Source organism: Streptococcus sp. CF4-3 (genome assembly GCF_024295385.1).
In the GTDB taxonomy this organism is placed as follows: Bacteria; Bacillota; Bacilli; order Lactobacillales; family Streptococcaceae; genus Streptococcus; species Streptococcus infantis_I.
In genome coordinates this window covers 1-106,163 of record NZ_JANCPN010000006.1, presented here as the reverse complement: position 1 = coordinate 106,163, position 106,163 = coordinate 1, and the positions used below count along the sequence as shown (strand labels likewise).

Annotated in this window: 105 protein-coding genes, 1 tRNA gene, 1 pseudogene, 1 riboswitch and 1 other annotated feature; of the genes and pseudogenes, 91 read left to right on the top strand and 16 right to left on the bottom strand. The window is 37.1% G+C overall.

The window, feature by feature from the left end:
• The first annotated feature begins 314 nt into the window (after window positions 1-314).
• The 6 genes from NML75_RS06880 to NML75_RS06855 all read left to right on the top strand — a co-directional run bounded on the left by NML75_RS06880 (window position 315) and on the right by NML75_RS06855 (window position 5,477).
• Window positions 315-914 (top strand): hypothetical protein, encoded by a 600-nt coding sequence (locus tag NML75_RS06880; protein WP_234550626.1) that lies wholly within the window; start codon window positions 315-317, stop codon window positions 912-914.
• 286 nt (window positions 915-1,200) lie between these two features.
• The gene (pcfF, locus tag NML75_RS06875; protein ID WP_023918138.1) at window positions 1,201-1,902 is read left to right on the top strand and encodes a lantibiotic protection ABC transporter ATP-binding protein PcfF; all 702 of its coding nucleotides are present in this window, start codon (window positions 1,201-1,203) and stop codon (window positions 1,900-1,902) included.
• Between the two features lie 4 nt (window positions 1,903-1,906).
• Window positions 1,907-2,647 carry a lantibiotic immunity ABC transporter MutE/EpiE family permease subunit gene (locus tag NML75_RS06870; RefSeq protein ID WP_254804296.1) on the top strand — a complete coding sequence of 247 codons (741 nt, stop codon included), beginning with the start codon at window positions 1,907-1,909 and terminating at the stop codon, window positions 2,645-2,647.
• The gene (gene pcfG, locus NML75_RS06865) at window positions 2,647-3,387 is read left to right on the top strand and encodes a lantibiotic protection ABC transporter permease PcfG (protein ID WP_105025945.1); all 741 of its coding nucleotides are present in this window, start codon (window positions 2,647-2,649) and stop codon (window positions 3,385-3,387) included. Before NML75_RS06870 ends, pcfG begins: the two co-directional genes overlap by 1 nt.
• 72 nt (window positions 3,388-3,459) lie before the next feature.
• The gene (locus NML75_RS06860; RefSeq protein ID WP_004252839.1) at window positions 3,460-4,119 is read left to right on the top strand and encodes a response regulator transcription factor; all 660 of its coding nucleotides are present in this window, start codon (window positions 3,460-3,462) and stop codon (window positions 4,117-4,119) included.
• The gene (locus tag NML75_RS06855; RefSeq protein WP_105025944.1) at window positions 4,110-5,477 is read left to right on the top strand and encodes a sensor histidine kinase; all 1,368 of its coding nucleotides are present in this window, start codon (window positions 4,110-4,112) and stop codon (window positions 5,475-5,477) included. Before NML75_RS06860 ends, NML75_RS06855 begins: the two co-directional genes overlap by 10 nt.
• A gap of 967 nt (window positions 5,478-6,444) precedes the next feature.
• Here NML75_RS06855 and NML75_RS06850 read toward each other — a convergent pair.
• Window positions 6,445-6,642: a hypothetical protein gene (locus tag NML75_RS06850; protein ID WP_049512659.1), complete on the bottom strand. Its 198-nt coding sequence runs from the start codon at window positions 6,640-6,642 to the stop codon at window positions 6,445-6,447.
• Between the two features lie 159 nt (window positions 6,643-6,801).
• Here NML75_RS06850 and NML75_RS06845 point away from each other — a divergent pair, with 159 nt between their 5' ends.
• The 18 genes from NML75_RS06845 (at window position 6,802) to NML75_RS06760 (ending at window position 21,256) form a co-directional block, all read left to right on the top strand.
• Complete coding sequence (locus tag NML75_RS06845) at window positions 6,802-7,443, top strand: hypothetical protein (protein WP_000933083.1); 642 nt, start codon at window positions 6,802-6,804, stop codon at window positions 7,441-7,443.
• A gap of 9 nt (window positions 7,444-7,452) precedes the next feature.
• Window positions 7,453-8,538, top strand: coding sequence for a toprim domain-containing protein (locus NML75_RS06840; protein WP_074324737.1), 1,086 nt, complete (start codon window positions 7,453-7,455; stop codon window positions 8,536-8,538).
• A gap of 50 nt (window positions 8,539-8,588) precedes the next feature.
• Window positions 8,589-8,822, top strand: coding sequence for a DUF5965 family protein (locus NML75_RS06835; RefSeq protein WP_000152419.1), 234 nt, complete (start codon window positions 8,589-8,591; stop codon window positions 8,820-8,822).
• Window positions 8,819-9,202, top strand: coding sequence for a DUF5945 family protein (locus NML75_RS06830; RefSeq protein ID WP_049512663.1), 384 nt, complete (start codon window positions 8,819-8,821; stop codon window positions 9,200-9,202). The genes NML75_RS06835 and NML75_RS06830 overlap by 4 nt, the downstream gene beginning before the upstream one ends.
• A gap of 37 nt (window positions 9,203-9,239) precedes the next feature.
• A complete protein-coding gene (locus NML75_RS06825; RefSeq protein WP_049512666.1) occupies window positions 9,240-9,512 on the top strand; it encodes a hypothetical protein in 273 nt (90 codons plus the stop codon).
• A gap of 214 nt (window positions 9,513-9,726) precedes the next feature.
• On the top strand, window positions 9,727-10,410 hold the full coding sequence (locus NML75_RS06820) for a LexA family transcriptional regulator (RefSeq protein WP_049512668.1): 684 nt from the start codon (window positions 9,727-9,729) through the stop codon (window positions 10,408-10,410).
• A 2-nt stretch (window positions 10,411-10,412) separates the two neighbouring features.
• Window positions 10,413-11,828 carry a Y-family DNA polymerase gene (locus NML75_RS06815; RefSeq protein WP_234550632.1) on the top strand — a complete coding sequence of 472 codons (1,416 nt, stop codon included), beginning with the start codon at window positions 10,413-10,415 and terminating at the stop codon, window positions 11,826-11,828.
• Window positions 11,825-12,190 (top strand): hypothetical protein, encoded by a 366-nt coding sequence (locus NML75_RS06810; protein WP_049512671.1) that lies wholly within the window; start codon window positions 11,825-11,827, stop codon window positions 12,188-12,190. Before NML75_RS06815 ends, NML75_RS06810 begins: the two co-directional genes overlap by 4 nt.
• A complete protein-coding gene (locus tag NML75_RS06805) occupies window positions 12,180-12,470 on the top strand; it encodes a DUF5960 family protein (protein ID WP_001080186.1) in 291 nt (96 codons plus the stop codon). Before NML75_RS06810 ends, NML75_RS06805 begins: the two co-directional genes overlap by 11 nt.
• 295 nt (window positions 12,471-12,765) lie before the next feature.
• Window positions 12,766-13,122, top strand: coding sequence for an SAG1252 family conjugative relaxosome accessory protein (locus tag NML75_RS06800; protein WP_049512673.1), 357 nt, complete (start codon window positions 12,766-12,768; stop codon window positions 13,120-13,122).
• 4 nt (window positions 13,123-13,126) lie between these two features.
• Window positions 13,127-13,492 (top strand): MobC family plasmid mobilization relaxosome protein, encoded by a 366-nt coding sequence (locus NML75_RS06795; RefSeq protein ID WP_105025942.1) that lies wholly within the window; start codon window positions 13,127-13,129, stop codon window positions 13,490-13,492.
• On the top strand, window positions 13,479-15,308 hold the full coding sequence (locus NML75_RS06790) for an SAG1250 family conjugative relaxase (RefSeq protein WP_254804295.1): 1,830 nt from the start codon (window positions 13,479-13,481) through the stop codon (window positions 15,306-15,308). Before NML75_RS06795 ends, NML75_RS06790 begins: the two co-directional genes overlap by 14 nt.
• A 103-nt stretch (window positions 15,309-15,411) precedes the next feature.
• The gene (locus tag NML75_RS06785) at window positions 15,412-15,639 is read left to right on the top strand and encodes a helix-turn-helix domain-containing protein (RefSeq protein WP_037606785.1); all 228 of its coding nucleotides are present in this window, start codon (window positions 15,412-15,414) and stop codon (window positions 15,637-15,639) included.
• 269 nt (window positions 15,640-15,908) lie between these two features.
• Window positions 15,909-16,178 (top strand): DUF3173 family protein, encoded by a 270-nt coding sequence (locus NML75_RS06780; RefSeq protein ID WP_049512680.1) that lies wholly within the window; start codon window positions 15,909-15,911, stop codon window positions 16,176-16,178.
• On the top strand, window positions 16,150-17,337 hold the full coding sequence (locus NML75_RS06775; protein ID WP_105025940.1) for a tyrosine-type recombinase/integrase: 1,188 nt from the start codon (window positions 16,150-16,152) through the stop codon (window positions 17,335-17,337). Before NML75_RS06780 ends, NML75_RS06775 begins: the two co-directional genes overlap by 29 nt.
• A gap of 477 nt (window positions 17,338-17,814) precedes the next feature.
• Window positions 17,815-18,732 (top strand): glycine--tRNA ligase subunit alpha, encoded by a 918-nt coding sequence (gene glyQ, locus NML75_RS06770; protein WP_000038760.1) that lies wholly within the window; start codon window positions 17,815-17,817, stop codon window positions 18,730-18,732.
• A 208-nt stretch (window positions 18,733-18,940) separates the two neighbouring features.
• Window positions 18,941-20,977, top strand: coding sequence for a glycine--tRNA ligase subunit beta (glyS, locus tag NML75_RS06765; protein ID WP_254804294.1), 2,037 nt, complete (start codon window positions 18,941-18,943; stop codon window positions 20,975-20,977).
• A 21-nt stretch (window positions 20,978-20,998) separates the two neighbouring features.
• A complete protein-coding gene (locus NML75_RS06760; RefSeq protein ID WP_235084062.1) occupies window positions 20,999-21,256 on the top strand; it encodes a DUF896 family protein in 258 nt (85 codons plus the stop codon).
• 91 nt (window positions 21,257-21,347) lie between these two features.
• Here NML75_RS06760 and NML75_RS06755 read toward each other — a convergent pair whose 3' ends face one another.
• From NML75_RS06755 to NML75_RS06745, 3 genes are read right to left on the bottom strand one after another with little or no spacing between them, the layout of a single operon-like run.
• A complete protein-coding gene (locus tag NML75_RS06755) occupies window positions 21,348-22,586 on the bottom strand; it encodes an NAD(P)H-dependent oxidoreductase (protein WP_254804293.1) in 1,239 nt (412 codons plus the stop codon).
• Window positions 22,587-22,603: 17 nt separating this feature from the next.
• Entirely contained in the window at window positions 22,604-23,209 is a 606-nt protein-coding gene (locus NML75_RS06750) for an NADPH-dependent FMN reductase (RefSeq protein WP_004252640.1), read from the bottom strand.
• 33 nt (window positions 23,210-23,242) lie between these two features.
• Window positions 23,243-24,163, bottom strand: a complete 921-nt coding sequence (locus NML75_RS06745) for an FAD:protein FMN transferase (RefSeq protein ID WP_254804292.1) — start codon at window positions 24,161-24,163, stop codon at window positions 23,243-23,245.
• Window positions 24,164-24,481: 318 nt separating this feature from the next.
• On the opposite strand from NML75_RS06745, the gene nox reads away from it, so the two are divergent.
• Complete coding sequence (gene nox / locus NML75_RS06740) at window positions 24,482-25,861, top strand: H2O-forming NADH oxidase (protein WP_195184180.1); 1,380 nt, start codon at window positions 24,482-24,484, stop codon at window positions 25,859-25,861.
• Window positions 25,862-25,923: 62 nt separating this feature from the next.
• Here the strand turns inward: nox and NML75_RS06735 are convergent, their stop codons facing one another.
• Window positions 25,924-26,784 carry a YitT family protein gene (locus NML75_RS06735; RefSeq protein WP_178895121.1) on the bottom strand — a complete coding sequence of 287 codons (861 nt, stop codon included), beginning with the start codon at window positions 26,782-26,784 and terminating at the stop codon, window positions 25,924-25,926.
• A 65-nt stretch (window positions 26,785-26,849) separates the two neighbouring features.
• Window positions 26,850-28,502, bottom strand: coding sequence for an Rqc2 family fibronectin-binding protein (locus NML75_RS06730; RefSeq protein WP_254804291.1), 1,653 nt, complete (start codon window positions 28,500-28,502; stop codon window positions 26,850-26,852).
• 104 nt (window positions 28,503-28,606) lie between these two features.
• Between NML75_RS06730 and ybeY the strand changes: the two genes are divergently transcribed.
• The 29 genes from ybeY to NML75_RS06585 all read left to right on the top strand — a co-directional run bounded on the left by ybeY (window position 28,607) and on the right by NML75_RS06585 (window position 57,344).
• On the top strand, window positions 28,607-29,104 hold the full coding sequence (gene ybeY / locus NML75_RS06725) for an rRNA maturation RNase YbeY (RefSeq protein WP_254804290.1): 498 nt from the start codon (window positions 28,607-28,609) through the stop codon (window positions 29,102-29,104).
• The gene (locus NML75_RS06720; RefSeq protein ID WP_004252647.1) at window positions 29,085-29,480 is read left to right on the top strand and encodes a diacylglycerol kinase family protein; all 396 of its coding nucleotides are present in this window, start codon (window positions 29,085-29,087) and stop codon (window positions 29,478-29,480) included. Before ybeY ends, NML75_RS06720 begins: the two co-directional genes overlap by 20 nt.
• Window positions 29,481-29,497: 17 nt before the next feature.
• Complete coding sequence (era, locus tag NML75_RS06715) at window positions 29,498-30,397, top strand: GTPase Era (RefSeq protein WP_049495102.1); 900 nt, start codon at window positions 29,498-29,500, stop codon at window positions 30,395-30,397.
• A 48-nt stretch (window positions 30,398-30,445) separates the two neighbouring features.
• On the top strand, window positions 30,446-31,270 hold the full coding sequence (mutM, locus tag NML75_RS06710) for a DNA-formamidopyrimidine glycosylase (RefSeq protein ID WP_254804289.1): 825 nt from the start codon (window positions 30,446-30,448) through the stop codon (window positions 31,268-31,270).
• Complete coding sequence (gene coaE, locus NML75_RS06705; RefSeq protein WP_254804288.1) at window positions 31,270-31,863, top strand: dephospho-CoA kinase; 594 nt, start codon at window positions 31,270-31,272, stop codon at window positions 31,861-31,863. The genes mutM and coaE overlap by 1 nt, the downstream gene beginning before the upstream one ends.
• An 83-nt stretch (window positions 31,864-31,946) precedes the next feature.
• Window positions 31,947-32,096 carry a 50S ribosomal protein L33 gene (gene rpmG, locus NML75_RS06700; protein ID WP_007519517.1) on the top strand — a complete coding sequence of 50 codons (150 nt, stop codon included), beginning with the start codon at window positions 31,947-31,949 and terminating at the stop codon, window positions 32,094-32,096.
• A gap of 39 nt (window positions 32,097-32,135) precedes the next feature.
• The gene (gene secG, locus NML75_RS06695) at window positions 32,136-32,369 is read left to right on the top strand and encodes a preprotein translocase subunit SecG (RefSeq protein WP_000282517.1); all 234 of its coding nucleotides are present in this window, start codon (window positions 32,136-32,138) and stop codon (window positions 32,367-32,369) included.
• Between the two features lie 98 nt (window positions 32,370-32,467).
• Window positions 32,468-34,810: a ribonuclease R gene (gene rnr / locus NML75_RS06690; RefSeq protein WP_254804287.1), complete on the top strand. Its 2,343-nt coding sequence runs from the start codon at window positions 32,468-32,470 to the stop codon at window positions 34,808-34,810.
• Window positions 34,773-35,240: an SsrA-binding protein SmpB gene (gene smpB, locus NML75_RS06685; RefSeq protein ID WP_254804286.1), complete on the top strand. Its 468-nt coding sequence runs from the start codon at window positions 34,773-34,775 to the stop codon at window positions 35,238-35,240. Before rnr ends, smpB begins: the two co-directional genes overlap by 38 nt.
• Window positions 35,241-35,254: 14 nt before the next feature.
• Entirely contained in the window at window positions 35,255-36,115 is an 861-nt protein-coding gene (gene tehB / locus NML75_RS06680) for an SAM-dependent methyltransferase TehB (protein ID WP_049495113.1), read from the top strand.
• A 189-nt stretch (window positions 36,116-36,304) separates the two neighbouring features.
• Window positions 36,305-37,453: a hypothetical protein gene (locus tag NML75_RS06675; protein ID WP_254804285.1), complete on the top strand. Its 1,149-nt coding sequence runs from the start codon at window positions 36,305-36,307 to the stop codon at window positions 37,451-37,453.
• An 81-nt stretch (window positions 37,454-37,534) separates the two neighbouring features.
• Window positions 37,535-38,491 carry a competence protein CoiA gene (locus NML75_RS06670; protein ID WP_254804284.1) on the top strand — a complete coding sequence of 319 codons (957 nt, stop codon included), beginning with the start codon at window positions 37,535-37,537 and terminating at the stop codon, window positions 38,489-38,491.
• Between the two features lie 18 nt (window positions 38,492-38,509).
• Window positions 38,510-40,312, top strand: a complete 1,803-nt coding sequence (pepF, locus tag NML75_RS06665) for an oligoendopeptidase F (protein ID WP_254804283.1) — start codon at window positions 38,510-38,512, stop codon at window positions 40,310-40,312.
• 5 nt (window positions 40,313-40,317) lie between these two features.
• Window positions 40,318-41,031, top strand: a complete 714-nt coding sequence (locus NML75_RS06660) for an O-methyltransferase (protein WP_254804282.1) — start codon at window positions 40,318-40,320, stop codon at window positions 41,029-41,031.
• Between the two features lie 73 nt (window positions 41,032-41,104).
• A complete protein-coding gene (gene prsA / locus NML75_RS06655; protein WP_049495122.1) occupies window positions 41,105-42,073 on the top strand; it encodes a peptidylprolyl isomerase PrsA in 969 nt (322 codons plus the stop codon).
• A 212-nt stretch (window positions 42,074-42,285) separates the two neighbouring features.
• On the top strand, window positions 42,286-43,497 hold the full coding sequence (gene ftsW, locus NML75_RS06650) for a cell division peptidoglycan polymerase FtsW (protein ID WP_036752798.1): 1,212 nt from the start codon (window positions 42,286-42,288) through the stop codon (window positions 43,495-43,497).
• A gap of 23 nt (window positions 43,498-43,520) precedes the next feature.
• A complete protein-coding gene (gene ppc, locus NML75_RS06645; RefSeq protein ID WP_254804281.1) occupies window positions 43,521-46,346 on the top strand; it encodes a phosphoenolpyruvate carboxylase in 2,826 nt (941 codons plus the stop codon).
• Between the two features lie 94 nt (window positions 46,347-46,440).
• Window positions 46,441-46,655 (top strand) — a binding site (T-box leader).
• A 134-nt stretch (window positions 46,656-46,789) separates the two neighbouring features.
• A complete protein-coding gene (gene trpX / locus NML75_RS06640; RefSeq protein ID WP_254804280.1) occupies window positions 46,790-47,788 on the top strand; it encodes a tryptophan ABC transporter substrate-binding protein in 999 nt (332 codons plus the stop codon).
• Window positions 47,789-47,848: 60 nt separating this feature from the next.
• Window positions 47,849-48,715: an ABC transporter permease gene (locus NML75_RS06635; RefSeq protein WP_254804279.1), complete on the top strand. Its 867-nt coding sequence runs from the start codon at window positions 47,849-47,851 to the stop codon at window positions 48,713-48,715.
• Entirely contained in the window at window positions 48,712-49,470 is a 759-nt protein-coding gene (locus NML75_RS06630) for an ABC transporter ATP-binding protein (protein WP_004252670.1), read from the top strand. Before NML75_RS06635 ends, NML75_RS06630 begins: the two co-directional genes overlap by 4 nt.
• A 246-nt stretch (window positions 49,471-49,716) precedes the next feature.
• The gene (gene dnaG, locus NML75_RS06625) at window positions 49,717-51,477 is read left to right on the top strand and encodes a DNA primase (RefSeq protein ID WP_254804278.1); all 1,761 of its coding nucleotides are present in this window, start codon (window positions 49,717-49,719) and stop codon (window positions 51,475-51,477) included.
• A gap of 2 nt (window positions 51,478-51,479) precedes the next feature.
• Window positions 51,480-52,589, top strand: coding sequence for an RNA polymerase sigma factor RpoD (gene rpoD / locus NML75_RS06620; protein ID WP_004252673.1), 1,110 nt, complete (start codon window positions 51,480-51,482; stop codon window positions 52,587-52,589).
• 16 nt (window positions 52,590-52,605) lie between these two features.
• Complete coding sequence (locus tag NML75_RS06615) at window positions 52,606-52,935, top strand: metal-sulfur cluster assembly factor (protein ID WP_004252676.1); 330 nt, start codon at window positions 52,606-52,608, stop codon at window positions 52,933-52,935.
• A gap of 108 nt (window positions 52,936-53,043) precedes the next feature.
• Window positions 53,044-54,087: a glycosyltransferase family 4 protein gene (locus tag NML75_RS06610; RefSeq protein WP_254804297.1), complete on the top strand. Its 1,044-nt coding sequence runs from the start codon at window positions 53,044-53,046 to the stop codon at window positions 54,085-54,087.
• Between the two features lie 8 nt (window positions 54,088-54,095).
• Window positions 54,096-55,412, top strand: a complete 1,317-nt coding sequence (locus NML75_RS06605) for a glycosyltransferase family 4 protein (protein ID WP_004252679.1) — start codon at window positions 54,096-54,098, stop codon at window positions 55,410-55,412.
• A 26-nt stretch (window positions 55,413-55,438) separates the two neighbouring features.
• The gene (locus NML75_RS06600) at window positions 55,439-55,630 is read left to right on the top strand and encodes a PspC domain-containing protein (RefSeq protein WP_004252681.1); all 192 of its coding nucleotides are present in this window, start codon (window positions 55,439-55,441) and stop codon (window positions 55,628-55,630) included.
• A gap of 21 nt (window positions 55,631-55,651) precedes the next feature.
• Window positions 55,652-55,786: a DUF4044 domain-containing protein gene (locus NML75_RS06595; RefSeq protein WP_000863850.1), complete on the top strand. Its 135-nt coding sequence runs from the start codon at window positions 55,652-55,654 to the stop codon at window positions 55,784-55,786.
• A 76-nt stretch (window positions 55,787-55,862) separates the two neighbouring features.
• A complete protein-coding gene (gene obgE, locus NML75_RS06590; RefSeq protein WP_033630851.1) occupies window positions 55,863-57,173 on the top strand; it encodes a GTPase ObgE in 1,311 nt (436 codons plus the stop codon).
• A gap of 9 nt (window positions 57,174-57,182) precedes the next feature.
• Complete coding sequence (locus tag NML75_RS06585; RefSeq protein ID WP_006148428.1) at window positions 57,183-57,344, top strand: hypothetical protein; 162 nt, start codon at window positions 57,183-57,185, stop codon at window positions 57,342-57,344.
• Between the two features lie 49 nt (window positions 57,345-57,393).
• Here the strand turns inward: NML75_RS06585 and NML75_RS06580 are convergent, their stop codons facing one another.
• The gene (locus tag NML75_RS06580; RefSeq protein ID WP_254804277.1) at window positions 57,394-59,673 is read right to left on the bottom strand and encodes a Xaa-Pro dipeptidyl-peptidase; all 2,280 of its coding nucleotides are present in this window, start codon (window positions 59,671-59,673) and stop codon (window positions 57,394-57,396) included.
• Window positions 59,674-59,844: 171 nt separating this feature from the next.
• Here NML75_RS06580 and mutY point away from each other — a divergent pair, with 171 nt between their 5' ends.
• From mutY to NML75_RS06555, 5 genes and pseudogenes are all read left to right on the top strand, one after another.
• Window positions 59,845-61,002 carry an A/G-specific adenine glycosylase gene (gene mutY / locus NML75_RS06575; protein WP_004252687.1) on the top strand — a complete coding sequence of 386 codons (1,158 nt, stop codon included), beginning with the start codon at window positions 59,845-59,847 and terminating at the stop codon, window positions 61,000-61,002.
• Window positions 61,003-61,068: 66 nt separating this feature from the next.
• Complete coding sequence (gene yycF / locus NML75_RS06570; protein ID WP_004252689.1) at window positions 61,069-61,773, top strand: response regulator YycF; 705 nt, start codon at window positions 61,069-61,071, stop codon at window positions 61,771-61,773.
• Window positions 61,766-63,115: a cell wall metabolism sensor histidine kinase VicK gene (gene vicK / locus NML75_RS06565; protein ID WP_004252692.1), complete on the top strand. Its 1,350-nt coding sequence runs from the start codon at window positions 61,766-61,768 to the stop codon at window positions 63,113-63,115. Before yycF ends, vicK begins: the two co-directional genes overlap by 8 nt.
• Before the next feature lies 1 nt (window position 63,116).
• Entirely contained in the window at window positions 63,117-63,926 is an 810-nt protein-coding gene (locus tag NML75_RS06560) for an MBL fold metallo-hydrolase (protein WP_254804276.1), read from the top strand.
• 94 nt (window positions 63,927-64,020) lie between these two features.
• Window positions 64,021-64,792: pseudogene (locus tag NML75_RS06555) on the top strand (potassium channel family protein).
• 37 nt (window positions 64,793-64,829) lie between these two features.
• Here NML75_RS06555 and NML75_RS06550 read toward each other — a convergent pair.
• Window positions 64,830-65,177 carry a thiol reductase thioredoxin gene (locus NML75_RS06550; RefSeq protein ID WP_004252697.1) on the bottom strand — a complete coding sequence of 116 codons (348 nt, stop codon included), beginning with the start codon at window positions 65,175-65,177 and terminating at the stop codon, window positions 64,830-64,832.
• A 107-nt stretch (window positions 65,178-65,284) separates the two neighbouring features.
• On the bottom strand, window positions 65,285-67,003 hold the full coding sequence (locus tag NML75_RS06545; protein ID WP_004252698.1) for a phospho-sugar mutase: 1,719 nt from the start codon (window positions 67,001-67,003) through the stop codon (window positions 65,285-65,287).
• Between the two features lie 238 nt (window positions 67,004-67,241).
• Here NML75_RS06545 and NML75_RS06540 point away from each other — a divergent pair, with 238 nt between their 5' ends.
• Together NML75_RS06540 and abc-f are read left to right on the top strand one after the other, a co-directional pair.
• Window positions 67,242-68,453, top strand: a complete 1,212-nt coding sequence (locus NML75_RS06540) for a DUF5105 domain-containing protein (RefSeq protein WP_004252699.1) — start codon at window positions 67,242-67,244, stop codon at window positions 68,451-68,453.
• Between the two features lie 79 nt (window positions 68,454-68,532).
• Window positions 68,533-70,434 (top strand): ribosomal protection-like ABC-F family protein, encoded by a 1,902-nt coding sequence (gene abc-f / locus NML75_RS06535; protein ID WP_004252700.1) that lies wholly within the window; start codon window positions 68,533-68,535, stop codon window positions 70,432-70,434.
• A gap of 64 nt (window positions 70,435-70,498) precedes the next feature.
• Here abc-f and NML75_RS06530 read toward each other — a convergent pair.
• From NML75_RS06530 to NML75_RS06520, 3 genes are all read right to left on the bottom strand, one after another.
• Window positions 70,499-70,570: transfer RNA gene (locus NML75_RS06530), tRNA-Arg, on the bottom strand.
• 108 nt (window positions 70,571-70,678) lie between these two features.
• Entirely contained in the window at window positions 70,679-71,059 is a 381-nt protein-coding gene (gene mscL / locus NML75_RS06525) for a large conductance mechanosensitive channel protein MscL (protein ID WP_070678179.1), read from the bottom strand.
• Window positions 71,060-71,129: 70 nt separating this feature from the next.
• Window positions 71,130-71,564, bottom strand: a complete 435-nt coding sequence (locus NML75_RS06520; RefSeq protein ID WP_004252703.1) for a GtrA family protein — start codon at window positions 71,562-71,564, stop codon at window positions 71,130-71,132.
• Between the two features lie 28 nt (window positions 71,565-71,592).
• Window positions 71,593-71,690, top strand: a riboswitch (PreQ1 riboswitch).
• On the opposite strand from NML75_RS06520, the gene NML75_RS06515 reads away from it, so the two are divergent.
• From NML75_RS06515 to NML75_RS06475, 9 genes are all read left to right on the top strand, one after another.
• Window positions 71,688-72,197, top strand: a complete 510-nt coding sequence (locus NML75_RS06515) for a QueT transporter family protein (protein ID WP_004252705.1) — start codon at window positions 71,688-71,690, stop codon at window positions 72,195-72,197. It overlaps the preceding riboswitch by 3 nt.
• 590 nt (window positions 72,198-72,787) lie before the next feature.
• Entirely contained in the window at window positions 72,788-73,447 is a 660-nt protein-coding gene (locus NML75_RS06510) for a hypothetical protein (RefSeq protein ID WP_254804275.1), read from the top strand.
• Window positions 73,448-73,573: 126 nt separating this feature from the next.
• The gene (locus NML75_RS06505) at window positions 73,574-74,371 is read left to right on the top strand and encodes a formate/nitrite transporter family protein (protein ID WP_254804274.1); all 798 of its coding nucleotides are present in this window, start codon (window positions 73,574-73,576) and stop codon (window positions 74,369-74,371) included.
• 80 nt (window positions 74,372-74,451) lie between these two features.
• A complete protein-coding gene (locus NML75_RS06500) occupies window positions 74,452-75,726 on the top strand; it encodes a DUF2130 domain-containing protein (RefSeq protein WP_254804273.1) in 1,275 nt (424 codons plus the stop codon).
• Window positions 75,727-75,774: 48 nt separating this feature from the next.
• Complete coding sequence (locus tag NML75_RS06495; protein ID WP_254804272.1) at window positions 75,775-76,533, top strand: alpha/beta fold hydrolase; 759 nt, start codon at window positions 75,775-75,777, stop codon at window positions 76,531-76,533.
• Window positions 76,534-76,536: 3 nt separating this feature from the next.
• On the top strand, window positions 76,537-77,415 hold the full coding sequence (gene truB, locus NML75_RS06490; RefSeq protein WP_254804271.1) for a tRNA pseudouridine(55) synthase TruB: 879 nt from the start codon (window positions 76,537-76,539) through the stop codon (window positions 77,413-77,415).
• Between the two features lie 194 nt (window positions 77,416-77,609).
• Window positions 77,610-78,101, top strand: a complete 492-nt coding sequence (locus NML75_RS06485; protein ID WP_004252719.1) for a DUF536 domain-containing protein — start codon at window positions 77,610-77,612, stop codon at window positions 78,099-78,101.
• A 69-nt stretch (window positions 78,102-78,170) separates the two neighbouring features.
• The gene (locus NML75_RS06480) at window positions 78,171-78,761 is read left to right on the top strand and encodes a 3'-5' exonuclease (protein ID WP_254804270.1); all 591 of its coding nucleotides are present in this window, start codon (window positions 78,171-78,173) and stop codon (window positions 78,759-78,761) included.
• A gap of 10 nt (window positions 78,762-78,771) precedes the next feature.
• Window positions 78,772-80,535: a glycerophosphoryl diester phosphodiesterase membrane domain-containing protein gene (locus NML75_RS06475; protein WP_254804269.1), complete on the top strand. Its 1,764-nt coding sequence runs from the start codon at window positions 78,772-78,774 to the stop codon at window positions 80,533-80,535.
• Between the two features lie 46 nt (window positions 80,536-80,581).
• Here the strand turns inward: NML75_RS06475 and NML75_RS06470 are convergent, their stop codons facing one another.
• Window positions 80,582-80,881, bottom strand: a complete 300-nt coding sequence (locus NML75_RS06470; RefSeq protein WP_006145479.1) for a YbaB/EbfC family nucleoid-associated protein — start codon at window positions 80,879-80,881, stop codon at window positions 80,582-80,584.
• A gap of 315 nt (window positions 80,882-81,196) precedes the next feature.
• Between NML75_RS06470 and NML75_RS06465 the strand changes: the two genes are divergently transcribed.
• The 10 genes from NML75_RS06465 to NML75_RS06420 all read left to right on the top strand — a co-directional run bounded on the left by NML75_RS06465 (window position 81,197) and on the right by NML75_RS06420 (window position 92,761).
• Window positions 81,197-81,904, top strand: coding sequence for an IspD/TarI family cytidylyltransferase (locus NML75_RS06465; protein WP_006149770.1), 708 nt, complete (start codon window positions 81,197-81,199; stop codon window positions 81,902-81,904).
• Window positions 81,905-81,908: 4 nt separating this feature from the next.
• On the top strand, window positions 81,909-82,931 hold the full coding sequence (locus tag NML75_RS06460) for a ribitol-5-phosphate dehydrogenase (RefSeq protein ID WP_070678198.1): 1,023 nt from the start codon (window positions 81,909-81,911) through the stop codon (window positions 82,929-82,931).
• Between the two features lie 12 nt (window positions 82,932-82,943).
• Window positions 82,944-83,813 carry a phosphotransferase family protein gene (locus tag NML75_RS06455; RefSeq protein ID WP_070678200.1) on the top strand — a complete coding sequence of 290 codons (870 nt, stop codon included), beginning with the start codon at window positions 82,944-82,946 and terminating at the stop codon, window positions 83,811-83,813.
• Window positions 83,803-84,681 carry a DMT family transporter gene (locus NML75_RS06450; protein ID WP_070678201.1) on the top strand — a complete coding sequence of 293 codons (879 nt, stop codon included), beginning with the start codon at window positions 83,803-83,805 and terminating at the stop codon, window positions 84,679-84,681. Before NML75_RS06455 ends, NML75_RS06450 begins: the two co-directional genes overlap by 11 nt.
• A gap of 12 nt (window positions 84,682-84,693) precedes the next feature.
• Complete coding sequence (locus NML75_RS06445) at window positions 84,694-85,383, top strand: sugar phosphate nucleotidyltransferase (protein WP_070678203.1); 690 nt, start codon at window positions 84,694-84,696, stop codon at window positions 85,381-85,383.
• 249 nt (window positions 85,384-85,632) lie between these two features.
• The gene (locus NML75_RS06440; RefSeq protein ID WP_070678205.1) at window positions 85,633-86,433 is read left to right on the top strand and encodes a dihydroorotate dehydrogenase electron transfer subunit; all 801 of its coding nucleotides are present in this window, start codon (window positions 85,633-85,635) and stop codon (window positions 86,431-86,433) included.
• Entirely contained in the window at window positions 86,396-87,379 is a 984-nt protein-coding gene (locus tag NML75_RS06435; RefSeq protein WP_083312344.1) for a dihydroorotate dehydrogenase, read from the top strand. Before NML75_RS06440 ends, NML75_RS06435 begins: the two co-directional genes overlap by 38 nt.
• A 54-nt stretch (window positions 87,380-87,433) precedes the next feature.
• Window positions 87,434-88,345 (top strand): bifunctional riboflavin kinase/FAD synthetase, encoded by a 912-nt coding sequence (locus tag NML75_RS06430; protein ID WP_254804268.1) that lies wholly within the window; start codon window positions 87,434-87,436, stop codon window positions 88,343-88,345.
• A gap of 215 nt (window positions 88,346-88,560) precedes the next feature.
• Complete coding sequence (locus NML75_RS06425; RefSeq protein ID WP_302851159.1) at window positions 88,561-89,463, top strand: metal ABC transporter solute-binding protein, Zn/Mn family; 903 nt, start codon at window positions 88,561-88,563, stop codon at window positions 89,461-89,463.
• Between the two features lie 7 nt (window positions 89,464-89,470).
• Window positions 89,471-92,761, top strand: a complete 3,291-nt coding sequence (locus NML75_RS06420; RefSeq protein WP_254804266.1) for a pneumococcal-type histidine triad protein — start codon at window positions 89,471-89,473, stop codon at window positions 92,759-92,761.
• A 27-nt stretch (window positions 92,762-92,788) separates the two neighbouring features.
• Here NML75_RS06420 and pepT read toward each other — a convergent pair whose 3' ends face one another.
• The gene (gene pepT, locus NML75_RS06415) at window positions 92,789-94,012 is read right to left on the bottom strand and encodes a peptidase T (protein WP_070678217.1); all 1,224 of its coding nucleotides are present in this window, start codon (window positions 94,010-94,012) and stop codon (window positions 92,789-92,791) included.
• Between the two features lie 154 nt (window positions 94,013-94,166).
• Here pepT and hemH point away from each other — a divergent pair, with 154 nt between their 5' ends.
• Window positions 94,167-95,261, top strand: a complete 1,095-nt coding sequence (gene hemH, locus NML75_RS06410) for a ferrochelatase (protein ID WP_254804265.1) — start codon at window positions 94,167-94,169, stop codon at window positions 95,259-95,261.
• 288 nt (window positions 95,262-95,549) lie between these two features.
• Here hemH and mnmE read toward each other — a convergent pair whose 3' ends face one another.
• Complete coding sequence (mnmE, locus tag NML75_RS06405) at window positions 95,550-96,923, bottom strand: tRNA uridine-5-carboxymethylaminomethyl(34) synthesis GTPase MnmE (protein WP_004252771.1); 1,374 nt, start codon at window positions 96,921-96,923, stop codon at window positions 95,550-95,552.
• Between the two features lie 114 nt (window positions 96,924-97,037).
• Window positions 97,038-97,220, bottom strand: a complete 183-nt coding sequence (locus NML75_RS06400) for a 4-oxalocrotonate tautomerase (RefSeq protein WP_001117401.1) — start codon at window positions 97,218-97,220, stop codon at window positions 97,038-97,040.
• 122 nt (window positions 97,221-97,342) lie between these two features.
• Between NML75_RS06400 and NML75_RS06395 the strand changes: the two genes are divergently transcribed.
• From NML75_RS06395 to rlmD, 10 genes are all read left to right on the top strand, one after another.
• On the top strand, window positions 97,343-97,927 hold the full coding sequence (locus NML75_RS06395; protein WP_004252774.1) for a thymidine kinase: 585 nt from the start codon (window positions 97,343-97,345) through the stop codon (window positions 97,925-97,927).
• 2 nt (window positions 97,928-97,929) lie between these two features.
• Window positions 97,930-99,009 (top strand): peptide chain release factor 1, encoded by a 1,080-nt coding sequence (prfA, locus tag NML75_RS06390; RefSeq protein ID WP_004252778.1) that lies wholly within the window; start codon window positions 97,930-97,932, stop codon window positions 99,007-99,009.
• On the top strand, window positions 99,009-99,845 hold the full coding sequence (gene prmC, locus NML75_RS06385) for a peptide chain release factor N(5)-glutamine methyltransferase (RefSeq protein WP_254804264.1): 837 nt from the start codon (window positions 99,009-99,011) through the stop codon (window positions 99,843-99,845). Before prfA ends, prmC begins: the two co-directional genes overlap by 1 nt.
• A complete protein-coding gene (locus NML75_RS06380; RefSeq protein WP_254804263.1) occupies window positions 99,829-100,431 on the top strand; it encodes an L-threonylcarbamoyladenylate synthase in 603 nt (200 codons plus the stop codon). The genes prmC and NML75_RS06380 overlap by 17 nt, the downstream gene beginning before the upstream one ends.
• 1 nt (window position 100,432) lies before the next feature.
• Window positions 100,433-100,879 carry a GNAT family N-acetyltransferase gene (locus NML75_RS06375; protein ID WP_254804262.1) on the top strand — a complete coding sequence of 149 codons (447 nt, stop codon included), beginning with the start codon at window positions 100,433-100,435 and terminating at the stop codon, window positions 100,877-100,879.
• On the top strand, window positions 100,876-102,132 hold the full coding sequence (glyA, locus tag NML75_RS06370) for a serine hydroxymethyltransferase (RefSeq protein WP_254804261.1): 1,257 nt from the start codon (window positions 100,876-100,878) through the stop codon (window positions 102,130-102,132). Before NML75_RS06375 ends, glyA begins: the two co-directional genes overlap by 4 nt.
• Window positions 102,133-102,138: 6 nt before the next feature.
• On the top strand, window positions 102,139-103,113 hold the full coding sequence (locus NML75_RS06365) for a nucleoid-associated protein (protein ID WP_254804260.1): 975 nt from the start codon (window positions 102,139-102,141) through the stop codon (window positions 103,111-103,113).
• The gene (locus NML75_RS06360; RefSeq protein ID WP_254804259.1) at window positions 103,113-103,715 is read left to right on the top strand and encodes a lysozyme family protein; all 603 of its coding nucleotides are present in this window, start codon (window positions 103,113-103,115) and stop codon (window positions 103,713-103,715) included. Before NML75_RS06365 ends, NML75_RS06360 begins: the two co-directional genes overlap by 1 nt.
• 81 nt (window positions 103,716-103,796) lie before the next feature.
• Window positions 103,797-104,771, top strand: a complete 975-nt coding sequence (locus tag NML75_RS06355; protein WP_254804258.1) for a DUF1002 domain-containing protein — start codon at window positions 103,797-103,799, stop codon at window positions 104,769-104,771.
• Window positions 104,772-104,844: 73 nt separating this feature from the next.
• Window positions 104,845-106,163, top strand: a 1,319-nt coding sequence (gene rlmD / locus NML75_RS06350; RefSeq protein ID WP_254804257.1) for a 23S rRNA (uracil(1939)-C(5))-methyltransferase RlmD, incomplete at its 3' end; no start/stop codon positions are given.

The following is a 106,163-nucleotide window of genomic DNA, read 5'->3' as shown; positions in this document are numbered from 1 at the left end:
TGAGGCGGTATCACTGCTTGTAAAAGATTAGAAACCTTTGAACGAAAGGGAGAATGAAAAGCGTGAAGGTAGCTTCTCTAATCGAATAGAGGGTAAGAATCAGAGTAATAGTTCAAGTATGGCTTCTGGATACTATAGTCTGACATGCTATCAATCTATTTCAGAAACTGGACAAATTGTAGTAACTTTCCTTGAAGGAACTGAAGTGGATTTATAAGAGAGTGTGACCGGGAAGTTGCAGTCTTTTTTTGGGTTTTAATGATATAATGAGATTATAAACGTCGATATTGTTTTAATTTTCTGGAGGATGTGTAATGTTGAATTTAGTAAAAGGTCACCAAGTTAGCTTGGTAGAAAACCTGTTTGAATCATTTACAAAGTTAACTGAACATCATTTGATGGCGAATGTACACGCAGAAAAAATATTAGAGGTTTTTCAACACTTTATTGCGATTCATGACGAGCCCTTGTTTTTTATTTTGGAATTGCCTGTCAGTATTGATAGAGAAAAAGTGATAGCAAAGAATATTATCAAGGAATCCCATAAGGATGTTTATTATATTGATGGTTGTTCAAGAGAGGAATGCCTAGCACTGTTGATTAGATACGGTGATTTGCTTATTAATGATGGACTTAGTCAGTTTGGATTTGGTGGTCATAAAAGTCATGATGAGATCATGCTTGATAGCTATAATATTGTGACAATTTATAGTAAAGAACTATCGAAATTTAATGACTTTTTTGAGCCTCATAATATTCAATTTGTTGAAGAACTAGTGACAGCTTGGAAAACTTTTTCTAAGACCTCCCCAGGAATCTCTGAAATCTATGAAAGTAATGGAAAAACTGTTTATGATTTGCCTGAAGAATTAGCTGAATGGGGAATATATTTAGCTGAAACTCGAACAGAATAGGTATAACTATAGATTAGAAAGAGAATATTTCAATTCCTTAAAATTTTATTTAGAGCAAAGGTGGATATTGAAGTTGTAAGATAAATAATGATTATTTATGGCAGAACTCTGGTTCTGCCTTTTTTATTTATGAAGTATATGAAATATGGCATAAAAGACTAAAGAAAAAATGCAAAACGTTTAATAAATTAGAATTTTCTTGCTACTTTTTGAAAAATATTTTTTCCTTACAGAATCCTTAAAAATATTTTTTATACTATTTACAAGATTAAAGGAGGAACAAAATATGAGCAAATATATTTTGGAAACAAATGAGCTAACAAAAGTTTTTGGAAAACAAAAAGCTGTAAATAATGTGTCATTAAAAATTGAGGAAAATTCAGTATATGGATTACTAGGACCTAATGGTGCAGGTAAATCTACGACATTAAAGATGATTACAGGTATGTTACACAAGACGTCAGGTGAAATTATGTTTGAAGGACATGAATGGAGTAGAAATGATTTATCAGATATTGGTGCTTTAATCGAGATGCCACCCTTATACGAAAATTTAAGTGCAAGAGAAAATCTAAAAGTTAGAACATTATTACTTGGATTACCTGATGCAAGAATTGATGAAGTTTTAGAAATTGTAGATTTAAAAAATACCGGAAAAAAGAAAAGCGGTCAATTTTCTTTGGGGATGAAACAAAGATTAGGTATTGCAATTGCTTTATTAAATAATCCTAAACTATTGATACTAGATGAACCGACAAACGGATTAGATCCATTAGGAATTCAAGAGTTACGAGATTTAATACGAAGCTTTCCAAAAAAAGGAATAACAGTAATTCTGTCTAGTCATATTTTAGCAGAAGTGGAACAAACTGCTGATCATATAGGAATTATACATGATGGAGAATTAAAATATCAAAACACAATTAATCATAATGAAAATTTAGAAGAACTTTTTATGGATGTTGTAAAGAATGGAAAGAGGGTGTAGCTTAATGAAAAATTATATTTTTGCAGAAAATTTGAAACACAAACACAGTTTTTTGTTGAAGATATTATTTATTGCACCAATTATATCTTTACTTGTTGCGTTTGTATTAATGCCATTATATTTTAGTGTAAATGCATATAATTGGTGGTATGTGATGATTATGCCAGCAACTTTCACTTTAATACCAGCAATGATGCATAGAAAAGAGGAAAGAAAATTAAACTACCGAGCAGTTTTTTCACTTAATGTTGATTTAAAAAAAATATGGATATCAAAAATACTAACAGCTTCAATTTATCTAAGTATAACTGCTATTTTGCATATGCTAGGAGTATTTGTTTTTCAATTTTTCATTGGAGAACAATTAACAGGAAACTATGCATTCACGACATTATTATTCGCAAGTGTATTATTGGTTATAACTAACATATGGCAAGTTCCGTTTTGTTTTTTCCTAGCTAAAAAGTTTGGGTTTATAGCAAGCATTGTAGTAAATGCTGTATTAGGTCTTGTGGTAGGAATTTTGTTAGCTGACGGTTCTATGTGGATTTATTGCCCTTATTCTTGGGGGATTAGATTGATGGTACCCGTTATGCGTATTTTACCGAACGGTGTGCCAACAGAAGTATCAAATCCAATGATTTTAAACACATCCTTACTTGTTCCTTGTATTTTATCAATATGTTTGTTTACATTATTGACTTTCATTACTGCAAAATGGTTTTCTAAGCAAGAGGTGAAGTAATGATGAATATATTAAAATCAGAGTTTTATAAATTGAAGCATACATGGATTCCCTGGGCTCACTTTATCTTACCTGTTTTATATGCACTAATATTTTATGGGGCAGCAACATTTACAAGTCTAAAAAATTTTTCTTATATGGATATCATACTGAATTATTTTGTGCTTTTAGGTGCTATCTTACCAATAATATTTGGTGCTATCACATCTAAGGTTGTTGACATGGAAGCAAGTGCTGGACGATTTCAAGTGATTCTATCAACTACAAAATCCAGAAGCAAGGCTTATGGCGGAAAACTTATAATGCTCTTATTGAGTTTTCTATTTTCTATAAGTTTAGCAGTTTTTATATTTGCAATGCTATTTGGTAATCAAGCGACTATGGCTTGGTTAATTGAATTATTATTAGTTTTTATAGGATGTTTATCTACATATATGATTCATTTATGGGTATCACTTATGTTAGGTGGTGGTGCATCTATTGGATTGGGATTTGTGGAAACGTTGATTGCTTTACTTTCAATAACCAATTTAGGTGAAAATATCTGGTATTTTTTACCTTGTACTTGGGCATCGAGATTATCTGCAACATATATTGTTGGAAGTGAATTGGCTGATAGCTCATATTTAATTAAAGAGTTTACCATGTGGGGCTATGTAGCAATACCTATTACAGTAGTCATTTTTACTGGCTCTTTATTATGGTTCAATAGGTGGGGTGGAAAGTCAATCAGTGAATAATAGCTCTAAATGTATTTGTAAATGGAATATGGTATAATAATAAAATATTTATAAATATGGAGGTGGTTTGGTATGGCAAGAATTCTTGCTATAGATGATGAATTAGATATGCTGACTCTAATCAAGAATATTTTAATAAAAGGAGATCATATTGTTGATATTTACCAAACCACGGTAGATATTGATGAAAATAGTTTGGGGAAATATGACTTAATATTACTTGATGTAATGATGCCAGAGGTTGATGGAATCAGCTATTGTAAAAATATACGTAGCAAAGTGGATTGTCCGATTATCTTTTTAACTGCAAAAGCAATGGAAACGGATATAGTAGATGGCTTATTAAGTGGAGGAGATGACTATATTACCAAACCATTTGGTGTTGGTGAATTGTTAGCAAGGGTAGAAGCTCATCTGAGAAGAGAACAAAGAGAAAAACATTCGAGTTTAAACTTAGGGAATATAAGATTTGATTTATCCTCCAATCAAGTATTTGTGAAGGAGGAAGAAATTCATCTGACAAAGTCTGAATATCAAATTTCGAAGCTTTTAGCAAAGAGAAAGGGACAAGTTTTTTCAAGAGAACAAATATATGAAATGATTTTTGGATTTGATGGGATTGGTGATTCTTCTGCCATATCAGAACATGTAAAAAATATTAGAGCAAAGTTCTTAAAATTTGGTGAAAATCCAATTTCTACAGTTTGGGGGATTGGTTATAAATGGAATTAATTAGAAAAGGACAGTCGCTCAAAATAGTATTTCTTAAATACTTAATGACTGTTGGAGTTGGTTTAGGATGTGCCATCGTACTAGCTTTATTAACTTTTACAGCGTTTTATAGTGTTGGTTTGATTCTTCCGGCTAACCATACAGAAAATTTATTACAAGAAAATAAATATAAAATTTTAAATAAAATAGACTTTGATGAAGCATTGATACCTAAAGGAGCTAGCTATATGTTTTTATCGCCAGATGGTGAAGTGATAAAAACTAATATGGATGAAGCTATTCAACTGAAAGCTAAGAATTTTCACAATCATGAGGGATTTTCAACTCCATATTCTTCATTTATAGAATTTAAAAGGAATGATGGATATGTATTAATCCATTATTCACTGGAGCCACACTACAATAATGATTGGATGGAAAAATATTTCCCTAGTGTAGATTTACTATTAATATTTTTATTAATCATTTTCTTTTTAATGAGTGCATTTGTGGCTACTCTAATCTGGGCAAAACGAATAACAAGGCAATTATCGCCAATGCTAGAGGCATCAGATAAAATCGCCAACCAAGAATTAGACTTTGAAATAGGAAGTTCAAATATCAAAGAATTTAATGATGTCTTAAATAGCCTTGATATAATGAAAAAAGCCTTAAGTGATTCATTAAGAGAAAATTGGATTAAAGAAGAGAATAAGAGAAGTCAGATATCGGCATTAATGCATGACTTAAAAACTCCGGTTTCTATTGTCCAAGGTAATGCTGAATTGTTAAAGGTAACTGATCTAACTGATGAACAAAAAGATTATGTAGAGTACATTATAAAAAATTCAACACGTATATCAGATTATACAAAAGCTCTGATGGAGATGAATCAGTCAATTAAATTAAACTCGTTGAATTTAAAAAAAGTAAAGGTGTCAGAAATAATCGAAAGAGTTAGTGAAATAGCGAGAGAGATTACACTAGTACATGACCGTACTATATCTAAATCTATTAATTGTGAAGATTCAGATGTAATGATAGATATACAATTATTTGAAAGAGTCATTCAAAATATATTTAGCAATGCTATTCAATATTCACCAGACAAATCCAACATTGAATTACTAATAATGACTACAGATAAGATACTTTCAATATCTGTGATAGACGAAGGCCCAGGATTTTCTAATGAGGATTTAAAACGAGGAACGGAACAATTTTACCGTGGAGATAAGAGTAGACATTCAGCTACAAACTATGGTTTAGGTTTATATAATTCTTGGAAAATAATGTTATTACATAATGGACGCATCATATTAGAAAACAACTCGGATAAACATGGTGCAAGTGTAAAGTTAGAATTACCATTACTATAATAGAACAGGAATTGTTTTCAAATGGAATTTATTAAAAATATATCCTTTTTGCTTTTGGTGTAGAATAGAAAATTTACTCCGCTATCAAGCAAGAATCTTACATAGTAGAAAGCTAAATTCAACAAACAAGCTTCAGTTTGTTGAATTTAGCAAGGTACAAGTTTTTATGAGATGAAACCTATAAAATTTGTACGGATACTGTAGGGTAAGAAAAAATATTTTCATTCTAAAGTTTAAGTTTAAACATTAACTCTATCCCTTTCGTTCTATAATATAGAAGTTTACTAGCACCACATGAGGAGAAATCATGAGGGATATTCTCAGTTGAATAAGTAAGAGTATAATCTACATCTCCAAAGTAGGAGTGGCTAGTTCCAGCAGAAAGACCTTCATAGGTTTTATAACTGAATAGATCGACTTACTTTGTTGTCGAATTTTTCCTGTTCTTCAAGTAATTCTAAGGAATAGACGACAACTTTAAAATCAAATAAGCTAAAAATGCTCTAAAATCATTAAATTGACATAAAAGTGTTTTTTATTGTCAAAATATACAATTGAAAAAATTTCCAGTTTTTTTAAAATCACTTTCTTAGATGACAATTTAATCAAAATATGATATAATACAGAAAAAGTAAAAATAACAAAAGTAACTTACAGAAGTAAAAGAAAAAAAGTAAATAGATAGCCACGGCGGATATTCCTTTCATCGTTTAGAAGGAGTTGCTGTGGTTATCGTTGTCGCTGAGCTAATTAATTGCTCTTATTACTTAGATGAAGTTACTTTTATTATTGAATTAATTTGAATAATAATAATGATCAATGAAAGTACTCATCGATATTCCCTTTATGCAGTTTAGAGCACAAAGGAAAATAGTACTGATTTGATCGTTTTTTTCTGTATTGACATCATAAAACACAGTAAGAACCTTCAGTCATAATAAACAAGGAGGTAACATGAGATTTGTTGTCAAAAGACTTTATCTGAATTTAAATTCGGATAAGGTTTTTTATTAGCCTTGATTCTTTCATATACTTCATAACTAAATTGGAGTAATAATTTATGAAAATCGTTATCCTCACTATTATTACTTGTATTTATGGCTTGTTTATGTCGTTCAATATGAGAAAGAGCTCTTCTCAAATTTTCTCCTTTTAATTTGTTCATATTTATATTATAAACTGAAGACAGCTAATTTTGATATTTTTCTCTGAACTGTACGATTTTGCGCCTGAAATGTAGGAATTACCTTTCGTTGTGATGTGATAAAACTTACAAGTTCTTTTTGTTATTCTTGACCTAGTTTTTATAGAAAGAAGGTCTAAGATGTTAAATAAAGTCAAAACTAAAGCCTTAATTAGTGTTGGAGCAGTGGCTGCGACTAGCTTTATTCTCATGATGGGATATACTGCTGGTCAACATTCTACTGCTAAACAAAGTCGCAAAGAAATCGAATTGGCTGCAGCTAAACTTGTAGAGGACAAACAAGCAGAAGATAAAGCCAGCATTTTGTCATCAGATACTGTAAAAGAATTTTTGACACAGTACTATACGAAAGAAAAGCTCGGAGAAAATAATACACGTATTCAACCTTATATGACTGAATCAGCTTATTCTCAAGAATTGTCAAGTCAAAATGATGCCATGAACCAAGTTTATAAGGACTATATTTTGGATTATCATTTTGAAAAAGCAGATATCTTTGTCAATCAGACTACGAATCAAGCCATTGCCATGGTCTCTTATAATGTAACCTATGTATCTGATTTAAAGAATGCCAACCAATCAAAGACAAATCAAACAGAAACCAGAACTGTTAAATTGTCCTATTCTAAACTACCTGGTAAGTTATTGGTCAACCAAGTACAGGTTTGGAAATCTGGGTTAGATGATTTAGATAAGGCAACTCCCAAAACTTTAGAAGAATCCTCATCTGTTCCATCATTACCAAATACTACAACAAAATGATGATATTGCATGGAAATAGAAGAATGTAAGCAAATTTCAATTCTTGATGTAGCCAATCGTTTAGGTATCTCCTTTAAACAAGTTTCGAGCAGTGTCTATGAACATCCTGAACACGATTCATTTCGGATTTTTTCAACTACCAATACTTTTAAATGGTTTTCAAGAGATATTCAAGGTGATGTCATTGATTTTGTTCGACTTGTTCAGGGAATTTCCTTTAAAGAAGCTCTAGCCTTTCTTTCTGAAGAACCTTTTCAAAAAGAAGCTGTTCAAGAAAAAAGAGAGAGACCATTTTATTATCCTTTAAAGAGAATAGAAGATTCTAACTGTAGTCTGGCCAGATATTACTTAACAGAATGTAGAGGAATTTCAGAAGAAATCGTACAAAGGATGATTCAACAAGGTTTAATAGCACAAGCCAGCTGGAAAACAAATGAAACAGTTGAACCTGTTATTGTTTTTAAAATCTTTGATCATCGTCACAAGCTGCAGGCAGCAAGCTTACAGGGGATTTATAAGAATCACTCTCTTCCTAGAGAGAGGCTGAAAACGATTCTAAAAGGAAGCCATGGATATGTTGGAATATCCTTTGATATTGGTAAACCAAATAGACTGGTCTTTTGTGAATCGTTCGTCGATTTGATGAGCTATTACGAACTTCATCAACAAAATCTATCTGATGTTCGTTTGGTATCTATGGAGGGATTAAAAAGGTCTGTTGTCGCTTATCAAACTTTACGACTGATAGCTGAAGAAAATCAGAAATTGGAATTTTTAGATACAGTAATACCTTCAAAGTTATTGCCTTTAATCAATACAATTCGTGATACAACCAGCTATTTTGATAATCATCCTGATTTATTGACACTGGCAGTAGATTGTGATGATGCAGGTAAAGATTTTTCTGATAAGTTATCTCAAGCTGGATTGCCTGTTTTACTGGATTTACCTGATAATGAATCTGGGAAAGAAAAAGTAGACTGGAACGATATTCTTCGAGAAAAGAAATCAGATTTACAATTGATGATCGAGAATGCAAAAGAGACATTTGGAAATCCACCAGTAAGACAAACCTCTCAATGTTTAGAATTGTGATAACAAAATCAAGATGTTTTAGCTAATATTAGAATGAAGGAGGATCGTATATGACCATTATTGAACGCTTAGAAGAAAAGGTCACTAGGCAAGAAAGTAAGGTAGCAAGAGAGACAGAAAAACTAGCTGCTTACAAAGAGCAACTGGAGACAGCGATGTTTGCGACGTTCAAAAGGCGTCAAAGCATTAGTCACATGAGTTTTGAAGAAGCTCTTGACCATGCATTTGGCAAAGAAAGACAATTCGATGATTCTGAATTTAGAAAGGATGAAATGAGTGAATGACAAAAGATTGGAATTTTAATCAACCATTGGAAAGTAAATCAGAAAATCAAGAAGATCCAGATAAAATTGCGTCCTTATTTGGAAATCATCAAGGAGGTAATGATGTAAACTATGAAGCAGCTTTTCAAAAGCGCAAACAAGCACCTGTGACGGAATCAAATTCTAGTTCTAAACCCAAAGTTACAGAGGTTAGAACAGGAAAAGAGACAGATATCACTACAAGTTATCAGCAACATCTTAAAAGACTTATTGCAGATAACAATAGCGATATTCAAAGTAGTCAAAAGAAAATTGAAGAGCTACATACGCTGATTGACACAAAGAATAAAGACAATAAGAAATTGCAGTCAATTTATGATGCGATTTCCGAATTACACTAAGCAGTCCTGATAGGCTGCTTTTTTTGAGAGGTTATAGATGTTTACAAAACTTTTTAAGAAAAATCACGACAATAGTGATGTATTTAAAAAGCTGATTCATAGACTATCTGATATGTCTGTCCAAGATCTTGAAAAAATAGACCGACTGCTAGATATCATTTTCACTCCAGATCAAGGATCAGAACAACTAAAAACAGAAGCAACTTACAGAGAAGAAACTTTGGACGACACATTAAAAGAAGCTAAGAATCAACTTCATAAGGAACAATTGGAGAAGAATTTAGAGAGATTTAGGAAAAACAATCAATAACGCACCAACGATTCTTTTTTTATTTTCTATTTTTTCTGGTTCTTTATCTTTTTCAAAAGTTATAACTTTCTTAAGTGATGGTTTCCTAACAATGTAAGTATAAATTAAGCACAGTTTATGATTATTTTAAATCTTGGGGGTTATTAAACTCTTGATTTTTTCCAGCAGCTATGGTATTCTTTTGTTAGTTAATAAACTTACAAAAGGAGAACAAATGTTTTCACCTACTAAATTAAAAGAAAAAAGAGAAAGTCAAGGATTATCACAATCTCAACTTGCATCCAGTTTGGGAATCAGTAGAGCTTCATACTTTAATTGGGAATCAGGTAAAACAAAGCCTAATCAAAACAATCTAACCAAATTGAGTCAGATTTTGAATGTTGATCCTCGATATTTTGAATCAGAGTATGAAATAGTTGAAACTTATCTCAAGCTAACTGAAAAGAATCAAAAAGCGACACTTCATTATGCAAAAGACTTATTGAACAATCAAAACTCTAAAGTTGTAGAAGTTTCTGAACGATTTGCTTATAAGGTCTATGAAAAATTATCAGCTGGTACAGGAACAGCTTACTTTGATGATGGTAATTACGATACAGTTTACTTCAATCATCAATTTGATTATGACTTTGCATCATGGGTGTTTGGTAATTCAATGGAACCGACGTATGAAAATGGTTCTGTAGCCCTTATTAAGCAAACAGGATTTGATTATGATGGAGCTATTTATGCGATAGATTGGGATGGTCAAACCTATATTAAGAAAGTGTATCGTGAAGAAAATGGACTTCGTTTAGTTTCACTCAATCGGAACTATTCAGATAAGTTTGCACCTTATGATGAGAATCCTCGCATTATAGGGAAAATCGTTGGGAACTTTATTCCTTTAGAGGACTAAGTATGAGTTGGTTTGATTATAGTCTCGAACCTAATAGTGACATTGCCTTTATTGATATGAAATCTTTTTACGCAAGTGTAGAATGTGTAGATAGAGGCCTGCATCCACTTAAGACTTCACTTTGTGTTATGAGTCGTGCTGATAATTCTGCTGGTTTAATCCTTGCTTCCTCTCCTATGTTTAAAAAGGTCTTTGGAAAGTCGAACGTTGGACGTTCCTATGATTTACCATTTGATGTAAAGACTCGCAAATTCTCTTATTATAATGCTAAGAAGCAAGGTTTACCGACAACGATAGACTATGTCCGCTATATAGAGGAATGGGCAAAATCAACCGTGATTGTTTCTCCGAGAATGGATACTTACATTGCTGTCAACATGGAGATTCAAAAAATCTTTCAAGATTTTGCAGCACCAGATGATATTTATCCCTACTCAATTGATGAAGGATTTATTGATTTAACAAGTTCATTAAATTATTTTGTACCAGATAAAAGTATTAGTAGGAAAGATAAATTAGATATTATTTCGGCTGCTATTCAAAAAAAGATTTGGAGAAAAACTGGAATCTATTCAACTGTAGGCATGTCTAATTCCAATCCCTTATTAGCTAAGTTAGCACTAGATAATGAAGCGAAAAAGACTCCGACAATGAGAACCAATTGGTCCTATGAGGATGTCGAAAAGAAAGTATGGACTATCCCTAAAATGACAGATTTCTGGGGAATTGGAAATCGCATGGAGAAGAGATTACATAATTTAGGTATCTTTTCGATTAAAGAATTGGCTCAGGCTAATCCTGACTTGATTAAAAAAGAGCTTGGTATCATGGGTCTAGAGTTATGGTTCCACGCCAATGGGATTGATGAAAGTAATGTTCATAAACCTTATAAGCCAAAGTCAAAAGGGATAGGGAACTCTCAAGTTTTACCAAGAGATTATATTAAACAAAGAGATATTGAAATTATACTTCGTGAGATGGCAGAACAAGTTGCAGTTAGATTGAGAAGAGCTGGTAAAAAAGCAACAGTAGTTTCTATACATCTAGGCTACTCTAAAGTGGAACAAAAGCGTTCTATCAATACTCAAATGAAAATTGAACCAACCAATCAAACAGCACTACTGACAAACTACGTTTTAAAGTTATTTCACACTAAATATACTTCAGGAGCTATCAGGAATGTTGCGGTTAACTATTCTGGTTTAGTGGATGAATCCTTTGGATTGATTTCATTATTTGATGATATTGAAAAAATAGAAAAAGAAGAAAGGCTCCAGTCCGCAATCGATGCTATTCGAACAGAATTTGGTTTCACTTCATTATTGAAAGGAAATGCCCTGGATCAAGCTTCTAGAACCATTGCAAGAAGTAAACTCATTGGTGGTCATTCAGCTGGAGGATTAGATGGTTTAAAATGATGAATCGTTCTTATTTACCTTTTATGTCTGCAAGAGAGTATCAAGATCGTGGGATGGCTAAGTGGATGGGATTCTTTTTGTCAGAACATTCAAGTTCTCTTTGGGAAGAAAAAAATAAAGAAGATATCTCCATTTCCCTATCAATGGAAGAGAAAGTTTTATTTGTTCGTCAACTTTATACGAATGTGTTCCCTGCAACTTTTGTTTTTAAGTTCTCCAATAGAAGAAAAGTAGTATCGGGTATTGTTAAAGAGATTGGAAAAGAGTTTATATCTATTAAATCAGACACTGGTTTTCTTCGATTAGAATGGTCAGATATACTCGATATCCAGATAGAAGGTGAGGAATTACATGAATCGTAAAGAATTATATGATGATAAATTGCAGCTGGACTATTTTTCTGATTCTTATTTAAGGTTTGAGTCAGATTTTTATAAGTATTCTGCTTTAGACATACCATTAACATTTATCACTGATGATATTTTACGCACAATGGCTATGTCTCAAAAACATTATTTTAAACTTAATAAAAGTAAATCTTTAGACGGTCGTGACCATTACTTTGTTTTTTCTATCAAGATGAACAAAGACAGTAGTGGGATTAGACAGTATGAGTATCAGAGACATTGTTTTAGTTTGTAAGAGTCCGACAGGGCTCTTTTTTCTGTGATAATTTTATCAAAAAGTATTTGTTATACTTTTTTTAATTTAGATTTATCTTGGGGGTTTGGGGGCGGAGCCACCAAGTTATCTTATCGTTGGCTGTCAAAATTGGAGGATTTTGGTCGGCTGGCGATATGATTTTTGAGATATTGTGGACACAATATCTGAGCTCGCAAAGCCTTACAAAAAAGTTGAATCTATTTTGTAAAACGTACTGACAGTGTCTGTAAGCTTACATTGTCAGTACAAGTATCTATGAGAGAGGATAAATCATATGAAAAGAGATATACGTAGTATTCGGAAGCAATTTCGCTTAACAGAAACGGAAGAAAAACAAATACTAGATTTAATGAGAGAGAAAGGAGATGATAATTTTTCTGATTTTCTCCGTAAAAGCTTACTATTATCTGATGGACAAAAACAGATGGAAAAATGGTTCAACCTTTGGAAAAAACAAAAGTTGGAACAAATTAGCCGTGATGTTCATGAAGTATTCATAATTGCTAAAACAAATCATCAGGTTACTCACGAACATGTTTCTATTTTGTTAACTTGTATTCAGGAATTAATTAAAGAGGTAGAAAATACAAGTCCTCTTAGTGAAAATTTTCGTAACAAATACATGAGGTAGTAGAGTGGAACATCGATATAGAACAAATTTAAAAAAAGTCTTTCTATCTGATCTAGAATTAGTCAAATTGAATGAAAATATCTCAAAAAGTAACTGCTTATCATTCTCAGAATATGCTCGACGAACCCTACTTGACCCTAGCATGAATTTTATCACCATTAATACAACTGGTTATCAAGATTTGATTTTTGAATTAAAACGAATAGGAAATAATATTAATCAAATAGCCAGGAGTATAAATTATTCTAATTTAATAACGGAAGTTGAATTATATGAATTGAGAAAAGGTATAGAAGAGTTAATAGTAGAAGTGGAGAAAGATTTTCTTATTCAATCTGAAAAATTGAGGAAATTTTATGGTCATCACTAAACACTTTGCGATTCATGGAAAAAATTATCGTAGTAAACTAATCAAATATATTTTGAATCCAAGTAAAACAAAAAACCTAACACTAGTTTCAGATTTTGGTATGAGAAATTATTTAGATTTTCCTAGTTATGAAGAACTAGTGAAGATGTACAATGATAATTTTTTAAGTAATGATAGTCTTTACGAATTTCGTCATGATAGGCAAGAAGTAAATCAACGAAAAATTCATTCTCATCACATCATTCAGTCCTTTTCTCCAGATGACCATCTTACTCCCGAACAAATCAATCAGATTGGTTATGAGACAGTTAAAGAGTTGACAGGAGGTAGATTTCGTTTTATCGTAGCAACTCATATGGATAAAGATCATATCCACAATCACATCATCCTAAATTCAATTGATCAGAATTCTGATAAAAAGTTTCTATGGGATTATAAGTCAGAACGTAATCTACGAATGGTTTCTGATCGTCTTTCAAAAATTGTAGGTGCAAAAATTATAGAAAATCGTTATTCTCATCATCAGTATGAAGTTTATCGCAAAACAAATTACAAATATGAAATAAAACAACGAGTATATTTTCTAATCGAGAACTCGAAAAATTTTGAAGATTTCAAGAAAAAAGCAAAAGATTTACATTTAAAAATTGATTTTAGACACAAGCATGTTACTTTTTTTATGACTGATTCAAATATGAAGCAAGTCGTACGTGATAGTAAATTGAGTAGAAAACAACCTTATAATGAAACTTATTTTAAGAAAAAGTTTGTTCAAAAGGAAATCATAAACATCTTAGAATTTTTACTTCCGAAAACGAAGAATATGAATGAATTGATTCAACGAACAGAATTTTTTGGATTAAAAATAATTCCGAAAGAAAAACATGTTCAATTTGAATTTGATGAGATTAAGGTTTCAGAGCAGGAATTTGTAAAAACGAATCGGTATAGTGTTAGTTATTTTCAAGACTATTTTAATAACAAAAATGAAACTGTTGTCTTAGATAATAAAAATTTAGTTGAACTTTACAATGAAGAAAAGCTAATTAAAGAAAAAGAGTTGCCGACAGAAGAGGTGGTATGGAAATCCTATCAAGATTTCAAGAGAAATAGGGATGCTGTTCATGAGTTTGAAGTAGAGTTGAATCTTAATCAAATAGAAGAAGTAGTAGACGATGGAATTTACATTAAGGTACAGTTTGGTATCCGACAAGAAGGACTTATTTTTGTACCAAATATTCAAATCAATATGGAAGAAGAAAAAGTTAAAGTATTTCTCAGAGAAACTAGTTCTTACTACGTATATCATAAAGATTCAGCAGAAAAAAATCGCTTTATGAAAGGTAAAACTTTGATTAGACAATTTAATCTTCAGTATGAACCGCAGTATATGTATAGAAGAATTTCTCTTAGCAAAATTAAAGAAAAAATAGAACAATTAGATTTTCTTATATCTGCGGAAAATAGTTCGAATGATTTTGAAGATATATCAAAGGATTTCATTGCCCAAATATCATATCTAGAGAATATGATTGAACAAGTTCAAAATAAAATTAATGATTTAACTAGTTTAGAGGAAGTATTGTTGAAATATACGACAAATAGTTCTAGCAATTTAGAAAATAGTATTCAAGATAAAAGTTCAGTAGATAAAATAGAGAAGGATTTATACATTTATAAAGGAAAGATTGAAAAACTGAAGGAACAACATAGAGAAGCAATAAATTTATTTGAAATGTTTAATAAAACAATAAAGAAATATAAGAAAAAACAAAATATGAAATCTATTGAGGAAAATGAGATACATTTAGAGTAAACAGTTTCCTAAAAAGTATATATAGAATAGTTTCATGTGCCAATTTGTCACATATTTAAAAATAAGAAAATAACTATATTATACTTGTTTTAGGAGACATTAGATGTTGAAAAGGATTAGAGATTTACGCGAGGATACTGATTTGACACAAGAGTATGTTGCAAAAACAATCTTAAATTGTACAAGATCAGCGTATTCTAAAATGGAATCAGGTACCAGATTAATCTCTATAGATGACCTTATCAAACTTGCAGATTTTTATAATGTAAGTTTAGATTACCTTGTAGGTCGAGTGGATAATAAAGAAGACCATTACTCCAAAAAGTATTAGGTTAAGAAAGCACATTGACAATTAAATAGTCCAAAATGGTACTTTCCTCATTTGTGGAGCAGTTTTGAATGGCTCGCCATGATAAGAGCGACATTAAAACCATCAATAAAATAGAGCGATACTTTATATGCCATGATACAAATGATATACAATGATACTTCTGACCGTTCAGGCTGCCACCGTAAAAGAGCAGCAAGTGAAATTCTTATGATGACTTCATCAGTCATGCCATGGAGGTGAAAAAATCTAAGAAAGGAAGTAGTAAAATCATGGAAACAGTAAACTATAAAGATTTAGTTGCGATTGGTTTTCCAGAGCACACATCGAGAAATATTATTAGACAAGCAAAAAAGATTGCGGTAAAAAAGTTTGAAGAAGCTAGAAAAAATAATAAGAATGCGGTACAATTAGGATGTTCACCTTTCGATAATAAAAGGTTAGGCATTGCTCCTAAAAATATTGTAGAAAATTTAATTGGTATTTCTTTTTCAGATATAGAAGGTGAGAAAAATGGTTATATCAAAGACAAAGAAATATAAAGGTGTATACAAAGATTCAAAAGGAAAAATTTATTTTCAAATTGAATTAGGAGTTGATCCAATAACTGGGAAAAGAATTCAAAAGAAAGGAAGGAAAAATCAACAGGGACTACCGTTTAATTCTTTTAAGGAAGCATATGAAGAGATACTTCGTTTAAAACATGAATTTGTGAACTCTACTATTAATAATAGTTTTCTAACTTTTAGAGAGTTTATGGAAGAGATTTATTTAAAATATTATCAACAAAAAGTTCAATTTGTAACTTATCAAACCGCTTTACCACATCATCAGTTATTTATTAAGCAATTTGGTAGTAAAAAATTATCAGATATTAGTACTATTGACTGTGAAAGATTTCGCTTAGCTATTATAGACATGTATTCTAGTAACTATGCTAAAAATATGTGGTCTAGATTTAAAGCATGTCTGGGCTATGCAGAAAGATTGGGTTATATTGATAGAGTTCCTTTTAAAGGATTAGATAATCCTAGAGGAAAGCACCCTGATACAAAATTTTGGACATTTGATGAATTTAAGAAGGTAATAAACTCTTTTGATATTAGTGAGTATGAGGGACTCCATAATTACATGACGATCTGGTTATATTTTATGACTGGTTTAAGAGTTAGTGAGGGTATTGCTCTTAAATGGGAAGATATTGATTTTGAACGTAAATGGATTCATGTTCATTCGACGATTGAGAAGGATAAAAACGGTGTATGGTATGCTAAACAACAAACAAAGACAGTAGCAGGGAATCGTAAAATTGATTTAGATGATTTTACAATTACAATACTTAAAAAATGGCGAGAAGTTCAAATCAAGAATGATGATAAAGATTATGTAATATCACGTTTTGGTGAGCCCTTGTGTAAGTCTACAATCTCTAGGATAATAAAAAGGCATGCTAAGATTACAGGTGTACCAGAAATTACGGGGAAAGGATTAAGACATAGTCATGCATCTTATCTTATAAATGTGTTACATAAGGATACTTTATATGTTTCATATCGATTAGGACATGCTGATAAGTCAACCACGTTGAATACATATAGTCATTGGTATTATTCAGGTGATTCAACAATTTCAGAAGAGATTACAAGCAGTTTAGATAATCTTGGATTATCAATTTACCTACCAAATTCCTGCCAGAGTTGAAAATTGAGGAATTAACCCACTAATACTGGGAGAAAATAGGATTTGCAAATTATTACTCTTAAATAATAGAGCGACTACATTTGTAGCTTAAAAACATGATTAAACCGCTATTCTTAGGAGTAGCGGTTTTTCTTTTTGTTCAAAAAGGGGCAAGAAAGGGAACGACGTTAAATTGGTATTTCTATTTTAGACGAATTGGTAGAGATTCCTTATGAAAAAAATTTACTTTTTAAATCCTTTTTGTTATAATAGATGGCAAGAAAGAATATCTTATCAGGAGATCCTAAGCGAGCCTGTGGCAGTGAGAGTCAGGTGGTTAAGAGATAAGTGTGGCGCTTTTGGTATTTTAATAAAGATAATGAAGTAATAAATTAGGGTGGAACCGCGTTTTTGACGCCCCTAGGTCACTTGACTTAGGAGCAAAGACACGGTTTTTTTGTATCCAAAGTCACAAGAATTAAAAAAAAGGAGTAAAACATGTCCAAAAAATTAACCTTCCAAGAAATTATTTTGACCTTGCAGCAATACTGGAATGACCAGGGTTGTATGCTGATGCAGGCTTATGATAACGAAAAAGGTGCGGGAACAATGAGTCCTTATACCTTCCTCCGTGCTATTGGTCCTGAACCATGGAACGCAGCTTATGTAGAGCCATCTCGTCGTCCAGCAGATGGTCGTTACGGGGAAAATCCAAATCGTCTTTACCAACACCATCAATTCCAAGTGGTTATGAAACCATCACCATCAAATATTCAGGAACTCTACCTCGAGTCATTGGAAAAATTGGGAATTAATCCATTGGAACACGATATCCGCTTCGTTGAAGATAACTGGGAAAATCCATCAACTGGATCAGCTGGTCTTGGTTGGGAAGTATGGTTGGACGGTATGGAAATCACTCAGTTCACTTATTTCCAACAAGTCGGCGGCTTGGCAACTGGTCCTGTTACAGCTGAGGTTACTTATGGTTTAGAGCGTTTAGCTTCTTACATCCAAGAAGTAGATTCTGTTTATGATATTGAGTGGGCTCCAGGTGTTAAATACGGAGAAATCTTCCTTCAACCAGAATATGAGCACTCAAAATACAGCTTTGAAGTTTCAGACCAAGATATGTTGCTTGAAAACTTTGAGAAATTTGAAAAAGAAGCAGGACGTGCTCTGGAATTGGGTCTTGTTCACCCAGCCTATGATTACGTTTTGAAATGTTCACATACCTTCAACTTGCTAGACGCGCGTGGAGCCGTATCTGTTACAGAACGTGCCGGCTACATTGCTCGCATCCGTAACTTGGCCCGTGTCGTAGCCAAAACCTTCGTCGCAGAGCGTAAGAAACTCGGTTACCCACTTCTCGACGAAGCCACACGCGCCAAACTCCTAGCAGAAGAGGAAGAATAAGAGTACAGGAATAAATGACTGAAGGTCGACCCGTAGGTCGCTAAATAAAACAAGATCGCTGTAGTGAAAGTCGGATAAGAAATTTCTTATCCGACTGGGGGACTGACGAGACTTAAGGCTTGGCAGTTAGCAATGAAACCGAAGGTTTGCTTGCGTCCCCCACTACAAAAGATCTTGTTAAAGACATTAATTGTGTAAAGGAAAAAACATGACAAAAAATTTATTAGTAGAACTAGGACTTGAAGAGTTACCAGCCTACGTTGTCACACCAAGTGAAAAACAACTAGGTGAAAAAATGGCAACGTTCTTGAATGAAAACCGCCTTTCATATGAAGGCATTCAAACTTTCTCAACTCCACGTCGTTTGGCTGTTCGTGTACTTGGTTTAGCAGACCAACAAACGGATTTGACTGAAGATTTTAAAGGACCTTCTAAGAAAATCGCCTTGGATGCAGAAGGGAACTTTTCTAAAGCAGCTCAAGGATTCGTCCGTGGAAAAGGCTTGACAGTTGATGATATTGAATTCCGTGAAATTAAAGGTGAAGAATATGTCTATGTAACCAAGCATGAAGCTGGAAAACCTGCTGAGGAGGTGTTGATAGGGATTCCAGAAGTATTGGCTAGCCTTAGCTTCCCAGTAAGTATGCACTGGGCAAATAATACCTTTGAATACATTCGTCCTGTCCATACTTTGATAGTCCTTTTGGATGATGAAGCTCTTGATATGGACTTCTTAGATATTCATTCAGGCAGAGTGAGCCGTGGACATCGTTTCCTTGGTCATGAAGTAGAGATCCGTCATGTTGATAGTTACGAAGAGGATTTACGAAAAGTCTATGTCATTGCTGACAGTATTGAACGCGAAAATATGATTCGTGAACAAATCAAGGCTATTGAAGCATCAGAAGGTGTTCAAGTTCAGGTTGATGAGGGACTTTTGAATGAAGTTTTGAATCTGGTTGAATATCCAACTGCTTTTATTGGTAATTTTGACCCTAAATACCTAGAGGTTCCAGAAGAAGTTTTGGTTACTTCAATGGAAACTCATCAACGCTACTTTGTAGTCCGCGATCTTGAAGGAAATCTAAAACCAAACTTCATTTCAGTTCGTAACGGAAATGCTGAACACTTGGAAAATGTCATTCGAGGAAATGAGAAAGTTTTGGTTGCTCGTTTGGAAGATGGAGAATTCTTCTGGCGTGAAGACCAAAAACTCAAGATTGAAGATTTAGTTGCTAAACTTTCACACGTTACCTTCCATGAAAAGATTGGTTCTCTTCGTGAACACATGATTCGTACAGGACAAATTGCTATCCTGCTAGCAGAAAAAGCTGGTCTATCAGTTGATGAATCTATTGATCTTGCTCGTGCTGCAGCCATTTATAAATTTGACCTCTTAACCGGTATGGTTGGTGAATTTGATGAGCTTCAAGGGATCATGGGTGAGAAATATGCTCTTCTCGCAGGTGAAAATGCTGCAGTGGCAAAAGCTATCCGTGAACACTATCTACCGGACTCAGCTGATGGAGCCCTTCCTGAGTCTAAAGTTGGTGCTATCCTTGCACTAGCTGATAAATTAGATACTCTCTTATCTTTCTTCTCGGTTGGCTTGATTCCATCAGGTTCAAACGACCCGTATGCTCTTCGACGTGCAACACAAGGAATTGTTCGAATCTTGGAAGACTTTGGTTGGAAGATTCCAATGGACGAATTGATTGCGAGCCTTTATGCCTTATCATTTGAAAGTCTAACTTATGATAATCAAGAAGAAGTGCTTAACTTCATTAAAGCTCGTGTTGATAAGATGATGGGTTCTACTGCAAAAGATATCAAAGAAGCTGTTCTCGCAAGTTCGAATTTTGTTGTTTCTGATATGATTGAAGCTGCAGAAGTTTTAACCGAAGCTGCAAATACTGAAGATTACAAATCATCAGTTGAATCTCTCTCTCGTGCCTTTAACTTAGCAGAAAAGGCAGATGGTTCAGTCAAAGTTGATTCAAGTCTCTTTGAAAATGAACAAGAAAGAGAACTAGCTCAAGCTGTAGAAAGATTAGAATTGCAAGGTTCAGCTAGTGATAAATTAACGCAACTATTTGCTCTTAGTCCAGTAATTGATGCATTCTTTGACAATACCATGGTCATGGCAGAAGATGTTGACGTGAAGAACAACCGTTTAGCTATCCTTGCTGAACTTGTTAATAAAGCAAAAACAGTAGCTGCTTTCAATCTTCTCAATACAAAATAAAAATAAATTGGAGGTCCAAATATGACACCAGAAAAAATCGCTCGTATTAATGAGCTTGCTAAAAAGAAAAAAACAGAAGGTTTGACTGCGGAAGAAAAAGTAGAACAAGCCCAACTTCGTGAAGAATACATTGAGGGATATCGTCGAGCAGTTCGTCACCATGTTGAAGGAATTAAAATCGTGGATGAGGAAGGAAACGACGTGACACCGGAAAAACTTCGTCAAGTGCAACGTGAAAAAGGTTTACATGGCCGTAGTCTTGATGATCCGAATTCATAAGTTAAATAAAACAAAACTCGGCTAGCATACACTAACCGAGTTTTGTTGTCTCTTAAAAAAGGAACCCAAAATGGTTCCTTTTTGTTAGTTATTAGTTACTAGCACCAGAAGTAGCATCTGCGCCACCACCGTGGCCGCCATCGGCTGAGTCAGAAGCGCCAGAAGTAGCATCTGCATCACCATGACCTGCAGCAGGAGCGAAAGGTCCGCTACCGCCTACCAAACGTTGACCAGTTTCTTTCAAGTACCAGTCAAGCCATGGTTGGAAGTTAAAGACAATTTCATTAATACCAGCATATGATCCATCAGGATAGTACATAGCTTGGTAGTTGTGAGTATTGATAACACCTGCTGGAGAACCAGGAACAATTGTACGTACGTATTCTTGGTTGCCATTGCGAAGCGTACCAATAACCCACTCAACGTTCTTCATACGTGCAGGTGGAAGTGATCCGTGAACTGTTGACATACGGCTACCAGATTGAGGTGGTACACGTTTCGCAAACATTGTTTCTGGATCTTGATGAGCGTTGTTGTAGTAGAGGAATTGGTTATTATCATCAGCATATGTCAATTCAAAAGGCATAGCTTTCAAGAACATATCGATTTGATTAACTGTAAGGATACCATGGTCAAGTTTAACGTATGTATCACCTGAAACAGCACCTGTAATTTCTGCAACTTTTTCTACCCATTCTGGATCATCAGGGTCAACTTCAGTAATAGTTGTGGCAATTGGTTTTCCACAATCCAAGTCTTCTGGTTCAATTGGTTTTGGTTTTTTCAAATTAGATACGACTCCTACGTATTTGACAAAGTTATCTAAGCAAGTTTCAAGGAATTTAACAGTTCCTTCGTTAATAATATTTCCGTTTGCATCAAAAGCTTCTTTGGCTTTTCCAAGAAGGAACTCATTACCTGGTAATGTGTAGGCATTTACTCCTGGTGCATCAAGAATTTTACGAAGGTGAACTTGAGCACGTGAAGTACCTTGGTCATAATATGAAGCACCCACAATCATAACTGGTTTGTTTTCAAATGGATGAACTTCGTATGAAAGCCATTCAAGGACTGACTTAAGTGAAGCAGAAATAGTGTGGTTGTGCTCTGGAGTAGCAATAATCACACCATCAGCTCGAGTAATTTTGTTGTAAAGAAGGCGCAACTGGAAGCTCTCGTCCCATTTTTCATCTTGGTTAAACATTGGAACTTCATCGATCTCCAAAACTTCTAGTTCAAATTTAAATTTAAACTGACGGCGGATGAACTCCAAGAGTTTGCGGTTATATGATTGATCGTAGTTTGATCCAACAAGTCCAACAAATTTCATTCTTTTGATCTCCTATCTTACAAATTTTCCCAATCAAAATCTTCAGCATCTTTGCGAAGAAGCTCTTGTGCGTTACGCAATTTCTCAGTAACTTTAACAAAGATACGGAAGTCATCAAAGATGGCATCCAATTTCTTGATGACATCAAGATCTACCAAGTCACCATTTTGATCAAATGCTTGAAGAGAATGTGAAAGCAAGAATTCATCTGGGAGAACATTTGCTTTGATTTCAGGAGCATTAAGAATTTGACGAAGTTGCAATTGAGCACGTGATGAACCGAGTGTACCATATGAAGCACCTGTAATCATAACAGGTTTGTTCAAAAGTGGGAATACACCATATGAAATCCAAGCAAGAGCGCTCATAAGAACAGCTGGGATTGAGTGGTCGTATTCAGGTGTACCGATAATAACTCCATCAGCAGCTTCGATTTTAGCAGCGATTTCCGTAGCTTCAGCTGGGATTTGTTTGTCAGCTGGTTTGTTAAATACAGGCAGATCTTTAATTTCTACCAATTCGATTTCTGCTTTGTCAGCAAAGTGTTTCTGCATATATTGAAGCAGTTGGCGGTTTGTGGAACGTTTTGAGTTTGTTCCTACAATAGCAATAAGTTTAAGCATGGGCTTTCCTTTCTCTTTTGCATTATTAATTAATTACCGTTGGATACCAGATGAACAAGCGACATGTCCATCTTTATAAATGAGAATGGCTTCGATACCATCAATATTTTCGACTTGCCACATAATAGAGGCGCTTCGCTCTCCAAACAAACGTGTGGTCCATATCTCGCCGTCAACAGAGCGGTCAGATACAATGGTTAAACTGGCTAAATCCGTTTCAATGGGATAACCTGTCTCACTATCAAAAATATGATGATAATCCTTGCCGTTGATTTCAAGATGCCGTTCATAAATCCCAGATGTAACAACTGATTTTCCAGTAATAGACAAGGTCATCAGGTGCTTACCTCGTGGATTATTTGGGTCTTGAATGCCGATTTGCCATGGACGTCCATCTTTTGATTGGTTGTTCCCAATTGTGAGGATGTTTCCTCCAAGATTGATAAGAGCAGAAGTGACGCCGTTTTCTTTTAAGAAAGCTGCAACTTTATCTGCACTGTACCCCTTTGCTAAACACCCTAAGTCAATTTTCATTCCCTTTTTCTCTAGGAAAACCGTAGAATTGACTGAATCGAGTTTAATAAAATGAGGGTCTATTAGTGGTAAGACTGAAGCAATTTCTTCAGGGCTTGCAACCTTTGCATCGGAAAAACCAATACGCCAGGTTTGAACCAAAGGCCCGATACTAATATTGAGATGACTTTTAGGTGCTAGACTGTGTTCTAGACCTAATGAAATCAGTTCAAATAAATCAGTGTGGACCTTAACTGGGGCAATACCTGCCTGATAGTTAATTTCCATTAATTCGGATTCAGTACTGTTAGCATTGAAGCGGAATTCAAGTTCCTTGAGCAAATCAAAAGCTTGACGGAGAAGATTATCGGCTTGTTCATGTACTAAGGAAATAGTAATCGTAGTTCCCATTAATCTCTCAGATAATGAACTAAGAGGCAAAGAATCAGCTCCCTTCAAATCACTCGGAAATAGCTACAAATCTTGAATGAATAAGAAATTAAGAATTTATAATTTATTTCCATATAAATAGAATATCATAAAGTCAGCGTTTTCACAAATCATTTTTTACAAAAAGTCAAGAAATATGCTTAAAAAATTAAAAACACCTCCAAATCAATGAGGACCCTTTGAAAACAAATTAATATATCTTTCAAAAACTTTCTTAAATAGCATCAAACTAGTTAAAAGTCTTGAAAACGTTCACAGATAATGGTATACTTGAAAGGTAAATAAAAAAATAAAGGTAGGATTTATCTTATGAGTAAAATCGTAGTTGTGGGTGCTAACCACGCTGGAACTGCATGTATCAACACTATGTTGGATAATTTTGGAAACGAAAACGAAATCGTTGTATTTGACCAAAACTCAAACATTTCATTCCTTGGATGCGGAATGGCACTTTGGATCGGTGAACAAATTGACGGACCTGAAGGTTTGTTCTACTCTGACAAAGAAAAATTGGAAGCAAAAGGTGCTAAAGTTTATATGAACTCACCAGTTCTTTCAATCGACTACGACAACAAAGTTGTTACTGCAGAAGTTGACGGTAAAGAACACAAAGAATCTTATGATAAATTGATCTTCGCTACTGGTTCAACTCCAATCTTGCCACCAATCGAAGGTGTTGAAATTGTTAAAGGTAACCGTGAGTTCAAAGCAACTCTTGAAAACGTACAATTCGTTAAATTGTACCAAAATGCTGAAGAAGTTATCAACAAACTTGCTGATAAGAGCAAACACCTTGAGCGCATCGCTGTTGTAGGTGGTGGTTATATCGGTGTTGAGCTTGCAGAAGCTTTTGAACGTCTTGGAAAAGAAGTTGTCCTTGTTGATATCGTTGACACAGTATTGAACGGATACTATGACAAAGACTTCACACAAATGATGGCTAAAAACTTGGAAGACCACAACATCCGTTTGGCACTTGGTCAAACAGTTAAAGCTATCGAGGGCGAAGGAAAAGTTGAACGCTTGATCACTGATAAAGAAACATTTGATGTGGATATGGTTGTTCTTGCAGTTGGTTTCCGTCCAAACACAGCTCTTGCTGACGGTAAGATCGAACTCTTCCGTAACGGTGCTTTCCTTGTAGACAAGAAACAAGAAACTTCAATCCCAGGTGTATACGCTGTTGGTGACTGTGCGACTGTTTATGACAACGCTCGTAAAGACACTAGCTACATTGCCCTTGCATCAAACGCTGTTCGTACTGGTATTGTAGGTGCTTACAATGCATGTGGACATGAGCTTGAAGGAATTGGTGTTCAAGGATCAAACGGTATCTCAATCTATGGTCTTCACATGGTTTCAACTGGTTTGACACTTGAAAAAGCTAAAGCAGCTGGTTACAATGCTACTGAAACTGGATTTAACGACCTTCAAAAACCAGAATTCATGAAACATGACAACCATGAAGTAGCTATCAAGATTGTCTTTGATAAAGACAGCCGTGAAATCCTTGGTGCTCAAATGGTATCTCGTGATTCTGCAATCTCTATGGCTATCCACATGTTCTCACTTGCTATCCAAGAACATGTAACAATCGACAAGTTGGCATTGACTGACCTATTCTTCTTGCCACACTTCAACAAACCATACAACTACATCACAATGGCTGCTCTTACAGCTGAAAAATAATTGATAATATGACAATAAAAAAAGTAACTTCAATAATTGAAGTTACTTTTTTTATTTTTAGGTTAAGAAACCTCGTCTCTTGCTGGGAAAGTAAACCCTTCTCCAAGGATTTCGTGAGCTTCCGTGATAGTGATAAAGGCCATCGGATCAACTGTATGAATCATTTCTTTCATCTTGACAATTTCATTTCTTGCGACAATACAGTAAATAATCTTTAAGTCCTTTTTGCTATAGTAGCCTTGTCCTGAGATAAAGGTAACACCACGACCGAGTTCTTCGTTAATTTTATCGGCTAATTCCATCGGTTTTTGAGTGATAATCATAAATCCTTTTCCAGCATATCCACCCTCACCGATTAAGTCAATAACTCTTGAAACGATGAAGTCAAATAAGAGAGTATAGGTTACAAGACGTAGGTCTTGGAAGATGATTAAAATCAACATTAGAATCAGAAAATCAAGTCCAAAAAGCAATTTTCCAACAGAGATATTGGTGTATTTATTAAGGATACGAGCGACGATATCAGTACCACCAGTTGTTCCACCCGCATTGAAAATAACACCAAGTCCAACACCTAGGAGGACACCAGCTACTAAAGCAACCACAACGAGATCTCCTTCAAGGTTAAACTGAAGAGGAATCTTCTCAAAGATAGCTAACCAGACGGAGACAGCGATGGTTCCAAGTAGACTGGAATATAGTGATCTTAGTCCAAATATTTTCCAAGCTAGTAAGAAGAGAGGGATATTAATCAAGATATTCATCAGCGAAATAGGGATGTTAAAGAGGTAATAGGTAATCAAGGTTATCCCTGTTGCTCCACCTTCGAACAAGTGATGTGGAACAACAAAATAGGTAAGTCCGAAGGCGAAAATAGCAGCTCCGAAAATAATAGTTACAGTTGATTTAATATGCCGAAGCATAGAGCTCCCTCCTATATTTATTTGTGCAAAAGTAAAGTAGTGAGAGTTTGACTACAAAAGTTTTATTACAATTTCATGGATTCAATTTTCTCAGAATCAGGTGTGACACGAAGCGTTTTTTGACCGGTATAAGTCACAAATCCAGGTTTTCCACCAGTTGGTTTATTAAGCTTTTTAACCTCAATCATATCAACTTGAACGAGATTGGAAAGGCGTCCTTTCGAATAGTAGGCAGCTAGTTCTGCAGCATCCGTCTTGACTTCGTCAGAAGGATTCAGATTTCCTGAGATGACAACGTGGCTTCCTGGTATATCCTTAGCATGGAACCAAAGTTCCTCTTTGCGTGCTATTTTAAAGGTCAACTCTTCGTTTTGAAGATTGTTTCGTCCAACGAGAATAATGGTTTTACCATCGCTAGCTAGATATTTCTCTGGCTTTTTACGCTTTTGAATTTTCTCGCGTTGGCGTCTTCTAATAAAGCCTGTTTGAATTAATTCTTCACGAATTTCAGCAATTTCATCTAGTCCAGCTTGGTTGAGGACTGTTTCGACGCTTTCCAGATAAAGAATGGTAGCCTTGGTTTCTTCAATTAGATCAGTCAGGTATTTGACAGCCTCTTTTAACTTCTGATAACGTTTGAAGTATTTTTGAGCATTTTGGTTTGGTGTTAAAGCTTTATCGAGAGAAATTGTGATAGGTTGATTGGTGTAGTAGTTATCCAAGATTACTTGGTCTTGGTCGTTTGGAACTTGATGAAGGAAAGTCGTTAGTAACTCGCCTTTTTGACGGAATTCTTCAGCATTTTCGGTAGCTTGAAGTTCTTTTTCTTGTTTCTTCAGTTTTTGGCGATTTTTTTGTAGTTCATTTTCAACACGACGAATGAGTTCACTAGCCTGCTGTTTGACACGATCACGTTCTGCCTTATCTTTGTAAAAAACATCAAGAAGTTGAGATAAGCTTGAAAAATGTCCTTCAATTTTAGTTGAAAAAGGGACACAAGAAAAAGACTTATCCGTTAAGCATGGGTTGGTTTCTTGCTTAAAAAAGTCACGAAAATTAGACAGCCTATCATCAGTTAATAAATTTTCTAATTCAATTGCCGTATCACGACCTAGTCCTTGAAAGAGACCTTGAAGATTTTTAGCTGTCAATTCCTGTGTTTGTAGGATTTCAAAAAGTTTTTCATCCTTGATGGTAAAAGGATTGAGAGCCTCCGTACTTGGTGGTGCTAAGTACGTTGCACCAGGTAGGAGTGTACGGTAACTATTTTGAGAGAAACCAATGTGTTTGATAACCTCAAGAACTTTGTTGCTAGACTTATCTACAAGGAGAATATTACTATGTTTACCCATAATCTCGATTATGAGGGTGGCTTGAATATCGTCTCCGATCTCATTTTTGTTAGAAACAGTGATTTCAACGATTCGATCGTTTTCAATCTGCTCGATAGACTCGATAACAGCACCCTGTAAATATTTCCTCAAAACCATGATAAAGGTAGAAGGTTGAGCAGGGTTTTCAAAGGTCGTTTCTGTCAACTGGATGCGTCCAAAAACAGGGTGAGCAGAAAGGAGCAGACGATGACTTTGGCGATTGCTACGGATTTGTAAGACCAATTCTTGGTCAAAGGGTTGATTAATTTTTTGAATGCGACCGTTTAGTAGTTCAGCTCGCAATTCCTCAACCATGTGGTGTAAAAAAAATCCATCAAATGACATGGTTCTCTCCTTATGAATGTATTCCATAGTATTATATCAAAAAGGTAGAATAAAATCATAGAAATATGGTATAATAAAGCCAAGTAAAGAGAATCGAGAAGCACATGTATATTGAAATGGTAGATGAAACTGGTCAGGTTTCTGAAGAAATTTTAAAGCAAACACAAGAAATTTTGGAATTTGCTGCGAAAACGATTGGAAAAGAAGACAAGGAAATGGCAGTCACTTTCGTGACCAATGAACGCAGTCATGAACTCAATCTAGAGTTTCGTGATACTGATCGTCCAACAGACGTTATTAGTCTTGAATACAAACCTGAATTAGAGATTACCTTTGACGAAGATGATTTGGCAGAAGATCCTGATTTAGCAGAAATGATGTCAGAATTTGATTCTTATATCGGCGAGTTATTTATTTCAATTGATAAAGCGCATGAGCAAGCTGAAGAGTACGGTCATAGTTTCGAACGTGAAATGGGCTTTTTAGCTGTGCACGGTTTTTTACACATAAACGGTTATGATCACTACACTCCGGAAGAAGAAGCGGAGATGTTCGGTTTACAAGAAGAAATTTTAACAGCCTATGGACTCACAAGACAATAAACGAAAATGGAAGAATCGCGACTTGCTCTCAAGTTTAGATTTTGCCCTGACAGGTATTTTTACTGCTATAAAAGAAGAGCGTAATATGAGAAAGCATGCAGTGACTTCTCTCTTAGTTCTACTTGCAGGCATTGTTTTTCAAGTTTCCAGAATTGAATGGCTCTTTCTCCTATTAAGCATTTTTTTAGTAATCGCTTTTGAGATTTTGAATTCTGCTATAGAGAATGTAGTGGATTTGGCTAGCCATTATCACTTCGATATGCTTGCAAAGAAGGCTAAAGACATGGCTGCAGGTGCAGTTCTTGTAGTGTCTTTATTTGCTGCAGTGACTGGACTTATTATTTTCATCCCTAGGATTTGGGATTTGCTATTTTAAACATTATAGAGGTAACTATGACATTTAAATCAGGCTTTGTAGCCATTTTAGGACGTCCCAATGTTGGGAAGTCAACTTTTTTGAATCATGTCATGGGGCAAAAGATTGCCATCATGAGTGATAAGGCGCAGACAACGCGCAACAAGATTATGGGAATCTACACCACGGATAAGGAACAAATCGTCTTTATCGATACCCCAGGGATTCATAAGCCTAAGACTGCCCTTGGAGACTTCATGGTTGAGTCTGCCTATAGCACTCTTCGTGAAGTCGATACAGTTCTCTTCATGGTTCCAGCAGATGAACCACGCGGGAAGGGCGACGATATGATCATCGAACGCCTCAAGGCTGCTAAAGTACCAGTCATTCTCGTGGTAAACAAGATTGACAAGGTGCACCCAGACCAACTTTTGGCTCAAATCGATGATTTCCGTAATCAGATGGACTTTAAGGAAATTGTACCGATTTCAGCTCTACAAGGAAATAATATTTCGCGTTTGATCGATATTTTGAGCGAAAACTTAGAGGAAGGTTTCCAATATTTCCCGTCAGATCAAATCACCGATCACCCAGAACGTTTCCTAGTATCAGAGATGATTCGTGAAAAAGTGTTACACTTAACGCGTGAGGAAATTCCACACTCAGTTGCAGTAGTGGTTGATTCTATGAAACGAGATGAGGAAACCGATAAAGTTCATATCCGAGCAACTATTATGGTTGAGCGTGATAGCCAAAAAGGGATTATCATTGGTAAAGGTGGTGCTATGCTCAAGAAAATTGGTACCATGGCTCGTAAAGATATCGAACTCATGCTAGGGGACAAGGTCTTCCTAGAAACATGGGTCAAAGTCAAGAAAAATTGGCGCGATAAGAAATTAGATCTTGCTGATTTTGGTTACAACGAAAAAGAATATTAAGAAGAGGTGGGCAGTAGCCTGCTTCTTGTTTTTAGAAAAGGAGGAGCTATGCCTGAATTACCAGAAGTTGAGACTGTCCGACGTGGTCTGGAAAAATTAATTCTGGGGAAGAAGATTTCATACATTGACATTCGTTACCCCAAGATGATTAAAACTGATTTGCCTGAATTTCAGAAGGAAATGCCTGGTCAAGTCATTCAATCAATTGGACGTCGTGGCAAGTATCTACTTTTCTATTTATCTGATAAAGTCCTTATCTCACATTTGAGAATGGAAGGCAAGTATTTTTATTACCCAGACCAAGTTCCAGAACGTAAACACGCCCATGTTTTGATTCATTTTGAGGATGGAGGGACTTTAGTCTATGAGGATGTCCGTAAATTTGGTACCTTGGAACTGTTAGCACCCGAACTCTTGGATTCTTACTTTATTTCAAAAAAACTTGGTCCGGAACCGACTGAGCAGGATTTTGATTTAGGGAGTTTTAAACTTGCCTTGAAAAAATCTAAAAAACCAATCAAATCGCATCTTCTCGACCAGACTTTGGTTGCAGGGTTGGGAAATATCTATGTTGATGAAGTTCTTTGGAGAGCGAAAGTCCATCCTTCTAGAACCTCTAATAGTTTAACAGCACAAGAGGCTAGAAAAGTCCATGATGAAACGATCAATGTTTTAGGTCAGGCGGTTGAAAAGGGTGGTTCAACCATTCGCACCTATACCAATGCATTTGGAGAAGATGGCACCATGCAGGAATTCCATCAAGTATATGACAAGGCAGGTCAAGCTTGTTCGCGTTGTGAAACCATCATCGAAAAAATTCAATTAGGTGGTCGTGGAACCCACTTTTGTCCTAAGTGTCAAAGGAGGAAGTGATGGGAAAAATAATCGGAATTACTGGTGGTATTGCGTCAGGTAAGTCCACTGTCACAGAATTTTTAAGACAAAAAGGGTTTCAAGTTGTAGATGCGGATGCAGTCGTCCACCAACTACAAAAACCTGGTGGACGACTCTATCAGGTTTTAGTGGAGCATTTTGGGGAGAAGGTCCTTCTTGAAAATGGTGAACTGAATCGTCCCTTACTTGCTAGCCTTATTTTTTCAAATCCTGAAGAGCAAGAATGGTCTAAGAGAACTCAAGGTGAGATTATTCGTGAGGAGTTAGCTGCATTACGAAATCAGTTTGCTCAGACAGAAGCTCTCTTTTTCATGGATATCCCCCTACTTTTTGAGCAGAACTATGCTTCATGGTTTGACGAAACTTGGTTAGTCTATGTAAATCGTGATGTTCAATTGGAGCGATTAATGAAACGAGACCAACTTTCAAAAGAAGCAGCTGAATCCCGTTTAAACTCTCAATGGCCTTTAGAAAGAAAAATTAGTCTGGCTAGTCACAGTCTAGACAATAATGGAAATCAGGAACAGTTGATAGCTCAAGTAGTTCAGTTGCTTGAAGAAATGTGTCTATAAATTAACATTGTTAGGAAGGAGAATTTTGGTATTGTTTGTTCAAATCATCTTAGATTGAAATAGTATCAAATACAAAAAATCTAGTGCGTGTAAAAATTAATCTAAAATGCTCCTCTTGTGGCAGCATGAATTATCTAACCAGTAAGAACTCCAAAACACATCCAGATAAGATTGAAGTCTTAAAGTATTGTCCTAAAGAAAGAAAAGTGACTCTACATCTTGAATCTAAGTAGAAATTATGGTAGAATAATAGGGATTTTAAGGAGTTTGATATGTATAACCTATTATTAACCATTTTATTAGTATTATCTGTTGTGATTGTGATTGCAATTTTTATGCAACCAACTAAAAATCAATCTAGCAATGTATTTGATGCCAGCTCAGGTGATTTGTTTGAACGTAGCAAAGCGCGTGGTTTTGAAGCCGTAATGCAACGTTTGACAGGAATCTTAGTCTTTTTCTGGCTAGCCATTGCCTTAGCATTGACGGTATTATCAAGTAGATAAGAAAATAATGGGCGGGACCAGGTCTTTGCCTATTTTTATTTTAAAAAGAAATAAGGTTTTACACCAAAAAGAAATTATTATAAATCTAGAAAGAAAACATGAAAGATAAAATAAAAGAATATTTACAAGAGAAGGGACGAGTCACAGTTAATGACTTGGCTCAAGCTCTAGGAAAGGATGGATCCAAGGATTTTCGTGAGTTAATCAAAACCCTTTCCTTGATGGAACGTAAGCATCAGATTCGCTTTGAAGATGATGGTAGTCTAACCTTAGACCAGAAGAAAAAACATGAGATTACCCTAAAAGGGGTCTTCCATGCCCATAAAAATGGCTTCGGCTTTGTTAGTCTTGAAGGCGAGGAAGACGATCTTTTTGTAGGAAAAAATGATGTTAACTATGCCATTGATGGCGATACTGTTGAGATTGTGATCAAAAAGGTTGCAGATCGTCAAAAAGGAACAGCAGCTGAAGCTAAGATAATTGATATTTTAGAACACAGTTTGACGACGGTAGTTGGTCAAATCGTTCTTGATGAGGAAAAACCCAAGTATGCAGGTTATATCCGTTCAAAAAATCAAAAGATTAGTCAACCAATCTACGTTAAAAAGCCAGCTATTCAATTAGAAGGTACAGAAGTTCTCAAGGTCTTTATCGATAAGTACCCAAGTAAGAAACACGATTTCTTTGTCGCTAGTGTCCTAGATGTGGTTGGACATTCTACAGATGCAGGGATTGATGTCCTCGAGGTCTTGGAATCAATGGACATTGTGTCCGAGTTTCCAGAAGCTGTTCTTAAAGAAGCGGAGAGTGTTCCGGATGCACCATCAGAGAAGGATCTGGAAGGTCGTCTGGACTTAAGAGATGAAATTACCTTTACCATTGATGGAGCAGATGCAAAAGATTTGGATGACGCTGTTCATATCAAACCATTGAAAAATGGAAATATCGAACTAGGTGTTCACATTGCCGATGTCTCCTACTATGTGACAGAGGGTTCTGCTCTTGACAAGGAAGCTCTCAATCGCGCGACCTCTGTCTACGTGACAGACCGTGTAGTTCCAATGCTACCAGAGCGCCTCTCAAACGGAATCTGTTCTCTTAACCCTCAAGTGGACCGCTTGACTCAGTCTGCTATTATGGAGATTGATAAAAATGGTCGTGTTCGTAATTATACGATTACACAGACTGTTATCAAGACAAGTTTTCGTATGACTTATAGTGATGTCAATGATATTTTAGCTGGTGACGAGGAGAAGAGACAAGACTATAAGAAAATTGTTCCTAGTATCGAACTTATGGCTAAGCTCCATGAGACTTTGGAAAGTATGCGAATCAAGCGTGGTGCTTTAAATTTTGATACCAATGAAGCTAAGATTTTAGTCGATAAAAAAGGCAAGCCAGTTGATATTGTTCTTCGTCATCGTGGTGTTGCTGAACGTATGATTGAGTCCTTTATGCTGATTGCAAACGAAACAGTTGCCGAGCACTTTAGCAAGCTGGACCTACCTTTTATCTATCGTATCCATGAGGAACCTAAAGCTGAAAAAGTTCAGAAATTTATTGATTACGCTTCAAGTTTTGGATTACGTATCTATGGAACTGCCAGTGAGATTAGTCAAGAAGCACTTCAAGACATCATGCGTGCTGTTGAAGGTGAGCCATATGCGGATGTATTATCCATGATGCTTCTGCGTTCCATGCAGCAGGCTCGTTATTCTGAGCATAATCACGGTCACTATGGATTAGCTGCAGACTACTACACTCACTTTACCAGCCCAATTCGTCGTTATCCTGACCTTCTTGTTCATCGGATGATTCGTGACTATGGACGTTCTAAAGAAGTAGCAGCTCATTTTGAACAGGTCATTCCTGAGATTGCCACCCAGTCTTCCAACCGTGAGCGCCGTGCTATCGAAGCAGAGCGTGAAGTCGAAGCCATGAAAAAAGCTGAATACATGGAAGAATATGTTGGTGAAGAGTATGATGCAGTTATTTCAAGTATTGTTAAATTTGGTCTTTTTGTTGAATTGCCAAATACAGTCGAAGGCTTAATTCACATCACTAATCTGCCTGAGTTTTATCATTTTAACGAACGTGATTTAACCCTTCGTGGGGAGAAATCAGGAATTACTTTCCGAGTTGGGCAGCAGATACGTATTCGTGTCGAAAGAGCGGATAAGATGACTGGTGAGATCGATTTCTCCTTTATTCCAAGTGAATTTGATGTCATTGAAAAAGGTTTGAAAGACTCTGGTCGTAAGGATAGAGGGCGTCGTTCAGATAAGAAAGAAGACAAGAGAAAATCTGGTCGCTTAGGTGATAAGCGCAAGCATTCTCCAAAAGACAAGAAGAAAAAAAGCAAGAAACCTTTTTACAAAGAAGTAGTAAAGAAAGGAGCCAAGCATGGCAAAGGGCGAGGGAAAGGTCGTCGCGCAAAATAAAAAGGCGCACCACGACTATACAATCGTAGATACGCTAGAAGCAGGAATGGTCCTGACAGGAACTGAGATCAAGAGTGTTCGAGCAGCCCGCATCAATCTGAAAGATGGGTTTGCCCAGGTTAAGAATGGGGAAGTTTGGCTGAGTAATGTCCATATCGCTCCTTATGAAGAGGGCAATATCTGGAACCAAGAGCCAGAGCGTCGTCGTAAACTTCTCCTTCATAAAAAACAAATTCAGAAATTAGAGCAAGAAACCAAAGGAACAGGTATGACCTTGGTTCCTCTTAAAGTTTATATCAAAGATGGCTATGCCAAGTTACTTTTAGGACTTGCAAGAGGGAAACATGATTACGATAAACGTGAATCTATCAAACGCCGCGAGCAAGATCGTGATATTGCGCGTGTCATGAAAGCTGTTAACCATCGATAGAAAGAGTGAAGAATATGGGAAAACTAGTTGCCTACAAACGCATGCCTGTCTGGAATAAAGACACCATGCCAGAGGCTGTTCAAAGAAAACACAATACTAAGGTCGGAACCTGGGGGAAGATTACCGTATTAAAAGGCACTCTTAAGTTTATTGAGTTGACTGAAGACGGGGAAGTTTTAGCCGAGCACTTTTTTGAAGCAGGTGCTGATAATCCTATGGCTCAACCTCAAGCCTGGCACAGAGTAGAAGCTGCCACAGAAGATGTGGAATGGTACTTGGAATTTTATTGTAAAGCAGAGGATTATTTCCCTAAGAAATACAGTAGCAATCCAGTTCATTCGGAAGTTTTAGAAGCTATACAGTCAGTGAAACCTTGTAAAGCACTAGACCTAGGATGTGGTCAAGGAAGAAATGCACTCTTTCTAGCTCAACATGGCTTTGATGTCACAGCTGTAGATCAGAATGAGCTATCTCTTGAAATCTTGCAAAGCATTGTGGAGCAAGAAGATTTAGAAATGCCTGTCGGTATCTACGATATCAATTCAGCTAGCATTGGACAAACTTATGATTTTATCGTATCAACGGTTGTTCTGATGTTTTTACAAGCAGATCGCATTCCGGACATTATTAAAAACATGCAGGAACAAACTTCTATCGGTGGCTATAATTTGATTGTTTGTGCTATGGATACAGAAGATTATCCGTGTTCCGTTAATTTCCCATTTACCTTCAAAGAGGGTGAGCTGGCAAATTACTACAAGGACTGGGAATTAGTGAAGTACAATGAAAATCCTGGTCATCTCCACCGTCGTGATGAGAATGGCAATCGTATTCAACTACGATTTGCAACAATGTTGGCTAAAAAAGTAAAATAAATGAATAAAAGGGATAGAGAGCAGTCGTTTTCTATTCCTTATTTCTTACCCTAATAAGAAAGGGAAATCTCAATTTATGCTATACTAGAAGTAGGAGAAGTCGATGAAATTAAACAGAATTGTGATAGTTTTAAAACGATTCTGATCGACCACTATTCTTTCAGACTTTTTTGTCTAGGAGGTCTTAAGATGACTAGTCTTTTAATTGAACTGTACGACCGTCATACCATTGAGAAAAATGTCTACCAAGCTTTTGTCAGTGATTGTGATGAGATTTTATACCTTTCTACAAGAAAAATCGCTGAGGAAGAAAAGCTATCCTTGAAGCATTTTCTAATGGCACAAGTTCCACACTTAAAACAAGTACATTTTCGACAATGTAACCTAGAAAAAACCTGCCAGGAATTAGATGTATTTATCAATGATTTTGAGACAGTGACCATCGATGTTTTTGGCGGAGATAATCTATTAGCAATAGTTCTATATCAGTATGGTTTGGAGAAAGGTATTCCCATTATTGCTATGGATGTTGAACAAGGAAAGCAGTATGCCTGGGAAAGGGGTAAGATTTGTGATAAAAAGTTAGAGATTCCTAGTTTATCCATTGAACAATTGATAGCTTTACGTGGTGGAAAAGTCCTTAAATCAAGAAGGCCTCAGCATTCTAAAAAGCAAGTGCTAGCTATAAAAAAATTGGCCAAATATGCTATCGAAAATCCTGAAAAATGGTATCAGATTACACAATTCTTTGCACTAGCAAAAACAAATGATTTTCACGCTGAAACAGCAAAAGTTTTGGAGAGTAATGGAAAAAATTATTCTTACCCCAGTAGCTTGATTCCTTTGTTCACAAAAGCTAATTTACTGAAAGTAGAAGAGGAAACAACAGATACTGTTACTTATACCTTCCCAACACCAGAAGCACATCTGTTATGTCGAACTAAAGGGCATATTTTAGAATTGTATATCTATTTACTAGCCCTCGAATCAGAGTATTTTGATGAATGTATGATTGGTACTGAAATTGACTGGAATGGGATTTTCCCTGAGGCTGACAATGTTCAAAATGAGATTGATGTCATTCTTCGTAAAGGTCACTCTGTAGTTTTCATTTCTTGTAAAATGACTGATTTATCAGTTGAAGCTATTAACGAACTTGAAGTTTATGCCAATCATTTTGCGGGTGATAATTGTTTGAAGATGATTGTTTGCTCAGGCAAGATTAACCCCGTTTACAGTCATCGTTGTCAAGAATATGGTGTAATGGTGATAAAGCAGGATCAAATACAGAATCTCATTCCCATGTTGCAGAAATATATTAGAAAACAACTGAATTAGTTGAGAATAAATGGAAAAAAGGTTGAGTTGGTCAGCCTTTTTCTTCTCTTTCTTTTCGAATGAATTAGATAAGGAGAGTTTATGTTTTTAGCTAGAGATAAAAAAGGTCATTTAATCAACGCGTTAGAGAATGAAGTAAAGAAACAAGCTTATTATTGTCCAGCTTGCGGAACGAGTGTTCGCTTGAAAAAAGGAAAAAATGTAAGAACTCATTTTGCGCATGAAAGTTTAAAAAGTTGTGATTTTTATCATGAGAACGAAGGACCAGAGCATTTAGAGAATAAGGAGTCACTTTTTAATTGGGCTAAGAAAGATGCTGAAGTAGAAATGGAATATCCAATTCCTGAACTTAAGCAAATCGCAGATATCCTCATCAATAAGCAATTAGCACTGGAAGTTCAGTGTAGTCCTATTTCTTGTGAACTTTTATGGGAGAGAAGCAATGGTTATCGAAGTTTGGGAATTCAAGTTCTTTGGCTACTGGGAGAAAAGCTCTGGCTAAAAGAGCGACTAACTAAAATTCAAAGAGATTTTCTTTATTTTAGTAATAATATGGGATTTTATCTTTGGGAGTTAGACCATAAAAGACAAGTTTTGAGGCTCAAGTACCTCCTTCACCAAGATTTGAAAGGGAAACTCCATTATCAGGTCAAGGAATTTTCTTATGACAAAGGAAATCTCCTAGAAATTTTACGTAGTCCCTATCAGCAGCAAGAGCTAACTGCTTTTTCGGTCGAACAGGACAAGAATATTTGTCGTTTTATTCAAAAACAGCTCTACTATCAAAATCCCTATTGGATGAAACAACAAGCTCAAGCTTACTTGAGAGGTGAAAACTTATTAAATTTGAAGATTCAGGACTGGTATCCCCAAGTAAGGCCTATAGAAAAAGGGCTTTTCTGCCAAATAAAACAAGATATTAATGACTATTATCGATACTTTCAGGCTTATTATGAACTGAATCCACAAAATCAGCAACAAAAGCTCTATCCACCTGCCTTTTATCAGCAGTATTTCTCGAAAAATATGGTAAAATAGAAAGGATGGAGGAAATTTATGGTATTACAACGAAATGAAATCAATGAAAAAGATACATGGGATCTATCAACGATCTTTGAAACAGACAAAAAATGGGAAGAAGAATTAGCCCTATTAACCGAGGATACAAAAGAAGCAGCTAGACTTGAAGGGCATCTTTTGGATAGCGCAGAAAGCCTTCTTAACATTACAGAGCGTTATTTGGATTTGAGCCGTCGTCTTGAAAAACTCTATGTCTATGCTCATATGAAAAACGACCAGGATACACGAGTTGCTAAATATCAAGAATACTATGCAAAGGCAATGACTCTATACAGTCAACTCGACCAGGTGTTCTCTTTCTATGAGCCAGAATTTATGGCAATAACAGAAGAGCAGTATCAAAACTTTTTAGCAGAAGAGCCAAAACTCCAGCCTTATAAACACTTCTTTGATAAACTCTTGCAAAATAAGGAACATGTCCTTTCACAACGTGAAGAAGAGTTGTTAGCAGGTGCTGGTGAAATCTTTGGTGCTGCTAGTGAAACTTTCGCTATCTTAGATAATGCAGATATCGTCTTTCCATTTGTTAAAGATGAAGATGGAAATGAAGTGCAGTTGTCACACGGTGTCTATATGCGCTTAGTAGAATCTAAGAACCGTGAAGTTCGTCGTGGTGCATATGAAGCACTATACTCTACCTATGAGCAATACCAGCACACTTACGCTAAAACCTTGCAGACAAATGTAAAAGTACAAAACTACCGTGCAAAAGTTCGGAACTACAAGAGTGCGCGTGAAGCTGCTCTTGCGGCCAACTTTGTTCCAGAAAGTGTCTATGACAACTTAGTATCTGCTGTTCGTAAGCATTTGCCATTATTGCATCGTTATCTCGCACTTCGTTCAAAAATTTTGGGTATTCCAGACCTTAAAATGTATGATGTCTATACACCATTGTCTTCAGTAGAATACAGCTTTACTTATGAGAAAGCCTTGAAGAAGGCAGAGGAAGCTTTAGCTGTTCTTGGTGAGGATTACTTGAGTCGTGTTAAACGCGCCTTTAGCGAACGTTGGATTGATGTGTATGAAAACCAAGGCAAACGTTCAGGTGCATATTCTGGCGGTTCTTATGATACCAACGCCTTCATGCTTCTTAACTGGCAAGATAATCTCGATAATCTATTTACTCTGGTACATGAGACAGGTCACAGTATGCATTCTAGCTACACGCGTGAAACACAACCTTATGTATACGGAGATTACTCAATCTTCTTGGCAGAAATTGCTTCAACAACCAATGAAAATATCTTAACTGAAAAATTATTGCAAGAAGTTCAAGATGACGCAACACGCTTCGCTATTCTCAATAACTTCTTGGATGGTTTCCGTGGAACAGTGTTCCGCCAAACTCAATTTGCTGAATTTGAACATGCTATTCACCAAGCCGATCAAAATGGTGAAGTCTTGACAAGCGAGTTCCTAAATGAACTTTATGCTGACTTGAATGAAACATATTATGGTTTGAAAAAAGAAGACAACCCTGAAATTCAATATGAATGGGCTCGTATTCCTCATTTCTACTATAACTATTATGTTTATCAATATTCAACAGGTTTTGCTGCTGCTTCAGCCCTAGCTGAAAAGATTGTTCATGGTAGTCAAGAAGATCGTGACCGCTATATTGATTACCTCAAGGCTGGTAAGTCTGATTATCCACTCAATGTTATGAGAAAAGCTGGCGTTGATATGGAGAAAGAAGACTACCTCAATGATGCTTTTGCAGTCTTTGAACGTCGCTTAAATGAGTTTGAAGCACTTGTAGAAAAATTAGGATTGGCATAAGATCCATGGTAGAATCTTACAGTAAAAATGCCAATCACAACATGCGTAGACCTGTTGTTAAGGATGAGATTGTGGAATTTATGCGCCACAGACAAGAGCAGGTGACTGGTTCTTTAAAAGAATTAGAAAACTTTGCTCGCAAGGAGAATATTCCTATCATTCCTCATGAAACAGTCGCTTATTTCCGTTTCCTAATGGAAACAATTCAACCAAAAAATATTTTAGAAATTGGAACGGCAATCGGATTTTCAGCTCTTTTAATGGCGAATCATGCTCCAAACGCAAAAATAACAACCATTGATAGGAATCCTGAAATGATTGGTTTTGCCAAGGAAAATTTCGCCAAGTTTGATAATCGCCATCAAATCACTCTTTTGGAAGGCGATGCGGTAGACGTTTTGTCAACATTGACAGAGACCTATGATTTTGTTTTTATGGATTCTGCAAAATCCAAATACATCGTATTTTTGCCAGAAATCCTAAAACACCTTGAGGTTGGTGGAGTAGTTGTCTTGGATGATATTTTCCAAGGTGGAGACATTGCTAAGGATATTATGGAAGTCCGACGCGGGCAACGAACTATTTATCGTGGTTTGCAAAGACTATTTGACGCAACTCTAAACAATCCGGGATTAACCGCTACTTTGGTTCCTCTTGGAGATGGAATATTGATGCTAAGAAAGAATCAAGCAGAAGTAGAACTGCCTGATGTTGATTAGTTTCAGATATTTTTAAGACAATTTAGTAAAATAGATAAGGTAAACATTTATCTAGTGATAAAAAGGAGTAAACATGAAGAAAAAATTATTGGCTGGTGCCATCACTTTGTTATCAGTAGCTACTTTGGCTGCTTGTTCAAATAGTTCTCAAGGAGCTGACCTCATCAGTATGAAGGGTGATGTCATCACTGAGCACCAATTTTATGAAGAAGTGAAAAACAACCCAACTGCACAACAAGTATTACTTAACATGACTATTCAAAAAGTTTTTGAAAAACAATATGGATCTGAAGTAAGTGACAAAGAAGTAGAAGATGCGGTAGCAGAAGAACAGAAGAAATATGGTGATAGCTATCAAATCGTTCTTTCTCGTGCTGGTATGACAGCAGAAAGTCGTAAAGCTCAAATTCGTACAAGTAAACTAGTTGAGTATGCTGTTAAGAAAGCTGCAGAAGCTGAATTGACAGATGAGAACTACAAAAAAGCTTACGATGAGTACACACCAGAAGTAACTGCGCAAATTATTAAACTTGACAGTGAAGATAAGGCTAAAGAAGTACTTGCTAAAGCTAAAGAATCTGGAGCTGACTTCGCACAATTGGCTAAAGATAATTCAACTGACGAAAAGACAAAAGCAAATGGTGGAGAAATCACTTTTGACTCTGCATCAACAGAATTGCCAGACGTTGTTAAAAAAGCTGCATTTGCTCTTGATGTAGATGGTATTTCAGATGTGATCACAGCGCCAGGTACACAAGCTTATTCAAACAGCTTCTATATTGTGAAATTGACTAAGAAAACAGAAAAATCTTCTAACTGGGAAGATTATAAAGAAAAATTGAAGACAGTTATCCTGACTCAAAAACAAAATGATGCTACTTTTGTTCAAGGCATTATTAGTAAAGAATTGCAAGCAGCAAATATCAAGGTCAAAGACCAAGCATTCCAAAATATCTTTACTCAGTACATCCAAAGTGATACAACAGCTCAAACGACAACTACATCAGCAGCAACTGAAACGACAACAACATCTTCAAACTAAAGATGAAAACTCTATCTTTCTACTCTTGAAAGGTAGAGTTTTTTGAAGCTTTCTTAACTAAAAGTTGAAAATGTAGATAAATGATTTGTGAATTCTCCAAGTACAAATTCTAGGCTTTAACGGATAAGAGTTTTTTTCTAGTTTAAAAAATGGTATAATAGCTAGTAAAACTAGAATGAATAGAAAATTAAAAATTTAGTAGATGGTGAAATATGAAAATTAGTAAAAGGCACCTGTTGAATTACTCTATTTTAGTGCCCTATATTCTCTTGTCTGTTTTGGGACTGATAGTGGTATATTCGACAACGAGTGCATCCTTGATTCAGGAGGGTAAGAGCGCCTTTCAATTAGTTCGAAATCAGGGCTTGTTTTGGATCGTTAGTTTGTTGCTTATTGCAGTAATCTATAAGTTGAAACTTGGTTTTCTTCGAAACGAACGTTTGTTATTTATTGTTATGTTTGCTGAGTTAGTGTTACTAGCTTTAGCTCGTTTGATTGGGATTCCCATCAATGGTGCTTACGGTTGGATCAAAGTAGGACCTATTACTGTTCAGCCTGCGGAATACTTGAAAATTATCATCATTTGGTACTTGGCTCAACGTTTTTCAAAACAACAAGAAGAAATTGCCGTTTATGATTTCCAAGTTTTAACTCAAAACCAATGGTTGCCTAGATCCTTTAACGATTGGCGGTTTGTACTTCTAGTCATGATTGGTAGTTTGGCTATTTTCCCTGACCTTGGAAATGCTACAATTCTCTTTTTAGTAGCATTGTTGATGTACTCAATTAGTGGGATAGCTCACCGATGGTTTGCAACTATTCTTGGAGTATTGACCAGTTTATCCTTTGTTTCTCTAACAACCATTAAGCTTGTTGGTGTTGATAAGTTTTCTAAGATTCCAGTATTTGGATACGTAGCTAAACGATTCAGTGCTTTCTTTAATCCATTTGATGATGTCGCTGGTGCAGGACACCAGTTGGCAAATTCATACTATGCTATGGTAAATGGAGGATGGTTTGGGCTAGGATTAGGAAACTCTATCGAAAAACGAGGCTATCTACCTGAGGCACACACGGACTTCGTTTTCTCTATTGTGATTGAAGAGTTTGGATTTGTTGGTGCCAGTCTTATTTTAGCTCTATTATTCTTCCTAATTCTTCGTATTATTTTAGTGGGGGTACGAGCAAAAGATCCGTTTAACTCTATGGTAGCAATCGGTATTGGTGGAATGATTTTAATTCAGGTATTCGTTAATATCGGAGGGATTTCAGGATTGATCCCTTCAACAGGTGTAACCTTCCCATTCCTTTCACAAGGGGGGAATAGTCTCCTGGTTCTATCAGTAGCTATCGCCTTTGTGTTAAATATCGATGCTAGTGAAAAACGTGCAAAACTCTACCGCGAATATGAAGCACAGCTCTAAGAAAATGTGACAAGGAGAAGAATATGTCTCTTCAAAAACTAGAAAATAACAGAAACAAAACTGTAGTCCAAGAAGAAGTTCAAATCTTGACAGATTTACTTGAAGATATCACGAAAAATATGCTTCCTGCTGAGACTTTTGACAAGATTATGCAGTTGAAGAAGCTATCATCAAATCTAGACTATCAAGGACTAGATAAGGTAGTGAGAAGCCTTTCAAATGATGAAATGGTCTACATCTCTAGATATTTCTCTATTTTGCCACTTTTGATTAATATTTCTGAAGATGTTGACTTGGCATACGAGATTAACCACCTAAACAATATTGATCAAGATTATCTCGGTAAATTGTCAACAACTATTGAAATGGTTGCTGAAAAAGAAAATGCGGCTGAAATTCTTGAACATCTGAACGTGGTGCCAGTATTAACAGCCCATCCAACTCAGGTTCAACGTAAGAGTATGCTGGACTTGACTAATCATATCCATACTCTCTTGCGTAAATACCGTGACGTGAGAATGGGGCTTATTAACAAAGAAAAATGGCACAATGATCTTCGTCGCTATATTGAGATTATCATGCAGACGGATATGATTCGTGAGAAGAAACTAAAAGTAACGAATGAAATCACAAACGTGATGGAATATTACAATAGTTCTTTCCTACAAGCTGTACCAAATCTAATGTTAGAGTATAAGCGTCTTGCAAAAGAGCAGGGAATTGACCTAAAACAAGCAAAACCTATCACCATGGGAATGTGGATTGGTGGAGACCGTGATGGCAATCCATTTGTAACCGCTGAGACACTCATGCGTTCTGCTACTATTCAAAGTGAAGTGATCTTAAACTACTACATCACTAAGATTTCTAGTCTCTACCGTACTTTCTCTCTTTCTACTAATTTATCTAAGACAAGTAAGGCTGTTGAAGAAATGGCGGCTCAATCTCAAGATACTTCTGTTTTCCGCGAGAAAGAACCTTATCGTCGGGCTTTTCACTTTATTCAATCAAAATTAATTCAAACTCTTTTAAATTTGAAAGAGTGGGCTCTTGTCGGCTCATCAGCAGATGAACGCCATCACATTGAACGACTCTTTGGAACTCAAGGACATCAACAAGGGGTGGTTACTGACTATATTAGTAATCGTCTCTCAGGAGCCATTCAAGAATTGGCTGAAGATCGTCCTCCTTACTACGAAACAATTGAAGAATTTAAACAAGACTTAGATATCATTAAAGATTCATTGCTTGAAAATAAGGCAGAAGCCTTGCTTACTGGAGAGTTTGCCGAGCTTTTGGAGGCTGTTGAAGTCTTTGGTTTCTTCTTGGCATCTATCGATATGCGTCAAGACTCAAGTGTTCATGAAGCCTGTGTTGCTGAATTGTTAGCATCTGCTGGAATTAATGACCATTATAGCGATCTTTCAGAAGATGAGAAGTGCGAGTTGCTTTTACATGAACTATTAGAAGACCCTCGAATCTTGTCAGCTACTCATGCTGAAAAGTCTGAACTTCTTGAAAAAGAATTAGCCATTTTCCAAACTGCACGTGAATTAAAAGATCGTTTGGGAGAAGACGTTATTCGTCAAACGATTATTTCTCATGCAACCAGCGTGTCTGATATGTTAGAATTGGCGATTATGCTGAAAGAAGTTGGTCTTGTGGATGCTGAAAAAGCACGTGTTCAAATCGTGCCTCTCTTTGAAACAATTGAGGACTTGGATCATTCCGAAGAAACAATGAGAAAGTATTTCTCTTTACCGCTTGCTAAGAAGTGGATTGCTTCAAAAGATAATTATCAAGAAATCATGCTAGGTTATTCTGATAGTAATAAGGACGGTGGTTATCTATCATCTTGTTGGACTCTATACAAAGCTCAACAACAACTAACCGCTATCGGTGATGAATTTGGTGTTAAAGTAACCTTCTTCCACGGTCGTGGTGGTACTGTTGGTCGTGGTGGTGGCCCTACTTATGACGCCATTGCTTCTCAACCACTCAAATCAATCAAGGACCGTATTCGATTAACTGAACAAGGTGAAGTTATCGGAAATAAATACGGAAACAAGGATGCAGCTTACTATAACTTGGAAATGTTGGTATCAGCGGCTATCAACCGTATGATTACACAGAAGAAGAGTGATACTAATACATCAAATCGCTATGAGGCGATTATGGACCAAGTAGTCAGTCGTAGCTATGATATCTACCGGGAACTAGTATTTGGAAATGATCATTTCTACGATTATTTCTTTGAATCTAGTCCAATCAAGAATATCTCAAGCTTTAATATTGGTTCTCGTCCAGCAGCACGTAAAACAATCACTGAAATTGGTGGTCTACGTGCCATTCCTTGGGTATTCTCTTGGTCACAAAGTCGTGTCATGTTCCCAGGTTGGTATGGTGTTGGTTCAAGCTTCAAGGAATTTATTGATCAAGATCCAAAAAATATTGAATACCTTCGTGACATGTATCAAAACTGGCCTTTCTTCCAGTCACTCCTATCTAACGTTGATATGGTTCTATCAAAATCAAATATGAATATCGCTTTTGAATATGCTAAACTTTGTGAAAGTGAAGAAGTGCAAGCGATCTACTATACAATTTTGGATGAATGGCAATTGACTAAGAATGTTATCCTGGCTATCGAAGGTCATGAAGAACTCTTGGCAGAAAACACTTATTTGAAAGATAGTCTGAATTACCGCATGCCTTATTTCAATGTTCTTAACTATATTCAGTTAGAGTTGATTAAGCGTCAACGTCGCGGAGAGTTGTCCTCACATGAGGAAAGATTGATTCATACGACCATTAACGGAATTGCTACAGGATTACGTAATTCAGGTTAATACAAGCAATATTTTCCAAAAGCCGTAGGAATTTTCATAATTTTTTAAAATAATTCATGAAAATCCTTGACAAGTTTTAGTAAAATGATATAATTTAAGCATTCAGAAAGTAATCATCGAATTTTTTTAGCGAGTCTGTGGTTGGTGGAAACAGATAGAAGAAGATGATGAAATTGGGCTGGATGTTATTAAGAATTTGAAATCATAAGAATTCGGTGAGCACACCTTATAGTGCAACTCGTGAAGCGAGTAAGAGCGATAGGAATAATTCCTATAATTGAGGTGGCACCGCGCATCGACGTCCTCACACAAGTTTTTTGTGTGAGGACTTTTTCTATGGGGAGGAAAAAATGATGGAAATCAAACGATGGCGACGCTTGGTAAAGTTATAATGAAAGTGAAATGAACATTACTAAGTTTAAGTGAAATAAGGAGAAATAGATATGAATAAACGTTTAATTGGTATTATTGCAGCACTAGCACTTGTAGTTGGAGGAAGCTTGGTCTACTCTAACTTAACGAAACAAGATACTAAAACCGAGACAGCTAGCAAAACTGCTAAGGTTGGTGTTCTACAGTTCGTTAGTCACCCATCACTCGACTTGATTTACCAAGGTATCCAAGATGGACTTGCTGAAGAAGGCTATAAAGGCGACCAAGTTAAAATCGACTTTATGAATTCAGAAGGTGACCAAAGTAAGGTTGCCACAATGAGTAAACAATTGGTGTCAAATGGAAATGATGTTGTTGTCGGAATTGCGACACCTGCAGCTCAGGGTCTAGCAAGTGCAACAAAAGACCTTCCTGTTATCATGGCAGCTATTACAGACCCAGTTGGAGCTAACCTTGTACAAAACTTGGAAAAACCAGGTGGAAACATCACAGGGGTATCTGACCATAACCCTGCTGAACAACAGGTTGAATTGATTAAAACATTGACTCCTGATGTCAAGACAGTTGGAGCTCTTTACTCAAGTAGTGAAGATAACTCTAAATCACAAGTTGAAGAGTTCAAAGCTTACGCTGAAAAAGCTGGTTTGAAAGTAGAAACATTCGCAGTTCCATCAACTAACGAAATTGCTTCAACAGTTAACGTTATGACTGGTAAAGTAGATGCAATCTGGGTTCCAATTGACAACACAATCGCATCTGCATTCTCAACTGTAGTATCAAGTAACCAAACAGCTAAAAAACCAATCTACCCAAGTGCAACTGCAATGGTAGAAGCAGGTGGTTTGGCATCAGTCGTTGTGGACCAACACGATCTTGGTGTGGCTACTGGTAAGATGATTGCTAAAGTCTTGAAGGGTGAAAAACCTGCAGATACACCAGTTAATGTCTTCTCAACTGGTAAATCAGTAATCAATAAAAAAGTGGCTCAAGAACTTGGAATAACAATTCCTGAATCAGTTATCAAAGAAGCTGGTCAAGTAATCGAATAAGAATGAAGGAGGGGTTGGAGACATCTCCTCCAATTTTTAAAAGAAGGAAATGAATGTAACATGATAGTATCGATAATTTCACAAGGATTGATCTGGGCTATTCTGGGGTTGGGAATCTTTATGACCTTTCGAATCCTGAACTTCCCAGATATGACAACCGAAGGTTCCTTCCCGCTTGGAGGAGCGGTAGCAGTAACCCTAATTACACAAGGTGTCAATCCTTTTCTTGCTACCTTAGTAGCTGTTGGAGCAGGCTGTCTTGCAGGTTTAGCGACTGGTCTTCTTTACACGAAAGGAAAGATTCCAACACTCTTGTCTGGTATTTTGGTGATGACTTCTTGCCATTCTATCATGCTCATGATTATGGGACGGGCAAACCTTGGGCTCTTAGGAACTAAACAAATCCAGGACGTTCTTCCTTTCTCATCTGAGGTTAATCAATTATTTACAGGTTTGATTTTTGTGACTTTGGTTATCCTTCTTATGCTTTTCTTCCTAGATACTAAATTGGGACAAGCTTATATCGCAACAGGAGATAATCCAGATATGGCTCGTAGTTTTGGTATCAATACTGGACGTATGGAGTTGATGGGCTTGGTCTTGTCAAATGGTGTGATCGCACTTGCTGGCGCTCTTATCGCTCAACAGGAAGGTTACGCAGATGTTTCTCGTGGTATCGGGGTTATCGTAGTTGGTCTTGCAAGCTTAATTATCGGTGAAGTAATCTTCAAGAGTCTTACATTAGCAGAACGCCTGGTTACTATTGTTGTTGGTTCTATTAGTTACCAGTTCTTGGTATGGGGAGTCATTGCTCTTGGCTTTAATACTAGCTACCTCCGTCTATACAGTGCTCTTATCCTAGCAACTTGTCTAGTAATTCCAACCCTTAAGGATAAATACTTGAAAGGAGTCAAGTTAAGCAAATGACAGCGATTGTAGAATTGAAAAATGCCACAAAAATTGTGAAGAATGGCTTTGATGAAGAAAAAATCATCCTAAACGATGTTTCGCTTGATATTTATGAACACGACTTCATCACAATCTTAGGTGGAAATGGTGCAGGAAAATCAACACTCTTTAATAGCATTGCAGGAACTTTGCCCCTGACTAGTGGGACTATTCGTATTATGGGTGAGGATGTGACTCATTTTAGCCCTGAAAAACGCGCCAAGTATCTCTCTCGTGTCTTTCAAGATCCAAAGATGGGAACTGCCCCTCGTATGACGGTTGCAGAAAATCTCTTGATTGCTAAGTTTCGTGGTGAAAAACGGGGACTTTTTCCGAGAAGACTCTCAGCTTACAAGGAAGAATTTCAAGCAACCATTGAGAAAGTCGGAAATGGTCTAGAAAAACACTTGGATACACCGATTGAATTCTTGTCAGGTGGACAAAGACAGGCCTTGAGCCTCTTGATGGCAACCTTGAAACGTCCTGAACTCCTTTTGTTGGATGAACATACGGCAGCCCTTGACCCTAAAACAAGTGTGTCCTTGATGGAATTGACAGATGACTTTGTCAGCAAGGACCATCTAACAGCATTAATGATTACCCACCATATGGAAGATGCTCTCAAGTATGGAAATCGTCTCATTGTCATGAAAGAAGGACGTATCATCCAAGATTTAAACAAGGATGAAAAAGCCAAGATGAAGATTTCAGATTACTATCAGTTGTTTGAATAAGATTTCTCATTTACAAAAAACTTAGAGATAAAATTTTACCTCTAAGTTTTTTTGTTGAAGCAAATAGAGATTTTTTTATTTATATATTTTTTAATTTTAGGTAAATGAGTAATTTCCTAAAATTTTACTCTCGAAACTGCCTATTTTCTATGAAATAGAAGCATGTAAAAGGTATGAAATGGTTTACTTTTTTTCAGAAATAAAGTATACTATAAAGGAAACTGTGATAAAATGGAGGTATTGTCTATGGTTGACAAGAGAGTCATCGAAGAAATCAAAAGCAATACCAATATTGTCGAAATCATAGGAGAAGTGATTTCTTTACAAAAATCTGGACGGAACTTTTTGGGGCTCTGTCCTTTTCATGGTGAAAAGACCCCTTCCTTTAACGTGGTCGAAGATAAGCAATTTTACCACTGTTTTGGTTGTGGTCGTTCCGGAGACGTCTTTAAGTTTATAGAAGAGTATCAACAAGTAACTTTTGCGGATGCGGTAAGGATGTTGGGCGAACGACTCGGAATGCACCTTGAAGCTCCCGTACATAACTCTGTCCCACACACGTCACCCCATCAAAATCTCTACGATATGCATGACAAGGCTGCACGCTTTTATCATGCAATCCTCATGACGACTAAAATGGGTGAGGAGGCGAGAAACTATCTCTATAAACGTGGCTTGACTGATGATGTCATTAAACACTTTATGATTGGTCTAGCTCCAGCAGAACGCTCTTATCTTTATCAGCGTTTAGCAGACGATTATAGTGAGAAGGACTTGCTGGATTCAGGTCTATTTTATCTACCGGAAAGTAACCAATTTTTTGATACTTTCCATAACCGGATTATATTTCCACTCTCAAACGACCAAGGAAAGGTAATTGCTTTCTCTGGACGGATTTGGCAAGAGACAGATTCTCAAACTGCCAAGTATAAAAATAGTCGAGCGACGGCGATTTTTAACAAGAGTTACGAATTATATCATTTGGATAGGGTAAAAAAAGGCTCAGGTAAAGCTCCTGAAATTTATCTGATGGAAGGCTTTATGGATGTTATTGCAGCCTACCGTGCTGGTATTGAAAATGCAGTAGCTTCCATGGGAACGGCCTTGACTGCGGAACACGTCGAACATCTCAAACGCTTTACAAAAAAAGTGATTATCACTTATGACGGTGATAAGGCAGGACAAGCTGCAACTGCTAAAGCTTTGGATGAGCTTAAAGATCTACCTGTACAAGTTGTCCAGATTCCTGATGCAATGGATCCTGATGAGTATTTACAAAAGAATTCTCCAGATGATTTGGCTTATCTTTTATCCAATACTAGAATCAGTCCGATTGAGTTTTACATTCATCATTACAAACCAAGTAATAGTGAAAATCTTCAAGCACAGATTGATTTTATCGAGAAAATTGCACCTCTTATCGTCAAAGAACCTTCTATCACAGCCCAGAACACCTATATTCATTTGTTGACGGATCATTTACCATCTTTTGATTATCAACAAGTTGAGCACATTATCAACGAAAGTCGTGTCAGACAAAGACAAGAAAAAGTGAAGCAGGTTGTTAATCCGACACCAATTACTATGTCGGTTTCTAAACAATTGACGGCAGTCATGAGAGCTGAAGCACATATTCTTTATCGTATGATGGAGCACCCCCTTGTGTTGAATGATTATCGTTTGAGAGATGATTTTGTATTTGAAACTCCAGAGTTTCAGACCTTGTATGGACTCTTGATTGATAATGGTTCGATTTCTTCTGAAGACTTGGCAAATCAGACTAGAGAAGTGGAAAATGCTTGGTACCAAGTGTTAGCCTTGGATCTACCTTCTGAAATGTCTCCAGAAGAATTAAAGGAAGTGGAGGAGTCTCGTAATCGTGCTCTTTTGAATCAACAAAACTTGCAAATTAAAAAGAAAGTTCAGGAAGCTAGTCATGTAGGCGACACAGATGCTGCTTTAGAAGAGCTTGAACGCTTAATTGCCCAAAAAAGAAGAATGGAGTAAGAATGGCAAAAAAACAAAAAGAAGTAACAACTTTTGATGTCCAAGTTGCAGAATTTATTCGTAACCATAAGAAAACTGGTACTGCGACAGATGATGAAATTAACAATGTCCTTGTAATTCCTTTTGCTCTTGATGTAGAAGGTATTGAGAATCTTTTGCAACGAATTCAAGATGCAGGTATTGCAATCACTGATAACGAAGGAAATCCGAGTGAACGTGTTTTAAGTACAGAGGAAGAACCAGAACTTAGCGATGAAGACTTAATTGGTTCAACATCTGCCAAAGTCAATGACCCTGTTCGTATGTACTTGAAGGAAATCGGTGTTGTACCTCTTCTTACTAACGAAGAAGAAAAAGAATTAGCTCTTGCTGTTGAAGCAGGCGATGTTGAAGCTAAGCAACGTCTAGCAGAAGCTAACCTTCGTTTGGTTGTGTCTATCGCGAAACGCTATGTTGGACGTGGCATGCAATTCCTTGACTTAATCCAAGAGGGTAACATGGGGCTTATGAAAGCCGTTGATAAATTTGACTACTCTAAAGGGTTCAAATTCTCAACTTATGCAACTTGGTGGATCCGTCAGGCTATTACACGTGCCATTGCTGACCAAGCTCGTACCATCCGTATCCCGGTTCACATGGTGGAAACTATCAACAAGCTTGTTCGTGAACAACGTAATCTTCTTCAAGAGTTGGGACAAGACCCTACTCCTGAGCAAATTGCTGAACGAATGGATATGACGCCTGATAAGGTTCGTGAAATCCTTAAGATTGCTCAAGAACCAGTTTCTCTAGAAACGCCTATTGGTGAAGAAGATGATAGCCATCTTGGTGACTTTATCGAAGATGAAGTGATTGAAAATCCAGTTGATTACACAACTCGCATCGTCTTGCGCGAGCAGTTGGATGAAGTTTTGGATACTCTTACAGATCGTGAAGAAAATGTTCTTCGTCTTCGTTTTGGTCTCGATGATGGTAAAATGCGTACTCTAGAAGATGTTGGTAAAGTCTTCAATGTCACTCGTGAGCGTATTCGTCAGATTGAGGCAAAAGCATTGAGAAAACTTCGCCAGCCTAGTCGTAGTAAACCACTTCGTGACTTTATCGAAGATTAAAATTGGAGGATTACACATGGCTTATACAGAAGAGCAAATTGAAACTATCAAAACGAAAATCTTATCTGCATTAGAAGAAGTTATCGACCCAGAATTAGGAATCGATATCGTCAACCTAGGTCTGATTTATGAGATTCGATTTGATGGTGATACCGGTGATACTGAGATTGATATGACCTTAACGACTATGGGTTGTCCATTAGCAGACCTCTTGACAGATCAAATTTATGATGCTATGACAGATGTACCAGAAGTTACTAACGTTGAAGTGAAATTAGTTTGGTATCCAGCTTGGACGGTTGAAAAAATGAGTCGCTATGCACGTATCGCTTTAGGTATTAAATAGAATGATATAAAAAAGAAATAGTATAAGTGTTAGGAAATTCCCTAGCTTTTATGCTATCTCTTTTTTAATTTGCTGATTTTCTTTCAATAAAATGATATAATGGATAGTATGGAAAAAGAGAAATTACGCATCAACATGCTAAGTTCGAGTGAAAAGGTAGCAGGACAAGGTGTTTCTGGAGCTTACCGTGAACTTGTGCAACTTTTGAAACGTGATGCGAAAGACCAACTAATTGTAACGGAGAATCTTCCTGTAGAAGCTGATGTTACTCATTTTCATACAATCGACCTTCCTTATTATCTGTCAACTTTTCAAAAGAAGCGTTCAGGTCGTAGGATTGGTTATGTCCACTTCTTGCCTGACACCTTAGAAGGTAGTTTGAAGATTCCATTCTTTCTAAAAGGGATTGTTAAGCGCTATGTGTTTTCTTTTTATGACCGTATGGAACACTTGGTCGTGGTTAATCCTACTTTTATCGAAGATTTGGTTGCAGCTAGTATTCCTCGTGAAAAAGTGACCTATATCCCTAACTTTGTTAACAAAGAAAAATGGCACCCACTTTCTGCAGAAAAAGTAAGTCAACTTCGACAAGATATGGGGTTGAGTGACAATCAATTTGTAGTAGTAGGAGCTGGGCAGGTTCAGAAACGTAAGGGAATCGATGATTTCATCACTCTTGCTGAGGAACTACCGGACATCACCTTTATTTGGGCTGGAGGTTTCTCATTTGGTGGGATAACCGATGGTTATGAACGTTATAAAAAAATCATGGATAATCCACCAGAGAATCTGATTTTCCCTGGAATTGTTGAGCCAGAACGGATGAGAGAACTCTATGCTTTGGCAGATTTGTTCTTACTTCCTAGCTATAACGAGCTCTTTCCGATGACCATTCTAGAAGCTGCGAGTTGTGAAGCTCCCATTATGCTTCGGGACTTAGATCTTTATAAGGTGATTCTAGAAGGCAATTACAGACCAACCACCGATGTGGAAGAGATGAAACACGCTATTATGGAATATAGAGAGCATCCAGAAGATTTGAAAGAGTTAAAAGAAAAGGCCAAGGCTATTTCAAGAGAATACTCAGAGGAGCATCTCCTTGAAATATGGCTAAAATTCTATCGGGAGCAAGCGGCTTTAGGAAAAAAATGAGGTAGTATATGCGAATTGGATTATTTACAGATACTTATTTCCCACAGGTTTCGGGTGTTGCAACCAGTATTCGAACCTTAAAAACAGAGCTTGAAAAGCAAGGGCATGCAGTCTTTATCTTCACGACAACCGATAAGGATGTCAATCGTTATGAAGACTGGCAGATTATCCGTATTCCTAGTGTTCCTTTCTTTGCCTTTAAAGACCGTCGTTTCGCTTACCGTGGATTTACGAAAGCTCTTGAGATTGCTAAACAATACAAACTCGATATCATTCATACCCAAACTGAGTTTTCTCTTGGTTTATTGGGGATTTGGATTGCTCGAGAACTGAAAATTCCAGTCATTCATACATATCATACCCAGTACGAGGATTATGTTCACTATATTGCTAAGGGAATGTTGATTCGTCCAAGTATGGTCAAATATCTTGTTCGAGGTTTTTTGCATGATGTTGATGGGGTTATTTGCCCGAGTGAAATTGTACGCGACCTTTTATCTGACTATAAGGTAAAAGTTGAAAAGCGTGTCATTCCTACTGGAATTGAACTTGCCAAATTTGAACGCCCTGAGATTGGTCCTGAACACATTAGTGACTTAAGGGATAAACTAGGGATCCAACAAGACGAAAAGATGCTTCTAAGTCTTTCTCGAGTTTCTTACGAGAAGAATATTCAAGCAGTTCTTAAAGCTTTACCAGATGTCCTAAAAGAAGAACCAAATGTTAAACTGGTTGTAGCTGGAGATGGACCTTATTTAGACAACCTTAAGGAGCAAGCAGAAGATTTAAAAATTCGAGATTCTGTTATCTTTACAGGTATGATTCCGCCAAATGAGACGGCACTCTATTATAAGGCAGCTGATTTCTTCATATCGGCTTCTACAAGTGAGACTCAGGGATTGACTTATCTGGAAAGTTTAGCTAGTAAGACACCTGTTATTGCCCATGGTAATCCTTATTTGGATAATCTCATCAATGATAAAATGTTTGGAACCCTTTATTATGAGGAAAGGGACTTGGCAGGAGCGATTCTTGAGGCTTTACTTGCTACACCGTCAATGGATGAAAAACACTTGGCTGAAAAATTATATGAAATTTCTGCTGAGAATTTTGGTAGAAGAGTCCATGAATTTTATCTAGACGTCATTATTTCAAATAATTTTGCCAAAGAAACAGGGGCTGACGAACCGGTTACAAAACGTATTTTAAAGACAGTCTTCTATATTCCGCAACAGGCTGTTACTATGCCAGTTAAAGGTTCGAAGCGTATGCTTAAGGCATCTAGAAAACAATTAAGAAATTTAAGAAAATATTTAAATGATTAATCAAATCAAAGAAAGGAAATAAAAATATGCAAAAGAAATTTATGAGAAGTGGTAGAGATCAAAAAATCGGTGGTGTATGCGCTGGTTTAGCACATTATTTTGATATTGACCCTACAATCGTGCGTGTTATTTGGGGAGTTTTGGCTTTCTGTTATGGGGCAGGCATTGTTGCTTACTTAATTTTGTGGGCAATCGCTCCTGTATCTGATGAGTATTAATATTAGAGTAAAGGAGAAAACATGGCATTCGGTGATAATGGTAAACGTAAAAAAACATTCTTTGAAAAACTTACAATGTTTGTCGTATTAATCATGTTGTTTGTTACTTTAGCCGGTATTTTTGCAACTGCAATTGGTGTATTCAGTAGATTTTAAAATACTGGTTAGAGGATCAAATTGTATTAGTTGGTGACTGGGATTTTCCCAGCCCTTTTTAAAGTGAGAAGAGAATATGAGTATGTTTTTAGACACAGCCAAGATTAAAGTAAAGGCTGGTAATGGTGGCGATGGCATGGTTGCCTTTCGTCGTGAAAAATATGTCCCTAACGGAGGACCTTGGGGTGGTGATGGAGGACGTGGTGGTAACGTTGTTTTCGTTGTAGACGAAGGCTTGCGCACCCTTATGGACTTCCGTTACAATCGTCATTTCAAGGCCCAATCAGGTGAAAAAGGGATGACAAAAGGAATGCATGGTAGAGGGGCAGAAGATTTAATTGTCCGTGTACCTCAAGGGACAACTGTGCGTGATGCGGAGACTGGAAAAGTTCTCACTGATTTGATAGAGAACGGACAAGAGTTCATCGTGGCGCATGGAGGTCGTGGTGGTCGAGGAAATATCCGTTTTGCAACACCTAAAAATCCTGCGCCAGAAATCTCAGAAAACGGAGAACCTGGTCAAGAACGTGAATTACAGTTAGAACTTAAAATCCTTGCGGATGTAGGTTTAGTTGGTTTCCCATCTGTAGGTAAATCAACACTCCTTAGCGTGATTACCTCTGCTAAGCCAAAAATTGGTGCCTACCACTTTACGACAATTGTGCCAAATCTTGGTATGGTCCGTACCCAGTCCGGTGAATCCTTTGCCGTTGCAGACCTTCCTGGATTGATTGAAGGTGCTAGCCAAGGTGTTGGACTAGGAACTCAGTTCCTTCGCCATATCGAGCGTACTCGCGTTATCCTGCATATCATTGACATGTCAGCTAGCGAAGGACGTGATCCTTACGAGGACTATCTAGCAATCAACAAGGAACTTGAATCTTATAACCTTCGTCTTATGGAGCGTCCACAGATTATTGTTGCTAATAAAATGGATATGCCTGAGAGTCAGGAAAACCTTGAAGAATTCAAGAAAAAATTGGCTGCTAATTATGATGAATTTGAAGAATTACCGCCAATCTTTCCAATTTCAGGTTTGACTAAGCAAGGTCTTGCACCTCTATTAGATGCAACGGCTGAGCTTCTTGATAAAACGCCAGAATTCCTTCTTTATGACGAATCAGAAATGGAAGAAGAAGCATATTACGGCTTCGATGAAGAAGAAAAACCATTTGAGATTGGTCGTGACGATGATGCAACTTGGGTTCTTTCAGGTGAAAAACTCATGAAACTCTTTAATATGACTAACTTTGACCGTGATGAGTCTGTCATGAAATTTGCGCGTCAGTTGCGTGGTATGGGAGTTGATGAAGCTCTTCGTGCTCGTGGTGCTAAGGACGGCGACCTTGTCCGTATTGGAAAATTTGAGTTTGAATTTGTAGACTAGGAGATAGCTATGGGTGATAAACCAATATCTTTCCGAGATGCTGATGGAAATTTTGTTTCTGCAGCAGACGTCTGGAATGAAAAGAAATTAGAAGAACTTTTTAATCGCCTCAATCCCAATCGTTCATTGAGACTTGCGAGAATGAAGAAACAAGCCGAAGAAAAAAAATAAGAGTAAAAGAACCCGTGATATTTTTATCACGGGTTTTCTGATTAACGAACTACTTTTGATAAGGAATTTCGAGACTAGACTGAGCAAGGTCTACAGTTAATTGATAGTCAGTATTGTCACGGACAGTAATTTCAAAGTCAGTAGTATAAAGAACAAGTCGGAGAGCATCGCCTTCTTTTAGTTTATAAATAGTTGGCTGTAATTCAAATTGGAATTCCATCCATTCATCTGGTTTAACTTCTTCAATTTTTAATAAATCATGACGATTTTGAAGATTGAGATAGCCTTTGGTGATAACACGTTGAGCATTTGGAGTAAATGGTAGCTCGCAAAGGTTTTCCAGCATATGGTAACGACCATTATCAATAGTACGAGCAGCCAAGACTCCAGGATAAGGTTGAAGGTATTTCTTTTGACCAAGTTCGAGAAGTTGAGCAGAGAGAAGACCTTTATTGGTACTTGACTTGAGACGAAGGTTTAGTTTAACACGACCATTGATATGAAGATCTTCAGTCACTGGAAGATCAATGGTAATCTGATTCACCTTACCTTGATAAAGTTCATTGTTAAAGGTTTGGTAAGTCTTTCCAAATCGTTCGAAGTCAGAATCTTGGTAATGATTTTCAATGACAGCTTCCTCAGTACCTAAAGAGAAAGTTTTATGGTCAGTTTGATTTCCAAAATCTTCAAGTGACAGCCAAGTTTGAGGAGCAGTATTGTCTTGCCAAACGACACTTGAAAGTTGGTAGTTAGTGCTTTGACCCAATAATTTCTGTGTCAAAAGGGCATTCATGGATTCACGGAAATCAATAGACTGCCAGTTGTTCATATAAACATGAGCGCCGTTATGGTAAAAGAGATGTTTCTTAATATTGCTTGGAAGAGCATTGAACATTTGATAGACATGAAGTGGTTTTACATTCCAGTCTTGCGAACCGTGAGTAAAGACAACTTCAGCCTTAACCTTTTTAGCATTAAGAAGGTAGTTTCTGTCATGCCAAAATTGGTTATAATCTCCAGTTTTACGGTCTAGATTTTTCTTGTGTTCTTCTATGGAAGCTTTATGAGCCTCGTTTCCACGAATAAAGTCACCAGCTAATAGATTACGAGAATAAGTTAATTCATCTAATGAATCGAAGTCCTCTCCAGGATAGCCGCCTGGGCTTGTCACAAGACCATTTTCACGGTAATAGTTGTACCATGATGAGATACCTGCTTCAGCAATAATGACTTCTAAACCATCAACTCCTGTAGTAGCAAGGCCGTTAGACATTGTTCCTAGGTAAGAAAGACCAGTAGTTGCCACTTTACCATTTGACCAATCAGCTTTTACTTGACGTTTACGACTATGATCCGTAAAGGCACGACAACGACCATTTAGCCAATCGATAACATTCTTATAAGCTTCAACTTGACGGTAATCTCCGTTAGTCATCTGACCTTGTGAATCTTTGGTACCAAGACCTGATACGTAGATATTGGCAAAACCTCTTGGAAGGAAGTAGTCGTTAAGTGTGTAGCTGCTATTGATATGAGTGAGTTTTTCTTCAGCTTCAGAAACAAGTTCAGCATCCCCAACTGGTTCAACCAAGTCCAGGGTTGGATTTTCTAACGTAATTTCATGTGGTTCCTTGACTTCTAGTTCGGCTTCCATCTTATAGAGAGCCTTATCGCTTGCTTTGTCATTGGTTCCTTGATGGTATGGACTTGCTGTCATGACAGCTGGAATCTTTCCATTGTATGCTGGACGAATGATATTTACCTTGATGAGGTCAGGTAGACCATCTTTATCAGAATCAACACGAGTCTCTACATAAACTACTTCACGAATGACATTGTTAGTATTGAAGGTTGCCAAACTCTTGCCATTGAAGTAGTGATAGTTATTGTCCTCAGGAATAAGACCATCACTAACTAACTGATCGATAAGGGTGTTCCCTTTTTTAGTGCGTGTATTTAAAAGCTGGTAGAAATTGTCGATTAAATCTCCGTAAACGATCGGAAACGCTGTTTCTTTGTGAAAAGCAAGACCATCTTCAAAGTCTACTAAGTAACTGAATCCAAGCAATTGAAAGGCAACAGTGTAGAAAATTTCTGCTGTCAATTCAAGGTCTGAATTGAAGAAAGTGAGTAAATCTGTTTCTTTATCAACTGCTAAAGTAGTAAGGGGATAATCCGTATTTGTGTAATTAAAAAAACAAGTCCTAATAAAAGCTTCAAACTGTTCTTTATGTGAAGCTGAAAGATCAAGCTTGAATCCGAGCTCAGATAATTCTTGTAAAGCTTGTTGGGGTGTAACGGGATAATAACTAAATTGATTAAAACGCATGGATATCTCCTTTTAAAGAATCATTCAAGAGTCATTATATCAAAAAATCATAGAAAATAACAGAAAGAGTAGAGATATGACTTATAGTCAGGTATGATAAGAGAGCTGATACCAAAACAAGGACAATTTTCATTTTTTGAGTATCCTATAAGGATATGCTATACTAGATATATGTTAGATTTGGAGAAATACGGTGTGACCATATGGGAAGAGGAGAAAATTCTCTCTTTCCGTCAAAAACTTTTAGCTTGGTATGATGAAAATAAGCGGGACCTACCTTGGAGAAGGACTAAAAATCCATACCATATCTGGGTATCTGAAATCATGTTGCAGCAGACCAGAGTTGATACAGTTATTCCCTATTATGAACGTTTTTTAGAAAGCTTTCCAACTGTAGAGACTTTAGCAAATGCACCTGAAGAACGTTTATTAAAGGTTTGGGAAGGTCTTGGATATTATTCGCGTGTTCGCAATATGCAAACTGCAGCTCAGCAGATTATGAATGAATTAAATGGAGAATTTCCTTCAACTTACGAAGGTATTTCAAGCTTGAAAGGGATAGGTCCCTATACAGCCGGAGCTATTTCAAGTATTGCCTTTAATCTACCACAACCAGCAGTTGATGGGAATGTCATGCGTGTTTTGGCTCGTTTATTTGAAGTCAATCACGACATTGGTAATCCAAGTAATCGCAAGATATTTCAAGCTATGATGGAAATTTTGATTGATCCAGAACGTCCAGGTGATTTCAATCAAGCCTTGATGGATTTGGGTTCAGATATTGAGGCACCCGTTAATCCGAAGCCAGAAGATAGTCCAGTTAAAGATTTTAGTGCTGCCTATAAAAATGGAACAATGGATTGCTATCCGATTAAAGCGGCAAAGAAAAAGCCAGTTCCCGTCTATCTTAATGCTTTAGTTGTTCAAAATGCTAAAGGACAGTTTTTACTAGAAAAGAATGAAAGTGAAAAGTTACTTGCTGGATTTTGGCATTTTCCCTTGATTGAGGTAGATGAATTTTCGAAAAATGAAGAACTAAATCTCTTTAATCAGGTAGCTGAACCATCTATTCAACTTGGGCCATCACCGCAAGAAAGTTTTGAGCAGGATTATGATTTAGAAGTTGAGTGGCAGGATAGTCATTTCGAAGAAGTCAAACATATCTTTAGCCATCGAAAGTGGCATGTACGAATCCTATCCGGGCAAGTAGTTGATAGCAAAGAATATTGTGATAAAGAGGTAGTTTGGTTAACTCCTGAAGATTTTGACCTCTACCCACTAGCAAAACCTCAACAAAAAATTTGGCAAGAGTATTCAAAAAGATGCTGACCACTAGTCTTGCGTGTCTTCTTTGCAATTTTTTGGTATAATTGATACAAGGAAAAAGGTGACTATATGAAAAAAATATTGATTGTAGATGATGAAAAACCAATCTCAGATATTATTAAGTTTAATATGACCAAGGAAGGCTATGAAGTTGTTACAGCCTTTAATGGACGTGAAGCGATTGAATTGTTTGAGGCTGAGAAACCAGATATTATTATCTTGGATTTGATGCTTCCAGAAATTGATGGTCTTGAAGTGGCTAAAACAATTCGCAAGACAAGTAGTGTTCCAATTATCATGCTTTCAGCAAAAGATAGTGAGTTTGACAAGGTTATTGGTCTTGAACTTGGTGCAGATGATTATGTGACCAAGCCATTTTCAAACCGTGAGCTACAAGCGCGTGTTAAGGCTCTTCTTCGTCGTACGGAGTTAGTTGCAGTTGACAACCAAGAGGAAGATACTAAATTGCAAAGTCTTCAAATTAGAGATTTAGAGATTCTTCCAGATGCTTATGTAGCCAAAAAATATGGAGAAGAATTGGACTTAACTCACAGAGAGTTTGAGTTGTTGCATCACTTAGCTTCTCATCTTGGTCAAGTTATTACCCGTGAACACCTCCTTGAGACTGTTTGGGGTTATGATTATTTTGGTGATGTTCGTACTGTCGATGTTACCATTAGACGTCTACGTGAGAAGATTGAAGACACACCAAGTAGACCTGAATATATCTTAACTCGTCGTGGTGTGGGTTATTATATGAGAAATAATGATTGATATAATTAAACAAACAATTTTAACCAGAGATTTCGTCTTTGTACTCATATTACTTGGTTTCATCATGCTTGTTAGCTTTCTCTTGCTTGAAGGCCGTAGAGATAATATTCGACTCAAACAGTTAAATCAAAAGATTAAAGATTTAATTGCTGGTGATTATTCTCAGGTATTAGATATGCAGGGGAATACTGAAATAACCAATATTACCAATAATCTAAATGATTTGTCTGAAGTTATTCGTCTAACTCAAGAAAACCTTGAGCAGGAAAGTAAAAGATTGCATAGTATCCTATCATACATGACTGATGGGGTTCTTGCAACCAATCGTCGTGGTCAAATCACTATGATTAACGATATGGCTAAAAGACAACTTGGGGTTGAAAGTGATGACGCGCTCAATCAAAACATTTTAGAGTTGCTCAAGATTGAAGATGAGTATGAACTCAGAGACTTGATTACTCAAAGTCCTGAAATGATGATTTATTCCCAAAATGTAAATGGGGAGTATATTAGTTTGCGTGTGCGTTTTGCCTTGATTCGTAGAGAATCTGGCTTTATCTCTGGTTTGGTAGCAGTTCTACATGATACGACTGAACAAGAGAAGGAAGAGCGCGAGAGAAGGCTTTTCGTTTCCAACGTTAGTCATGAATTGCGAACTCCATTGACCAGTGTCAAATCTTACCTAGAGGCCTTGGATGAGGGTGCATTATATGAACCTGTTGCTCCTGATTTCATCAAAGTATCTCTAAATGAGACCAACCGTATGATGCGAATGGTAACGGACCTCTTGCATCTATCACGCATTGATAATGCAACTAGTCATTTAGATGTTGAATTGATTAACTTTACAGCTTTCATTACGTTTATCCTAAACCGTTTCGATAAGATACGAGCCCAGGATCAAGAAAAAAAATATGAGTTGGTTCGAGATTATCCGATTACATCGGTCTGGATTGAAATTGATACAGACAAGATGACTCAGGTAATCGATAATATTCTTAACAATGCCATCAAGTATTCGCCTGATGGTGGAAAAATTACGGTTAGTATGAAAACCACTGATGACCAGATGATTTTATCTATTTCGGATCAAGGACTTGGAATTCCTAAAGAAGATTTACCGAAGATTTTTGACCGTTTCTACAGGGTTGATAAGGCTAGAAGCCGTGCCCAAGGTGGCACTGGTTTAGGTCTTGCGATAGCAAAAGAAATCATCAAGCAACACAATGGATTTATCTGGGCCAAGAGTGAATACGGTAAGGGTTCTACCTTTACCATTGTTCTTCCTTATGATAATGATGCTGTAAAAGAAGAAGTATGGGAGGATGAAGTAGAAGACTAGAATGAGTGAAACAGGCTTTAAATATAGTATTTTAGCATCGGGTTCTAGTGGAAATTCCTTCTATCTAGAAACCCCCAAGAAAAAGATTTTAGTGGATGCCGGTTTATCTGGTAAAAAAATTACAAGCTTATTAGGTGAAATCAATCGTAAACCAGAAGATTTGGATGCTATTTTGATTACGCATGAGCATGCTGACCATATACATGGTGTTGGAGTTTTAGCTCGTAAGTATGGCATGGATCTTTACGCCAATGAAAAGACCTGGCAAGCTATGGAAAATAGTAAGTATCTAGGTAAAGTTGACTCTTCACAAAAGCATATCTTTGAAATGGGAAAAACTAAAACATTTGGAGATATCGACATTGAGAGTTTTGGAGTTAGCCATGATGCAGTTGCTCCCCAATTCTATCGTTTTATGAAGGATGACAAGAGCTTTGTTATGCTGACGGATACAGGCTATGTTAGTGACCGTATGGCTGGCATTGTCGAGAATGCAGATGGTTACTTGATTGAGTCTAATCATGATGTGGAAATCCTGAGAGCAGGAACTTATGCTTGGCGACTCAAGCAACGCATCCTGTCTGACCTTGGCCACCTCTCAAATGAAGATGGAGCAGACGCCATGATTCGCACACTAGGTAATCGTACCAAGAAGATTTACCTAGGACATCTATCTAAAGAGAATAATATCAAGGAGCTAGCCCACATGACCATGGTCAATCAGTTAGCTCAAGCAGATCTAGGAGTAGGAGTAGACTTTCAAGTTTACGATACATCTCCAGACACTGCAACACCTTTAACGGATATATAAAAATGAACACCTAATGGTGTTCATTTTTAATGAATCTTAGTTTTTAATTTATGCTATAATAATTTAATAAGCGATTATGATGGAGAAATATAAATTGAAAAAGACTTGGAAATTTGAAGATTACTATGACACAACCATATTATTATTAGCATTGATATCTGTGATGCTAGTTATTTTGGGATTTATGGATGTTATAGATTTGGATAATCCACCTTACAATATTATTGATTTAATGATTTGGATAGTGTTTATAGTGGATTATCTATGGCATTTCTTTACTAGTAAAAAAATTTCGTTTCATTATTGATAATGTTTTTGATTTATTAGCAATTCTTCCATTAAATGCTATTTTTACAGTTTTTCGTTTGGGACGTATTTTTCGTTTAGCAAAATTAACAAAATTAGTTAAACTTACAAGGTTATTAAGAATAATTGGTTTAAGTGGAAAATTAGAAAGAAAAGCTAGTAGTTTACTGCGAACGAATGGCTTGCTTTATATCTTATATGTCAATGTATTTATTGTATTTGTTGGAAGCTCAATCTTATCAGTTGTTGAGGAGAAGGCTTTTTCAGATAGTCTTTGGTGGGCTATTGTTACAGTAACAACTGTTGGTTATGGTGATATAGTCCCAAATTCGGTATTTGGGAAATGGTTAGCAATAATCTTAATGCTAGTGGGTATAGGAACGATTGGGATGCTGACTAGCGCCTTAACAAATTTTTTTGTTAAAGAAAATTCTAATGAAGAATCCAAATTAGAACAACTACAGAATGAATTGGTTATGCAAAGGCGTTTAGTTGAGAAGCAGGCTGAAAGAATTGAAGAACTTCATAAAATGGTACAAGAATTACTTAACAAGTATTAATTTAGAAAACACAAAAACCACTCAATCGAGTGGTTTTTTACAATCCAGCAAATTCTTTGATTTCTTGAGCTGACATAGAAGAATCGCAACGGACCTTAATCTCTCCATTTTCAACATGAACAAATCCTGGTACAGTTGGGATTTCATAGCGTGAACGGAAATCTTGTAGTGCTTCAAGTTGACTTGGTTCTTCACTATTGATGAAATAGATGTGTGCTTTGGTTTCAGCTACCACACCAGCCAAAGTGCCAGCAAATTTACGGCAGTAAGGGCAAGTTTTGCGGCCGATAAAGAATGTAGCAGTTTCTTTTTTATCAAGAGCTTCTTGGGCACGCGCAACAGTTGTAACTTCAAGATCTTTAATGTTTTCTAAAAATTGTTCCATGAGTTTTCCTCGCTTTCTTTTAAATCTAGTATGCCATAAAGTCTTTAAAAATGCTTAGATTTGATACGGAAAAAAGATGAGACAATCTTATCTCATCTTTTAATATCTTATTTTACAAAGGCATTTATTTCAGCTTCGATATTAGCAATCTTAGCTTGTGAATCTTCGTTGCTTTCTCCAACAACAGCAATGTAGAACTTGATTTTTGGTTCAGTACCGGAAGGACGAACTGCAATCCATGAACCATCAGCAAGTGTGTATTTCAAGACATCACTTGGAGGAGTCGTCAAGGCTGTTACAGTACCATCAGCGGCAGTAGAAGTTTGTGCTTTGAAGTCTTCTACGACTGTGATTTCTGTTGCGTTCCATTCTTTTGGAGCATTGTTGCGGAATTTAGCCATAATCGCTTTGATTTGCTCAGCACCATCGACACCTGAGAGAGTTACAGAGATGGTTTTTTCTGCGTAGTAGCCGTATTCTTTGTAAATTTCTTCGATACCGTCAGCAAGTGTCAAACCTCGAGAACGGTAGTAGGCAGCAAGTTCAGCAACGACAAGGACTGCTTGGATGGCATCTTTATCACGTACGAATGGTTTAATCAAGTAACCGAAGCTTTCTTCAAATCCCATCATGTAAGTGTGATTGTGTTTTTCTTCAAATTCTTGAATTTTTTCAGCGATAAATTTGAAACCAGTCAAGACGTTGAACATAGTTGCGCCGTAGCTTTCAGCAATCTTCGTTACCAAGTCAGTTGATACGATTGATTTACATAGGGCTGCATTTTCAGGAAGAGTTCCAGCATTTTTATGAGCTTCCAAGATGTATTTAGCCATGATAGCACCGATTTGATTCCCTGAAAGGTTAAGGTAGCTACCATCTTTTTGAAGGACTTCAACACCGACACGGTCAGCATCAGGGTCAGTTGCCACAAGAACATCTGCACCAACTTGACGACCAAGTTCTTCAGCAAGGGCAAAGGCTGCTTGGCTTTCTGGGTTTGGAGATTTAACAGTAGAGAAGTCTGGGTCTGGAGTTGCTTGAGCTTCAACGACTTGAACAGAATCAAATCCTGCTTGAGCAAGAGCACGACGAGCCAACATTTCACCAGTACCGTGAAGAGGGGTGTAGACAATCTTCATGTCTTTACCAAATTCTTCGATCAAGGCAGGGTTGATGTTGACATCTTTGACTTCTTTAAGGTATTCAGCATCAATAGCTTCACCGATGACTTCAATTAATCCAGAAGCTTTTTCAGCTTCCACATCCGAAACTTCAACAGCGAAAGGATTGTCGATAGCACGGATGTAGGTAGTCAAAGCGTCTGCATCGTGTGGAGGCATTTGACCACCGTCTTCACCATATACCTTATATCCGTTAAATGGAGCTGGGTTGTGGCTAGCAGTAATCATGATACCTGCAAAGCAGTTGAGGTGGCGAACAGCAAATGAAAGCTCTGGAGTTGGACGGAGACTTTCAAAAACATAAGATTTAATACCGTGTTTTGCAAGAACTGCTGCTGATTCAAAGGCAAATTCTGGAGAGAAGTGACGGCTATCATAAGCGATGGCAACACCACGTTCTTTTTCGTTTCCACCTTTTGATTCAATCAAGCGAGCCAAACCTTCAGTTGCTTGGCGAACAACGTAGATATTAATGCGGTTTGTACCAGCACCAATCAAACCACGCATACCAGCAGTACCGAATTCAAGATTTGTGTAGAAGGCATCTTCTTTAGTTTTTTCATCCATGTTTTCCAAATCACGACGAAGGTAATCTGGTAGGTCAGCGAAATCAACCCATTTTTGGTAGTTTTCTTGGTAAGTCATAAGATATCTCCTTTAATATATAATCTAATCGCCTTCATTATACCACGATTTAAAGTTTTAGTAAAACGTTAGCGTGGCTCAGTTCTTTGAATTTAAGTTTCATTTTAATCATAGAATGAGTAGATATTTATTATATTTAAAAATTTACAATATTTTTAAAAGCGATTTCCTGTTTCTGGTTTGAAAATTTTTGACTGTATGGTACAATATAATAAATAAAAAAAGGAGATTTTCTATTATGAAAAAAGTTCTTAAGCATTCTGCTTTAGTTTTGACTGCTTTAGCATTGGTAGCTTGTGGAAATAGTAAGAAAGCAAGTGATAATGGTACTGCATCTAACTCAAACTTTGAAGTTTCTGTTAAAGACGGTATGTATGTCCTTCCTAAAGATGAAGATTCAAATTCACATTATCTTGCTCTTCAAGTTGAGATTAAAAACAATCGTGATAAACAGTTTAGCTTTACTAGCCAAGATATTGCACTTTATAACGAAAAAGACGAAAAAGTTGAACCGATTCAAATTTATGAGTCAGACAGTAAAACAAAATTTATGTCATACGGAGATAGCCTCTCTAAAGGCAAGAGTGTTGCTGGTTATGTAGTTTATGAAGTTAATAAAGATGCAAAATATGAACTTCACTTTGCACCGAGCTTTTACGATGATGTAAAAGAAAATAAAAAAGGTAAAAATGACGTAGCTATCAAGGTTGATCCAAGTCAATACGAAGATACTATTGATGAAGCTAAAGAAGCTATGAAAAATTATGTTGATGCTGTTTACCTAGATGGTGAAAACACTGGTGGTGCATCAAACGTAAGCTTTACTAATGATAAAACTCAAATCGTTGCACTTGAAGATAAAAAGTCAGATGATAAGAAATCAGACGATAAGAAATCTGACGACAAGAAGTCAGATGATAAAAAATCTTCAAGATCTTCTGACCTTATTACAAACGATGTGAAGGCTGACAGAGAAGAATTTATCAAGAAATTTATTGAGTCATTCGGTAAAGGATTCTACAACTACAAACCATCTGATTCTGAACTTCGTACATTTGCAGAAGCATATATCAAAGCAAATGCAAAACGAGCAAAAGTTGATTACAAAGTAAAAACTTACTTGCCAGACTATGCAGTTATCTATGTAAGACCTGAAACAATCGACTTGGATAACTTGAATGTCCATGAATTGAGCCGTAAATTCTACGACGAAAACAAAGGTAAATACAGCAGCTACTCAGAAGCTATGAAAGCTGGTGAGAAGTACATTTTAGAAAATGCACCAAGTCAATTTGATTCAACTCCTCTTGATACTAGCGATAATATGCAAAAAGAAGGTTACGAAATCAAGATGACTAAGAAAGACGGTAAATGGACAATCGACACATCTTCTAAGAACTATAACTTAAAAGATATGGCACGTACATTCCGTGGTGGTATTGGTTATTAATATCTAAAAGTTCGAGTTTAAAGCTCGAACTTTTTTTATTTGAATTGTTAAAAACAGAAAAAGATAGTAAAATAGTTACATGATTATTTTACAAGCTAATAAAATCGAACGTTCTTTTGCGGGCGATGTTCTATTTGAAAATATTAATCTACAAGTAGATGAAAGAGATCGTATTGCTCTCGTTGGTAAAAATGGAGCAGGTAAGTCGACACTATTAAAGATATTAGTCGGGGAAGAAGAGCCAACTTCTGGTGAGATTAATAAGAAAAAAGATATTTCCCTTTCTTACTTAGCACAGGATAGTCGATTTGAATCCGAAAATACTATCTATGACGAGATGCTTCACGTCTTTGATGACTTACGTACTACTGAAAGACAACTTCGCCAAATGGAGCTAGAGATGGGGGAAAAGACAGGTGCAGAACTCGATAAGCTCATGTCAGACTACGATCGTCTATCTGAAGAATTCCGTCAGGCTGGAGGATTTACCTATGAAGCTGATATTCGCGCCATTTTAAATGGTTTTAAGTTTGATGAGTCTATGTGGCAGATGAAAATTGCTGAGCTTTCTGGAGGTCAAAATACAAGATTAGCCCTAGCCAAAATGCTCCTTGAAAAGCCAAATCTCTTGGTTTTGGATGAGCCGACCAACCACCTGGATATTGAAACCATTGCCTGGTTAGAAAACTATCTGGTTAATTACAGTGGTGCCTTGATAATTGTTAGTCACGACCGTTATTTCCTCGATAAGGTAGCAACCATAACGCTCGACTTAACCAAACATTCTTTAGATAGATATGTAGGAAACTACTCAAGCTTTGTGGAGCAGAAAGAGCAGAAGTTACTGACTGAAGCTAAGAACTACGAAAAGCAACAGAAGGAAATTGCTGCTTTAGAAGACTTTGTTAGCCGAAATCTTGTTCGAGCTTCAACTACCAAACGTGCTCAATCTAGACGTAAACAACTGGAAAAGATGGAGCGTTTAGATAAGCCTGAAGCTGGGAATAAATCAGCCAATATGACCTTTCACTCTGATAAAACATCTGGTAATATTGTGCTGACAGTTGAGAATGCTGCTATTGGATATGATGGAGAAATATTATCAGAGCCTATCAACCTCGACCTTCGTAAGATGAATGCCGTAGCAGTTGTAGGTCCGAATGGGATTGGAAAGACAACCTTTATCAAGTCTATTGTTGATCAGATCCCTTTTATAAAGGGTGAGAAGCGTTTCGGTGCGAATGTTGAAGTTGGCTACTATGACCAAACTCAAAGTAAGTTGACACCAAGTAATACAGTTTTAGATGAACTTTGGAATGATTTTAGATTGACGCCAGAAGTGGAAATCCGAAATCGTTTAGGCGCCTTCCTTTTTTCAGGTGATGATGTAAAGAAATCAGTTGGCATGCTTTCAGGTGGAGAGAAAGCTCGCTTGTTACTGGCTAAACTATCAATGGAAAATAATAACTTCCTGATTCTTGACGAGCCGACCAACCATTTGGATATTGATAGTAAGGAAGTTCTGGAAAATGCACTAATTGACTTTGATGGAACTCTTCTATTTGTCAGCCATGACCGTTATTTTATCAATCGTGTCGCTACACATGTTCTGGAATTGTCCGAAAATGGTTCGACCGTCTATTTGGGTGATTATGACTATTATGTTGAAAAAAAAGCAGAGTTGGCAGCTAGTCAAGAGGAAGAAGCGTCAACTTATAGCCAAGAAAAAGTGGCTTCTCCAGTTAATGACTACCAAGCTCAAAAGGAAAGTCAAAAAGAACTTCGTAAATTGATGAGACAAATCGAAAGTCTTGAGACAGAAATCGAAGAGCTGGAAACTCAAGCCCAAGTTATCTCTGAACAAATGCATACCACCAATGATGCAGATGAACTCATGCAATTACAAGCAGAACTTGATAAGATTAGTCAGCGTCATGAAGAAGCTATGCTGGAGTGGGAAGAACTATCGGAGCAGGTATAGATATAAATAAAAAAGCAGTGATAATACACTGCTTTTTCAATTATTAATAATATTTTATCTATAATCCACCCTGAGGGAATCGAACCCCCATTTCAAGAACCGGAATCTTACGTGATATCCATTACACTAAGGGTGGAAACTTCCCTCATTATATCAAAAAATATGGTGTAACTCAAGAGTCATCTAAAAGATGAAATATAACAATAAAAAAGGATTTAGACAATACCTAAATCCTTTTAAATGTTTATTTTTTTTCAAGAAGTGCTTTGATTTCTTGAAGAACTTCCAATTCAGTTGGAGCTGCTGGAGCTTCTTCAGCAACTTCTTCTTTCTTACGAAGGTTTTGAGCTTTTTCAATAGCTTTAATCATGAAGAAGAGAACAGTACCAATTACAACGAAGTTGATAACAGCGCTCAAGAACTTACCATATGTAACACCATTCCAAGCAAGCTCAGCGATGTTTTGTACATTCGCAGCTTCCAAGGCTGGGTTCAATAGAAGTGGAGTGATGATATCATTAACAAATGAATTGATGATAGCACCAAAAGCAGTGGCGATGATCACACCGACAGCAAGGTCAACGACGTTGCCACGGAGCAAGAAATCTTTAAGATCCTTTAACATAATCTTTTTCCTTTCGAAATTTTTCAGTCTAGATTATATCGTAAATTTATATTAAATGCAAGAAAGGTGCTTATTTTTTTTTAAATACGAAAAGCTTACTAAAAACGTAGTTGAGAACCACCATCGTAACTTGTGCAATGAAGATTTCAACTGTATTAATTTTATTAATATCATTTCCAACAAAGTAACCAATAATTTGTGGGAAGCATGTCACAAAAATAAAAGTTAGTAGAAGATCCAATAAAAAGGTGATAAGTCTTGCAGAGGTAAATTTAATTAATCGATTAAACCAGTTTTTTCTTTCTTGCTTAAATACAAATGTGTCATTTGTAAAGAAAGCAAATAGGATTCCAGCAATATTTCCCAAGGCAGTCGCAACTAACTCTTGATGAGTAAGATAGAAGATGACGATGCGGACAAATATTGATACTACGGTAGTAGCAACGCCGAAAAATAAATAGGATAAAATTTCGTTATCGAAGAATTTTTTTATGTATCTTTTCATAAGATTAGTATAGCATAAAGACTATAATTGTGCTATACTTATAAAGTTGACTTGCTCAACCCTTGGTGCTTAGCTTCTTTCACCAAGCATATTATACGCGGGATAGCCGCTAAAGGAGAAAATATGAAAAAACTAACTGTTCGTGATTTGGCAGATATTGCCATTGTCGCAGCTATTTACGTGGTTTTGACAATCACACCACCACTCAATGCTATCAGTTATGGTGCTTATCAGTTCCGTATTTCTGAAATGATGAACTTCCTAGCTTTTTACAATCCTAAGTACATTATCGGTGTTACTCTTGGATGTATGATTGCCAACTTCTTCAGTTTCGGACTCATTGATGTCGCTGTAGGTGGAGGCTCAACTCTTGTCTTCCTTAGCTTAGGAGTTTGGTTGTTCAGTAAATATAGTAAAGACTATCTTTTTAATGGATTGATTCGTAAAGATCATTTCTTCTTTTCAATTCTATTTTCAATTTCAATGATTACCATTGCTGCTGAATTAAACATCGTAGCAGAAGCACCTTTCTTCTTTACTTGGTTCACTACTGGTATCGGAGAATTCGCTTCACTCATTGTCGGTGCAATTATCATTGGTAAAATTGGTCAACGTATTGATTTGACTAGATAATTTTTAAACAATTAAGCAGTTGAACCTGGTTCAACTGCTTTTTCTTTATATTTGAGGTTCTTTAGTAGATAAAGTGGTATAATAAAGAAAAAAGGGATTATTTTAATATGTATGGTTATCGTATTTCAGTTTTTGAAGTCCTTTGGAAAAATCAGGTCATTAGATTTTTGTTAATTTTTTTAGCACTATTTTATTTCTATCTTTTTTTCCAAAGAGTTAAGACATCTTTAAAAAGTGGTGGGAGTATGTTGGATCCTTTTCATATTGCAAAGGGAAGATTATACATTCACACGATTATTCTTTTTAGAAAAAGGATTGTTCCTCTAGCTGAAATTAGACAGATTGATATTGATTACGTTCGAGGGAGAAGAATGAATGGGGACAGGTATCATCTGTACTTTACAAGGAAAGATGGAAAATCTTTTACTTTTCATTTTGGAAAAAGCAAAAGAAACGAGGAGTTATTGAAAAATCTTGCCAATGTGGCCAAGAAGTGCCATATTAAAATCTATTATTATTATTAAGAGTCGATTGTTAAAATTGGATTGTTGTCACTTGTGACAGTTGTCAAAGCTAGGAGAGTAGCTAATATGAATCAACTACAAGTAATAAGAGAAGACAAACAACTAAGAATTTTATTGATGCAAGAATGCGATATTCTCTTTTATGACCAGTTGAAAGAGGTTGAATTTTCTCAGAACAATGAAGTTTATTCTCTTTCGCCCATAGCCTTTGCTAAAGACGGTAGTGGGGGAGAATATGTAATTCTTGAGGATCAGAGTATAGGTTTTATAGGGAGTGAAGGCCAAGTTGGTCGGATAGCAGAAAGCCTTGATGAATTGCTTACTTTCTTACTTCATGCTGGTTCTATCTCAGACTTTTCCTGTCGTTTGCTCTATCAAAACAAGGATTTGTTGTCAAAATTCTGTCAGAGATTTATTTACAAAGCACGAGAAAACTACCAGTCAAAAGGGGAAGTGTGGGATAAAGTGAGAGCCGGACTCGCACAAGAGTTGGGACTTGAATTTCAGCCAGAGAAACTGCAAGAGTTAGCTTTCAATTTTTATCAATCAGCGATAAGAACCCCTCTATTCACTTGTAAATATGGTCATGGTGAGAATGAATATGTCTGCGATTCTGTTTTATTAGATATTGTCGGCTTGTGGGTTTCAGAGCTGGTAGGACTGACTGCAGAAGAAATTATGAATTATAATCGTTTCGGAAATATTGATGAAAGAGGTTCTATTTAATTAAAGTATTGTGTCTATTTTATGTATCTTGATTAGAAATATACTCCTGTTAGATTCAAGAAAACGTTTCCCATAAATGTAGTTTTATGTTATAATATTCACAAATAAAAAGTTTTAGGAGTTTATATGGTTTCATCAGAATTTATCTCAAAAATTGAATTTGCTTGTAAAAAGAAAGAAAGTCTTTATTCAAATAGCAAATTCAAGTATGCTATCCGTTCAATGTTTGCAGGTGCATTCCTTACCTTCAGTACAGCAGCTGGAGCTGTTGGTGCTGACTTGATCAATAAGATCGCTCCTGGTAGCGGACGCTTCCTTTTCCCATTTGTTTTCGCATGGGGATTGGCCTACATTGTCTTCTTGAATGCTGAGTTGGTTACATCTAATATGATGTTCCTTACAGCTGGTAGCTTTTTGAAAAAAATTAGCTGGAGAAAAACAGCTGAAATTCTCTTGTATTGTACTTTCTTTAACTTAATTGGTGCGCTTATCGCTGGTTGGGGATTCGCACACTCAGCAGCTTACGCAAACTTAACACATGATAGCTTTATTTCTGGCGTTGTAGAAATGAAGTTGGCACGTTCGAATGAATTGGTATTACTTGAAGGTATTTTAGCGAATATCTTTGTAAATATCGCAATTCTATCATTTGTTTTGGTTAAAGATGGTGGAGCTAAACTTTGGTTGGTTCTTTCAGCCATTTACATGTTTGTATTCTTAACGAACGAACACATCGCCGCAAACTTTGCATCATTTGCGATTGTGAAATTCAGTGTCGCTTCTGATTCAATTGCAAACTTCGGTATTGGAAATATCCTTCGTCACTGGGGTGTGACCTTTATCGGTAACTTTATTGGTGGTGGTCTTCTAATTGGTTTGCCTTACGCTTTCTTAAACAAAAACGAAGATACATATGTAGATTAAAAGTTGGATTGATTCCAACTTTTTCTTTTTGTTTTTCCATGCTATAATGAAAGTAGTAATGTTAAATATAGAGGAAAATCATGAACGAAATTAAATGTCCAAATTGTGGCGAAGTTTTTACAGTTAATGAAAGTCAATATGCAGAACTGATTTCTCAAGTTCGCACTGTAGAGTTTGATAAGGAATTGCATGAACGAATCAAGCAAGAATTGACATTGGTAGAGCAGAAGGCCTTGAATGAACAACAGGCAAAACTCGCTCAAAAGGATCAAGAAATTGCCCAGCTACAAACTCAAATCCAAAATTTCGATACTGAAAAAGAATTGGCTAAGAAGGAAGTAGAGCAAAGTGCTAGCCAAAGTCTGTTAGAAAAAGAAAAAGAGGTCCAAGCTCTTGAGAATCAATTGGCTACCTTGCGCTTAGAGCATGAAAATCAATTACAAAAAACTCTTTCTGATCTTGAAAAAGAACGCGATCAGGTTAAAAATCAGCTCCTTTTACAAGAAAAAGAAAACGAGCTTTCTCTTGCTTCTGTTAAACAAAACTATGAAGCCCAGCTTAAGGCAGCTAGTGAGCAAGTTGAGTTTTACAAGAATTTTAAGGCACAACAATCTACAAAAGCTATTGGTGAAAGTCTAGAACAGTATGCGGAGAGCGAGTTTAACAAGGTTCGTAGTTTTGCCTTTCCAAATGCTTATTTTGAAAAGGACAACAAGATTTCAGCGCGTGGTTCTAAAGGAGACTTCATCTTCCGTGATTTTGATGAAAATGGGCTGGAATTCATTTCCATCATGTTTGAGATGAAAAATGAAGCGGATGGAACTGAGAAAAAGCACAAGAATGCAGATTTCTACAAAGAGTTGGACAAGGACCGCCGTGAGAAGAACTGTGAGTATGCAGTTTTGGTAAGTATGCTTGAGGCTGACAATGATTACTTCAATACTGGAATTGTCGATGTCAGTCATGAGTATGAGAAAATGTACGTCGTGCGTCCTCAGTTCTTTATCCAACTGATTGGGCTCTTGCGCAATGCTGCCCTTAATTCTCTAAAATACAAGCAGGAACTAGCACTTATACGTGAGCAAAATATCGATATCACTCATTTTGAGGAAGATTTGGAAGCTTTCAAGGTAGCCTTTGCTAAGAACTACAATTCAGCTTCTGTCAACTTCGGTAAGGCCATCGATGAAATTGACAAGGCTATTAAACGGATGGAAGAAGTTAAGAAATTCTTGACCACATCAGAAAATCAACTCCGTCTCGCCAACAACAAATTAGATGATGTTTCCGTCAAAAAATTGACAAGAAAAAATCCAACTATGAAAGCGAAGTTTGATGCGTTGAAAGGAGAATAATCTTTGTATTCAGCTAAGAACGCCACCTTGTCTATAAATGGAAAGACTATGGACTATGTAACATTTGGAAAAGGAAATCAACCTCTGGTGATTATACCAGGCTTGGGGGATGGGTTGCAGACGGTTAAAGGTATGGCTATGCCTTTTTCAATCACATACCGTAAACTTGCCGAACGTTATAAAATTTATGTTTTTTCTCGAATCAATGAGTTGAGGCAGGGATATACGACACGGTATATGGCAGCAGATGTTGCAGAAGCAATGGAGGTATTGAATATTACCAGTGCCTATGTTATGGGGATTTCGCAAGGTGGAATGATTGCCCAATGGTTGGTGGCGAATTTCCCTGAAAAGGTTCAAAAGCTCATTTTAGCTGTGACCACTGCAAAACTAAGTAACCTAGGCAGGGAGAGAATTAGTTGCTGGCTGAACCTGAGTCAAACAGGAACTTATAAAGATCTGATGATAGATATTGCTCGTCACTCTTACACGACTAAATCCTTTGGAAGATTTAAATACCTTTATCGAATAATGGGAATCTTTGGTCGCATTAAAGATAAAAAACGTATTGATATCCAAGCTGTATCTTGTTTGAAGCATGATAGTCTAGCTTTTTTGGAAAAAATTAGCTGCCCAACGTTAATCATTGGAGCAGAAAAAGATGATGTTCTTGGAGTAGATGGTTCGCTTGGATTGCATCAGCATATCAAAGGTAGCCAACTGATTATTTTACCAGGGTGTGGGCATGCGCTATATGAACAGAATAAGGATTTCCAAAAGAGAGTTTTAGTATTTTTAGAAAGTTAATGAATGAACGGTATTATCAACTTAAAGAAAGAAGCAGGGATGACCTCCCATGATGCGGTCTTTAAACTGCGTAAGATTTTGGGTACCAAGAAAATCGGACACGGTGGGACCTTGGATCCTGATGTTGTGGGTGTTTTACCCATTGCAGTTGGTAAGGCGACTCGCATGGTTGAGTTTATGCAGGATGAGGGCAAGGTCTATGAGGGAGAAATCACATTAGGATATTCAACAACAACCGAAGACGCTAGTGGGGAAGTTGTTGTAGAAACTCCTGTTTTAGCTCCACTGGATGAAAAACTTGTCGATGAAGCCATTGCTAGTTTTACAGGAACTATCAGACAAATTCCACCTATGTATTCCGCTGTCAAGGTTAATGGCCGCAAACTCTATGAGTATGCGCGTGCGGGTCAGGAAGTAGAACGTCCTGAACGTCAGGTAATCATTTATAGTTTTGAAAGAACGAGTCCGATTTCTTATGATGGGCATCTTGCACGATTTACTTTTCGTGTAAAATGCAGTAAGGGAACTTATATCCGTACTTTGTCAGTCGACTTGGGAGAGAAACTTGGTTATGCTGCCCATATGTCTCACTTAACACGGACCAGTGCTGCTGGTTTGCAATTGGAGGACGCATTTACTCTAGAAGAAATTACTGCAAAAGTAGAGTCTGGTGAATTAGACTTTCTCCATCCTCTAGAGATTGGGACCGGTGACCTTGTCAAAGTTTTTCTTACACCTGAACAGGCAGAAGAGGTTCGTTTTGGACGTTTTATCGAATTAGAACAACCAGAAAACCAATTAGCTGCTTTCGAAGGTGAGAAGCTTCTTGCTATATTGGAGAAACGAGAACAGCTTTACAAACCTAGAAAGGTTTTCTCTTAAGTATTTGACAAACTAATGATTTTTATTTACTAGTCCAAAGATGAGATCTTTTCATCTTTTTAAAATATTTGCAGATTAATAGTTTTAAAATTTTATGTCCTAAAAAACCATTGAAAATACAGTGTTATTTGACAGTTTGGTTTACTTATGATAAGATTTAATTTAAGAAAAGTTAGAGAAAAATAGAGGATATTATGAGTATTGAAATGACTGTCAGTGAGATTGCTGAGGTCTTGGGGCTATCCCGACAAGCAATCAATAATCGTGTCAAAGAATTACCTGAAGAAGATATTACAAAAAACGACAAAGGTGTCACTGTTGTTACCCGTAGTGGATTGATCAAACTTGAAGAAATCTACAAAAAGACTATCTTTGAAGATGAACCTGTTAGTGATGAAGTTAAGCAACGAGAGCTCATGGAGATTCTTGTTGATGAAAAGAATGCCGAAATCATCCGTCTTTATGAGCAATTAAAAGCTAAAGATAAACAACTGGCTGAAAAAGATGAACAGATGCGAGTTAAAGACCGCCAAATCGCTGAAAAAGATAAGCAACTGGACCAACAACAACAGTTGACTCTTCAAGCAATGAAGGATCAAGAAACACTTCAGTTGGAGTTGGATCAAGCTAAGCAAGAAGTACAAGCATCGAAGAAAGGCTTCTTTGCTCGCTTATTTGGAAAATAAGAAAAAACTGCTTGGTTTCTATAAATAGACCAGGTGGTTTCTTTTTACAAACTAATTAGGTACGATAAGATGGAAACAGTAAGAGATTATATCTCATTTGATTTAGAATTTAACAAACACCAGGATAAGACTCATTTGATTCAAGTATCAGCGGTACATTTTAAAGACGGTGAAGAAGTAGGAGCGTTTGACTCTTATGTCTACACTGATGTTCCTTTGAAAAGTTTTATCAATGGTTTGACTGGTATTACTTCGGAGACTCTCAAAGATGCTCCAAAGGTAGAAGAAGTTCTCCAAAAGTTTCAAGATTTCGTTGGGAACTTGCCCCTTGTTGGATACAATGCTGCAAAGAGTGATTTACCGATTTTACTAGAACATGGGTTTGACTATCGTGATCAATATAAAGTTGATCTTTATGATGAGGCTTTTGAACGTCGTAGTTCTGATCTACACGGAATCGCCAATCTAAAATTGCAAACTGTGGCTAGCTTTCTAGGATTTAAAGGGCAATCTCATAATAGTTTAGAAGACGCTCGCATGACTGCTCGAGTATATGAAGCTTTTCTTGAGTCGGATGAGAGTCGGCTTTTACTCAATACTCAGAGCAACCTCAATTCTAACCCTTTTGGTGGTTTAGATTTATCACAACTTTTTGATTAGGAGGTTTTTTATGAAACCTGAAAAACCGAAAAAATTGGGTTTTAAAAAGATTTACCTTAATCTAGATAAAATCCTATTTCTATTCTTTCTAATCTTTATGCTGGTTGACTATATTTGGTTGCCATTAAACTCAGTCATAGCTGGATTTTTACTAAGTCAGACTGGATATTTGTTTATTTCTTATAACAATATTTTTTCAATCATAAAAAATGCTCCTATAGTCAGTCTTGGTTTTGTGGTTTTGATAGCCATTAATCTACTGGTAGCCTATTTTCAACTCAGTATTCTCTTTATTGGAGCACGTCATCTCCTTTATCATGAAAAAAGAACTCTCATAGAATATAGTCGAAAAGTATTCCGTGAAAGCCTTGCTTTTATGAAGAAGTTGACTATTTCTAAAGCATTATTTATCTTTCTTTTTGTGGCAATGCTATTTCCTTTTATCAGAAAGATATTTAAGATTTATTATTTCAATAAAATAGTGATTCCGGAGTTTATCCAAACTTACATGGAAGATAAATATTGGATGTGGTGGGTAGCTATTATTAGCTTATCACTTTTATTCTTCTATGTTTCGGTTCGGTTGATGTTCGCATTACCAAAAGTCTTTTACGAAAAGATGTCAGTTAAGGACTCCGTTCTTTATAGTCTTGAAAAAACCAAGAATAATTTTTGGTTTTATGCCTGGCATTTATTCTTAATTATTGTAAAGACAAACCTATTCTTTTACCTACCTCTCATCCCTATATTATCAATTCAGTTTATAGTAGATAGCATAACACAGAAAGAATCCCTAGTTCTTGCTATTATTAACTTTGTTCTCATCAAGAATTTTCACTATATGGCATTAACCTATTTCCTTGTTAAATTCTCTTCTTTTCTAACAGGAGAAGAACTTGACATTATGCCAAGACGAGAGAAAGATCATATCATGAGATGGGGTGTGATGGTCTGTGCAAGTACTTTCTTTGCAATTGAAGGTTATGCTTATTTGGAAGCACCTGTAGTCAATCCGCCACTTGTAATTTCCCATCGTGGTGTATCAAATGGCAATGGAGTACAGAATACAATCCAATCCTTGGAAAAAACTGCTCAATTAAAACCGGATTTAATTGAGATGGATGTCCAGGAAACCAAGGATGGTCAGTTTGTCATGATGCATGATGCCAATCTTAGAAGTTTAGCAGGAATCAATAAAACGCCACAGGATTTAACCTTAGAAGAGTTACAAGAGATTGATATACACGAGAATGGTTATGAGACAAAGATTTCGAGTTTTGATGATTACCTGAATCGCGCAAATGAATTGCATCAGAAACTACTTATTGAAATCAAGACTAGCCACAAAGATAGTCCGCAAATGATGGATCATTTTCTCGAAAAGTATGCTGCAAAAATTAAGGTTTATGGTCATCAAATGCAATCCTTGGATTACCATGTTGTTGAGAAAGTAACTCAGTATGACAAGGATATTCCTGTTTACTTTATTCTTCCCTATAATTCTGTTTTTCCTAGAACGGTTGCGACAGGCTACACAATGGAGTACTCTACTTTGGATGAATATTTTGTCACGAAACTATGGAATACTGAGCAAAAACTCTATGTATGGACAATCAATAGTTCCGAATCTTTTAATAAGTCTTTTCACCTAGGTGTTGACGGAATGATTACGGATGACTTGGAAAAAATAAAAGAAGAACTAGAAACTGCTCAGGAAGATCCTGAATATAGTGACTTATTGCTAAATAAAGCAACTGAATTATTTGCTTTTTAACATAAATTAAAAGAGGCTGTGTACCAGCCTCTTTTTGATAATCTAATTAAAATGGTAATTTACCTGCGAATGCACCAAGTTTCTTCTTAGTAGTTTCGTCAATTTGCTCGAGAGCAGCATTGAGTGCTTGGACAGTCATATCAGATAGTGTCTCAATATCTTCTGGATCTACGACTGCTGGATCAAAATCAATTTTAACGACTTTTTTATCACCAGTTAATGTTGCAGTTACCAGATTTTGAGCAGAAGTTCCAACAAATTCAGTAGCAGCAAGCTCAGCTTGACTTTGTTCCATTTGTTTTTGAAGTTTTTGAGCTTGGCGCATCATGTTTTGCATATTCATCATGGTGGTTTGTAGCTTCCTTTTCTTTTATTTTCCATTTTATTTTAACAATTTTAATTGGAAAAGTCTAATTAAAATTTCAGGATAGCTATATATATCAACCAATGGTTTAAGGTTTCTTTAAGCTTTCTATATTATTCTGAAGAACTCTATATTAATCGAGAGCTAGAAATGACAGATTAGAACTCAATTTTGCCAAAAACGTGATTTTGATACTAGTTTCTAGCTAGAGGGACCTAGTATTTATTTTAAGATAGTGCTAGATTATGATATAATAGGAAAGAATGAGTTTTTAGTACAAACCAAAGGAGAATCAATATGATTTATGCTGGAATTTTAGCAGGTGGAACCGGCACGCGCATGGGAATTAGTAACTTACCCAAACAATTTCTTGAGTTGGGAGATCGCCCAATTCTAATTCATACAATTGAAAAATTCGTCTTAGAACCAAGTATTGAAAAAATCGTTGTTGGGGTTCATGGCGACTGGGTGACACATGCAGAAGATTTAGTTGAAAAATTCCTTCCACTCCACAAGGAACGTATCATCATTACAAAAGGTGGGGCTGATCGTAATTCTAGTATTGAAAAGATTATTGAAGCCATCGATGCTTACCGTCCACTAACAGAAGATGATATCGTAGTAACACATGATTCGGTTCGTCCCTTTATCACTCTTCGTATGATTCAAGACAATATCGCTCTTGCTCAAAAACATGATGCGGTTGACACTGTGGTTGAAGCGGTGGATACAATTGTTGAAAGCACAAATGGTCAGTTTATTACAGATATTCCAAATCGTGCTCATCTTTACCAAGGACAGACTCCACAAACATTCCGTTGTAAAGACTTTATTGATTTGTATGGTTCATTATCAGCAGAAGAAAAAGAAATTTTAACAGATGCATGTAAAATCTTTGTCATTAAGGGTAAAGATGTGGCCTTGGCTAAAGGTGAATACTCAAACCTTAAAATTACAACAGTTACAGACTTGAAGATTGCTAAAAGCATGATTGAGAAAGACTAGAGACATGATTAATCAAATTTATCAACTGACAAAACCAAAATTTATCAATATTAAATATCAGGAAGAAGAGATTGACCAAGAGAATCATATCCTCATTCGACCAAATTATATGGCGGTTTGTCATGCGGATCAACGCTATTACCAAGGAAAGCGTGATCCCAAAATATTATCTAAAAAGCTTCCAATGGCTATGATTCATGAGTCTTGTGGAACTGTTATTTCTGATCCAACAGGTACCTATAAGGTTGGTCAGAAGGTTGTTATGATTCCAAATCAACCACCTATGCAAAGTGACGAGGAGTTCTATGAAAACTACATGACAGGTACCTACTTCTTGTCAAGTGGTTATGATGGATTCATGCGTGAGTTTGTTTCTCTTCCAAAAGATCGTGTAGTAGCTTATGCTGACATCGAAGATACGGTAGCTGCTATCACTGAATTTGTCAGTGTTGGTATGCATGCCATGAATCGTTTTTTGACAGTTTCTCATAGCAGAAGACAGAGAATAGCTGTCATTGGTGATGGTAGTCTAGCCTTTGTCATGGCAAATATTATCAACTATACCTTGCCTGAAGCTGAAATTATCGTAATTGGTCGTCACTGGGAAAAGTTGGAACTCTTCTCTTTTGCTAAAGAGCTTTACATCACTGATAGTATCCCAGAGGATCTTAGTTTTGACCATGGTTTTGAATGCTGTGGTGGTGATGGATGCGGACCTGCTATTAATGACTTGATCCGTTACATCAAACCACAAGGGACCATTTTGATGATGGGTGTTAGTGAGTATAAGGTCAACATCAACACTCGGGATTCATTGGAAAAAGGCTTGTTACTAGTCGGCTCTTCACGTTCAGGAAGAATTGACTTTGAAAATGCTATCCAAATGATGGAAATTAAAAAATTTGCCAATCGTTTGAAGAATATCATTTATCTAGAAGAACCAGTCAGAGAAATTAAAGATATTCACCGAGTTTTTGCAACTGACTTAAATACCGCATTTAAGACAGTCTTTAAGTGGGAAGTATAATGGAGGATTATTGTGAAGGAAATCGTTAAAGCAAAGATTGCTTCCTTATTGTCAGCTGACGAAGAAATTCAGAGCGTTGAACAATTGGGGGGGATGACCAATCAAAACTATTTGGTTAAAACAACCTCAAACCAGTACATCGTTAAGTTTTTTGGTAAAGGTACTGATAAATTAATCGACCGCCAGAATGAAAAGTACAATCTTGAGTTGTTGAAAGATTTAAAATTAGATGTAGAAAATTATCTTTTTGATATCGAAGCAGGTATCAAGGTTAATCAGTACATCGAAAATGCTGAGACACTTAATTTTAATACCATTAAAACTAAATTTGAAAAGATAGCTCCAATTTTACAAACGATTCATGCTTCTGGTAAAGAATTGAAAGGAGAGTTTGCTCCTTTTGAGGAAATTAAAAAATATGAATCATTGATTCAAGGGGAGATTTCTTATCCTAATTATGAAGCTGTCAGAAAGGCTGTATTTTCTCTGAAAGAAGAGCTTGAACAAATTGGAATTGACAAGAAATCATGTCATATTGATTTGGTTCCAGAAAACTTTATTGAAGGTCCAGACGGACATCTTTATCTAATTGATTGGGAATATTCTTCTATGAATGATCCTATGTGGGATTTGGCAGCCCTCTTCCTAGAATCTGAATTTACAAGTGCAGAAGAAGAAGACTTTTTAAGTCATTACGAGAGTGACAAGACTCCAGTTTCAAGGGAGAAAATTCGTATTTACAAAATCTTGCAAGATATCATTTGGAGTCTTTGGACTATTTACAAAGAAGAAAATGGTGCAGATTTCGGAGATTACGGAATCTCTCGTTACAATAGAGCAGTAAAAGAATTAGAGTCTGAAGGAGATTTAAATGAAAACTAAAAATGGAGTTTCTTTTGGGCTACTATCAGGTGTGTTCTGGGGATTAGGATTAACTATTAGTGCTTATATCTTTTCAATATTCACGGATTTATCGCCCTTCGTAGTAGCAGCAGCACACGATTTCCTAAGTATTTTTATCTTGCTAGGATATCTTCTAGTTAAGGAAGGCAGAGTTCGTTTTTCAATCTTCTTGAACATTCGAAATGTCAGTGTTATCATCGGAGCTTTACTAGCCGGTCCGATTGGTATGCAGGCCAATCTCTATGCGGTTAAGTATATTGGAAGTTCATTAGCTTCGTCAGTCTCAGCTATTTATCCGGCAGTCTCAGTCTTGCTTGCCTTCTTCTTTTTGAAGCACAAGATTTCCAAAAATACAATTTTTGGTATCTTTCTAATCATTGCTGGGATTATTGCTCAGACCTATAAAGCAGAGCAGGTTAATTCTTTCTATATAGGTATTCTATGTGCTTTGATTTGTGCTTTTGCTTGGGGAAGTGAAAGTGTTCTGAGCTCCTTTGCTATGGAAAGTGACCTCAGCGAAATTGAAGCTCTCTTGATTCGTCAAGTTACATCCTTCTTGTCTTATCTTGTTATTGTGCTTTTCTCGCATCACTCATTTGCAGAAGTGGCAAATGGGCAATTGTTTGGTTTATTGATAGTCTTTGCAGCATTTAATATGATCTCTTATCTCGCCTACTATATGGCTATCAATCGATTGCAGCCAGCAAAAGCTACTGGATTAAATGTGAGTTATGTAGTATGGACTGTTTTATTTGCAGCAATTTTCTTGGGTTCACCCCTTAATTTGCTAACCATCATTACTTCACTTATCGTAATGGCTGGTGTTTACATTATTATTAAAGAATAAAGGAGAAAGCGCGTGAAAGCGATCATCTTAGCAGCGGGCTTGGGAACTCGTTTGAGACCCATGACAGAAAATACTCCCAAAGCCTTGGTTAAAGTCAATCAAAAACCTTTGGTTGAATATCAAATTGAATTTTTAAAAGAACGTGGAATTGATGACATTATTATTGTCGTAGGTTATTTGAAAGAACAATTCGACTACCTTAAAGAAAAATATGGTGTTCGTTTAGTCTTTAATGATAAGTTTGCTGATTACAATAACTTTTACTCTCTTTACTTGGTAAAAGAAGAGTTGGCTAACAGCTACGTTATCGATGCGGATAACTATCTTTTCAAGAATATGTTCCGTAATGATATCGAACGTTCTACTTATTTCAGTGTTTATCGCGAGGACTGTGATAATGAGTGGTTCCTAGTTTACGGAGATGATTACAAAGTTCAAGATATTATTGTTGATAGCAAAAATGGACGCATCTTGAGTGGTGTATCATTCTGGGATGCTCCAACAGCTGAAAAGATTGTTGGTTTTATTGATGAAGCCTATGCAAGCGGCGAATTTGTTGATCTCTATTGGGACAACATGGTTAAAGATAATATCAAAGAATTAGATGTTTACGTAGAAGAGTTGGAAGAAAATTCTATCTACGAAATTGATAGTGTCAAAGATTATCAAAAATTGGAGAAGATTCTCTCTTCACAAAAATAAGCAGTTTTTATGAACTGATACCTGACCTATTTTTACTTGACTTTTTAGGCTTGATGCAGTATACTAGTGAAAATTTAACCTTTAAGGGAAGTCCAGAGAGACTCACAAGGTGTCAGAGAAAAGAAACTACGATAGAAGCAGGTAAGCAAGTGCTTATTTGGTACTTTTGTGTGAATATCTTAACTGAAACCTTGCAATTGCAAGGTTTTTTCTTTATCTGATCCCCTTAAAATTTAAGGAGGAAAAGTTATGAATCCAAATTGTAAAAAACGAATGGGTGCCATTCGCTTAGATGTTATGAGAGTAGTATCTCAGGAGGAAATCGCGCCAGCAATCTTTGAGCTTGTACTTGAAGGAGAAATGGTGGAAGCTATGAAAGCGGGCCAATTTCTTCATTTGCGTGTACCTGATGATGCCCATCTCTTACGTCGTCCAATTTCGATTTCATCAATAGATAAGGCGTCTAAGCAATGCAGACTTATCTATCGAGTTGAAGGAGCAGGAACAGCAATCTTTTCAAGATTAAAAACAGGTGATAGCATAGATGTTATGGGACCTCAAGGAAATGGCTTTGATTTATCTGATTTAGACAAGAAGAATCGTGTTCTTATAGTTGGTGGTGGAATCGGAGTGCCGCCCTTACTTGAAGTAGCTAAACAACTGCATGATCGTGGTGTTGAAATAACAACTGTTTTAGGATTCGCTACTAAAGATGCTGTTATTTTGGAAGATGAATTATCCAGATTTAGTCAGGTCTTTGTAACGACTGATGATGGATCTTATGGTATTAAAGGAAACGTATCGGTAGTGATTAATGAATTTGACACAGAATTTGATGCCATCTACTCTTGCGGTGCACCTGGTATGATGAAATATATCAATCAAACCTTCTATGACCATCCAAGAGCTTATCTATCTCTAGAATCTCGTATGGCCTGTGGCATGGGGGCTTGCTACGCTTGTGTCCTGAAAGTGCCAGATAGTGAAACAGTTAGTCAACGTGTGTGTGAAGATGGGCCTGTATTTAAAACAGGAACTGTTGTTTTATAAGGAGAGTGTCATGACTACAAATCGATTACAAGTTTCTCTACCAGGCTTAGAATTAAAGAATCCTATCATTCCTGCTTCAGGCTGTTTTGGTTTCGGACAAGAGTATGCCAAATACTATGATTTGAATCTCTTGGGCTCTATCATGATTAAAGCTACAACCCTTGAACCACGTTTTGGTAATCCAACTCCTCGAGTGGCTGAAACACCTGCTGGTATGCTGAATGCCATTGGTCTACAAAATCCAGGACTAGATGCCGTTCTCTCTGAAAAGTTACCTTGGTTGCAAAGAGAGTATCCCAATCTTCCAATCATTGCCAATGTTGCTGGATTCTCAAAGCAAGAATACGCAGCCGTTTCTAGTGGTATTTCCAAGGCACCTAACGTGAAAGCCATTGAGCTCAATATTTCTTGTCCAAACGTCGATCATGGGAATCACGGACTTTTGATTGGGCAAGACCCAGATTTAGCTTATGATGTGGTAAAAGCAGCCGTAGGGGCATCAGATGTGCCAGTTTACGTTAAATTGACACCAAGTGTAACTGATATCGTGACCATCGCAAAAGCAGTAGAGGATGCAGGTGCTAGTGGTCTCACTATGATCAATACCCTTGTTGGTATGCGCTTTGATCTCAAAACTAGAAAACCAATTATTGCCAATGGTACTGGTGGAATGTCTGGGCCTGCAGTTTTTCCGGTAGCTCTTAAACTAATCCGTCAAGTAGCTCAAACAACTAATCTTCCAATCATTGGTATGGGAGGAGTTGATTCAGCTAAAGCCGCTATAGAAATGTATTTGGCGGGTGCGTCAGCAATAGGAGTCGGTACAGCAAACTTTACCAATCCTTATGCCTGTCCTGATATCATTGATAACCTACCAAAAGTCATGGACAAATATAATATCGAAACTCTGGAGCAATTGAGAAAAGAAGTAAAAAGTAACTTATAGTTTTTTAAATTCGTAATATTTTGAATGCTTTCTTCTTTCTGGTATAATATGACTATGATTGTAACAATACCTATAAAAACTGAAAAAGACATTGCAACACCAGGACCAACAGTCATTGTTTTAGGATATTTTGATGGTATCCACCTTGGACATCAAAAATTATTTAGTATTGCTGGTGAAATTGCTGCTAAGAAGAGATTAAGCGTTGCTTTAATTACCTTTCATGAATCACCAAAATTAACCTTAAAACCCTATTCACCAGAAAATTTACTTCATATCCTGAATGCAGAAGAACGTGAACGTAAGTTTAAACGAGCTGGTGTCGAAAATCTTTATTTAATGGACTTCTCAAGTCGTATCGCTAATATGACAGCTCAAGAGTTTGTAGATACTTTTGTCAAAGAAGTTAAAGCGGATACTATTGTAGTTGGATTTGACTATAGTTTAGGTTCTGATAGAAAATCAGCTGAAGATTTAAAAGAAATCTTTGATGGAGAAGTAGTTGTAGTACCTCCTGTAGATGATGAAAAAGGAAAGATTAGCTCTACTCGTATTCGTCAAGCTATCCTTGAAGGGAATGTGAAAGAAGCAGGTCAGCTGCTTGGGAATCCACTTCCTACAAGAGGAATAGTCGTACATGGTAATGCTCGTGGTCGAACAATTGGTTATCCAACTGCCAATCTCGTGCTCTTGGATCGTACTTATATGCCGGCAGATGGTGTCTATACCGTTGATATCGAAATCAAGAGAAAACTCTATCGAGGAATGGCCAGTGTCGGTAAGAACGTAACCTTTGATGGAGAAGAAGAGCGTTTTGAAGTGAATATCTTTGATTTTGATGAAGATATTTATGGCGAAACAGTGACCGTCTATTGGTTAGATCGTATCCGAGATATGGTGAAATTTGACGGCATTGAACAACTGGTCAAACAACTCGAAGAAGATGAAAAAGCTGCAAGAAAATAAGAGTATTAAAAAGTTCGAATAATAGTTCGAGCTTTTTGTTTTTCAAAAGTAGTCGATTAAGACTCTTAGATTTATTTTTTTTATTGGTAAAATTTTGGGAAAAATTAAATTTCTAGCTTGACATCTTAAATTATAAGGAGTAGAATATTTACTAGTTAATTAAATGGTTAAATACCAGTTAAGGAGTTCTAGTGAAAAAGAAAATACTAATAGGTATGCTATCTTCGGTACTTGCCTTATTTTTAGGAGCTTGTAGTCAAGATAAGCAAAATGATGTCAAAGAATCTCATGGAATGAAAATAGTGACCAGTTTTTATCCTGTATATGCTATGGTAAAAGCAGTTTCTGGTGATCTTAATGATGTAAGAATGATTCAGTCTAGTTCAGGCATTCATTCTTATGAACCGTCAGCAAATGATATTGCAGCTATCTACGATGCGGATGTATTTGTTTATCATTCTCATACCTTAGAGTCTTGGGCGGGTAGTTTAGATCCAAGTCTACAAAAGTCCAAGGTTAAGGTTCTAGAAGCATCTGAGGGTATGACCTTGGATAGAGTATCTGGCTTAGAAGATATAGAAGTAGGAAAAGGTGTGGATGAGAAAAGTCTTTATGATCCCCATACTTGGTTAGACCCTGAAAAGGTAGCTGAGGAAGCACAAATTATTGCTGATAAATTATCAGAATTAGATAGTGAGAATAAAGAAATATATCAGTCGAATGCGAAGAAGTTTATTGATCAAGCTCATGAGTTAACAAATAAATATAAACCTATCTTCGATAAAGTGGAGCAAAGAACGTTTGTGACACAACACACTGCTTTTTCTTATTTAGCAAAGAGATTTGACTTGAATCAACTTGGTATTGCTGGTATTTCTCCTGATCAAGAACCAAGCCCAAGACAACTGACTGAAATCCAAGAATTTGTTAAGACCTATAAAGTTAAAACTATTTTTACAGAGAGCAATGCTTCGTCTAAAGTAGCTGAAACGCTTATCAAGTCAACAGGTGTTAGTCTTAAAACTCTCAATCCTTTAGAGGCAGACCCACAAAATGATAAGTCTTATTTAGATAATTTAGAAGAGGATATTGCAATACTAGCAGAAGAATTGAAATGAGGAAATTATGAATAAAACAAAGAAATACTTAGCTGGATCAGCAGTAGTTATTGCGCTTAGTGTTTGTGCTTATGTTTTAAATCAGCACCAAGAAGCAGAGAAGAAGGAAGATAATCGTGTATCGTATGTTGATGGGAAAAAGAATGAGTCTAAAAAGAACGAAAATTTGACTCCTGATCAAGTTAGCAAAAAGGAAGGCATTGAGGCCGAACAAATTGTTGTGAAAATTACTGATCAGGGATATGTAACTTCTCACGGAGATCATTTCCATTACTATAATGGTAAAGTTCCTTTCGATGCGATTTTTAGTGAAGAACTAGTCATGAAAGATCCAAGTTATCAATTGCGTGATGAACACATCATTAACGAAATTAAAGGTGGTTACATCATCAAAGTTGATGGAAAATATTATGTCTACCTAAAAAATGCTAGCCAAGCTGAAAATATTCGTACCAAAGAACAAATTGAAAAACAAAAACAAGAGCATACATCTGACCAAAAAAATGATTCTAAGGAAGTTGTGGCAGCTAGAGCTCAAGGACGTTATACAACTGATGACGGTTATGTTTTTAACGCTTCTGATATCATTGAAGATACAGGAGATGCTTATATCGTTCCCCACGGAGGACACTTCCATTATATTCCTAAGAGTGATCTGTCAGCGGGTGAATTAGCTGCCGCAAAGGCTTATTTATCTGGCAATAGTTCAGCTCTCAGTCAACCCTTGTCACTGACACCGAATAATGGTGTTTCTGCAGCAGATGATGGTTATGTCTTTAACCCTAATGATATTGTCAGAGATACTGGCGATGCTTATATCGTACGACATGGGGACCACTATCACTATATCCCTAAATCATCTCTTAACAATCATCAAGCACAATCTAACACTCCAAGCTTAGAAAGTCCTTCTAATTCCACACCAAATAATCCGTTACCACATGTTCACCATGAAGAAGAGGAACACGATCATGGTTTTGATTCAAATAGAATTATAAGTGAAGATTCAGAAGGTTTTGTTATGAGCCATGGCGATCACAATCATTACTTCTTTAAAAAAGATTTATCACCTGATCAAATTAAGGCCGCACAAGATCACTTGTACGGCAATAAACATTCAGAAACTATCCCAGATAATCATAGCAGTCATAAACCAGAAGAACACCATCATGATAACCATGGAAACCATCATGAGGAAGAACACGATCATGGCTTTGCAGCAGATCGAGTGATAAGTGAAGATGATAAAGGATTTGTCGTTTCTCATGGAGATCACAATCATTACTTCTTTAAAAAAGATTTATCCCCTGATCAAATCAAGGCCGCGCAGGATCACTTGTACGGAAATAAACAATCAGAAACTAGCCCAGATAACCACAGTAGTAAACCAGAAGAACACCATCATGAGGAAGAGCACGATCATGGATTTGCAGCAGATCGAGTGATTAGTGAGGACGACCAAGGTTTTGTCGTTTCACATGGAGACCATGCCCATTATTTCTTTAAGAAAGATTTATCAGCGGAGCAGATTAAAGCTGCACAAGACCATCTTCATAGCCATCAGCAGACAGAACCTGTTAAACCACTTGCAAAAGATGTAGATGCTTTTTCAAGAGACGCCAGTGATGAAGAAAAGATAGCTTACATCTCAAAAACTTATGGTGTTCCACTTGAGGCTATCAGAATTTCAAATGGATTCTTTGTATTTGGTAATCCAGACCAGGCTTATGACCCAACTCACATTCACCCTTACGCTGTTCGTAAGGAACACGTTCGTATTCCACTTCAGACTGGTGATGCGGAGCTTGATTTCCTAAATGAACTCTACACAACCGCTCTTCGCGATGGAGTCTCTCCTTATAGTTTGCAAGTTGAAAATGGTAGTTTCGTCATTCCTCATGGAGACCATAACCACTACATCAAAGTTCAAACTAAAGGTTATGAAGTCGCTTTGAAAAACAAAATTCCTGCATTACAGTCAGCTTACCAACCTGGTGCTTTTGATGAAAAAGCAGTACAGTATAAGGTTGATCAACTTCTCGCAGAAAGTCGTGAACTTTATAAAGATAAGCCAAGTCTGCAAAGACAGATTGAACTCGCTTTGGGGCAATTCTCTGAAAATATGAAGAAGCTATCAACCAATTCAACTGCAGGATATTTGGCTGCTTTGGATTTGTTTGACAAACAGTATATCCATATTGACTCTAGTGTCAAACCAACAGAAATCAGTCCTTTAGACAAGAAATATCAAGCTTTAGTAGATAAGATTAGTACCTTGGATACAGATGCTTATGGACTTCCTAAAAAGGATCTCTTGACTCAGCTCCAAGAAAATAAACTGGCGCAAGATGAAGCTGGTTTAGATGCAGTTGAAGCTAAGTTACAAGCTCTGCAAGACTTTAATGACCGTACGGGTGTTACAACAGTCGAATACATCAAGTATTTCTACCAACATCTATCTGATGGACGCTTAAATGACAATCTCCGCAGTAAAGTTGCCAACTTAACTTGGACACTTTATCAGTCCCAATCCTTCCTTAAGGCAACCGACTTGAACAAACTCTTCCCAGAAATCTACCAAACAAAACTGGAAGTTGAAGAAGCACTGAAAAATGAGCCGGTTGCAAGCAAGACTTCTGAAACAATCTTAGATACAGAAAAAGTTGATGGTCATAGTGCTAAAACTGCTGTTTATGAGTTCTTGAAAGGTTTGTATGACGATATCAAACCTGAGGAACAAAGTAATCATGTCTTAAAAGGGCAAGTAGAAGAGTTACTAACAAAAGCTGAAGAATTAGTGAATCAAGTCAATGAGGAGGGGGTTAAAGCTTCACTCTCTGACGAAGTGAAAAATCTGAAGGTTGCTTTGGAGAAAGAAGACGCAGACCTTGATGAATTAAATACACAAGTCCAAGATCTTCTGAAACGCATTTCACAGACTATTCAGAATGAACGTGAAAATGCCAAACAAGATCCAGAGGTCGTGGCTCTCTATCAACAACTATACAACGGAGTCATTGCCCTTCATACTTATTTGGAATTGAATAATGGTTCAGATGCTGACTTTGAAAAAGTCGATGCCTTGTTTGATAAACTAGCAGCGGCAAGTAAAGACAAGCAAGCTTTGCTGACGGTCGCTCAAGAAATCGTTTTGTTAAATCAAGAGTTCCAATCAAAAGGGAAGCCAGCTGAAGCTAGTACTGAAACAGCCAATAAAGAATCAAATGATAAACAAACTGAGTCAAACTTAACTCCTGAAGCTACATCTCCAAAAACAAGTGAGAAAGTAGTAAACTAAAAAAGAAGTAGCCTAGCTACTTCTTTTTTAGTCTTTGTAGGATACGATACCAATGATAGTATCAACTGCACGTTCCATGGTTTGAAGGCTAACGTATTCAAAACGGCCGTGCATATTTTCGCCACCAGCGAAAATATTTGGCGTCGGAATTCCCATAAAGGAAATCTTAGAACCATCTGTTCCACCACGGATTGGTTCGATGATAGGTGTGATACCAAGGCCCTCCATAACCGCTTTCGCAATGGTTACTGGTGTCATATCCTTTTCGATAACTTCCTTCATGTTGTAGTACTGGTCAGTTAATGTTAAAGTAACACGATTGCTACCCAGTTCTTGGTTCATCTTATCAGCAATAGCTCGCATAGCTTCCTTACGCGCTTCGAAAGTTTCTTTTTCAAAGTCACGAATGATGTAGCTAGCACGCGCTTCCTCGACCGTACCTGTCACATCCATGAGATGGTAGAAGCCTTGGTAACCCTCAGTCAGTTCAGGTCGGTCACCAGCAGGAAGTTGATTGTGGAAATCAATGGCTAACTGAAGGGCGTTAACCATTTGTCCCTTAGCTGTACCTGGGTGAACATTGCGACCTTGGAAATGGAGTTCAGCACCTGCAGCAGAGAAGGTTTCGTACTGAAGTTCACCAAGAGGACCGCCGTCAACTGTATAAGCAAAGTCGACATCGAAATCTTCTGCATCAAATTTGTTGGCGCCGACCCCAATTTCTTCATCAGGTCCAAAGCCGACACGGATTTCACAGTGTTTAATCTCAGGATGAGCAGTTAAGTATTCGATAGCTGTCATGATTTCTGCGATACCTGATTTATCGTCAGCACCGAGAAGGGTAGTCCCATCAGTCGTAATCAAAGTTTGTCCAGAGTACTTTTCAAGACTCTTGAAATCTGCCGGATCAAGCTTGAAACCAGAATTACCAAGCTCGATAACTCCGCCATTGTAGTTTTCAATAACTTGCGGGTTCACACCTTCCGCATTAAAATCTGCAGTATCCATGTGGGAGATAAAACCAATCTTACGAGAAAAACTAGGATCGTTAGCTGGAAGAGTACCGATAGCAAAACCATTTGGCAAATAATAGACATTTTGCAAACCGACACGTTTCATTTCTGGGATGAGAACATTGGTCGCAAAGTCTACTTGGCTTTGAGTGCTTGGTGTTGTAGTTGACTGCTCATCAGAACGTGTGTTAACTTTGACATACGTTAAAAAACGCTCTAGTAGTGTAGGGTATTTCATAAAAACTCCTTATTCATTTCTTTTTAAACCATTGTATCATAGAAAGATGATAAAAACAAAATTCGGAAAGTTGATAATAGCCTTATGTTAGCGTTTACTTATGAGTTGTTTAGTGATACAATAAAAAAGATAAAAACATCACAAGGATACAGAGATGAAAAAAGCAATTTTAATGATGACATTTGGTTCACCAGAAGAGATTACCTTTGAGGGAGTAGCCGACTTTTTTACCAACATTCGTCGAGGAGTTCGACCACAAGACCACGAGATTCAAACCCTTTATGATAATTATGTTCGAATTGGAGGAACTCCACTTCAAAAAATTACCCGTGAAGAAGTTGCCTTGGTAGAAGCTAGGTTAGGAAATGAATATAGTGTCTATTTTGCCAATAAATTTTCAACCCCTTTTATTCCAGATGTAATTCGTCAAATGGAAGCAGATGGAATTGAAAAGTGTATTTGCTTGATTTTGGAGCCACACTATTCCTTTTACTCTGTCATGGGGTACGAAAAGTTTCTGGAAAGCAAACAAATTCAGTTTTTAGTTATTAAGGACTGGTATCAAGAAGAAGCACTATTAAACTATTGGACAGCTGAAATTGCTAAAATTTTAAAAGAAAAGGTGAAACAGGATAGCTTTAAAGTCATCTTTTCTGCCCACAGTGTGCCCATTTTTGCCTTGGATTTTGGCGATCCCTATATCGACCAGATTTTCGAAAATAGCAAGTTAATTGCAGAGAAATTAGGCTTAAATCCAGAGCAATATACCAACACCTGGCAGAGCGAAAGTGATATTGGTATTCCTTGGATTAAACCAGATGTCTTAGAGTATCTTAGAGAACAGGAAGAACATCCAGAGCATTATATTTTTGTGCCTATTAGTTTTATCAGTGAGCATATTGAAGTCTTGTTTGACAACGATGTGGAATGTCTTGACTTGTGTCAGGAATTAGAGGTGAACTACCATCGTCCACCAATGCCAAATACAGATTCTCGATTTATTGATGCCTTGGTCAATATTATCCGAGCTAATGAACATAAAGAATTTAGAGAATTCCTCCCAGAAGAAGAAACCTTTGATGAATTAGTCCCTTCGGATGAAACTAAGAATATTTTAGATGAATCACAAGACTTACAAATGCCAGAATTTGTTAAAAAATTAATTGAGAAAAAAGGTCGTGAAAATGTCAAGATGCCTTATTTAATCAAAAAAATGCTTGAAAAAGCTGGCAAATTACCTAAAGACTAAGTGAAAATAGAAAAGAACTGGTAAATTTTGTTTCAAATATTTGCTAAGGCAGGATATAACTTAGAACGTGAAAGAAAAGGCGGTGGGACAGAAATTAATAGACAAAGTCTTGATTTCGTAGTCTCAGCCCCGCGAGGATGTTTAGGAGCTTTTTGGAGTCTAAAAGACGAACAAAAAGTTCAATCAGCTACCGCGTCAAATTATGATTGATAATAAAAAATGAGGTCGGGATCTTTTTGTCCCAACCTCTTTTTAGGTGACTAGTATTTTTTTGACCTAGTTTTTATGTTATTTACCCAGACAAAATTGGCTAAACAACTGGGTAATCAGCTCATCTGGCGCAGCATCACCAGTTATCTCGCCAAGAATTTCCCAGGTACGTGTTAAATCAACTTGAAGCAAATCAACAGGCATTCCTAGTTCGAGGCCTTCGTTAACAGCTTGTAGGCTTTCAACTGCCTTTTCAATTAATGAAATATGACGGGCGTTGGATAGATAGGTAGCATCTTGTTCGACCAAGCCAGCATTTTCAAAGAAGAGGTTATTGATGCGTTCTTCAATCTTATCAATGTTTTGATTTTTGAGGACTGAAATACGAATGATATCATCTGGAAGTTCAGAAGTTTCAATCGCTTCTGGCAGGTCAGTCTTGTTGAGAAGAATGATTCGATTAGTATCTTGACTAATTTCAAGAAGTTGTCGGTCTTGGGCAGTTAGAGGTTCGCTAGCGTTTAGGACTAGTAGTACCAAGTCAGCTTCCTTGAGGGCTTTTTTGGAGCGTTCAACCCCGATCTGTTCCACGACATCATCCGTTTCACGAATACCTGCAGTATCAATCAACTTCAGTGGAACACCGTTGATATTGACGTATTCTTCGATGACGTCTCGAGTAGTCCCTGCAATATCCGTTACAATGGCTTTATCTTCGCGCAGGAGGTTATTAAGTAGACTTGACTTCCCAACGTTGGGACGACCAATGATGGCTGTTGCAATTCCTTCGCGGAGGATTTTACCTCGGCGTGCAGTTTTTAGGAGATTGGTCAAGAGTTGTTCAAACTCCATAGTTTTTTCGCGGACAACAGCAGTAGTGGCTTCTTCCACATCGTCATACTCAGGGTAATCGATATTCACCTCAACCTGAGCCAAGGTATTGAGAATTTCCTGACGAGTATTGTTAATGAGGTCAGATAGGGATCCATCAAGTTGTTTGACTGCTATATTCATAGCCTTGTCAGTCTTAGCACGGATGATATCCATCACTGCCTCAGCCTGAGTCAAGTCTACACGACCATTGAGGAAGGCACGCTTGGTAAATTCTCCAGGTTCTGCCATGCGAGCCCCTTCACGGATAGCCAATTGCAGGATTTCATTGGTCACGGCAATCCCTCCGTGGGTGTTGATCTCGATAATATCCTCGCGAGTAAAGGTCTTCGGAGACTTCATAGCCCCAACCATGACCTCGTCCATAACCTTACCAGTCAAAGGGTCAATAATGTGGCCGTAGTTCAGTGTGTGGCTAGCAACTTTGCTCAAGTCTTTGCCTTTAAAAATTTTTTGTGCAATGGCAAAGCTATCCGTTCCGCTTAGGCGAACAATCCCAATCGCCCCTTCACCAAGCGGTGTCGAGATTGCTGCAATGGTATCAAATTCACGTGTAATCATTTCATTTCCTTTTAACAATTTATATACAAATATCTCTTAAAATTGTAACAAAATAAAGTTTTTTATTCAACGAATGCCACTTATAAAGAAAAGCCTAAGCAGATTGCTTAAGCTTTACTTAGTGCGCATTTCCCCTTGCGGGAAGTAAGTTCCTTCAGGCATATCGTTGATGATGACATGAACAGCAGATTGAGGTGCACCAGTGTTACGAACCACAGCTTCAGTTACTTCCTTAGCTAAGGCTTTCTTTTGCTCGAGCGTGCGTCCTTCAAATAAATCGATGCGTACAAATGGCATAATAGCTTCCTCCACTAGTTTTTGATTTCTTCTATTTTACCACATTTTGCCGTTTAAAGCTTTTGGAAAATATGATATACTAGAATGTAGCAGAAAATTAGAAATGGACGTGAAATAGAAACATGGCACAGTTGTATTATCGTTATGGGACCATGAATTCAGGAAAGACCATCGAGATTCTCAAGGTAGCCTATAACTATGAGGAGCAAGGAAAGGGAGTTGTTATCATGACTTCGGCTCTGGATACAAGAGACGGTATAGGCTATGTGTCGAGTCGGATTGGCATGAAGCGACCAGCAGTTGCTATCGATGATACTACGGATATTTTTGGGTTTATTCGAGATTTACCTGAAAAGCCCTACTGTGTTTTGGTCGATGAAGCCCAGTTTTTGAAACGTCATCATGTTTACGACCTAGCGCGTGTTGTCGATGAGTTAGACATACCTGTTATGGCCTTTGGTTTGAAGAATGACTTTCGCAATGAGCTGTTCGAAGGATCTAAACATCTATTATTATTAGCAGATAAAATTGATGAGATCAAAACCATTTGTCAGTATTGTAAGAAAAAAGCGACCATGGTGTTGCGTACGCAGGACGGACTGCCTGTTTATGATGGTGAACAAATCCAGATAGGTGGGAATGAAACCTATATCTCGGTTTGCCGTAAACATTATTTTGCCCCTGAAATCAATAAGGAGAATCAATAAGAATGAATATCTATGATCAACTACAAGCTGTAGAAGACCGTTATGAAGAATTAGGAGAATTGCTGAGCGACCCTGATGTGGTCTCTGATACCAAGCGTTTCATGGAGCTTTCAAAAGAGGAAGCTTCAACTCGTGATACCGTAACCGCCTACCGTGAATACAAACAAGTCCTCCAAAACATCGTTGATGCTGAAGAAATGATTAAAGAGTCTGGCGGAGATGCCGACTTGGAAGAAATGGCCAAGCAAGAACTCAAGGATGCTAAGGCAGAAAAAGAAGAGTACGAAGAAAAATTGAAAATCTTGCTTCTTCCAAAAGATCCAAACGATGACAAGAACATCATCCTTGAAATCCGTGGAGCTGCTGGTGGAGATGAGGCAGCACTTTTTGCTGGAGACCTTCTAACAATGTACCAAAAATATGCTGAAGCCCAAGGCTGGCGCTTTGAAGTTATGGAGGCATCTATGAACGGTGTCGGCGGTTTCAAAGAAGTGGTTGCCATGGTTTCTGGTCAGTCAGTTTACTCTAAACTCAAGTATGAATCAGGTGCCCACCGTGTGCAACGTGTCCCTGTGACAGAAAGCCAAGGTCGTGTTCATACTTCTACGGCAACTGTCCTTATCATGCCTGAGGTAGAAGAAGTAGAGTACGATATTGATCCAAAAGATCTTCGTGTGGACATCTACCACGCATCTGGTGCTGGTGGACAGAACGTCAACAAAGTTGCAACTGCCGTTCGTATTGTTCACTTGCCAACCAATATCAAGGTGGAGATGCAGGAAGAACGTACCCAGCAGAAAAACCGTGAGAAGGCCATGAAAATCATTCGTGCGCGTGTTGCTGACCACTTTGCACAGATTGCCCAAGATGAACAAGATGCTGAACGTAAGTCTACTATCGGTACTGGTGACCGTTCAGAGCGTATTCGTACTTATAACTTCCCACAAAACCGTGTCACAGACCACCGTATCGGCTTGACTCTACAAAAACTTGATACAATTCTAGCTGGTAAATTGGATGAAGTTGTAGATGCCTTGGTTCTTTATGACCAAACACAAAAATTGGAAGAATTAAACAAATAATGAAATTAGCTCAAATTTTTAAAGATTTTGAGGAAAAGTTAATAGTACAAGGAGAGGAAGCAGAAAGCCTCTCCTTTGTCTATCGTAGCCTAAAAAATCTATCTTTTACAGACTTCGTCTTTGCCCTCCAGCAAGAAGTAACAGAGGAAGAGAAGCAATTTGTGGAAGAAATTTTCAAGAAATTAGCAGCACATATTCCTGCCCAGTACATTATCGGTCATGCAGAATTTTTTGGGATGCAGTTAAAGGTTGATGAGCGGGTCTTGATTCCTCGCCCAGAGACAGAAGAGTTGGTAGAGCTCATCCTAGCCGAGAATCTAAAGGACAATCTCAGAGTTCTGGATATCGGAACAGGAAGCGGAGCCATTGCCCTTGCTTTAGCTAAAAATAGAGCAGATTGGTCAGTCACAGCTGCTGATATTTCACAAGTTGCATTAGACCTAGCATCGGAGAATGCAGAGCGTTTAGATTTAGAGATCACATTTATCAAATCTGACTGTTTCTCCGAAATTTGTTCAAAATATGATATAATTGTATCCAATCCACCATACATTTCTCGAGCAGATGAGGAAGAAGTTGGTTTGAATGTTCTGCATTCAGAGCCGCATTTAGCCCTTTTTGCAGACGAGGAAGGTCTAGCGATTTATCGCAGAATCGCGGAAGAATCAAAGGACCATCTAACTGATGGTGGTAAGATTTATCTTGAAATTGGCTACAAACAAGGTCAAAGTGTACCCGCTCTCTTTATGGAAAATCTTCCTGAGAAACGAGTTCGAACGCTCAAAGACCAATTTGGCCAAGATAGGATGGTTGTCATTGATGATGGAGAAAATTAAGCAAGAGTTGGAAAAGGGTGGAGCAGTAGTTTTGCCAACTGAGACAGTTTATGGCCTTTTTGCGAAAGCTTTGGATGAGAAGGCTGTTGACCATGTTTATCGGCTCAAACGTCGCCCTAGAGATAAGGCTCTCAATCTCAATGTTGCTAGTTTAGACGATATCTTGAACTTTTCCAAGAATCAGCCACCTTGTTTACAACAACTTGTTAAAAGTTTTTTGCCAGGGCCTTTAACCATTATCCTAGAAGCTAATGACAAGGTCCCTTACTGGGTCAATTCAGACTTGACGACTGTTGGATTTCGCATGCCCAGTCATCCCGTCACTCTAGAATTGATTCGTGAGTTTGGTCCCTTAATCGGCCCGTCTGCTAACATTTCAGGACAGGATAGCGGTGTGACCTATAAGGAAATTCTGCAGGATTTTAACCAAAATGTTCTAGGTTTGGAAGACGATGCTTTTTTAACTGGTCAAGATTCGACTATTATAGACTTATCTTGCAGCAAGGTGAAGATTCTACGCCAAGGTTCGATAACTCGAGAAGATATCCTTGCCAAGATACCTGAAATTCCTTTTGAGGAGGTATGATATGCTACGTGAATTAAAAGCGACAGATGTCGAAACAATTTGTGTCATTAACAAAGAAGCGCTAGGTTATGCTTTTAGTCCAGAGGAAACGGCTGGTCAACTAGCTAAGTTGACACAAGACTCCCATCACTTCCTACTTGGTTTTGAGGATTCAATTAGCCATGATTTACTTGGTTATGTTCATGCTGAGGTTTATGAATCCCTTTATTCAAAACCAGGTTTTAATATCCTGGCTTTAGCTGTTTTACCTCAAACACAAGGTAAAGGAATCGGTAAAACATTGCTTGAAGGATTAGAACAGGAAGCAGAAAAACGTGGCTATAACTTTATTCGCTTAAATTCTGCAGACCATCGTACAGGTGCGCATGCATTTTATGAAAGAGTTGGTTATACCTGCGATAAAATGCAGAAACGATTCATTAAATTAATAAAAGGAGAAGACCTATGATTTTTGACAAAGATGATTTTAAAGCCTATGACTCGGATCTTTGGAATGCCATTGCCAAAGAAGAGGAACGCCAACAAAATAATATTGAATTAATCGCTTCAGAGAACGTAGTCTCTCAGGCTGTTATGGCTGCTCAAGGGTCTATCTTAACTAATAAATACGCCGAAGGTTATCCAGGACGTCGTTATTACGGTGGAACTGATGTAGTAGATATTATCGAAACTCTAGCTATCGAACGTGCGAAGGAGATTTTTGGAGCAAAGTTTGCTAATGTACAACCCCACTCAGGAAGTCAAGCCAACTGTGCAGCATACATGGCTTTGATTGAGCCAGGTGATACAGTTATGGGAATGGATTTGGCTGCGGGTGGGCACTTGACTCACGGAGCTCCTGTCAGCTTCTCAGGTCAAACCTACAACTTTGTTTCATACAGTGTCGATCCTGAAACAGAACTCTTGGACTTCGATGCCATCTTGAAACAAGCCCAAGAAGTAAAACCAAAACTAATTGTTGCTGGTGCTTCAGCCTATTCTCACATTATTGATTTTTCTAAATTCCGTGAAATCGCAGATGCAGTCGGTGCTAAGCTTATGGTCGATATGGCTCACATTGCTGGTTTGGTTGCTGCTGGTCTTCATCCAAGTCCAGTACCATACGCCCATATCACTACAACAACGACCCACAAAACCCTTCGTGGTCCGCGTGGTGGTTTGATTTTGACTAACGACGAAGAGCTTGCTAAGAAAATTAATTCAGCTATTTTCCCGGGTATCCAAGGTGGTCCTTTAGAGCATGTTGTTGCTGCTAAGGCTGTTGCCTTCAAAGAAGTCTTGGATCCAGCCTTCAAGGAATATGCTGCTAATGTCATCAAGAACAGTAAGGCTATGGCTGAAGTATTCCTGAAAGATCCTGATTTCCGTATTATCTCTGGTGGCACTGAAAACCACCTTTTCCTAGTGGATGTCACTAAGGTTGTAGAAAGTGGAAAAGTAGCTCAAAACTTGCTGGATGAAGTTAATATTACCCTAAATAAGAACTCTATCCCTTATGAAACCTTGTCACCATTTAAGACTAGTGGTATTCGTATCGGAGCGGCAGCAATTACTGCTCGTGGTTTTGGTGAAAAAGAAAGCCGTCAAGTTGCTGAACTTATTATTAAAGCCCTTAAGAATGCAGAAAACGAAGCTGTCTTAGAAGAAGTGAGAAGTGCAGTCAAATCCTTGACAGATGCCTTCCCATTATACGAGGACTAATATTTTATGGATATTTATATCAAGAAAGCCATCATCCATCAGTTCAGCCCTGATGACACAGAGTTGTTACTAGCGGATAAGTTTCTCAATATCACTCCCAAAATAGAGGAATACTTGCGTAAAAAAGTGGAGCGTGTGTATTCTGATGATGCTAAAACTGGTATTTTTGAAGAGGATAACCCTTTTTTTAACAACATCACAGAAGATCTAATGGAAACATCTGTGTCGATTGCTAATCTCTGGAAAGAGGAATTCTCTGTATCTGAAAATCAAAAGACAAACGATTTGGTCTTTGTACAGTTTTCAAAAGAAGGAGTGGAACACTTTGCCTTCCTTCGAATTGCATTGCGAGAAACCTTGACACACCTAGGTGGTGAGGTTGATAATCCAATCAAACTGACTCAGAATAATCTACCAGGTTTTGGTACTGGAGCTGATGAAGCCCTTGTGGTTAATCTTCAAAGCCGCAAGTATCATTTGATTGAAAAACGCATCAAGCACAATGGAGCTTTTTTAAACTATTTTTCTGAGAATCTTATTCAAGCTCAACCAAAGATTTCACCTAAGAAATCTATCAAGGAACTTGAAAAAACGGCTCAAAAAATTGCCGAAACCTTTAACGCGGATGATTTTCAATTTCAATCCAAGGTTAAATCAGCAATCTTCAATAATATCGAAGAAAACAATGAACTCTCTCCAGAAAAATTAGCTAATGATCTCTTTGACAACAATCTTACTGCCCGTTTAAGCTTTATTGACAGAGTCAAAGAAGCAGTACCTGAGCCAGTTCAGTTTGATGAGATTGATGCCAGTCGTCAGTTGAAGAGATTTGAAAATCAGAAACTCTCCTTGTCAAACGGAATTGAACTAATCGTACCAAACAATGTCTATCAAGATGCAGAATCCGTTGAGTTCATCCAAAACGATAATGGAACCTATTCTATCTTAATCAAAAACATCGAGGATATTCAAAATAAATAATGTTTAAACTTATACGAAGAGTGCTGGTGCTAGCAGTCTTCCTTTTCGCTGGATACAAAGCCTATCTCATTCGTCAGGATGTCAAACAAGTTATGACCTACCAACCCATGGTACGTGAAATCTTGAGTGAAAGAGATACTCCAGCAAACGAAGAGCTTGTGCTCGCCATGATCTATACAGAAACCAAAGGTAAAGAAGGAGACGTGATGCAGTCTAGTGAGTCTGCTAGCGGTTCTACTGATACCATTAACGATAACGCTAGTAGTATTCGTCAAGGTGTTCAAACTTTGACAGATAATCTCTATCTAGCTCAAGAAAAAGGAGTGGATGTCTGGACAGCCATTCAAGCTTATAACTTTGGGCCTGCTTATATTGATTTTATCGCCCAAAATGGGAAAAAGAATACGATTGCTCTAGCTAAACAATATTCTAGAGATACAGTTGCGCCGACATTAGGGAATACAACAGGAAAAACCTATCGCTACATCAATCCTATTTCCATTTTTCAAGGTGGAGAACTTTATGTCGATGGGGGAAACTATTATTACTCAAGACAGGTTCAAGTAAATCTCTATATCATGAAAATTTTTAATCTATTTTAAGCATCTAGAAATTCTAGGTGCTTTTATAAGTTTTCTTTAAGGATACTTTAATATGCTAGAGGAGAAAAGGAGGAACGTCTCATGCGAAAGAAAGTCTTTCTGACTAGCGCTGCAGTACTTTTAGCAGTTGCAACACTGCAAAGCGCCCAGGCAGCTACTGATGTTCAAAAAGTCATTGATGAAACCTATGTTCAACCTGAGTATGTCTTGGGTTCTTCACTAACAGAAGATCAAAAAAATCAAACACTTAAAAGACTAGGCTATGATGCCTCTAAAGATACTAAAGACTTGAAGACTATGACACCAGATGTCTACTCAAAAATTATGAATGTCGCCAACGACTCTAGTCTTCAACTTTATTCATCAGCAAAAATTCAAAAACTAGGTGAAAAATCTCCACTTGAAGTCAAGATTGAAACACCTGAAAATATCACCAAAGTGACCCAAGACATGTACCGTAATGCGGCTGTTACCTTGGGTGTCGAGCACGCACGTATTACCGTTGCAGCGCCAATCCCAGTTACTGGGGAAAGTGCTCTAGCAGGTATTTACTATTCCCTTGAGTCAAATGGTGTAAAATTACCTCAAGAAAATAAAGACTTGGCTCAGGAAGAGCTTAAGGCCTTGTCTGATATTAATGATGAAAACAAGGACAAATCAGGCTTTGATGCCAATAAACTGAACGTAGCCCTTGCTGATATAAAGGCTGCAGTCGCTAAGGCTAAAGAGTCTAAGGGTGAGCTTACAGAAGATGATGTTCGTAAGATTGTCGAAGATACTTTAAAGAACTATAAACTGGATCAAGTTGTTACAGGCAACCAAGTCAATGTCATCATCAACTTTGCCTTTAATCTTTCAAAGAGCGATATTCTTAATAACGAAGACTTTACTAAGACGCTAAAAGATCTGAAACAAAGTATCGTTGCACAAGCAGGTGATAGTTTCAGCAATATCGACCTAAACTTTGATGCCAATAAAGCTATTCAAGACGGTGGAAACATCCTTAGCTCAATTTGGCAAGCTATCCTTGATTTCTTCAAGAGTTTTGGTGCTTAGATCAATTCATGGTATAATAGATGGTAACAGGATTGTTGCCGTCTTTTTTGTCGGCTTATAGAAAGTGAAGAATATGTTAAAGAAAAATGATATTGTAGAAGTTGAGATTGTCGATTTGACTCATGAAGGAGCAGGTGTTGCCAAGGTAGATGGCTTGGTCTTTTTTGTAGAGAATGCTCTTCCGACTGAAAAAATCCTTATGCGAGTCCTTAAAGTCAACAAGAAGATTGGCTTTGGTAAAGTCGAGGAATATCTTACACAATCTCCACATCGTAATCAAAACTTAGATTTGGCTTACCTGCGTTCAGGTATTGCCGACTTGGGGCATCTAGCTTATCCAGAGCAACTCAAGTTTAAAACCAAGCAAGTAAAAGATAGCCTATTTAAGATTGCTGGAATGACGGATATAGAGGTTGCTGATACTCTTGGTATGGAAAATCCTATCAAATATCGGAACAAGGCTCAGGTTCCTGTTCGTCGTGTCAATGGTGTTCTGGAGACTGGTTTCTTCCGTAAGAATTCTCATGATCTTATGCCTCTTGAAGATTTTTATATCCAGAATCCAGTGATTGACCAAGTTATTGTGGCTTTACGTGATTTGCTTCGTCGCTATGACTTAAAACCCTATGATGAAAAGGAACAGTCTGGTCTGATTCGAAACCTTGTTGTACGTCGTGGCCATCATTCAGGTCAAATTATGGTTATTTTGGTGACCACTCGTCCTAAAATTTTCCGAGTTGAACAGTTGATTGAACAAGTCATCAAGCAGTTCCCAGAGATTGTGTCTGTTATGCAGAATATCAATGACCAGAATACCAATGCTATTTTTGGGAAAGAATGGCGTACGCTTTATGGTCAAGATTACATTACGGACCAAATGTTGGGGAATAGCTTCCAAATTTCTGGACCAGCCTTTTATCAGGTCAACACAGAAATGGCAGAGAAGCTTTATCAGACAGCCATTGATTTTACGGAGTTAAGTGAAGATGATGTGGTGATCGATGCCTATTCAGGAATCGGAACTATTGGTTTATCTGTTGCTAAGCATGTTAAGGAAGTTTATGGTGTCGAAGTCATCCCCGAAGCAGTTGAAAATAGCCAGAAAAATGCTAGTATAAATGGCATCACTAATGCCCACTATGTCTGTGATACAGCTGAAAATGCCATGAAAAAATGGCTTAAGGAAGGCATCCAACCAACCGCCATCCTAGTCGACCCACCACGCAAGGGCTTGACCGATAGCTTTATCAAAGCAAGCGCCCAAACAGGCGCTGACCGCATCGCCTATATCTCCTGTAACGTCGCCACCATGGCGCGTGATATCAAACTCTACCAAGAGTTGGGCTACGAATTGAAGAAAGTCCAGCCGGTGGATCTTTTTCCGCAAACGCA

What these genes read in the sequence shown, in the direction of transcription:
- NML75_RS06815 (WP_234550632.1), top strand. Translation starts at nt 10,413, where the DNA reads ATGAGTTGGTTTGATTATAGTCTCGAACCTAATAGTGACATTGCCTTT.
- glyQ (WP_000038760.1), top strand. Translation starts at nt 17,815, where the DNA reads ATGTCCAAAAAATTAACCTTCCAAGAAATTATTTTGACCTTGCAGCAA.
- NML75_RS06440 (WP_070678205.1), top strand. Translation starts at nt 85,633, where the DNA reads ATGAATCCAAATTGTAAAAAACGAATGGGTGCCATTCGCTTAGATGTT.
- NML75_RS06580 (WP_254804277.1), bottom strand. Translation starts at nt 59,673, where the DNA reads ATGCGTTTTAATCAATTTAGTTATTATCCCGTTACACCCCAACAAGCT.
- trpX (WP_254804280.1), top strand. Translation starts at nt 46,790, where the DNA reads ATGAATAAACGTTTAATTGGTATTATTGCAGCACTAGCACTTGTAGTT.
- glyS (WP_254804294.1), top strand. Translation starts at nt 18,941, where the DNA reads ATGACAAAAAATTTATTAGTAGAACTAGGACTTGAAGAGTTACCAGCC.
- NML75_RS06880 (WP_234550626.1), top strand. Translation starts at nt 315, where the DNA reads ATGTTGAATTTAGTAAAAGGTCACCAAGTTAGCTTGGTAGAAAACCTG.
- NML75_RS06425 (WP_302851159.1), top strand. Translation starts at nt 88,561, where the DNA reads ATGCTATCTTCGGTACTTGCCTTATTTTTAGGAGCTTGTAGTCAAGAT.
- NML75_RS06495 (WP_254804272.1), top strand. Translation starts at nt 75,775, where the DNA reads ATGGACTATGTAACATTTGGAAAAGGAAATCAACCTCTGGTGATTATA.
- NML75_RS06610 (WP_254804297.1), top strand. Translation starts at nt 53,044, where the DNA reads ATGGAAAAAGAGAAATTACGCATCAACATGCTAAGTTCGAGTGAAAAG.
- pcfG (WP_105025945.1), top strand. Translation starts at nt 2,647, where the DNA reads ATGATGAATATATTAAAATCAGAGTTTTATAAATTGAAGCATACATGG.
- NML75_RS06485 (WP_004252719.1), top strand. Translation starts at nt 77,610, where the DNA reads ATGAGTATTGAAATGACTGTCAGTGAGATTGCTGAGGTCTTGGGGCTA.
- era (WP_049495102.1), top strand. Translation starts at nt 29,498, where the DNA reads ATGACATTTAAATCAGGCTTTGTAGCCATTTTAGGACGTCCCAATGTT.
- NML75_RS06830 (WP_049512663.1), top strand. Translation starts at nt 8,819, where the DNA reads ATGACAAAAGATTGGAATTTTAATCAACCATTGGAAAGTAAATCAGAA.
- NML75_RS06720 (WP_004252647.1), top strand. Translation starts at nt 29,085, where the DNA reads ATGGACTCACAAGACAATAAACGAAAATGGAAGAATCGCGACTTGCTC.
- NML75_RS06735 (WP_178895121.1), bottom strand. Translation starts at nt 26,784, where the DNA reads ATGCTTCGGCATATTAAATCAACTGTAACTATTATTTTCGGAGCTGCT.
- ftsW (WP_036752798.1), top strand. Translation starts at nt 42,286, where the DNA reads ATGAAAATTAGTAAAAGGCACCTGTTGAATTACTCTATTTTAGTGCCC.
- prfA (WP_004252778.1), top strand. Translation starts at nt 97,930, where the DNA reads ATGAATATCTATGATCAACTACAAGCTGTAGAAGACCGTTATGAAGAA.
- NML75_RS06550 (WP_004252697.1), bottom strand. Translation starts at nt 65,177, where the DNA reads ATGGAACAATTTTTAGAAAACATTAAAGATCTTGAAGTTACAACTGTT.
- NML75_RS06615 (WP_004252676.1), top strand. Translation starts at nt 52,606, where the DNA reads ATGGCTTATACAGAAGAGCAAATTGAAACTATCAAAACGAAAATCTTA.
- NML75_RS06480 (WP_254804270.1), top strand. Translation starts at nt 78,171, where the DNA reads ATGGAAACAGTAAGAGATTATATCTCATTTGATTTAGAATTTAACAAA.
- NML75_RS06430 (WP_254804268.1), top strand. Translation starts at nt 87,434, where the DNA reads ATGATTGTAACAATACCTATAAAAACTGAAAAAGACATTGCAACACCA.
- NML75_RS06840 (WP_074324737.1), top strand. Translation starts at nt 7,453, where the DNA reads ATGGAAATAGAAGAATGTAAGCAAATTTCAATTCTTGATGTAGCCAAT.
- NML75_RS06660 (WP_254804282.1), top strand. Translation starts at nt 40,318, where the DNA reads ATGGTAGAATCTTACAGTAAAAATGCCAATCACAACATGCGTAGACCT.
- tehB (WP_049495113.1), top strand. Translation starts at nt 35,255, where the DNA reads ATGGGAAAACTAGTTGCCTACAAACGCATGCCTGTCTGGAATAAAGAC.
- smpB (WP_254804286.1), top strand. Translation starts at nt 34,773, where the DNA reads ATGGCAAAGGGCGAGGGAAAGGTCGTCGCGCAAAATAAAAAGGCGCAC.
- NML75_RS06465 (WP_006149770.1), top strand. Translation starts at nt 81,197, where the DNA reads ATGATTTATGCTGGAATTTTAGCAGGTGGAACCGGCACGCGCATGGGA.
- NML75_RS06460 (WP_070678198.1), top strand. Translation starts at nt 81,909, where the DNA reads ATGATTAATCAAATTTATCAACTGACAAAACCAAAATTTATCAATATT.
- NML75_RS06585 (WP_006148428.1), top strand. Translation starts at nt 57,183, where the DNA reads ATGGGTGATAAACCAATATCTTTCCGAGATGCTGATGGAAATTTTGTT.
- nox (WP_195184180.1), top strand. Translation starts at nt 24,482, where the DNA reads ATGAGTAAAATCGTAGTTGTGGGTGCTAACCACGCTGGAACTGCATGT.
- NML75_RS06435 (WP_083312344.1), top strand. Translation starts at nt 86,396, where the DNA reads ATGGGCCTGTATTTAAAACAGGAACTGTTGTTTTATAAGGAGAGTGTC.
- NML75_RS06780 (WP_049512680.1), top strand. Translation starts at nt 15,909, where the DNA reads ATGGAAACAGTAAACTATAAAGATTTAGTTGCGATTGGTTTTCCAGAG.
- NML75_RS06380 (WP_254804263.1), top strand. Translation starts at nt 99,829, where the DNA reads ATGATGGAGAAAATTAAGCAAGAGTTGGAAAAGGGTGGAGCAGTAGTT.
- NML75_RS06675 (WP_254804285.1), top strand. Translation starts at nt 36,305, where the DNA reads ATGACTAGTCTTTTAATTGAACTGTACGACCGTCATACCATTGAGAAA.
- NML75_RS06470 (WP_006145479.1), bottom strand. Translation starts at nt 80,881, where the DNA reads ATGATGAATATGCAAAACATGATGCGCCAAGCTCAAAAACTTCAAAAA.
- NML75_RS06510 (WP_254804275.1), top strand. Translation starts at nt 72,788, where the DNA reads ATGAATCAACTACAAGTAATAAGAGAAGACAAACAACTAAGAATTTTA.
- NML75_RS06825 (WP_049512666.1), top strand. Translation starts at nt 9,240, where the DNA reads ATGTTTACAAAACTTTTTAAGAAAAATCACGACAATAGTGATGTATTT.
- NML75_RS06515 (WP_004252705.1), top strand. Translation starts at nt 71,688, where the DNA reads ATGAAAAAACTAACTGTTCGTGATTTGGCAGATATTGCCATTGTCGCA.
- NML75_RS06835 (WP_000152419.1), top strand. Translation starts at nt 8,589, where the DNA reads ATGACCATTATTGAACGCTTAGAAGAAAAGGTCACTAGGCAAGAAAGT.
- mscL (WP_070678179.1), bottom strand. Translation starts at nt 71,059, where the DNA reads ATGTTAAAGGATCTTAAAGATTTCTTGCTCCGTGGCAACGTCGTTGAC.
- NML75_RS06775 (WP_105025940.1), top strand. Translation starts at nt 16,150, where the DNA reads ATGGTTATATCAAAGACAAAGAAATATAAAGGTGTATACAAAGATTCA.
- NML75_RS06400 (WP_001117401.1), bottom strand. Translation starts at nt 97,220, where the DNA reads ATGCCATTTGTACGCATCGATTTATTTGAAGGACGCACGCTCGAGCAA.
- mutM (WP_254804289.1), top strand. Translation starts at nt 30,446, where the DNA reads ATGCCTGAATTACCAGAAGTTGAGACTGTCCGACGTGGTCTGGAAAAA.
- abc-f (WP_004252700.1), top strand. Translation starts at nt 68,533, where the DNA reads ATGATTATTTTACAAGCTAATAAAATCGAACGTTCTTTTGCGGGCGAT.
- NML75_RS06505 (WP_254804274.1), top strand. Translation starts at nt 73,574, where the DNA reads ATGGTTTCATCAGAATTTATCTCAAAAATTGAATTTGCTTGTAAAAAG.
- NML75_RS06560 (WP_254804276.1), top strand. Translation starts at nt 63,117, where the DNA reads ATGAGTGAAACAGGCTTTAAATATAGTATTTTAGCATCGGGTTCTAGT.
- NML75_RS06760 (WP_235084062.1), top strand. Translation starts at nt 20,999, where the DNA reads ATGACACCAGAAAAAATCGCTCGTATTAATGAGCTTGCTAAAAAGAAA.
- vicK (WP_004252692.1), top strand. Translation starts at nt 61,766, where the DNA reads ATGATTGATATAATTAAACAAACAATTTTAACCAGAGATTTCGTCTTT.
- rpoD (WP_004252673.1), top strand. Translation starts at nt 51,480, where the DNA reads ATGGCAAAAAAACAAAAAGAAGTAACAACTTTTGATGTCCAAGTTGCA.
- NML75_RS06450 (WP_070678201.1), top strand. Translation starts at nt 83,803, where the DNA reads ATGAAAACTAAAAATGGAGTTTCTTTTGGGCTACTATCAGGTGTGTTC.
- NML75_RS06500 (WP_254804273.1), top strand. Translation starts at nt 74,452, where the DNA reads ATGAACGAAATTAAATGTCCAAATTGTGGCGAAGTTTTTACAGTTAAT.
- NML75_RS06670 (WP_254804284.1), top strand. Translation starts at nt 37,535, where the DNA reads ATGTTTTTAGCTAGAGATAAAAAAGGTCATTTAATCAACGCGTTAGAG.
- NML75_RS06730 (WP_254804291.1), bottom strand. Translation starts at nt 28,502, where the DNA reads ATGTCATTTGATGGATTTTTTTTACACCACATGGTTGAGGAATTGCGA.
- coaE (WP_254804288.1), top strand. Translation starts at nt 31,270, where the DNA reads ATGGGAAAAATAATCGGAATTACTGGTGGTATTGCGTCAGGTAAGTCC.
- NML75_RS06420 (WP_254804266.1), top strand. Translation starts at nt 89,471, where the DNA reads ATGAATAAAACAAAGAAATACTTAGCTGGATCAGCAGTAGTTATTGCG.
- NML75_RS06355 (WP_254804258.1), top strand. Translation starts at nt 103,797, where the DNA reads ATGCGAAAGAAAGTCTTTCTGACTAGCGCTGCAGTACTTTTAGCAGTT.
- pepT (WP_070678217.1), bottom strand. Translation starts at nt 94,012, where the DNA reads ATGAAATACCCTACACTACTAGAGCGTTTTTTAACGTATGTCAAAGTT.
- NML75_RS06810 (WP_049512671.1), top strand. Translation starts at nt 11,825, where the DNA reads ATGATGAATCGTTCTTATTTACCTTTTATGTCTGCAAGAGAGTATCAA.
- NML75_RS06635 (WP_254804279.1), top strand. Translation starts at nt 47,849, where the DNA reads ATGATAGTATCGATAATTTCACAAGGATTGATCTGGGCTATTCTGGGG.
- truB (WP_254804271.1), top strand. Translation starts at nt 76,537, where the DNA reads ATGAACGGTATTATCAACTTAAAGAAAGAAGCAGGGATGACCTCCCAT.
- NML75_RS06520 (WP_004252703.1), bottom strand. Translation starts at nt 71,564, where the DNA reads ATGAAAAGATACATAAAAAAATTCTTCGATAACGAAATTTTATCCTAT.
- NML75_RS06475 (WP_254804269.1), top strand. Translation starts at nt 78,772, where the DNA reads ATGAAACCTGAAAAACCGAAAAAATTGGGTTTTAAAAAGATTTACCTT.
- yycF (WP_004252689.1), top strand. Translation starts at nt 61,069, where the DNA reads ATGAAAAAAATATTGATTGTAGATGATGAAAAACCAATCTCAGATATT.
- NML75_RS06595 (WP_000863850.1), top strand. Translation starts at nt 55,652, where the DNA reads ATGGCATTCGGTGATAATGGTAAACGTAAAAAAACATTCTTTGAAAAA.
- NML75_RS06845 (WP_000933083.1), top strand. Translation starts at nt 6,802, where the DNA reads ATGTTAAATAAAGTCAAAACTAAAGCCTTAATTAGTGTTGGAGCAGTG.
- glyA (WP_254804261.1), top strand. Translation starts at nt 100,876, where the DNA reads ATGATTTTTGACAAAGATGATTTTAAAGCCTATGACTCGGATCTTTGG.
- prsA (WP_049495122.1), top strand. Translation starts at nt 41,105, where the DNA reads ATGAAGAAAAAATTATTGGCTGGTGCCATCACTTTGTTATCAGTAGCT.
- pcfF (WP_023918138.1), top strand. Translation starts at nt 1,201, where the DNA reads ATGAGCAAATATATTTTGGAAACAAATGAGCTAACAAAAGTTTTTGGA.
- pepF (WP_254804283.1), top strand. Translation starts at nt 38,510, where the DNA reads ATGGTATTACAACGAAATGAAATCAATGAAAAAGATACATGGGATCTA.
- NML75_RS06540 (WP_004252699.1), top strand. Translation starts at nt 67,242, where the DNA reads ATGAAAAAAGTTCTTAAGCATTCTGCTTTAGTTTTGACTGCTTTAGCA.
- NML75_RS06805 (WP_001080186.1), top strand. Translation starts at nt 12,180, where the DNA reads ATGAATCGTAAAGAATTATATGATGATAAATTGCAGCTGGACTATTTT.
- NML75_RS06800 (WP_049512673.1), top strand. Translation starts at nt 12,766, where the DNA reads ATGAAAAGAGATATACGTAGTATTCGGAAGCAATTTCGCTTAACAGAA.
- NML75_RS06605 (WP_004252679.1), top strand. Translation starts at nt 54,096, where the DNA reads ATGCGAATTGGATTATTTACAGATACTTATTTCCCACAGGTTTCGGGT.
- NML75_RS06870 (WP_254804296.1), top strand. Translation starts at nt 1,907, where the DNA reads ATGAAAAATTATATTTTTGCAGAAAATTTGAAACACAAACACAGTTTT.
- ppc (WP_254804281.1), top strand. Translation starts at nt 43,521, where the DNA reads ATGTCTCTTCAAAAACTAGAAAATAACAGAAACAAAACTGTAGTCCAA.
- NML75_RS06860 (WP_004252839.1), top strand. Translation starts at nt 3,460, where the DNA reads ATGGCAAGAATTCTTGCTATAGATGATGAATTAGATATGCTGACTCTA.
- mutY (WP_004252687.1), top strand. Translation starts at nt 59,845, where the DNA reads ATGTTAGATTTGGAGAAATACGGTGTGACCATATGGGAAGAGGAGAAA.
- NML75_RS06630 (WP_004252670.1), top strand. Translation starts at nt 48,712, where the DNA reads ATGACAGCGATTGTAGAATTGAAAAATGCCACAAAAATTGTGAAGAAT.
- secG (WP_000282517.1), top strand. Translation starts at nt 32,136, where the DNA reads ATGTATAACCTATTATTAACCATTTTATTAGTATTATCTGTTGTGATT.
- obgE (WP_033630851.1), top strand. Translation starts at nt 55,863, where the DNA reads ATGAGTATGTTTTTAGACACAGCCAAGATTAAAGTAAAGGCTGGTAAT.
- NML75_RS06785 (WP_037606785.1), top strand. Translation starts at nt 15,412, where the DNA reads ATGTTGAAAAGGATTAGAGATTTACGCGAGGATACTGATTTGACACAA.
- NML75_RS06545 (WP_004252698.1), bottom strand. Translation starts at nt 67,003, where the DNA reads ATGACTTACCAAGAAAACTACCAAAAATGGGTTGATTTCGCTGACCTA.
- dnaG (WP_254804278.1), top strand. Translation starts at nt 49,717, where the DNA reads ATGGTTGACAAGAGAGTCATCGAAGAAATCAAAAGCAATACCAATATT.
- hemH (WP_254804265.1), top strand. Translation starts at nt 94,167, where the DNA reads ATGAAAAAAGCAATTTTAATGATGACATTTGGTTCACCAGAAGAGATT.
- mnmE (WP_004252771.1), bottom strand. Translation starts at nt 96,923, where the DNA reads ATGATTACACGTGAATTTGATACCATTGCAGCAATCTCGACACCGCTT.
- ybeY (WP_254804290.1), top strand. Translation starts at nt 28,607, where the DNA reads ATGTATATTGAAATGGTAGATGAAACTGGTCAGGTTTCTGAAGAAATT.
- NML75_RS06855 (WP_105025944.1), top strand. Translation starts at nt 4,110, where the DNA reads ATGGAATTAATTAGAAAAGGACAGTCGCTCAAAATAGTATTTCTTAAA.
- NML75_RS06600 (WP_004252681.1), top strand. Translation starts at nt 55,439, where the DNA reads ATGCAAAAGAAATTTATGAGAAGTGGTAGAGATCAAAAAATCGGTGGT.
- NML75_RS06790 (WP_254804295.1), top strand. Translation starts at nt 13,479, where the DNA reads ATGGTCATCACTAAACACTTTGCGATTCATGGAAAAAATTATCGTAGT.
- NML75_RS06755 (WP_254804293.1), bottom strand. Translation starts at nt 22,586, where the DNA reads ATGAAATTTGTTGGACTTGTTGGATCAAACTACGATCAATCATATAAC.
- prmC (WP_254804264.1), top strand. Translation starts at nt 99,009, where the DNA reads ATGAAATTAGCTCAAATTTTTAAAGATTTTGAGGAAAAGTTAATAGTA.
- NML75_RS06365 (WP_254804260.1), top strand. Translation starts at nt 102,139, where the DNA reads ATGGATATTTATATCAAGAAAGCCATCATCCATCAGTTCAGCCCTGAT.
- NML75_RS06820 (WP_049512668.1), top strand. Translation starts at nt 9,727, where the DNA reads ATGTTTTCACCTACTAAATTAAAAGAAAAAAGAGAAAGTCAAGGATTA.
- rnr (WP_254804287.1), top strand. Translation starts at nt 32,468, where the DNA reads ATGAAAGATAAAATAAAAGAATATTTACAAGAGAAGGGACGAGTCACA.
- NML75_RS06375 (WP_254804262.1), top strand. Translation starts at nt 100,433, where the DNA reads ATGCTACGTGAATTAAAAGCGACAGATGTCGAAACAATTTGTGTCATT.
- NML75_RS06360 (WP_254804259.1), top strand. Translation starts at nt 103,113, where the DNA reads ATGTTTAAACTTATACGAAGAGTGCTGGTGCTAGCAGTCTTCCTTTTC.
- NML75_RS06395 (WP_004252774.1), top strand. Translation starts at nt 97,343, where the DNA reads ATGGCACAGTTGTATTATCGTTATGGGACCATGAATTCAGGAAAGACC.
- NML75_RS06750 (WP_004252640.1), bottom strand. Translation starts at nt 23,209, where the DNA reads ATGCTTAAACTTATTGCTATTGTAGGAACAAACTCAAAACGTTCCACA.
- NML75_RS06850 (WP_049512659.1), bottom strand. Translation starts at nt 6,642, where the DNA reads ATGAACAAATTAAAAGGAGAAAATTTGAGAAGAGCTCTTTCTCATATT.